The following is a 107,399-nucleotide window of genomic DNA, read 5'->3' as shown; positions in this document are numbered from 1 at the left end:
GCCGCGACCCCCAGCGCCCGCATCAGCGCCATGGCGTTGGATTGCGTGCCGGGGCTGGTACCAAAGCCGGGCATGGTATAGGCCAGCACCGCATCGCGCCCCAGGCACAGCTCGTCGGCGGCCCGGATCGCCACCAGCAGCGCCTGGGTGGAATCCAGCCCCCCCGACACGCCGATCACCATGCGTCGCGCCCCGGTGGCCAGCAGGCGCTGCTTCAGGGCCGAAACCTGGATCGTCCAGGCTTCGAAACAATCCTGCTCCAGCCGCGCAGGATCGCTGGGCACGAACGGAAAACGCTCGATCCGCCGCATCAGCCCCAGATCGCCCGGCGGCGGCGCCAGCGCAAAGCCGATCCGGCGCCACGCCGCATCTCCCCGCGCCGCCCGGCAATCGGCAAACGTCCCCATGCGGCTGCGTTCCTGCCGCAACAGGTCCAGATCGACATCCGCCACCGCGCGATGCGGCCCCTGCGGAAAACGAACCGTTTCCGCCAGCAGCGCCCCGTTTTCATAGATCGACACCTGCCCGTCCCAGGCCAGGTCGGTGGTCGACTCCCCTTCTCCCGCCGCCGCATAGACATAGGCACACAGCGCACGCATCGACTGCGAGCGGCAGAGCAGGTCGCGCTGGTCGGCCTTGCCCACCGTGATGTCGCTGGCCGACAGGTTGGCAATCACGGTGGCCCCCGCCAGCGCCGCCTCCGTGCTGGGGGGCACCGGCACCCACACATCCTCGCAGATCTCGACGGCGATCACGAGGCCGGGCAGATCCTCGGCCTCGAACAGCAGGTCGGTACCGAACGGCGCCGTCTGGCCCGCGACATGGATCGTCTGGCCGCGCAGGCCGGCCCCGGCGACGAAATGCCGGGCTTCGTAGAATTCGCGGTAATTCGGCAGGTAGCTCTTGGGCACCACACCCAGAATGGTCCCGCGATGCAGCACCACCGCGCAATTGTACAGCGCGTCCCCATGCCGCAGCGGCGCGCCGGCCACCACCACCGGCATCAGCCCGGCCGTCGCCTCCGCCAGGCTCGCCAGCGCACGCCCAACCGCGTCGAGCAGCACGTCCTGCTGGCGCAGATCGTCGATCGCGTAGCCGGACACGCCCAGTTCGGGAAAGACCGCCAGCGCCACGCCCTGCTCATGGCACGCGCGCACCATGTCGATCATGCGCGCAACATTGGCCGCCGGGTCCGCCAGCGCCACCGGCAGGGTGCATCCCGCCACCCGCGCGAAACCCTGACGATAGAGAGAGCGGAAATCCGGCACGATATGTCACCCGCCTGCTGGAAGCCCTGCCCGAAACATGGAGCAGGGAACGTTGAATCACCCCATCGGGCACGCACGGCCCGCAAGCCATCACAACCGCGCCATAACAGGCCGTAGCGCATGAATCCGCCACGAAAAACGCAACCCTGACGACAGCCAGCTATTGAAGCCCTGACGGACCCTACGGTCCAGACACATGAATCGGAGGATATCCCGATGGACCTCTTACGCTGGACGCTGATCTTTCTCGTCCTGGCCCTGCTGTCGGCGGCCCTCGGCTTCGGCGGGTTCGCGGCCGATTTTGCCTATATCGGCAAGATCCTGTTCTTCATCTTCCTCGTGCTGTTCATCGTCGGCCTGATCTTCGGCCGCGGGCGAGGCAGTACGCTATGACCGCCAGCACACAGGCCGCATACAGCCCGTCCATCGCGGCCATGGACACCGGCAGCGCGCCGACCAGATAGGTCGGCGCGTCGCAGGGCTTCGCCGGGCGCAGGGGCATGGCGGCCAGGCGCTCGGCAAAGGTGCCGGGATGAAAGACCGGGGCCTGGCATTCCGGCAGCGGGCTGGGCCACCAGCCCTGCTCCACCCCGACATGAACGGCCGACAGGCCACAGGCCGCCAGCATGACCGGAATGCCCAGCCACAGCAGGCCCCGCGCGACCCGCCCGCGCGACAGGGCGGCGAACAGGCCCAGAACCGCCAGCATGCGCCAGGGCCAGCGTTCCCACAGGCACAATCCGCACGGCACCTCGCCCAGCCCATGCTCGACCCAGGCGGCAATCCCCAGGGCCGCCAGCCCGGCAACCATCAGCATCGCACCGGGGGCCCATCCCATCCCCCCGTCCCGCCGCCTCATGGCGTGCCGGCCAGGGGCGCCCCGACCGGCGGCGCCGCGTCCAGCGCCTGCAGGAAATCCCGCGCCCAGAAGCCCGCCGTGGTCCGGCGCACATCCTCGTCCAGGCGGGTCCAGCGCCGCTGGCGTTCCTCCAGCCCCATGGTCAGCGCCTGATGCAGCGCATCGGCGATCTCGTCGGCGTCATAGGGATTGACCAGCACCGCCTCATCCATTTCCGGCGCCGCACCCGCGAAATGCGACAGAACCAGCACACCGGGGTCGGCCGCATCCTGTGCCGCGACATATTCCTTCGCCACCAGGTTCATCCCGTCGCGCAGCGGCGTGATCAGCGCCACATCGGCCATGCGATAGAACCCGGCCAGGATGTCGCGCGCGACCGGCCGCGTCAGGTAACGGATAGGCGTCCAGTCGAATTCGGCAAAGGCGCCATTGATCCGCCCCGTCAGCTCGTCCAGCTGGCGCCGGAGCTGGCGATATTCCTCCACATCGCCGCGCGACACCGGGGCAACCTGAAGAAACGACACCTTGCCCCGATGTTCGGGATAGCGGGCCATGAACGCCTCGTACCCCCGAAAGCGCTCGGGCAGGCCCTTGGAATAATCCAGCCGGTCCACCCCCAGGATCAGCGCCGTCCCGCGCAGGCTGGCGCGCAGACGCTCGGCCTCGTCGCGCCTGACCCCGGCCTCGGCCTGCTCGCGGAACTCGTGCGGATCGATCCCGATCGGAAAGGCCTGCGCCCGCTCGGCCATCCCGTTCTGGCGGAAGGCGTGGTTCAGATTGTCCGCATCCTCTTCGGTCTGCACCCCGATCAGGTCGTAGGCCTGCATGTCTTCCAGCAGCAGGCGCGCCCCGGGCATCGAGCGCACCAGGCTCCAGGGCGGGACGGGAATATGCAGGAAGAACCCGATCCGCCCCGCCACGCCCAGGTCGCGCAGCGCCTGGCCCAGCGGAAACAGGTGATAATCATGGACCCAGATCACGTCGTCCGGCTGCAGCAGCGCGCGCAGGCTGCGCGCGAACATGGCATTGACCTCCAGATAGGTCTGCCAGTCGCGCCGCGAATAGCTCATCAGCCCGACACGGTAATGGAACAGCGGCCACAGGATGCCATTCGAGAAATTCTGGTAGAACCCCTCATGCTGGCGCGCCGTCAGGTCGATCGTGGCATAGGTCACGCCATCGACCTCATCCATCCCCGTGACGGGGTCGCCCTCGAACTCGGACTGGTTGCCCGACCAGCCGAACCACAGCGACGACCCGCCGCGCAGCGCATCCTTCAGCCCCACGGTCAGGCCACCCGCCGGCTGAAGACGCTCGCGCGGCGAGGGTACCCGGTTGGATACGATAATCAGACGCCCCATGAATCCGCCCCTCCCGCCGCCAGCGTGGCCAGCCATGCCCGGAAGGCGGCAGGATCGGGGAAATCCCGCGGAATGCGGAACCCCGCCCCGCCCAGCGCCTCGGCCGCGCGTATCCCGTCCTCATCCGTCACGTCATCGCCAACAAAGATCGGATGCCGCCCCGCGAAGGGCGGCGACTGCATCAGCGCCGCCACCGCATGGCCCTTGTCCACGCCATGGGGGCGGATTTCCCACGCCATCTTGGCCATCTGGACATGAAAGCGCCCATGGGTCGACGCCACCCACGATTCCGCGACCTCGCGCAGAAGATCCGCAACCTCGGGCGCCGCCCGGTAATGCAGGACGAAACCCGCCGGCTTGCGCTCGATCCGCACGCCGGGATGCTGCGCGGCCAGGGTCTCGGCGGCCGGCAACCAGGTCGGCGGCAGGGGCGGCTGCTCGGTCCGCACGATCGGACCACCCGGACGATGCCGCACGGCCAAACCATGCTCGCCCGCCACGGCAAAAGGCACATCGCCGAGGAAATGGTCGATCTGGTCCACGGCCCGGCCGGAAATCACCGCCAGCGCGTCCCCGCATTTCGCCCGCAGCCGCCGCAGCACGTCAGGCAGGCCGGGGGCGACGACCACCGATTCCGGGGTGGGCGCGATATCCACCAGCGTGCCGTCGAAATCCAGCAGCAGGGCAGCCTCGGCAGGGGGCGGCATGAACCGGCCGGCCGGGCCGGCATAATCCGTCGGGCTCATGGGCATTCTGGACTCCTTGGGACCGAAGGCTCGTCATTCATCCCGAACCGACACCGGCGGGACAGGTTGCCTCCCGCCCCTGTCAGGGGGGCAGGAGGGATTGCGGCTGGCCCGGCTGGACCTGCGACGCCGGAGGCGCGCTCGACGCGGGCGCAGGCCGGGCGGGTGCCGCCGCGCCGGTCTCGAAAGGCACCGGCGGGGGCAGCGGCAGCGGCCTGCCCACCGGCGGCGCGGTGCCACCGGATGGCTGGGGAACGGCGGCCGGCACGGGCGCGGACTCGTCGGGCGGCGACAGGGCAAGCGGCGCCCCGCCAAGATGCGCGACGGGCGCGGCGGGTGCCGGAGCGGGCGTGACGGCGGGCTGGCCGGCCGAGGGGGCCGCCGGAACCGTCAACACCTGTGCCCCCGGCGCCGGGGCGCCCGATGCCGGTGTAGCGGATGCCGGCGTAACGGGTGCCGGCGCGTCCGCCCCCTGCGTGCCCGGCACCGGCTGATCGTCCGACGGAGCCGTGGCCGCCGCCAGGGCCGCCAGGGGCGGCGGAACGGGGGCCACCGCGTCGCCCGCGCAGCCAATGAGGCGCACGGCATAGACCGGGTCCTGGAAGACACCCAGGAACGGTTCCCCCGCCAGCATCCACCCGCTGAACCCGGGGCCGTCCTGCCGCGTATCGCGTACCGCCAGCCAACCGGCCGCGTCCGGGGTCAGCGTCGCCGGCCGGTCGCGGCAGGCGCCGACGTGAATCGTCAGCGCCCTGAACGTCGCATCCTGCCCCACCGGAATGGTCAGCACCTGCACACTGGAATCCAGCGTATCCAGCACCCGCACGGTCGCCACCGTGCGCCCCTGCCAGGTATCGGCGGGATAGATCGCTGGCGACGGCACGATTTCCTGCGCCCCGGCAGGGATGCTGCCCCATCCCAGCGCCAGCACGGCGGCCAGGGTCGCGTGGAAAGGCACCGCCCGGCACGATACCGGGCGGAACAGGCGCCAGTCGCAGCACCTCACGATCTCGGGCTTCGCAGCGCGGCCGCGACCTCCATGATCAGATGCCGCATGCCATCCTCGTCGACACCGATCAGCACCGCGTCCTCGAACGTGTCACGCATGACCTCGCAAAGTTCGGCATAATTTTCAGTCAGCACCCTGATCTTGTCCTGGCACGAAACCGGGCTGCCGTCGGACTGGCGCCAGACGGCAGGCGGCGGCGGAAGAGCCCCATCGCTCATGGCAGGTCGCTCCCCCCGGTGTGACCTCCCGGCGCGGGTACGGCCCCCTGCGGCGCGGCGCCCTGGTTCGCACGCTGCTGGTTGGCCTTGGTCATCGTGTCGGTCACCGAGAAGATGAAGCGGCTGAGCAGCTGCTCCAGGCTGATCGCCCCCTGGGTCTCGGTAATCACAGCCCCCGGCCGCAGCATGGACTCGCTGCCTCCCGGCGACAGGGCGACATACTTGCCGCCCAGCAGGCTGTCGCTGGTGATGATGGCGGCACTGTCGGTCGGCAGCTGGACGTCCGGACGCACGGTAAAGGTCACCTGCGCCTTGTAATCGGACGGATTGACCCGCTCGTCGACCACCTGCCCCACCGTGACCCCGGCCAGCCGGACATCGGACCCGACCGACAATCCGTCGATATGGGCAAAGGCGGCATGCAACCGGTAGCCGGTCTCATGCCGGCGCCCCTTATCGACCACGGCAAGCGCCAAAAGGCCGCCCAGCAGCACAAGAACACCGCACCCGGCGGCGAGCTCGGCCGAATTCCGGCTCATCCGGCCTGCAACCGCACTGACCATTCTGACTCTGTTCCCCAATTCACGGCGACGCGAACCTTAACAGGTTCCGCCCGCCGTTTCACCCTTCGGGAACCCAGGCCTCGTAATCGCTGGTCGAGGGGGCACGGCGACCGCCGCGATAGTCGCTTCCCGGCGGGTGATAGGCATCGACCGTCCCGGTCCGGTTGCCCGGATAGGGGATCTGCCACGGCTGGCGCGCACTCTCCGGCAGGGGCGCCTCATCGACATGATGCAGCCATCCCCACCATTCGGGCGGCACGACCGACGCGTCCTCGCCCTTGTGATAGATGACCCAGCGCTCATGCCGCGTCAGACCGCCGCCGGTACGATTCGCGGTACGCGCCTCGTAATAGCACCGGCCATCGGCATCCTTGCCGACCAGCCGACCCTTGAACCTGGTGTAGATGCGGGTGCCGAGATTTGCCATGTCCCGAGGATAACCCTCTTTCCGGCGGGTGGTCCACCCGGTGCCCAGGGACTCGGCCGTTCACAACTCCGGGATCGGGAAACCACCAACTTATCCCCCATATCCACAATATACAGTGGTCTGTATAGTCCAGGACCCACCATATACGGCTTCCGCCCCGTCCCGAAGCGGGCCTAGAGTGAACGCCATGACAGCCCGAAGCCACTGGAACGGCGTGCGCATGCGTACCACGCAGGCCGCCGCGGACCCGGACGACGCCCTCCGCGCCGTCACCCTGCCCGTCGACTGGGACGACGAGGCAGCGGCGGCCCTGGCACGCCTGGCACCCGGCCGTGGCGCGGCACGCCTGGCGACCGAAGCCGCGCGCTGGGTGGACGATCTGGCGGTCGACTCCCTGGCCCCGCAGGCCCGGTCGCTGTCCTGTCTTCTCATGCTGCGCCAGGCGGCCCCGACCGAATCCCTCTGGACCGGCCAGCACGACCGTCGGCCGGGCTTCGTGGTCAATCTGGCGGCCTTCGTGCAGCCGGGCAGCGGCTTCCTGGCCGAGGATTTCGTGGCCGCGCTGCGCCTGCTCTGCCTGGTCCTGCGCGACGTGGCGGAACGCAAGGCGTCGCTGCGCAATGGCGAACTGCCCTTCCCCGAGTTGGCGCCACCCCCGGCACCGCGCGGACGCAAGACCAGGACCACTCCCGAACCCCAGCCGACCGGCCCCGCGCCGGTGGCGGGCGACCTGCTGATGACCAATCTCGATGCCTGCCTGGCGGCACTGGGGCTGGATTATGACAGCGACGCCGGCCGCGACGTGGCCTGCAGCCTGGCATCGCTGGCAACCTCGGTCGCCCATGCGGGATGCGGGGCCGAAACCCTGCTGCTGCCCCCCGCGCGCAGCACCGTCCCCGGCCTCGCGGAAACCGCCCGCGCCGTCTGGCGCGACGCGGCGGTCGAGACCGACACCCCCCTGCCCCGGATCGAGACCGGCTTTTCCGCCCCCGGCCCGATTGACGCGCTGCTGGGGGTGGAGGCCTGCGGCCTCGCGCCCATCTTCTCGCCGCTCCGCCCCGATGGCCGACTGGCCGCCAGCACCCTGTCGCGCCTGACCGCGCGGGGCCTGACGCCCGAGGCCGCCTTCGCCGCCGCCCTGGCAGGGGAAAGCGTGCTGCCCCTGCCGGATATCGAGGCCCACAAGGCGATGCACCGCGCGCTGGCAGGCTTCGTCGACCGCATGCCGGCCCGGCCCGACCCGACGGCCATGCCCACCCTGCGCGCCCGGCTGGCGCTCGATCGCGGGGTGCGGCGGCATCTGCCGGCCCGCCACGGCGGCTTCACGCAGAAGGCCAGCGTCGGCGGCCACCGCCTGTTCCTGCGCACCGGCGAATATGAGGACGGGTCGCTGGGCGAGGTCACGATCACCCCGGCGCGCGAAGGGCCGATGACGCGCGGCCTGCTGGACGCGCTGGGCCAGGCCGTCAGCATCGGCCTGCAATATGGCGCCCCGCTGAACGAGTATGTGGATGCCTTCGCCTATACCCGTTTCGGCCCCGCCGGCACGGTCGAGGGCGATCCGGTCGCCTCCTACGCGACCTCGATGCTGGATTACGCGTTCCGGGCCTTGTCGGATGCCTATCTGGGCCACAGACTGCCCGACGCGCCGCATCAGGACGAGCTGACCGACATCCCCTCCCCGATGCTGCCGCTGGATTTCCCCGAGACGAAGGGGGACAATACCACCCGGCGCGGCAGACTGCGCCTGGTCGGCTGACAGGCCGTCTGCAAAGCCGCCCGCCCGTTTCGGACAAGGAGCCCCGTTCATGACCGACACACCCGAAACCCGCCTGGACCGGCACGGCATCATCCTGCCCGTGCCCCCCGCCCCCGTCGCCACCTATGTCGCCACCGTGCTCAGCGGGTCGCTGCTGGTCGTCTCCGGCCAGTTGCCGCTGGCCGATGGCAAGCTGTTCGCCACCGGCAAGCTCGGCGCCGACGTCGCGGTCGAGGTCGGGGTCGAAGCCGCCCGCTACGCCATGATCAACGTGATCGCACAGGTCCGCGCCGCCGTGGGCGACCTGTCGCGGGTGCGCCGCGTGGTGCGCCTGGGCGGTTTCATTTCCTGCGTGCCCAGCTTTACCCAGCATGCCACGGTGATGAACGGCGCCTCGGACCTCGCGGTCGCGATCTTCGGCGATGCCGGCCTGCACGCACGCTCGACCATCGGCGTACCGTCCCTGCCGCTCGATGCCGCCGTCGAGGTCGAAGGCCTGTTCGAGATCGCCTGACCCCGGCGGCGCGGACATGACCGCCCTGACCCTGAGCCTGCATCCCGCCATCGCCGACATCCCGGCGACGGAATGGGATGCCTGCGCCGGCCCCGACAATCCATTCGTCAGCCACGCCTTTCTCTCGGCGCTGGAAGACAGCGGATCGACCGGCCGGCGCACCGGCTGGCTGCCGCAGCACGCCGCCATCCGCGACCCCACCGGCCGCCTGCTGGCGGCGGCGCCGATGTACGCCAAATCGCATTCCTACGGCGAATATGTCTTCGACCAGACCTGGGCGCGCGCGTTCGAACAGGCCGGCGGCGATTATTATCCCAAATTGCAGGTCGCGGTACCGTTCTCCCCGGTACCGGGCCCCCGGCTTCTGGTGCGCGAGGGTGCGGCGGACCCTGCGGGCCTGCGTCAGGCCCTGGCCGGCGCCCTGCGCCAGGCCGCCACCGAACTCGGCGTCTCCTCGGTCCATGTCACCTTCTGCACCGAGGACGACTACACGCTGCTGGGCGAGGCCGGCTGGCTGCAACGGCTCGGGGTCCAGTTCCACTGGGACAATGCCGGCTATGCCAGCTTCGACGATTTCCTCGCCACGCTCGCCTCGCGCAAACGCAAGGTCCTGAAGCGCGAGCGGCGGGACGCCAATCAGTGCGGCCTGACATTCCGCGCCGTGCAGGGCCGCGCGATCACCCCCGATCTCTGGGCGCATTTCTACCGGTTCTATACCGCAACCGTCGATCGCAAATGGGGCAGCGCCTATCTCACGCCCGAATTCTTCCCCCTGCTGTCGGAACGGCTGGGCGACCGCGTGGTGCTGATGCTGGCCGAACGCGACGGCACACCCGTCGCCGGCGCACTGAACCTGATGGGCACGGACACGCTCTACGGCCGCAACTGGGGCTGCGACGGCGACTACCCGTTCCTGCATTTCGAGCTGTGCTATTACCGCGCCATCGATTTCGCCATCGCCCACGGCCTCCGCCGGGTCGAAGCCGGGGCCCAGGGCCAGCACAAGATCCAGCGCGGCTACCGCCCCACCCCCACCTATTCGGCCCACTGGATCGCCCACCCCGGCCTGCGTCGCGCGGTAGCCGATTTCGTGGTCCATGAACGCGAGGCCATGCTGCATGAAATGGCGGAACTGGATGCGCAGTCACCCTATCGCGCAGCGGGCGAGGACTAGCCCGTCTTATCGTGCGGCAGGGCGCGTCCGCGCTTGATGCTGGCGCGATGGGCCTTGCCGTCCGGCCTGCGCTGGCGAGCGACGCGGCCGGGGCCGGGGCCGGGGCCGGGGCCGGGGAGGATCGGGATTGCTATGCAGCAGCATAGCACGTATCGCACCGCCTTCGTCAGCCTGCATCCAGGTCTTCTCGTGGTCCTGCCCATAGCGCCGTTATCCGCAGTATGTTCCATTCAAATCTCGCCCCCAACGTGGAAACGGCGATCAAGGTCGCTCCGATGTACTGGACGGCGGTCAAGCGATGACCATAAACCAAATTATCACAGAGAATCGCCACGAGCGGATATATGAACGTCAAGGAACTTATCGTTGCGGCACTCAAATAGGGGTATGCCTTAAACATCAAGGCGTAACATAGCCCTGTAAGAATCACACCAGCACCCACGATCCATCCCCACGCCGCCCAACTGGGCAGATGGCTATAGTTCGCGAACGGCGCCAAAAGCACGGCGCCGGTTGCAAGTTGCCAGAATGTCGTGATTTCTGCGCGCTGGTTGCGGATACTCTTGGTAATGAGGGTGATGAACGCGTAGGCAGCGGCGGCTAATAACGCAAGTGAAGTGTCCCGGGTTTCCCGGAGGCTCCTATCTGTGAGAAGGAGCTATGATGAATACGATGAGCCAGAGATTTTCGCCTGAGGTGCGGGAGCGTGCAATCCGTATGGTTGGGGAGCATCGGGCCGATTACGGGTCGGATTGGGCTGCGATGACATCGATTGCTGGCAAGATCGGCTGCACGGCCGAGACGCTGCGCCGCTGGTGCCGCGATGAGGCCAGGCGGCGAGCGGGACCGGCAGGGCAAGCTGGTGACGAGCGCGTTCACGGCACGCCGGCGCAACCACCCCACCGGCACCACCCGCTCGAGCGGTGCCGGTGGTACCCGGGTTCGTGTCCTGCAGAGTTTCGGGAACTGTCCGCAATATCTCTGCACGAGAAAGGGAAAGCCCCTGCATCGCACTTCCGGCCCCGTGAAGCGTCTGTCCGCGCTCGACGCGGCGGCACGCCGGCTCATCACGACCGCTACGATGTTGTGCGTGGCGCCCTGCGCGCCGTCGGTCGCCATGGCGGCTGGATGTTTCGCAGGCCCTCGTCAACTGCCACGAGCGGCAGGAAACGCACCAAAGACCACCCTCTCCCCATGGACCGGAACTAAGATGCGGTGGCCTGCAAGATAAAGGGGCCGAAGTCATCAAGACGTGTCAGCTACGAAACTTGAGCGCTCGGCACTGATATGAGCCTACCTAAGCGGCCTTCAGTTCCTGCGACAGCCAGTCTAGATAATCACGAATAGCTGGCTCGTTGCGCTTGCAATGGGACCATTTTTCGCGTTTGCGAATGATAATAAAATCTGCTTGCTTCAGGATATCAAGATGACGGCTGACGGTCGGCTGTGCAATCTTTAACGCGCGGGCGATCAGCTTCATGCACACGCCGAATTCCACAGGGTCAGCGGACCACTGATCCGCGAAGTGTCGTGCCGGATCGGCCAACAGGCGCAGTATTGTCATGCGCACCTCGCTTGAAAGTGCCATAATTTGGACTGATCGCTCCATGATCGACCACATCACCATACGTTGAGGACGGCCGTGCCCTAGCAGCATGAGCCCACGGGTCACAAAGGCGGGTGATGATAGTCTGATTCTCCGGCGTTAGCAAATGCGTAAGCTAGGCAGGTGGCATTCGGGCTGCGAGGCCGCGTCAGCATGAGGTATGCTGAGGCCCAGACTTGCCACAAGTACCTAGTTCAGCAGCGTCACACCTCGCTGGCGTCGCAGCTGCCGCCGATCGCAGCCAGCACGCCGACGAACATCGACGGATCATTATTACTGCCGACCCTGAAGGTGGCAAGTTTTTTTAGTGCCGTAGGCGCTTCGGCGGTGGCGAAACTGACCGCAGCGAGCGAAAATAGGCTGGCGTCATTCATATCGTCACCGATTACCGCGGTCTGATTCCACGAGTAGCCCAGATAGGACAGCATTGCTTCGCCTGCGGTTGCCTTGCTGGCGACGCCAGAGGAAATCATTAGCAAATCTTCCGAGCGACTCTTATGGATCGAAAGTCGGTCTTTGAAGACTTCGGCCAGCGCGTCAGGAAAGGGAGCGCCAACCACCAGGATTTTTTCCACGCTCTGGCTCCGCAAACAGGCGGCATCGCCTACTATTGGGGCTGGATAATGGGACGGAATGCCGTAGGCTTGGCGCAGCCCGTCGGAGAAGAATTCGTCGGTATACCAAGTATCACCGCTGTACCATGACAAAGAGGTGTATTCGCCCCCGAGCGCGTCGAGCAGCGCCACTTGATCGCTACGGCCTATCTCGTGCTTGAACATCACCCTGCTGTCTGGGGAGAAGAGTTGGGCGCCATTGTGGCAGATTTTCCAAATACGGTCGAATAGGTGACTGGGGAAGACCCCATGCAGATATGCGAGCGGTCGCGCCGTCGCGACGGCGAAGGCGTAGCCCTCGCCGATGCACTTCTCTAGCCTAGCAAGGGTTCCGGAAAAGATCGCCCGCTCATCATTGGCTAGGGTCCCGTCGAGATCGGAGATGATCACCCGCACGTGGTCCATCTTCACTGTAGCATTCGCCCGAGGTCGATCACCGCTTTTTTGCACGGGTTTCTCTTCGCGCCGCCGTCCACGCTCAAGATTGAGTGCCATGATTGTTCCTCTGAAAAACGATATGAAAATCCGGATTCCAGCTCCAGCTTTCTGGTTTCAAAGACAAAGCCGTTGGAACTGAATAGCGCCCGGTTCGGGCCAAACAGATTGAGACCGAAGTGATCGGACGCGAAGAGAACAGGTGCGATAAACGTGTTCGCGACAGTGACGATCCGCGAGGCCGATCCGGATTCGTAGATCATCTGCTCAAAATAGGCCCGAGGCGAGTGTTTGACCGGGCAGCCAACATTTACGACCCCCGGAATCCCCTCCGCAAGGACGTGGTCGATCGCACGCGCTAAGTCGGCCACGTGGATGACATGCTGTGGCGCTTCAGCCGAGCGAGGCAAATAGACTGTCTTGTGTTGACGGATACGGTTGAGCGTGCTTTCGAACACGCCTGCCCGCTTCGGTCCGAGAACGATATGGGGACGGACGACGGCGGTGAAAAAATCGCAGCTATTAGAGTCGATTACACACTTTTCCATCGCATGCCGCACGGCGCCATAGGCGTCGCGCGGCGGCTCCGCCAGAGCCTCCGGTGCTGACGACCAGAGCCCGGCGGGAAGCGCCGTGGAACTCGATATAAGTATGAAGGCGCGGACGTTCGCCGACCTGCATCGTTCAAGCGCGGCGCGTAGTGGTTTTTCGTTCCGCGCCCTTATCTCCTCTCGGGTATAGTGCGGACGAATGTCAACCATGGAGTGTACATAGACATCGATCGCGCTCAAGAAGTTCGTCTTCCGCAAGACGTCCGCTAATTCACCTTGACGAACCGCCACCGCACAGGGGCCAACCGCACGATCGGTCGCGCAGACCGACCACCCACGCGAGTGATGGAAATGATCAACGATGGCGCGGCCGACAAAGCCAGCCGCACCGGACACAAGCATTGTCCGTTCGGGGAGATCAGGCATTGCCGACCACAGACACGCGGCGCGGACTGGTGAAATAGCGGTATTTTCCAGTTAGCAGACCATTGACGAACTGAAAACCATATGTGCCGTAAATCAGATCCTCGAGCACATAACTGTCGGCAAGGCCCACTTGGTTATTGCCGGCCACAGTACGCTGGCGGATTGTCATACCGTGGCTTGTGTGCGGGTCGCCGAATTTGCCAGTAACGTCTGCGCGGCTGACACCCAGCGACACTCCGAGGAAGTCGGTAGACGGAATCGTGTTAGGTGCATCCATCACGCCGATCTCGATCTTGGGCAGGAGATAGTCCTTGCTCGGCTTCCTCGCAACGATCTTCTCACAAGAATGGGCATGCATCACAATGCCAGGATGAGAGTCCCATTTTACGTAATGGTCAGAGCGAATGATTTCCCAACCTTCGGCCTTGTAGATCTCCTCAATGTCGCCGCGCTGGAATTTGCATAGATGGCCACAATCAATGATCTCCTTCGGCAACGGGTAGTCTTTCTCATCCATGAAATTCGTCAGGCAATGGATCCCGCCGTCGCGCGTATTCCTGATCGCGTCTCGAAGGATTGCCTTCCATACCTCCGTCTCGAAAAAGTGCAGGACAGTCTGGGCAACGAACAAATCGATATCCGGCGGTGAGACAAAATCCTGCGCACCTTTCAGTTCTGCGACGACTTGGACATCGAGATCGGTGGCGAAATGTTTCAGCTTGTCGATCGCGGCCTGCGAAATATCGGAGGCAAAGACGGTGTGACCGAGCTGAGCCAGGTACAAGGCGTTGCGGCCCTCACCGCAACCCAGTTCGACGACGCGGGCCCTCGCCCGCAGGGCCGGGGAGACCTCGAACACCTCTATGCTCGGACCTCCCATGCACGAAACTGCCCGGTTTGAGTAGCCGAGATCCCAAAAAGGAGTCTTTCTCTGTGTCTGTGCCATGATCTTCTCACACGCTCTGATAGGAGTTTTCAAGTTCGATCATCCGGTCTGAATAGAAGACGCGGGCGATGATGTTCGAATATTTGTAGCCGCGCGTCGTCAGCAGAAGCCGGCCATCACCGGTCTCCGTGATGAATCCGTTGCTGGTCAGCGCGCGCAGTTGCTCGGAGAACATGGTGTCGATCGACTTTTTGAATCTTTGTCGGTAAAGCTTGCGATCGAGATGAGAAAGCGTGAGGTTCAGGAGCACGAAACGCCGCTCCATTTCCTCCTCCGACAGAGTAATGCCTTGCGAAGCGATCGCCTGTGCGTTGAAAGGCCGGTCTGCATATGATTTGACGATGTCGAGAGCTACCGTGCGGTCCACCGCATAGTCGGTACTAAAGTGATAGCGGCCGATATGGCTGCGCGCGCCGGCGCCGAAACCGATAAGCGGCGTTCCCGCGAAGTCAGAGGCTTCCTGTTGATAGGCATCGCCAGATGGCAAGCGAGTGAAGCGGGTAAACGACTCCTGCTTGTAGCCATGTCGGGCCATCTTCTCCACATTCTCGTCGTAGATGTCGTACTTTTCCTCGGCAGAAAAGAATAATTCTGGATCATTGACGGCCGTCTTGCTGATATTGGTCAACGGACGTACGACGACCGGATAGAGCGACAGGGTGGTCGGACCATAGTCGATAATCTCGGCGAGCGATTGATTCCAGCTGTCTCGAGACTGGCCGCGCAGCCCGTAGATCAGGTCCAGGTTTACATGTGCAAAGCGGCTGGAAATGGCCGTGATGGCTTCCCTCGCGACGTCGATTGCGTAAGGACGCCCGGAATGGGATAATTCGCCAGGCTGCATGCTTTGGATGCCCATACTCATGCGGTTCACACCAAGGTCCCGAATTGCGTCAAGCAACTCATCGCCCAAACAGTCTGGAGCGGCCTCGACGGTAATCTCGCACTTCTCTGCGACCTTGGGAAAGGACGCATGAATGGCCTGGAAGAGCTGTTCGAATTGCTTTGCTGTCAAAAGCGTTGGCGTTCCGCCACCGAAATAGATGCTTTCGACCGTGTGATCAGAAAAATATCGACCATATCCACGGATATACTCGATTAGACGATCTACGTAGGCCTGTTTCAAATCATCGGAATGCCGAGTGGTGAGGAATAACGTGCAATACGTGCACCGGTAGCGGCAAAATGGAATGTGAAAATAGAGATTGACGCCCGTGAAACCTGCGGCGGCGCTCACTATATCGTCCATAGTAAGAGGATTGCTAAAGTTCCGATAGGTCCGCTTCGATGGATACCCATATACATAGGTGGGAAGCGCCTTTCGGCTTACGTTGTCCGCCAGGAAGCTGGAGAAGTCCATCAGTGTTTCGCCTAACATCGCATTTCCTTTTATGGAATACCTGACTCCGAATGTTCCTATCTACCGGTAAGAAAATCGCGTGAAGTTTGTTGCTCAGGTCGCCGGACCGCTACATTACATGGATATCTCAGACAGCTACCAACGACAGTGCGATCCACGCGGCGCAGAAAAGTTTCATGCGTCGTGGACCGACTACGCTCACGAGAGTGGGCCCTAAGACTCCCCCACAGAGTGCGCCTACAGCGATGAAAAGACCGTCTACACGGTCGGTCATAAGTGGCGGAAACGAGAAGACCGTCACGCATAGCACTAGCAACGCAGTGACGACGACGGCTATGCCGATGGCATCGCGTGGCACAAAGCCACGCATCAGCATATAGACTGCGATCAATTCGCCCGCACCGATCGATATCCAGCCGACAAATACTCCGCCAATAAGTCCCAGAACAAATAGTATAGGGCCGTCCGTGGTCGACCGGAAGCAGCCGTCCCCTTTGATGCCCGAGAGTTCGGAACCCAGCATAAGAACAAGCAACACAAATGAAACCAGTTTGAAGACCTGAGTAACTGGTATGTCGGGGCGCAGGTCCGCCGACGTCACCAAAACCGCACTGAAGACAGATGGAATCAGCGCGACTAGGACGGAAGTTACGTACGTCCGATTTTGCAATCCACCGCGGCGGTTGCGAATACGTCCGCTTAGATAGGTAAGAGCACCCATACTCATCCCGAAACACTGGATCAGGATGCTAGTGCCAATAACGTCTGCCGGATCGATACCTAGATATTTGAAGGCCGGAACGAAAACGATGCCACCGCCAATGCCCGTCGAATTGGCCACAAAGGCCCCGGCAACACCTATCGGTATAAGCCACAATTTCTCCACGGCGATAGCGTGGCCCGGCCCACTCCAGATCATGTAAGCGAGTGTCAAGATCGGAAAGAGCCTGATAAAGCCGAGCCATTCAATTGGAGCAGAAGAGCGGCGATCAATTATGAGATAGTCCAAGCTAGCCTGATTTCGTTCGTCCATAATCAGCCTCGAGCTACCATATTGACACTTAGCGAAACGACGATATGTTCGACCGGAGAAATGTGTCAAGTGGATTGCGTGCGATTGTTTCATAATGCTTTGAGCATATAGGGGAGACTTCACGTGACCGAAACTTCGGATGACGATCATTCCTTGCCGCTGCCAGTTGCTGCTCTTGTCGGCACTGCTTTCATCGGGTCGATCATGGGTATTTTTGCCCGTGAGCTCGCCGCCCAGCTCAATGTCGCGGAGCAGGTTGGCCTGCGCTGTCTAATGGGGGCACTTGTGCTTCTTGCAGTGAGTTGGCGCTCCATTGATTTTGGAAAATATGCTCGCATGCCGCCTTCTGACCTGCGCTTGACCGCTGTGCGGGCCGTCTCGATGTTCGTGATCGCGATTTCGCTTGGGACTGTCGCCTTTGTGAATGGAAATTACGCCTCGGTCGCCGTGATTATGGCGCTGCCAGCGCCAGCGCTGCTGAGCGCCTTGGTCTTCAAAGAACGGATATCGTATCGCGAGACAGCTCTAGTTAGCTTCGCATTTGTTGGTGCGGCAATCACCATTATTTCCGCTGCGGGACTCCGATTCGAATTCAATTGGCCCTTGTCCTGCGCAGTTTTGGCGACGCTATTTATGTCCTATGGTATCCTCGCGCGGAAGCGGCAGTCGTCCTTTCTCAACAATCGCGAGACAACGTTGTTGATGCTTTTCACGGCCGCGCTGATCATGGGCGTGTTTTCAGCCGCTTGGATTCTGTGGTCAGGCGATGTGCCACGTATTACACCGCACACCCTGTTGGTCGCACTGATAGCAGGCATCTGCAATATTGGATTCTTAGTATTGTCCAATTATGCAATACCAAAAGTAAAAGGTGTTGTGGTTAATAATATTCTCGCTCTACAGCCACTGTTTGGCGCCGTGATTGGTTTCGCACTGTTTAACGAGACTCTCTCTCCGCTTGCTATCGTCGGCGGGGTGATGATTTTGACCGCAGTGATCTTGATCGCCAATCCTGCACTTCTACCACTACGCCCAACCGCGCAACTGACGCCGCGCGCCATAAACGCACCGCCCCCGAAGTAAGGTGTTCGTCAGTATAGGAATTCAAGTTATGCCACTAAGAACAAGTCTACTAGCGCCACTGACTAATATGTAACGCCCCAAGTGGAAGATGTTGTGAAATTCGAACCTGGATGGCGTATTGATGGTTCAAATCTGTGTGTTGGTTACTAACTTGACCGAATCGGAGACTTCAGTGGATCATATTTCTAACGTCATCAACGCTGACACAAAGGCCGATCTCGACTCCAGGGTGGAGCAGTTAATAGCTGCGATGACTCCGGATGGATACCGTGGCCTAACAAGGAAGCTCGAGGATCATTTTGGACTTCGATTTGCCGAAGTTCCTTCTCATCCGTTTAACATTAAAGCGATGATCAAGGGAAAAGACATCGTCTTTTCGGAATCGGTATCCCTGACCTCTCGCGCATTTATGATGCTTCACAGCTTAGGTCATTATTATTTTATATGTGAGGCGAAGAGGAAAAATGTCGAACGCTACTCGTACATATATGATCTTCGTGGTGTACAGGCTGCACTGCACTACTACGAAACAGAAGGTCAAGCAAACGGTCTTGAGGCGCCGCCCGAGATGACCGAACAGAAGAGGAAAGATCGGGTATCATTTGAAATCGGAGCCAATAATTTTGCGATCGATCTTATGCGGACACTTGGTTTGGAGAACGTTGGACCGATCGTTCGCGCTTATGAGGTCGGTGATATCAACTACATTGTGGACGTTTCGGGTCGCGGCAAAAGTGCCATCACAAAAACTGATCGGGAGTATCTTGAAAAGTATATTTGCGGGGACTTGTCCGTGGATCCGGATGATATGTACGATGATGGCGTGTATAGCTCCGGGTCCTTCGATGTTGACGCAATTGATTGGCGATATCTCGAGGATATAAAGCTCGAAATCCACTTTTTCTGATTGGGCTCCTTCAGATCGGACGATGATATCATGTTAAAGACGAACTTTAGTGAGGCCGCGGTGCGACCAACAGCGGAAGAAGCTGAAGCAGCGGTTCGAACGCTGCTTCGGTGGGCGGGAGACGACCCGTCCCGTGAAGGCCTGTTAGGGACCCCAGATCGTGTCGTGAGATCCTACGGCGAGTTTTTCGCGGGGTACGCGATGGACCCAAGAGAAACACTCGGTCGAACTTTTGATGAGGTGGAGGGCTACGATGAGATTGTTGCGCTCCAGAATATTCGCTTCGAGAGTCATTGCGAACATCATATGGTTCCAATTGTAGGTTTCGTCCATCTTGCCTATCTTCCGGCATCGCGCGTCGTAGGAATCTCGAAGCTGGCCCGGTTGGTAGACGGTTACTCGAAACGGTTTACGATTCAGGAGAAGATGACTGCCCAAATTGCGAATGCCATCGACGATGTCCTGAAGCCGCGCGGTGTAGCGGTCATTGTGCAAGGTTCGCACCAATGCATGACGACACGGGGCGTCCATAGGCCCGGCGTGGGAATGGTGACCAGCCGAATGACAGGTGCATTCAGAGAAGACTTTGGGACGAGGACGGAACTCTTCTCTCTTCTCGGGCTACAGCAAACCCCTGGACTTCAGGGCGTTTGAGGTCCAAGAACTCCGTGCTTTCGTTTCGGCTGCCTCGTGCGAAACAGGAGATCTTCGTTGGATCGGGTACACATCTCCATTTACCAACTGCTAACTATATGTGGTTGCCTCTTCCTGATTGGATCGGCGGAAGTTATCGCTGGTCCCATGATGTATGTCATGGGAAGGCATTTTGGGGCGTCGTCGAGTGCTATTGCCTATCTCTCCGCTGCATACGGCTTGACATACGGATCCGTCGCTTTGGTGGCGGGCCCGTTGTCGGACCACTTTGGCCGTAAGTGGCCGCTGGTGGCCGGATTGATCGGTTTCGGCGCGTGTAATGCCGCAATTCCCCAGTCACCCGTCCTCTCAGTTGCTATCTCGCTCTCGGCTCTCTGCGGTTTGTGTGCGGCAATCATTCAACCGAATGCGCTATCCCTAATCGGGGATATCGCAGGAGGTGAAGAAGCTGGGAGGCGCGTAGGGCAGGCGTTCGTTGGTCTCATGGCGGCATTCGTGGTGACTCCACTGGGCGCAGGATGGGCTGCAAAAAACGGTGATTGGGAATCGGCTTACTATTTGCTCTCTGCACTTGCTTCCGGCGCGGTGTTTTTCGTTGCGCTTCTGTTTGACCCAGACCGACGCACTTCCGCTGAAAGGCTGCCTTTCCTTGCGCTGGTATCTGGGGCCCTACGCGTTCAACAGGCGCGATTGAGTCTGTCGATTAGCTACTTGTGGCTCGGATGGATGGCCGGTTTCGGTGCCGTTGTTGCCGGCGTGGCCGCTCGGAAGCTGGATTTGCGGTCCACGGATGTAGCGCTCGTGGTTGCCTATTGGGGCGCAGCAATTATCGTTGGAAACCTATCAGGGCATCGATTAAATAGATGTCTGCATCATGTCGCCCTTCCATTTGGCGCAGGCATTGCCGCTTTGGGGGTGCTCGCATTTGCACTTCCGGTGAGTTCTCTAGTGGCTCTTGGTGCTGTGGGCACGCCCTGGGCCTTGGGTTACGGTTGCGCGGGGCCTCTGCATCACGCTCGCCTCAATGGTCTCTCAGTTCGCTTCCGAGGAACCATAAACTCGCTCCATGCCAGCTTGCTTAATTTTGGTATATTCTCCGTATCACTCCTCTTCGGAGCTACGGCTCCCACGGCTCCGATGTCGCTGTTCTGCGGCGCGGTTGCGCTGGTTGGATTCCTGGGGGCCTTATTATCTTTGGCGGTACCCGGGTCACGTTTTTCGGCGCCCAGGGCGGAATAGATAGCCGGTGGGGGCGGCTATGTTGGTACCAAAAGGGGATGGCCAATCATGTCGCTCAATAACCTTCCTGATTACGCACTATGTTCAGCCATAGATTTATGTACAAAACGAGAACATCTGTTGTTTTCGAGAGGCTTGATCGATGGCTCGCAACAAGGTTCAGTTTCAGAAAGGGCTAAGCGAAGCCCAATTTGATGAACTCTACGGAAGCGAAGAGAAGTGCCGAGCGGTGATCTTTAGCTGGCGCGGGCAATCTGGTTTTTGAATGTCCGGCCTGTGGCGGGCGTGAACACAGCGTCATTCAGAGCCGTGGGCAGTATCAATGCAGTGCCTGCCGGAAGTAGACGTCGCTGATCGCCGGAACGATCTTCGCGGCGACCAAGGTGCCGCTACGGACATGGTTTCGTGCCCTGTATCATCTGACCCAGAGCAAAGGCGGCATTTCCAGTATCGAACTGGGACGCAGGCTCGGCGTGACGCAGACCACGGCCTGGAAGATCAAGCATAAACTCGCGCAGGTGATGATGGAGCGCGAGGCCGGCAAGCGACTGAAGGGACGGATCGAACTGATGACGCCGATCATGGCCGCTGTCGAAACCACACCGCAAGGCAAGCCGATCCGCCTGAAACTCCGTCGCGTGGCCGGGTTCAGCAGCGCCGAGATCGCAAAGATGGCAAAAACAGTTTCGACCCGCCAGCAGCGTGGTCAGTGACGGTCTACGCTGTTTCGCCGCCGTCACCGAAGCAGAGTGCGTCCATCATTCCATCCTGACCGGTTCGGGACCAAAGGCAGGCCGCAATCCTGCTTTCAAATGGGTCAAGACCGCTCTTGCCAACATCAAGAACGCCATGACCGGTACCTACCTCGCTATCCGTGACAAGCATGCGCCGCGCTATCTCGCCGAGTTCGTCTATCGCTTCAATCGCCGCTTCGACCTCGCCGCCGTGATCCCTCGCCTCGGATACACCTCAGTCAGAACCCCTCCTATGCCTATCGCCTCCTCAAATTGGCTGAAATTAATGCGCAATCAGGAAAAACTTTGATCTGTTCAGGGTCCTCGTATGCTCATAGTATAAAACTACCGATCAAATCAGAATTTTTACGGATCTTCGTTGAAGCCGCCCTCAACCGCAAATTCCCTTGACCTCGCCCGGTTCGACTCGTCCTTTACCTCAAGAGGCAATCACCAAAGGAGAAATGCATGTTTTTGTTCGGGATTGGTGCGCTTATCTCTGCGGTTCTGTTTGGTCTGTGGTTGTGGGTCGACAACCAGGCTGTGACCGAGGAAAGCCCCAAAGGCAGCCGCGATGCCAAAGAAGCCGATGCCGAGTTCGAGCGGACGATGAAGGACATCGAGGAAGGAAAATAGGCGGCGTTCTTTCGCCACCCGCCAGCCCGGTATGGCAGCGGAGACGGTGGCGCGTCGTGGCGCCGCCAAATCCATGTCTTCATTTACGATTTGCGGGATTGAATGGTGCCCGGAGGCCGCTCCTGGCGACCTCGTCCCCTTCGACACTGCCGGCAATGCACCACTGATCGCAGAGATGCCCCATCGCCATTTTCAAAATGGCTGAACCTGCTGCGCAATCAGAAATTTTTCCGGCTCTTCCCTTGCCAGTCGCGAATTTTCCAGAATTAGGAAACCATCAAGCAATCTGAACAAGAGTTTAGGAAACGCTTCCTGCCCCCAGCGTGTTTGCAGGGGGAGGCGGCGGTTGCCAGAGGGGAGACCGTTACCTGCCAGTCCATGATTTTCCGCAGGAGGCACCCTCATGTCCCAGACCATTCCACCCCAGAGCCAGGACCACCAGCCGGGCATCGAGCGCCTGCTGAAACCGCAGGCGGAGCATATCCGCGCCGATTATCGCGGCAGCGGCAAGTTGCAGGGCCGACGGGCGCTGATCACGGGCGGCGACAGCGGCATCGGCCGCGCGGCGGCACTGCATTTCGCGCGCGAAGGTGCCAATGTCGCCATCCTGTATCTGGAAGAAAACGAGGACGCACAGGAAACGATCCGCCTCGTCGAAGCCGAAGGCGTGAAGGGCCTGGCAATCGAAGGAGACGTGTCCGACAGCACGGTCTGCGACGACGCGGTTGCCCGCACGGTCGAAACCTTCGGCGGGCTGGACATCGTGGTGAACAATGCCGGCGTCCAATATGTCAGCGAAGACCTGACCGCTATCACCGATGCCGTCTGGCAGCGCCATATGGACGTGAACATCAACGGCTATTTCTACATCGTGCGCGCCGCCCTGCCCCATCTCGGCAAGGGCAGCGCCATCATCAACACGTCGTCGATCAATGCGTTCGCCGGCAACAGATCCCTGGTCGCCTATTCCACCACCAAGGCGGCCGAAATGGGCTTCACGCGTGCCCTGGCCCTGCAGCTCGCCGAGAAGGACATCCGGGTCAACGCCGTCGCCCCCGGCCCGGTCTGGACGCCGCTGCAACCCGCAAGCTGGGGACCGGTCGATCCACAGGCGGTGGCCGATCTGGGCAAGGATACCCCGCTGGGCCGGATCGGCCAGCCGAGCGAACTGGGGCCGGCCTATGTCTATCTGGCATCGCAGGACGCATCCTACGTCACGGGCCAGACCATCCACGTCAATGGCGGCATGATCATCAATGGCTGAGCCGCTCCCCTCGCTGATGCTGCCGGCATCAAGCTGGCTGCGCGCATCCACGCATCGTCGCTGGCTCGATCTTCAGGGCCAGCGCCTGCTGGATTTCTCGAAACCCTCGCGGGTCGATGAAGGGTTCGCCCCCCTGGGCAATGACGGAAGGCTGATCTCGGGCGAACAGGCCGACACGATCCTGACCGCGCGGATGACGCATGTTTATGCGGTCGCCGCCGGACGCGGCCTTCCCGGATGCGCTCCCCTGGCGGCCCATGGTGTCGCCAGCCTGCTGGGCCCGTTGCGCGATCAGGCCCATGGCGGCTGGTTCGCAGGCGCCGAACAGGATGGGAAAAGGCCGGGGAACGGCCGCAAGCAGGCCTATCTGCATGCCTTCGTATCCCTCGCCGCCTCCTCGGCCGTCGTGCAACGCATCCCGGGCGCGGACGGCCTACTGGACGACGCGCTCGCCGTATGGGACCGGCATTTCTGGAGCGAGGAGGAAGGCGTCTTCCGCGAGAGCTTCGCGGCGGACTGGACGGATGAGGAAGCCTATCGCGGCGCCAATGCGAACATGCACTCCGTGGAAGCCTGCATGGCGGTCGCCGACGTCACCGGCAATCCGCTCTGGCGCCACCGGGCCCTCAGGATCGCCGAGCGCTTCATCCATACCTTCGCCCGCAATGCCGCCTATGCCGTCCCGGAGCATTTCGATCTCGACTGGACGATCCTGAAGGATTTCCACAAGGATAAGCCGACCGACGATCTGCGCCCCTACGGCATGACACCGGGGCATTTCGTCGAATGGTCGCACCTGATGCTCAAACTGGAAGCCGCCCTGCTGCGCGAGGACGGCACCGCGCCCTCATGGCTGCTGGACGATGCCATCGGCCTGTTCGATTGCGGCACCAGGGCCGGATGGGCGCGCGACGGCGCGCCCGGCCTGCTCTATACCGTCGACTGGGAACTGGAACCGGTCGTGCATAACCGCCCCCACTGGTGCCAGGCCGAGGCGCTGACCGCCGCCGCCGCGCTGCTCAAGCGCACGGGCCACGCCGCGTACGAACGCTGGTACCGCACGATCTGGGATTATATCGACCTGCACATGATCGACCGCAGACAGGGCGGCTGGCTCCAGGAACTGGACCGGAACAATCGCCCTTCGGCCGTGGTCTATGCAGGCAAGGCCGATCTCTACCATGCCTGGCAGGCAACGCTGACGCCGCTCCTGCCCCTGGCGCCGAGCTTCGCGACAGCAGTCGCCATACTCGATCAATAAGAAAGCGGCCGGGCCCGAAAGCCCGGCCGCCTCGTACATCAACCGGCCGCAATCGCCTTGCGCAGGTTGGTGTCCAGCGCCGCCAGGAAGTCCTGGGTCGTCAGCCACTTGGCCTCCGGCCCGATCAGCAGGGCCAGATCCTTGGTCATCTGCCCCGCTTCGACCGTCTCGACGCAGACGCGTTCCAGCGTCTCCGCGAAATGGGTCACGTCGGGCGTGTTGTCGAACCGGCCGCGATAGGCCAGGCCGCGCGTCCAGGCGAAGATCGAGGCGATCGGGTTCGTGCTGGTCGGCCGGCCCTTCTGGTGCTCGCGATAATGGCGCGTCACCGTGCCATGCGCGGCCTCGGATTCCACCACGTCGCCGGTCGGGTTCAGCAGAACCGAGGTCATCAGCCCCAGGCTGCCGAAGCCCTGCGCCACGATGTCGCTCTCGACGTCACCGTCATAGTTCTTGCACGCCCAGACATAGCCGCCGCTCCATTTCAGGGCCGAGGCCACCATGTCGTCGATCAGGCGATGCTCGTAGGTCAGGCCCAGCTTCTCGAAATCGGCCTTGAACTCGGCGTCGTAGATCTCCTGGAACACGTCCTTGAACATGCCGTCATAGGCCTTCAGGATCGTGTTCTTGGTCGACAGGTAGACCGGCAGCTTGCGGTCGCGGCCATAGGTCAGCGACGCCCGGGCAAAGCCCTCGATCGAGGCGCGGGTATTGTGCATGCCCAGCGCGACGCCGGGGCCCTTGAAATCATGCACGTCCAGCGTGACCGGCGCGCTGCCGTCGGCCGGCGTGTAGGTCAGGGTCACCTTGCCGGGGCCGGGGATCTTGGTCTCGGCGGCGCGATAGATGTCGCCATAGGCATGGCGGCCGATGACGATCGGCTGCGTCCAGTGCGGCACCAGGCGCGGCACGTTGGAGCAGATGATCGGCTCGCGGAAGATCGTGCCGTCGAGGATGTTGCGGATCGTGCCGTTGGGCGAACGCCACATCTTCTTCAGCCCGAACTCGGCCACGCGGGCCTCATCGGGGGTGATCGTCGCGCACTTGACGCCGACCCGGTATTTCTTGATCGCCTCGGCGGCCTCGACGGTCACCTGGTCGTCGGTGGCGTCGCGGTGCTCGATTCCCAGATCGTAATATTTCAGATCGATATCGAGATACGGGAGAATCAGCTTCTCCTTGATGAAGCTCCAGATGATCCGCGTCATCTCATCGCCGTCGAGTTCGACGACCGGTTCCTTCACCTTGATCTTGGCCATACGGCTTTTCCTCTTGGTTCTGCTTGCCTACGGGGGGCGAAACATTTCGTGGGGGCCGGAGGAACCTGACGGTCCCCGGCCTGTCCGCGCCCTGTCCTGGCCGCGCGATGCGCCAGCCGCGAAATCCGGGCCCAATGTCATACCGGCCCGCACAGGGGCTGCCTAGCAGTCCTCGCAACTCTGTTATGACGATCGCGACATTCCACTTGAGAATGATTATCATTTGAATATTATGGACGCTACACCTTGCCCGATGGAGTCCCGGATGCAGCGCCACCTCTCGACCGGTTCCACCCTGATCTCCGCCCTGCTGGCCCATGATCGGACCGGCCGCCCGTCCCCCCGCCGCGACCGCGCGGGCAACCAGCCCGACCGCACCGTCTTCGACCGCCCTCTCTCCCCATCACCCTGGCCAGACCCCACGCGCACCCCTCTGGAATCACGATCGGGTCATCGCCTGGGCGCGCTGATCCAGATCATAGCGCAGGGCCACGCCGACATGATGGAATAAGCGGGCAATCCCGACCCACGCGCCGGAGACCCGACCATGCATGCGATGAGACTGGATGCCCCGCACACCCCACTGCAATGGGTCGAACTGCCCGACCGCCAGCCCGGTCCCGGCCAGATCCGGGTGCGGGTCTGCGCCTGCGGCGTCTGCCGTACCGACCTGCATGTGGTGGATGGCGACCTGCCCTTTCCCGGCCACCCGGTCATACCGGGGCACGAGATCGTGGGACGGATCGACGCGCTGGGCGAAGGGGTGCAGGGCCTGCAACTGGGGCAGCGGGTGGGCATTCCCTGGCTTGGCCATACCTGCGGCGTCTGCCGCTACTGCCACACCGGCCACGAAAATCTCTGCGACCACCCGCTCTTCACCGGCTACACCCGCGATGGCGGCTATGCCACCGCCGCCATCGCCGATGCGCAATACGCCTTTCCATTGGGCGAGGACGGTGACGATGTCGAACTGGCCCCCCTGCTGTGCGCGGGTCTGATCGGCTGGCGATCGCTGGTGATGGCGGGCGAGGACGCAAGGACGGTGGGCCTGTACGGCTTCGGCGCCGCCGCCCATATCATTGCGCAGGTCGCGATCTGGCAGGGCCGCAAGGTGTACGGCTTCACCCGCCCGGGCGACCACGCAACACAGGATTTCGCGCGCGGCCTCGGCGCGGTCTGGGCCGGCGGATCGGACGAACTCCCGCCCGAACCGCTGGATGCCGCCATCATCTTCGCACCGGTGGGCGCGCTGGTGCCCGCCGCCCTGCGCGCGGTGCGCAAGGGCGGGCGCGTGGTCTGCGCCGGCATCCATATGAGCGAGATCCCGGCCTTTTCCTACGATCTGTTATGGGAGGAGCGGCAACTGGTCTCGGTCGCCAACCTGACGCGACAGGACGGGATCGATTTCCTGTCTCTTGCACCGAAAATCGGCATCCGCACCAGCACGACGCGCTACCCCCTGCACGATGCCAATCGCGCGCTGGATGATCTGCGCGCCGGACGGTTCGAGGGCGCGGCCGTCCTGGTTCCCTGATTCCACAGGGTCGCCCCCTGCGGGGCGTAGGGCAGACCCCTACGACGCGACGGCGCTTTCGCTCTGGTATTTTCGGCTGCGATTCTTTATGGAGCGCGATCCCGCCATTGTGCCCTTGCCTGTCTCGCGCCACGTCGCGACGTGGCTTCTTCTGTCCGGATGATCCGCCCCATGCCTTTTCCCGAAACCCACCCCGCCCTTCGGCGCGCGCTCGACGCGCGCGGCTATGACGAGCCCACACCGGTCCAGCAGGCCGTGCTGGATGTCGCGGCGGACGGCAAGGATCTGCTGGTGTCGGCCCAGACCGGATCGGGCAAGACGGTGGCGTTCGGGCTGGCCATGGCCGACACCCTGCTGGGCGGGGCCGAACGGTTCGGGGCTGCCGGCGCGCCCTTGGCCGTCATCGTCGCCCCCACACGCGAGCTGGCCATGCAGGTCCAGCGTGAACTGACATGGCTGTACGCGCCGGCGGGCGGGCGCATCGTCTCCTGCATCGGCGGCATGGACGCGCGGCGCGAGGCACGGGCACTGGAACTCGGCGCCCATATCGTCGTCGGCACCCCCGGGCGGCTCTGCGATCACCAGCGCCGCGGCCGGCTGGTCCTGTCCGAGCTGCGCGTCGTGGTGCTGGACGAAGCCGACGAGATGCTGGACCTCGGCTTCCGCGAGGAACTGGAGCAGTTGCTGGACGCGATGCCGGCCACGCGCCGCACGCTGCTGTTCTCGGCCACCATCGCCAAGGAAATCGCCTCGCTGGCGCGGCGCTACCAGCGCGACGCGCTGCGCATCGATACGCTGTCCGGCGCCCGCCAGCATGCCGACATCACCTACCGCGCCGTGCTGACCGACCCGCGCGAGATCATCCCGGCGGTGGTCAACATCCTGCGCTATACCGACAGCCCCACCTCGATGGTGTTCTGCGCCACCCGCGAACTGGTGCGCCACATGCAGGGCGCGCTGCTGGAACGCGGCTTCGCCTCGGTCGCGCTGTCGGGCGAACTGGGCCAGAACGAGCGCACCCGCGCCATCGACAGCCTGCGCACCGGCCAGGCCAGCGTCTGCGTCGCGACCGACGTTGCGGCGCGCGGCATCGACATTCCGGCGCTCGCCCTGGTGGTGCATGCCAGCCTGCCCACCGACAGCGCCACCCTACTGCACCGTTCGGGCCGCACCGGCCGCGCCGGGCGCAAGGGCGTGTGCGCCCTCGTCGTGCCGGTCTCGATGCGCCGTCGCGCCGAGCGGCTGCTGGCCATGGCCAAGGTCACGGCGGAATGGACCGCCGTCCCCACCGCCGACGCCATCCGCGCCCAGGATTTTGAACGGCTGCTGACCGACCAGAGCCTGACCGAAACCGCCGCCCCAGGCGACGAGGAGCAGGTCGCCCGCCTGGCCGCCGACCGCACCCCCGAACAGCTGGCAACCGCCCTGCTGCAGATGTACCGCGCCCGCCTGCCGGACCCGGAGGATATCCGCCCCCTGCGCGTCGATGCCCCCCGCCCGGCACGTGACGGCGAACCCGCCACCCGCCGCGAGCGCCCGGCCCGCGACGAACAGGGTCCGCGCGGCGACGGCGTGTGGTTCTCCATGAGTGTCGGACGGCAGGACAAGGCCGATCCGAAATGGCTGGTGCCGCTGATCTGCCGCCTGGGCGGCGTGCGCAAGAACGAGATCGGCTCGATCCGCATCGCCGGCGACCATACGCTGTTCGAAATCGCCACGGCCTCGGCCGAGCGCTTCAGCGCCTGCGTCGCCGCCACCGATTCCGACGAGGTCCAGATCAGCCCGGCACAGGCTCCGGCCGGCGGCGGCGGTGGCCGAGGCGGCGATCGCGGCCCCGGCGGCGCGCCGCGTGGACGTGGCCCCCGTGGCGCCCCCCCGTCCGGCGCCCCCCGGCGTCGTCCGGCGGCCGGCCCGTCATCGTCGCGCAAGCGCGGCGCATAAGGCCGGCAGAACCGTAACCCGCCTGGATCACACGATCCGGGCGGGTCACTTCAGTCTTTTACAACCCACCCGTCAGCATGTTGGCAGCGTTCGTCCGCGTCTGCTGACCCAGCGCATTCAGACGGTTCTGTTCGGTCGTGCCGGCGTTGCGCAGACGATCCACCTGGCGCTGCGGCGTATTGCGCACGGCGTCGACCGCATCGCGGCCACTCTGTACCCGCTGCTGCACGCCGTTCGTCACCCCATCGCGATAGGCACGGCCACGGCCCGCCAGGCAATCCTCGCGCTGGGCCAGGCGGCCGGCGACATCCCATCCCGGCGCCGTCGACTGGTTGCCGGACTGGGTACAGGCGTCATCCGCCGCGCGGGCAGCCGGCATGGCGGCGGTCAGCGCCAGAACGGTCATGGGCAGGGCAAGAGCAAGCAGGGATTTCCGGATCGTCATCGATCAATTCTCACATTCTGTGACTACAGCGCATGGAACCATGCCGTCATGGCGGGAATAGGTCCATCGTATGGCAGAACCGGGCCAATCGCATGGGTCGCCCCCGTGCGGACACGGGCAATCAACGGCCGGCCATTGTCCCCGATTTGATCCCTGAACATCATTTAATATATGCATGGAGCGCATAGATAACGGTCAGCAGCACGCGGAGGCGCACGGACGGCATGAATATCATCGCGGATTTCGGCGTATTCGTGATGGTTCCATGGCTGGCCTGGCGTCTGCTGGGGCGGACGATTCCGATCGCGGTGCTGCCGATCGTGGTGGGTATCCTGATCGCCGTGACAGGCTGGCCCGTCGATCGGCTTGGCGTGCCGTCCGCCACCGGCGACATGATCGGCTGGGTGGCCGTATTGATCCTGGCCTTCACCGCCGGGCTGGAAATGTGGCAGCATCCCGGCGAAGACCCGTCGACCGCCATGCCGGAAACCTCCCTACCCCGACTGCTGGGCAGCGCATTCGTCGCCCTGGCCGTTCCGTTCGGCATCGGCACGCTTCTGGTCCACGCGGTGCTGATGCCCCAGCCGGACTGGCAGGCACCGGACGGGCAGAATTGGGTCGGCGCCATGGCGATCGGCCTGTGCATCGCCGTCAGCGCCCTGCCGGTCCTGATCGGTATCGTCCGCGAACTGGCCCCCACCGAACGGGGGGTCGGACAATTGGCGCTGCGGCTGGCCGTCGTGGACGACATGGCGTTGTGGACCGGGCTGGCGGCGCTGCAATTCGCGGCCAAGGGCGCCTCCGCGCTGCATGGATGGAGCCATCTCCAGATCCTGGCAGTCCTGCTGCTGGGTGCGATGGTGGCGGTCAGCGGCTGGGCAACCCGCCGTTTTCCCGCACCGCCCCTGTGGCTGATCTGGGCGGTGCTGCCGGTATGGCTGGCGGCCGGATCATGGGCCAGCATGCAGTTGGGTCTGCATGAGCTGATCGGCGCCTATGCCGCCGGCGCGCTGATGCCCCCAAGCTGGGTACGTCGCCTGCCGGTCGAACAGGTGGGCAGCCTGGCGCTGGTCTGGCTCGCGCCGCTCTTCTTCGGCCATAGCGGCATGCATATCGACGGCCGCGCCCTGACCTTTCCCTCCATCCTGGCATCGCTGCTGCTGGTCGGGGTCTCGATCGCCAGCAAGCTGGGCGCGGTGTGGCTGTATCCGCCGTCACCCAGTCTCCGTGGCCGGCGGGCGCTGGCGGCCGGGGCCCTGCTGCAATGCAAGGGGCTGATGGAAATCGTCGCCGCCACCATCCTGCACCAGCGCGGCATGGTCTCCAACTTCGCCTTTGCCTCGCTCATGCTGCTGGCCGTGATCTCAACGGTGCTGACGGGCCCGATGTTCCGCCTGTTCGGCGGCGGCCGGGAGGCATAAGCCCCCCGCTCTCGACGACCTCCGGCAGACGGGCCAGGATACGGCGCGAGACGCGTCAGGGATGCCCAAGGAGCCGTTGCCCATGTCCACCCCCCTTCCCCATTCCGCCCGATGAGCCTGGACTCCGTCCGCGCCTTCCTGGCCGAGCGCGCGCCCGACCTGGCCATCATCGAACTGGACCAGCCGACCGCAACAGTGGCCGAGGCCGCCGCCGCGCACGGCACGCATCCCGCACAGATCGCCAAGACCATCTCGCTGCGACTGGGCGAACAGGTGGTGCTGGTGGTTGCGGCCGGCACCGCCCGGCTGGACAATCGCAAGACCAAGGATGCCTTCGGTCACAAGCCGCGCATGCTCGACCGCGCGGAGGTCGAGCAATGGACCAGCCACCCGGTGGGCGGCGTCTGTCCGTTCGGGCTGCCCGCCCCGCTCCCGGTCTATTGCGACGTCTCGCTGCGCGCTTTCGAAACGGTCATTCCCGCCGCCGGCGCGATCAACAGCGCCGTGCGCCTGTCGCCCGACCGGCTGGCCGAACTGACCGAGGCCAGTTGGGTCGATGTCTGCCAGGCGCCGGCCTGAAAACACGATCGGGAAAGCGGGCCGGCGGCGGCCCGCCGTTTCAGCGGATCGTCAGGCGAGGTTGCGGAACCTCGACCGTCGGCACCGGCTGAAGCTGCACGGCCGGCGCCGGCGGGGCGGCCCCGATCTGTGGCGCGGTCTTGACGACCGCCACCGGAATGGCGGTGTAACGCGGCTTGGGCGGCGCCTTGGGATGCCGCGACAGGGTCACGAACAACACGCCATAAGCCACGGCAAGCACGACCAGCACCCCGAGCTTGAGCTTTTTCGGGTTCGGCAACCGGGGCAAGACAGACGAGGGCGCGGAACGCTGGCGCATGGCGGGGACGATATTCCTGAACGGGCGGTGCGCCGGCACGCGGCTGATGAGGCGATCCTACACCAGACGGACGCACCCTGCCACGGGTAGCCCCGCTTTACGTTTCCTCCAAAAAAATGGGCTACGGGAAGAATATTTTAAACTTCGCGCCCGGATAAGCGTCCTGTGACCTCGGGCAGCCGAAGGTTTTTTGGCATGGATCTGATGGCGTGCCGATATCAGGCGGCGCCGGAAGACGCTCACCTTTATCTCAGGAGCCATGCCGACGTGCCGTGTCGTCTTATGCGTTTCATCCATGCCTGCCCCGTGGCCCTGCTTCTGATCGACCATCCCGCCAGGGCGACCGAACCGCCGCAAACCGCCGACCTGCTGCTCGAGGCCCCCTATCGCCGGGCCTATGTCGTCATGCAGCGCTTTCCGGATTGGGTCAGTCGCGGGCAGGCCACGTCGACGCCCGTGACGCAGGTCGCAACCGGTGGCCACGCCTATCTGCTGGGGCACCTGTGCAAACCACACGATTGCGGTGACAACCAGCTCGATATCGTTTTCGCGGCCGATGGCCACGCCGCCTGGGGATTGCTGCATGTCCGGCCAGACGCGCAGCATCCGTTCCTGCAAAGCTGGCTGGGCAATCCCGATGAGGAAATCCAGACCCTTCTGCTGCGGAACTATGCCACCCACAACCCACCCTGAAAGGGGCCGCCGCACCCGGTACCCTTTCGTCCACCGGCACTTCCTGCCATAGTCCCGCCGATCCCGCGGCGCCGCCGCCAGACCGGCCCGGCGCCCCCCGGGGAAAGCACGGGATCGCTGTCGAGCAGCACGCGTCGCATCCCCGGGGCCTCGCGCCAGTGGAATGCCCAGTGTGACGATCACTCATCCCGGCCGGCTGGCCGTCCTGTTCCTGTCCGGCATCCTCGCCGTCTCTCCCGCGATCGCGCAGGACGATGAAGGGGAAGTGGCGCCGTCCTCCACCACGGTCGAACTACAGAAACTGGTAGCGGTCCTGCAAACCGACCCCAATGCCACCAGCCAGCCATGCGTCGACGCCCTGACCGAACTGCACAAGACCCAGGACACGCTGGAAGCCGAACAGAAACGGACCAACGACCCCGATGTGGGGGTCGCGCGTGACGTGCTGGAAACGGATTTCGAAACCGCAGTCCAATCCTGCAGCCCCGACGCCACCGCATTGTGTGAAAAGAACGGCAACGACCCCAAGGTGGCCCACGCCTGCATGGCGCTGGACCAGCCCGCCGCTCCGCCGAAGTAAACAGCCATCAGGAACAGGACAGTGGCGCGTCCTGTCCCATCGCTCAGGCGCGCAGCCCACTGCCCCGCAGGGCGTCGAGCCGCGCCAGACCATCCGCACTGCCCAGCACTGCAGCCTTTTCCGTCCGCTTCAGTCGCTTGACCGCACTCTCGGGATCGGGGCTTTCCGCCAGTTTCAGCAACCCGACCAGCAGGTCGGGATTGATCGGGTCACCCGGCCCGCGCGGGGGCGGCAGCATCGCCCAATGCGCCGCCATCAGCGCCGGGTTGGCCAGCAGCAGATGGATCGCCTCGCCCCCCTCTGCCACCGGCCGGGCCGCATTGGCGGCGGCGGCGCGGCGCAGGATGTCCGGCGGCGACGTTTCCTCGGGGATCAGCAGCAGCCCGGCACGCAGCAGCGCCTGGCCGGCATCGCGGCTGCTGGTCGCGGCCGCCAGCGGGATGGCAAAGACCAGCCCCAGCAGCACCGGCGTCATCCACAGGAACAGCGGGATCGACACGCTCCACGCACATCCGCCCAGAACCAGGCCGAACAGCATATAGACCCAGTAGGCCCGCACCGTCTCCATGAACGGCACCCCGCCATCGTCACGCCGCTGCGCGTTCCACCCCGAATCCCGCCCCAGCAGGATCGACAGCACGCCAGAGGTCTGGATCAGCATCGCCACCGGCGCGACCAGCCCGCCGATCAGCGTCTCGACCAGCACCGACAGCGCCGCCCGCACCGCCCCGCCGCAGCCCCGGCGTGCCGCCGGATCGAACAGCAGCGCCACATAGGCCAGCAGCTTGGGCGCCAGCAGGATCCCCATGGTGACGATGAACACGTATTTCGCCTGTTGGGGATCGACGTGCGGCCAGTTCGGATACAGGGATTTGGTATCGCCGAAATATTCCGGCTTCTCGAAGCGGGACTGCAGCGAGATCAGGATACCCGCGAGCAGGAACAGCAGCCACATCGGCGAGGTGACATAGGAGCCGATGCCCATCAGCATATGCATCCGGCTGACCCAGTTCAGGCCGCGCGTCCCCACCACCTTGGCATGCTGCAGATTGCCCTGGCACCAGCGACGGTCGCGGATCGCGATGTCGGTCAGCGAGGGCGGGCTTTCCTCGTACGAACCGGGCAGGCCCGGCACCATATGGATGGCCCAGCCGCCTCGGCGCATCAGCGCGGCCTCGACGAAATCGTGGCTGAGAATATGGCCGCCAAACGGCTTGCGCCCCGGCAGGTGCGGCAGGCCCGCCTGCTCGGCGAAGGCACGGGTGCGGATCACCGCATTATGTCCCCAGTAATTGCCTTCGGAACCATGCCACCAGGCAATGCCATGGGCGATCAGCGGGCCATAGACCCTGCCCGCGAATTGCTGCATCCGCGCGAACAGCGTGGTGCCGTTGACGATTTCCGGCAGGGTCTGGATCAGGCCCACACCCGGATGGCGCTCCATCGCGGCAACGATGCGCACCACCGTTGCACCCGCCATCAGGCTGTCGGCATCCAGCGTGAGCATCTGCGCGTAGGCCCCGCCGAAGCGGCGCACCCATTCGGCAATGTTGCCCGCCTTGCGCTCGGTATTCACCGGCCGCCGACGGTAGAAGATGCGCGCATCCCCACCCGTCGCGGCCCGCAGGGCCAGGAACGCGGCCTCTTCCTCGACCCACACATCCGGATTGGTGGTGTCGGACAGGATAAAGAAATCGAACGATTCCAGCCGGCCCGTCGCCGCCATGCTGTCATACATGGCGCGCAGCCCGGCCATCACCCGACCCGGGCTTTCATTATAGGTCGGCATCAGCAGGGCGGTACGGCTGGACAGCGAAGGCAGCGGCCCCTCACGCGCAATCCCCAGCCCCAGCCCACCATGCCGCAACAGCGACACGAAACCGCCCAGGGCGGAGGTGAAAGCCAGCGCAATCCACTGAAACAGCAGCACGAACAGCACCAGCACGACCACGCCCAGCACCGAATAGCCCGCCGAGTTCAGCACCCGGTTCATCTCGTAGGCGCCATAGGCCGTCAGCAGGGTGGCCGAACCGATCACCGTCAGCCGCCGCAGCACCATCAGCGAAGGTTCGGTCACCGGCATACGCGGCCGGCCGTGCGTCAGGGGCAGCGCCGACAGCGATTGCGTCGCCATCTCCATCGAGGATTCGTCAGGCAGGGCGCGAAAGCCGCCGCCCGGTCCACGCCCGAACCCGCCGTCCGCGCCCGTCCGCGCGCTCTCGCCTAGGGTGTCCATCGATAGGTCCATTGCTCGGATACCGGCCCCGCATCATTGGCCAGAACACAGGTCAGCTCGGCGATCTTGGCATCACCGGGCGCGAATTCGAATGTCGTGCGCCAGCCATGGATGGCCGGATCAGGCTCGACCACAACATTGCGGATCGTGCCGGCCGAACTGCTGGGCACCAGATGGAACCTGGCATCGGGCGGCAGATTGTCGAACGGCGCGCCACTGAAATCGATCGCGAAGAACCGGGCGGCCGGATCGTCGGTCACCGCACCCACACGGGTGGCAGCAATCCGCGCCAGCCGGGTCGGCCAGGGCGTATCCCACCCCCAGTACATGCGATAGGTAAAGGCATATTCCTTCCCCGCCGCCAGTCCGCCGCCCGGACGCCAGAACGAGACGATGTTGTCGTTCACCTCGTTGGGTGTCGGGATTTCCACCAGATCGACCGCGCCGGCGCCCCAGTCGCCGATCGGCTCGATCCACAGCGACGGGCGCTTTTCGTAATTCAGCGCCAGATCCTCGAAATCGGCGAAGGCACGCTTGCGCTGCATCAGGCCGAAGCCGCGCACCGAATTGTCCGAAAAAGCCGAAAACTGCAGGTCGCGCGGATTGCGCAGCGGCCGCCACAATTGCTGGCCGCTGCCGGTCCAGATCGAAAGTGCCTCGCTGTCATGCGCGGCGGGGCGCCAGTCATCGACATGATTGCGGTCGTTGGCGTCGAAATAGAACATGCCCGTCAGCGGCGCGATGCCCGGCTCGTCGATCTTCGTGCGCGGATACACGTAGGACTGAACGTCAAAAACGGTCATGTCACCCGGGCGGATGGTGAAGCTGAAGGCCCCCGCGACCGAGGGGCTGTCCAGCAGCGCATGCACGACCACGGAATCGACGCCCGGCTGCGGCTTCTCCAGCCAGAAGGCGCGGAACAGCGCGAACTCCTCGCCCTTCGGATTACCCGTCCCATCAGCAAAGCCCCGGGCCGACAGGCCGTAATTCTGTCCCTTCGCCACCGCGCGGAAATAGGACGCGCCGAGAAAGACGCAGAATTCCTCCATCACGCCCGGCGTGTTGATCGCATAGCGCAGCCGCAGCCCGGCAAAACCCACATTATCCGCGACCTTCAGCTTCGGGTCGCCATAAGTAAACAGGTCGGGACTGTAGGGCACCGGCGACGATTTGCCGTCCGCGACTTCATAGATCTCGATGCGCGGACGGTAGAGAAAACCGCGCGGGAAGAATTCCACGTCGAAGGCCAGATTCTGGCCGTGCCACAGCGCCTGATCCTCGCGATAGGCGATCGAGCGGTACTGGTCGAAATTCAGCGAATCGATCGCCGAAGGCAACGTCTGGTCGGGCGCGCGATAGGCGCTGCGCGACAGGCGTTCGGCGATCCGCCGCACCGTGCTGGCATCGAAGGCCCCGGTCGGCGCGGGGGCGCCCGGCACGTCGGCATGGGCCGCGCGCGCGCCTGCCCCCAGCAGCGACAGCAGCGACACACCCGCCCCGGTCTTCACGAGATCGCGTCTTAACATCCCAACTCCCCGGACGCCGCACCCCGCGACGCCATCCGTCTATGATCTGCCACCGGCGCCACCGCGCCGACACTTTCCTGCCATACAGGCAATCTTTTAATTATGACAAAGCCCTGTGGCCATATTGCGGCGCGTCGTTACAATTCCCGAACGCGAAATCACCAGCGCGACAAGCGCCCGTCAGCGCGGCGCGAGGCGCGCGGCCAACTCCCGCAGGGCCGGCAGGGCCGCCTGTGCCGCCCGCTCCTCGACCTCACGATACAGGCGCAGGATTTCGGCCCCCGCCGGCGACAGTTCGGCACCGCCCCCGCCGCCCGGACGGGTCGCGACTACCGGTTCCACGAAGGCCGCGTTCATGGCTTCGACCAGCAGCCACGCGCGCCGGTAGGACATGCCCATCGCCCGTGCGGCACCGGAAATCGAGCCACTTGCACCAATGGCTTCCAACAGGCGGATCTTGCCATGACCCAGCAACGGCGCGTCATGCGCGTCGATCCGCACCGTCAGACGCGTATCCTTCATCCCGCACCGTCCCCAATCTCGATACATTCCCGGCGCTATCCGCCCGCGCGCCGCATGCTATGCTGGAGTTGTCGCCTGCCTGTCGAGAGCGTTTTTACCGCCCATGCCAACCGCCCCCTCTCCACTCGGGCCCCGCCAGGCAAGCTGGCGCACCATGCGCCCGGACGACCTGCCCGCCGTCGTGGACATCGCGGCGCATGCGCATCCCGCCTATCCCGAGGGTGAGGCGGTCTTCACCGAGAGACTGACGCTATGCCCCACGGGCTGCCTGGTCCTCGATGGCGGCTCGGGGCCCGAGGGCTATGTCCTCAGCCATCCCTGGTGCGCCGCCGCCCCGCCGGCGCTGGATTGCGCGCTGGGCGCGCTGCCGGCACGCCCGGATTGCTGGTACCTACATGATATCGCGCTGCTGCCCGATGCCAGGGGCCGGGGCGCCCCCAGCGCCGCTCTGGCGATCCTGGCCCAACGCGCGGGACAGGCCGGCCTGTCCCGGATGGCGCTGATCGCCACCGGCAGCGCCAGAGTCTACTGGCTGCGGGCGGGCTTTACCCCGATCGACCTGCCCGAGGCCGCCACGATCCTGGCCAGCTATGACCCCAAGGCGCAATTGATGATCCGCGCGGTACATCCCGCCTGACGCGGCGCCCCGGCAAAGCCATCAGTCCGGCAGGCCGCCATACTGCACCAGCGCGGCCCGCACGCCGATGTCACGAATAGCCTGACGGGCGACGACGATGGCATCGGCCAGCACGGGAGACTGAATATCGCGCCAGCCATCGAAGGCCGGAAGGGCCAGTGCCGCGCCCAAATCTTCGGCCTCCGCCAGTTCCAGTTGCGTGGCGTCCAGCGTCGGTTCGGTGGGCGTGTATGCCACGCCCGTTTCGTCCACTCCACACAGCGCTTCCAGATAGGCCGCGACGCCGAACGCGATACGCCGCAGATCCCCGTTATCGGACAGCGCCCGCCGCACCGTCTCGGTCCAGAAAACCTGGATCTTGGACGATCCATCGCCGCCGATCCGCAGCAGTTGATCCGCCATCGCCGGGTTGGAAAAGCGCCGCAGCACGCTGCGCCGATAATCCTGCGGGTCCAGTCCCGGCGGCGCGTCCAGACGCGGAATCACATCCAGTTCCAGATAGGCATTGACGAACCGCGCCAGATCCGGGTCGCGCAGCGCCTCATCCACCTGGCGATAGCCCAGCAGGATACCGGGAAAGGCCAGCAGGATATGCGACGCGTTCAGCATCCGCACCTTCACGTGCTCATAACCGGTCACATCGGCGACGAACTGGACGCCTGCCTCTTCCAGCGCCGGCCGGCCCGCACAGAACCGGTCCTCCACCACCCATTGGGTGAAATCCTCGGCCACCAGCGGCAGCGCGTCGTCCAGCCCGCTGGTGGCATTCAGCGCGTCGGCAATCGCATCATCCACCGACGGCGTAATACGGTCGACCATGCCGTTGGGGAAGGTGACATGCGCCTCGATCCAGGCGGCGAGGTCCGGATCGCGCGCCCTGGCAAAACCCAGGAATGCCGTCCGCGCAACATCCCCATTATGGCGCAGATTGTCGCAGGAGAGCACGGTGAACGGCCCCACCCCGGCGGCCCGACGCCGGGCCAGAGCCTCGACAACATAGCCGAAGATCGTCGTCGGGGCGCCGCCGGCCAGATCGGCCCGTACCGCAGCATGATCCAGGCGAAATTCCCCCGTCGTCTCGTCGATATTGTAGCCACCCTCGGTGATCGTCATGCTGACGATGCGCACCGACGGGTCGGCCAGCAGGTCCAGCACCGCCGTCGGGTCGGCAGGGGCCAGCAGGTACCCACGCAGGGCACCGATCACCCGCACCGCGCGCCCACCGTCCGGGGCGGCCTCGGTCAGGGAATAGAGACAATCCTGCGCCGTGAACTGTTCGGCCTTGCGTTCGGACCGCGCGCCCGCCGTCAGGCCGACACCGACGATACCCCATCCCTGCTGTCCCGCCAGCGCCAGGCAGCGATCAACGTAGAAGGCCTCGTGCGCGCGGAAGAAATTGCCAACGCCGAAATGCACGATGCCGGTTCCGATGGTGGCCGGATCATAGGCCGGGGCGGATACGCCAGCCGGCAGAGCCTTCAGAATCGTCCGGTTCAGCATGGCGCCTACCCTCCGCTTTTGTTCATCTCTGGATATGGAAGCGCCGCACCATCAGACCAGACCGCCCGAACCGCGCGCTCCAGATCGTCATGCAGCATCCCCAACGTAAACTGCATGGGCGGGCTCCAGTACGGGCCCGGCGGGTGCAGCACGGCCAGTACCGCCGCCGCATCCTCCCGCGCGATCAGCCGGCGCCCGCGCGCCGCGCGGGCGCAGCGGCGCGAAAGCTGCGACAGCACACGCGCCAGCGCCCGGCGTTCGGCATCCAGCGCGGCATCCACGGTCGGCAATTCCCCGGCCTCGGTCGCCGCGCGGGCGGCGAAGACCGCGCTGCCACGGAGGCGCCGCAGCAACCCCGGCAGAACATCCAGCAGCGGATCGGGCCGCCGGCGCAGGACGCGCAGCCCCTCCACCCGGGTTTCGGCCACCGCGCCGTAGATTTCCTGCAGATGGGTGCGGCAGGCCTCGTCGATCGTCTCGATCGTGTCATGGTCCAGTTCGCCACGCAGCGCCCGGTCCAGCAGGTCCGCGATATCGGCGATCAGCCGGCCCGAGGCGGTCAGCACATCACCCCGCGCCGCATCGTGCAGCACGAACATCGTGACCACCAGCGAGGTCACCACGCCGATCAGGATCGAGGCGATCCTGTCCAGCGGCCGCAGGAACGGGTCGCCGCTGATGGGAAACAGCAGGACGATCATCAGCGTCACGGCGGCAAAGCGCAGGTTCGGCCGCGCCGCCGCCAGCAGCGCCAGCGGTGTCAGCGCCAGCCAGAAGGCCAGCCAGCCCGGCATCGTCCCGGTCTGGACCAGCAGGATAGCGAACAGGCCCGCCCCCGCGCCCACCAGCGTGCCCACGATCTGGTCGCGCCCGGTGGTCAGGGTCTGGGTGATGCGGCTCTGCGTGACGATGACCGAGGTGATCACCGACCAGACGGGTTCATGCAGATGTACCGCCCGCGCCAGAAGATCCGACAGCAGGACCGACACCAGCAGGCGCGCCGCCTGGCGGATTTCGGCCCCCCTTGGCTCCAGCAGCCGGCGAATCGCTGCCCAGCGCGCGGGCGGCGGCGCGGCCGGTGCGCCCGCCGTCATGGCGTCATGCTCCATCATGCGGCCACGGAATTTATTTCGCGTCGTCCGCCAGCGACAGGGGCACCCAGCGCAGGCCGTCGCCATTCTGGACCAGGAACAGGATCGACTGCCGGTGCTTCGCCCGTGCCGCATCGACCAGGCGCCGCAGGTCGGCGGGAGTGGCAACCTCCGCCTGCTGGACCTGGGTGATCACGTCTCCGGCGCGCAAGCCACGGTCCGCCGCCGCGCCGTCCTGGGCCACGCTGGTCACGACCACGCCCTTCTGCCCTTCGGCCAGATTGAATTTCTGGCGGGCGACATCGTCGATTGCCCCCACGGTCAGGCCCAGCCCCTGAAGCTGCACGCTGCCCTGCGCCTTGGTCTCGGGCTTCGGCGCCGGCGCTTCCTTGGGGTCTTCAGGCAGCGCACCGACCGTGACGGAGGCCGTCACCACCTGGCCATGCCGCCAGACGCCCAGCTTCACCACCTGTCCGGGGGCGGTATCGGCCATCAGGCGCGGCAGGGCGCGGCCGTCGATATCCTTGCCGTTCAGCGTCTGGATCACGTCACCGACCTGCAATTTGGCGGCAGCGGCCGGCCCCTTGGCCTCGACGCCGGCGATCAGCGCGCCATGCGCGGCCTTCAGTCCCAGCCCATCGGCGATATCCTGCGTCACGTCCTGAATCCGCACGCCGATCCAGCCGCGCGAGACCTTGCCGGTGCGGCGCAACTGGTCGATGATTCCCCGCGCCTCGGCCGAAGGGATCGAAAACCCGATGCCGATCGACCCACCGGATGGCGAATAGATCGCGGTATTGATCCCGATCACCTGCCCCTGCATGTCGAACAGCGGGCCACCCGAATTGCCCTTGTTGATCGGCGCATCGGTCTGGATGAAATCGTCATACGGCCCCTGCTCGATATTGCGGCCGCGCGACGAGATGATGCCCGCCGTCACCGTGCCCGACAGGCCGAACGGGTTGCCGATCGCCAGCACCCAGTCGCCAACCCGCGCATGATCGCTGTCACCGAAGGACACGGCCGGCAGCGGATGAGGCGTCTCGACCTTCAGTACCGCAAGGTCGGTCCGGTCGTCATGGCCCAGCAGCCTGGCCTTGAGCACCGTATTGTCCTGGAGCGTCACCGTGATCTGGTCCGCATGGCGAATGACATGGTTGTTGGTGACGACGATCCCCGACGCATCGATGATGAAGCCCGATCCCAGGGCCTGCATCTTGCGCGGCGCGGCCTCGGGACCGTTCTGGTGGCTCATGAAATCGTGGAAGAATTTCTCGAAGGGTGACCCTTCGGGGAAGTTCGGGATCTGCGGCGCATCCTCGCCATCACCCTCCGAATCCCCATCATCGTCCCCCGGCTTGACCGTCTCGGTGGTCGAGACATTGACCACCGCCGGCAGCAGCCGCGCCGCCAGGTCGGCGAAACTGTCAGGGGTACCCCGGCCCGGCGCGGGCAGGCGGATCGACGGCGCGGCATCGGCCTGCGGGGGCGCCACCATCGCGGGTTCCGCCCGGGCAGCCCCCGCCGCGATCAGGGAAAGAGCCGCCGCCAGCCCGACAGCGGCGAACGGACGATGGGAAACCGGAACAGGCAGGGACATGGGGTAAAGCGCTTCCACCAGGCAGGTCGTCGTGATCCGACTATCCTAGAGCATGATCGCGCCCAAATCGGAAGGGCGGACAACCCACCCGCAATCACCCGCCGTGCGCGAACGCCCCCACCGGCGCCCCCGTCAGCTCCACCAGCCACCGCGCGACCGCCTCCCCCAGCAGCAGGTAGCCTTGGTCACCCATGTGCAGCCCGTCGGGCGACAATTCGTCACGGTCCATGCCCAGTTCCGCGCACCAGGATTTCATGCGGGCATAGCGCCCGAAGACCGGGATCCCCAATTCCGCCCCGATGCGATGCACGGCCGGGACGAAGGGCGGAAAGGCTGCGCACTCCTCAAGCATGCGGCAATATTGCGGGTCGATCAGCGCCAGATCTGCCCCCGTGCCACGGGTGGCCAGCAGGTCCTGGCGCGTCAGGTCGACATAGGTTTCCAGCTTCACGCCCTGCCAGGCGTCGTTGCTGCCCGTCTGCCACATCACAAGGTCCGCCTCGTCGGCCAGCACGCCGGGCAGCCGATCATGCATTTCCTGCGCGCCGTTGCCGCCGATTCCGCGATTGATCACCATCAGCCCGCCGGTCACGAAGGGGGCGAGAGTGCGTTCAAAAACTGCGGCAAATCCATGTTCCGGACTGCTGGCGCCAATCCCTTCGGTGGTTGAAGACCCGAACAAGGTCACGCGCACCTTCTGGCCGCGCCGCAGCCGATCGGTCAGACGCGGCAGGACAGGAGAGGGCGGAAGGTCGGTCGCATCATTCATCAATGGGCTCTTTCCATCACGGTCGCGGCGGGCGCCGGATTGCCGCGCACCTCAGCCGCCGGAGCGCGTCCCGCCTGAAGTTGTTTCTGCCTGACACGGGCCCGGTCGAGAACCGCCGCCAGGCCCCACAGGATCGTGAATCCGATCACATTCACCGCGATCTGCAGCATCCAGCCGGACCCGAAGGAGGTAAAGACCAGCCGGGCATACAGGTCGATCACCGTCCCGACCGAGAAGACTTCCAGCGAATGGCGCCCGAACAGCGCCATGACCCGCCCGATGCGCCCTTCGGCGGCGCCACGCACACCGTGCGAGGACTGGACGAGATAGAAGATCGCCAGCACGTCCAGCAGCCGCAGCGGAGCGAGTACGCTCTTGTCCGGCGCGGTCAGGGCAAAGGGCCGCAGGTCGGGCAGGCCCCATTGCTGCCAGGGAAAGGCCTCCAGCGCGGAGACCGCCAGATAGACACCGCAGGCCCAGCGCAGCCAGCCCCGGCGCGGCAGGCTGCCGTCATGCCGCCCCGCCACCACGGCGCCGCAGGCCCCCAGAGTGAAGAGGAACTGCCAGGCCAGCGGGTCGAAATACCAGCCGTCCGGGTCCAGCCAGTTGGGGAAATTGATCGAGGGGTCGAGATTGATCAACAGCCACAGGCCGCCACTGAGCGCCAGCGTCAGCCGCAGGCTCGTGCGGATCAGCAGGTAGATCAGCGGAAAGACACCCAGCAGCACCATGTAGAGCGGCAGAATGTTCAGATTGCTGGGCAGGGCGTCGAGGAACATGACACGCCAGAAGGAACTCAGCCCATGCGCCAGTTCGGGTTCGAGGAAATCGACAGGCACCGGCCAGAAGGCACGCCAGTAACGGATGGTCGCCGTTGTCACCACCACCATGACGGCCTGGAAAACATACAGCCGCGCGCAACGCCGCCACACCCGGCCCACACCGGCACGCAGCCCCACCCGCTGGAAATTCCGGCCATAGGCCAGCCAAGAGGCGTAGCCCGCCAGCAGCACAAAGATTTCCGCCGCGTCGGCAAAACCGACATTGCGCAACGTGAAGCGGTTCAGCACGTTCTGCGGAATATGGTCGACGAACATCATCAGCAGCGCGACGCCGCGCAGTGCATCGATCCGATGGTCGCGCCGGCTCCCCGACGGCCTCACAGACACCGTCGCCCCCTGTCCTGACCCGGACGAAACCTGCGGGCGAGGCGCGGATGCAGTCATATCAGCCGGTTCTCCTGTCCGCCGCAACATGCGGCGTCTTTCGACAAATGGAGCGGAACCGCCCGCCACTCCAGTCCCGTTGCGATTTCTTACATATGCCCCGAACATGCCCGTGCGACCATTCCGATTTGCGCGCAGACGGTTTTCGCCTATGTCCGGGCAACGACGCGACCACGCCCCGCGCGGCCGCCAGGGAAGGACTGACCATGACGGAACCCACGCCGGCGCAGATCACCGACATCCTGCGCCAGGTCCGCGACGCGAACGGATCGACGATCCTGGACCATGCGGCCCTGGATACGACAATGTTGCGCGACGGAACATTGCATGTCGCCCTGGCCACCGACCGGGCGGCGGCCGGACGCATCCAGCCCCTGCTCCCGGCGGCCGAACGGGCGCTGCGCGCCCTGCCCGGCGTCAGTACCGCTAGTGTGATCCTCACCGCCCATCGCCCCGCATCCGCCCCCGCGCCCGCACCGGGCGGCGGCCACCGGCCGCTGAACCTGGGCGGCCCTGGCGGTCGCCCCGCGCAGGGGCCGATCCTGCCGGAGGTGCGCACCGTCATCGCCGTGGCCTCGGGTAAGGGCGGCGTCGGCAAGTCCACCACCGCCGTAAACCTGGCCGTCGGGCTGGGGATGGAGGGGCTGCGCGTCGGCCTGCTTGATGCCGATATCCACGGCCCCTCCCTGCCGCGCATGATGGGCCTGCACCAACCGCCCCAGGTCCGCGAGGGCCGCATGGCGCCGCTGGAGGCGTGGGGCATCCGCGCCATGTCCATCGGCCTGCTGGTGGACGAACGGCAGGCCATGATCTGGCGCGGCCCGATGGTGATGGGCGCGCTGGGTCAGCTTCTGGGCGACGTGGAATGGGGCGCGCTGGACGTGCTGGTGGTGGACATGCCCCCCGGCACCGGCGACGCGCAGTTGACGCTGGCGCAGAAGGTCTCGCTTGCAGGCGCGGTCATCGTCTCCACCCCGCAGGATATCGCGCTACTCGACGCCCGGCGCGGGATCGCGATGTTCGAGAAGATGAACGTCCCCGTGCTCGGCATGGTCGAAAACATGTCCTATTTCTGCTGCCCGAATTGCGGCCACCGCACGGACCTGTTCGGCCATGGCGGCGCCCGGGCCGAGGCCGAGGCGCTGGGCGTGCCTTTCCTGGGTGAAATCCCGCTGTTGGCCGATATCCGCGCCAGCGCCGATGCCGGCGCCCCCATCGTCATCTCGGCCCCCGACAGCCCCGCCGGCCAGGCCTATCGGGCACTGGCCCATACGGTGGCTGCGACGGTCAGGCGGGCTACAGCTTCCGGTCGCGCTTAACCCGGTCCCATGCCGCATTGATCTGCGCGATCCGCCCGGCCGCGGCCTCCAGCGCCGCCTCGTCGGCACCTCGGGCCGTCATGGCGTCGGGATGATGTTCGCGCACCAGGACACGCCAGGCTGCGCGCACTTCGGTGTCCGTCGCATTGCGGGCCACGCCCAGCACGGCATAGGCGTCGATCTCGCTCACATCGGGCCGCGCGCCGCCGGATTCGGCACGGTCCCACGCCCCGGGGCCGAGGCCGAAGGCCTGGTGCACCCGCCGCAGGAAACGGATTTCCGCCGGATGCAGTGCCTCGTCCGGTCCCAGATCGGCGCGGGCAATGCCGAACAGTACGGCGAGCGCCTCTTCCAGCATCTCAGACTTGTCGTGGAACGCCCGGCCCAACTCGACGGCGAAGGATTCGAAATCATCGACCCGCTGCCGCGCCTGGTCGAACAGGCGGCCGACATCGCTTGCATTTTCGGCAGGGATCTGAAACCGGCGCTTGAAGGCGTCGATTTCGGCCCGGTTCACCGGCCCGTCGCATTTGGCGACCTTGGCGCATAATACGACCATCACCAGCCCATAGAGCTGGTCGCGCTTGCCCATCACCGAGGCCAGCTTGGCCGCCACGAAAGTGGCCGCCCCATTCGGGTCGGCATTCATTCGGGGGCCCCAGCGGTCGGTCCAGCCGCCGACGGGCGTTTCCAGGATCGATCCGTTATCCGCCGCATGACCAAGCGCCGCGCCCAGCACGGCGCCCATGGGGCCGCCGACCGCGAACCCCGCCACACCACCGAATAATTTACCCCAGATCGCCATTCTTCCCGCCCAGATGTCCGGACCACCTATGGTCTAGCACGCGTGCGGCGTCCCCCCCAAATCAGCACGTGCCTGCGCCGCATGCAACGCTGCGACCCGCAGGGCGGACGCCAATGGCCGCGCCGGATCGCGCGCGGCGTCAATACCGGCGATCAGCGCCGGCAGGCCAAGCCCGCGCGCGCGCGCCATGCGTTCCAGCGCCGCCCAGAATTCGGGTTCCAGCGCCACGCTGGTCCGATGCCCGGACAGAATCAGGCTGCGCTTGACCAGGCCGCCGCTCATCCGGCCAGCCGCCCGACCGCCCAGCGTGCGGTCTCGGCCACCACGGCGTTCGAATCATCACACAGGTCTCGCGCCACTGGCTCCAGGGCCGCATGACCCGAATTGCCAATAGCCACCAACACGTTGCGCACGAACCGGTCGCGGCCGATACGCTTGACGGGCGAGCCCGAGAACATGGTGCGGAACCCCGTATCGTCCAGAAGCGCCAGTTCAGCCAGGCGTGGCGCCGTCAGATCCTCGCGCGCCCGCAGCTTCATGTGACGCGACTCCGTGGCAAAGCGGTTCCAGGGACAGACCGCCAGGCAATCGTCACAACCGTAGATCCGGTTCCCCATTGCCTCCCGGAATTGCTTCGGGATCGGTCCGGGATTCTCGATCGTCAGGTACGAAATGCAGCGCCGCGCATCCAGTTGGTACGGTGCGGGAAAAGCGTCAGTCGGGCAGGCTTCCAGGCAACGGCGACACGACCCGCATCGGCCACCCGAAGCATCGGATGCCGGCAGGACCAGGGTGGTATAGATCTCACCCAGGAACAACCAGCTTCCATGCCGGCGCGAGACCAGGTTGGTGTGCTTGCCCTGCCAGCCCAGCCCAGCCTGCTCGGCCAGAGGCTTTTCCATCACCGGCGCGGTATCGACGAAAACCTTGACCTCGGGCGCGGCTCCCGCGCGCGCACCTTGAGCCACCACGAACTGGGCCAGATGCTTGAGCATGCCCTTGACCACATCGTGATAGTCGCGATGGCGGGCATAGACCGAGATATTCCCTCGGTCCGCCAGACGCGTCGTCGCCAGCGCATCGCCGGGCGGGGCGTAGGACAGACCCAGCGCGATCACGCTCCGGGCCTCGGGCCACAGAACGCGCGGATCGCCGCGCTGTTCTACCCGCTCGGCCAGCCAGTCCATCGCGCCATGATGGCCTGCCGCCAGAAAATCAGCCAGACGCTGCCGGGCGCCATCCCCCAGCGCGGCCTCGCAGAATCCCACCGCATCGAAGCCCAGCGCCAGCGCCTTGTCGCGAATGGCGTCGCGCAACGCGACAGCTCGGCCGGGCGGCAGGCCGGTCTCCATCAGGGAACCGGTGGAATATCGGGCAGTGGCATCTCGTCCGGGGTCCAGTCCTCCATCGCCCATTGCGCGCGCAGCCACGCCGCGTGCGCCTCCAGCGAGCCTTCGACGATCGCCGACCGGATCCCGCGCATCAGGCGCTGATAATAGGCCAGATTGTGCCAGGTCAGCAGCATCGGCCCCAGGATCTCGTTCGCACGGAACAGATGATGCAGATAGGCACGGCTATGCCGCGTGCAGGCCAGGCAGTCGCAATGCGGCGAGATCGGGCGCGAATCCACCGCGTGCCGCGCATTGCGCAGGTTCAGCGTGCCGCGCTCGGTATAGGCACGCGCCGTGCGCCCCGCCCTGGTGGGCATGACGCAGTCGAACATGTCCACCCCGCGCTCGACGCTGCCCAGCAGGTCGTCTGGCGTACCCACCCCCATCAGGTAACGTGGGCTATCCCACGGGATCAGCGGAGTGGTGGCGTCCAGCGTGGAGAACATCAGTTCCTGCCCTTCGCCCACCGCAAGCCCGCCGATGGCATAGCCCTCGAAGCCGATTCCGGTCAGGGCGCGCACGCTTTCGGCCCGCAATTCGGGCTCGGTGCCGCCCTGGATGATGCCGTACTGGGCGTAACCGGGGCGCTGCACAAAGGCTTCGCGGCAGCGTGCGGCCCAGCGCATCGACATCCGCATGGACTGCGCGATCACCTCGGGCGCGGCCGGCAGGGCCGGGCATTCGTCGAAGCACATGGTGATTGTGGCATCCAGCGCGTGCTGGATGTCGGTCGAGCGCTCAGGCGTCAGCCGGTGCTTGGAGCCGTCGATATGCGAGCTGAACGTTACCCCGTCCTGGTCCAGCTTGCGCAGCGGGCCCAGCGACATGACCTGGAACCCGCCCGAATCGGTCAGGATCGGCCCGGGCCAGTCCATGAAGCGATGCAGCCCGCCCAGGGCACGCACCCGCTCCGCGCCCGGCCGCAGCATGAGGTGATAGGTGTTGCCCAGTACGATGCCGGCGCCGGTGGAGCGCACCGCATCCATCGTCATTGCCTTGACGGTGCCGACCGTGCCCACGGGCATGAAGGTGGGCGTCGGCACTGTGCCATGAGCGGTGTGCAGGTGCCCGGCCCGCGCGCGGCCGGAGCGGGCTTGCTCAACCCAGCGGAATGACGTGCTCATGCGCCCGTCCCCTCGGGGGGCGGCGCGCGATGCAGCAGGCAGGCGTCGCCATAGGAATAGAAGCGGTACCCCGTGCCGATGGCATGGGCATAGGCGTCGCGCATCCTGTCATATCCGGCAAAGGCGCAGACCAGCATGAACAGGGTCGAGCGCGGCAGGTGGAAATTGGTCATCAGCAGGTCCACCGCCCGGAAGCGGTAGCCGGGGCGGATGAAGATGGCGGTATCGCCATCGAAGGGGCGGATCGTGCCGTCGGGGTCGGCGGCGCTTTCCAGCAGGCGCAGCGACGTGGTGCCGACGGCGACGATCCGGCCGCCCGCGCGGCGGGTGCGGTTGAGCCGTTCCGCCGTTTCTTCGGTGATCACGCCGCGTTCGGCATGCATGCGGTGGCCGGCGATGCTGTCGCCCCGCACCGGCAGGAAGGTCCCGGCCCCGACATGCAGGGTCAGGGTGCAGCGCTCCACCCCCGCCGCGTCCAGCGCCGCCAAAAGTTGGGGGGTGAAATGGAGGCCCGCCGTGGGAGCAGCCACGGCACCGCGATGGGCGGCGAAGATGGTGGCGTAGTCCTGCCGGTCCTGTTCGGTGGGTCCTTGGGGGCGGTCGATGTAGGGCGGCAGTGCGAGTACGCCGGCCTTCTGGAGAAAGGCGTCGAAGGCCTCGCCCTCGGTATCGAAGCGCAGGATTACCCCGCCCTCGTCATCGCGCGATACGATGGCGGCGGTGTTGGGCGTACCCGGAAAGGTCAGCACGTCGCCGGCGCGCAGCCGGCGGGCGTTGCGGGCCAGTGCGTGCCATGTGCCGTCGGGCAGGATACGGTCCAGCGTGATGCCGATCCGCGCCTCGCCCCGTCTTGCGTCGAGCTGTGCCGGGATGACGGCGGTGTCGTTGGCCACCAGCAGGTCGCCCGGCCGCAGCAGCGTGGGCAGGTCGCGCACCACCCGGTCATGGAACGGGCCCGTGGGCATGATGTCCAGCAGCCGCGCGGCATCGCGCGGCCGCGCCGGGTGCTCGGCGACCAGGGCGGGAGGCAGGTCGAAATCGAAATCGGAGACTTGGTCACTCATCGGACGCACCGTTTACGGAATCCGGCGCCGCGTGGCCAGCATAACGCGCCGGCACGATGCGACGGTTGGACAGTGGCGCCGCCGCCGGTCAGAATGGCAGCCTTTCATTCTGGGGCCTCCCGCCCCCACATTGCAAATCGGAGCCTGAGCCATGTCCTATGCCGCGCTTGATGCCGCCCGTGTCGCCCGTGCCTGCAAATCCGCCCTGAGCGTGCTGGAAGGCAGCGATGAGACGTCCGAAGCCCATGTCCGCAAGACGCTGATGGTCCAGCGCATCGCCGCCCTGGCCGAAGCTGCCGCCCAGTCCCCCGCCGGGGGCGCCGTCATTACCCTGACGTCGGAGGAATTCTGGATGGTCAGCAAGAACTGGTAACGTCCCCGACAACGAAGGACAGACCGAAATGACATTCACCCTGACCAGCCGCGCCTTCAAGGACGGCGAGCGCCTGCCGGACGCGCAGGTCTTCGACGGGATGGGCTATCGCGGCGGCAATATCTCGCCGCCGCTGGCATGGAGCGGCGCGCCCGAGGGCACGCGCAGCTTCGCCGTCACGATGTACGACCCCGACGCCCCCACCGGCTCAGGCTGGTGGCACTGGGTGGCGGTGAACATTCCCGCCACCGTCACCAGCCTGCCCGCCGGCGCCGGATCGGGCGATGCCGACCTGCCGGACGGCGCCTTCATGACCCGCACCGATTTCGGCGGCAACGTCTATGGCGGTGCGGCGCCGCCGCCGGGGGCCGCGCACCGCTATATCTTTACCGTCCACGCGCTGGATACCGAGACGCTGAGCGTGCCCACCGACGCGTCCGGCGCGATGGTCGGCTTTTTCCTGCACAGCCATGCGCTGGGATCGGCCAGCCTGACGGCCCTGTTCGGGCGACAGCCCTGAAAACCTGCTGGCCGGGGATACCCGGCCAGCATCATGGGCCTATGCGTCCGTCTGGGCCGGAAACCGTCCTGCGAAGGCCAGTTCGGACAATGGCCGCCGGCCGGACGGCGTTTCGCGGGCGCGCAGCCCCTCGGGCAGGATGTCGGCCGGCCCCTGCCTGCCGATGACGATGGCCGCGTTCAGCGCATAATCATCCGGCAGTTCCAGGCCCGCGCGCGCGACTTCCTTGTCGAACCCGCTGACCGGGTGGGTCGCCCAGCCCGCGCGGGCGGCCTGGAGCTGCACCAGCACGGCCGCCGCGCCGGCGTCGAATGCGTGGGTCGGGGCAGGCACCGGCTCGGCCTTGCCCGCCGTGATGGTGTGCGAGGCGACATAGACCAGCGCCGAGGCGTGCTGGGCCCAGGAATGGTTGAACGGGATCAGCCAGGAGAGGAACCGGTCCCAATCGGGCGTATCCCGACGCGCATAGAGAAAGCGCCACGGCTGGGAATTATAGGCCGACGGCGCCCAGCGGCCGGCCTCGAGAAGGGCCAGCAGATCCGCCTCGGGAATCGGCGCGGCGACAAAGGCGCGGGGCGACCAGCGGTCAAGGATCAGCGGCTCGACGGGCGTTTCGGACACGCGCCCGGATGATTCAGTCATGGTAATCGGCCTCTTTCAGCATATGCACTCCAGAACGAGTGTGCATCAATCGTCATGCACGCCAAGCGATTCCAGCAGGACGCCGCGCAGATGCTCGAAGCGGGGATCGGCGTGGCGGCGAGGACGCTCCATTGGAATCGGCAGGTTCGTGCGGATGCGGCCGCGTTCCAGAACCACCGCGCGGTCCGCCAGCAGCAGGGCCTCGTCGACATCGTGCGTGACCAGCAGGACCGAACAGCGATGGCGGGTCCACAGATTCGAGACCAGTCGCTGCATTTTCAGGCGCGTCAACGCATCCAGCGCGGCAAAGGGCTCGTCCAGCATCAGGAACGCGGGTTCGCGAACCAGCGCGCGGGCCAGCGCCGCGCGCTGGGCCTCGCCCCCGGAAAGGGTCAGCGGCCACGCATCGACCCGATGGCCGAGCCCGACCTCTTCCAGCACCGAAGCCGCCCGATCGCGTCGGTTTGCCCCATCCTGGCCCAGCACGATGTTCTGCCAGACGCGTTTCCAGGGCAGCAGCCGACTTTCCTGAAACACGACCGAGACGTCGCGCGGGCGGGTCACCGACCCTTCCGTCACCGGGTCAAGACCCGCGAGCGTGCGCAACAGGGTCGATTTTCCCGAGCCGCTATGGCCGAGGAGGGCGACGAACTCGCCGGGTGCAATGGCAAGGTCGAGACGGTCGAGCACCACCGGGTCGTCGCCGAACCGGCGGGTCAGGCCGTGCACCACCACGGCCGCCCCCTGCGTGAGCGGGGCGACCGCGTTCATGCCGACCTCGCGGCGCGATGGGACGGGCGCCAGGACAGGAGCGCAGTTTCGAGAAACCGCACGATCTGGTCGGAGGCGAGGCCGAGCAGCCCATAGATGGCGAGGCCCACGAGGATGATGTCGGTGCGCAGGAAATCCTCGGCGTCCATCATCATGTGGCCGATTCCGCTATCGGCGTTCACCTGCTCGGCCACCACGAGCATCAGCCATGAGATGCCGACGGCGAAGCGCAGCCCCACCAGCAGATCCGGCAGCGCGCCGGGCAGGATGACGCCGCGGATGGTACGGGCCCGCGAGAGGCCAAGGGTGCGCGCCATTTCCAGCAGCTTCGGGTCGATAGACCGGATGCCCTTGTGCAGGTTGAGATAGATGGGAAAGCCGGACCCGAGTGCCACGAGCGCGATCTTGGGCGTCTCGCCGATTCCGAACCAGAGGATGAACAGCGGCACCAGCGCCAGCGCCGGCAGGGTGCGCAGGATCTGCATCGGTGCGTCCACGATATCCTCGCCCAGGCGCGACAGGCCCGAGACCAGGGCCAGGCCGACCCCCGCGACGAAGGCGATGCCCAGCCCGGCACCGGCGCGTGCCAGCGACACCAGCAGATTGGTCTGCAAACTGCCGTCCCTGGTCAGCGCCCAGCCGGTCGCGACGATCTGCACGGGCGAGGCCACCAGCCGCGTGGACAGAAGCCCCGCCGAACACGCCGCCTGCCAGAGCAACACCAGCAGGAGCGGAGAGGCATAACGCGTCAGCACGCCCAGTGCCGGACGCCAGGCAGACCGCCGATGCCCGCGCTCCGCCACAGGGGATGCGGTCCGGATGAGAGTCCCTGACATGGGCGCCATTCCTTCCTTACGTATCGACACGCGCCGTAGTTTGATCAGAGTTTATGCGATCTGTCAGGTAAATATTATTCACACAATCATTTATCGTGATTTTATCATATCTGACGGCTCGCCCCGCACATTGCAGCGTCATGCCTGCCCGCTGGCGGCATACTCCCTTGGGATTATGGTCACCCACCGGGGGCCGCGCCATGCTGCCGTGGCAGGGAGGGCGCGGTGGACAATGTGAAACTCGACCGCAGGCTCGGCCTGTGGTCCGTCGTGCTGTTCGGCCTGGCCTATATGGCGCCGATGATCGTCCTCGGCACCTTCGGCACGCTGGCGACGGCCAGCCGGGGGACGGCGGCGATGGCCTATCTGGTCGCGGCGGCGGCGATTTTCCTGACTTCCCTCAGCTATTGCATCATGTCGCGCGCCCATCCGGTCGCGGGGTCGGCCTATAGCTATGCACGGCGCGCGATCGGCCCGGGCATCGGCTTTCTGGTCGGGTGGGCCGTGCTGCTGGACTATATCTTCCTGCCGATGGTGATCTGGCTGATCGGGGCGGCCTACCTGGCCTCCGCCTTTCCCGGCGTGCCGGGCTGGGCCTGGATCATCGGCTTCATCGTGCTGACGAGCATGATCAACATCGTCGGCATCGCCTGCGCCAACCGGGTCAATATCGTGCTGATGCTGGCGCAGTTCGGCATATTGGCGGCCTTTCTGGCGCTTGCGGCCCGCTATGTGCTGGTGCTGGACGGTCCGGGCGGCCTGCTGTGCGTCACCCCTTTCTTTGCGGCAGGTGTGCCGTTTTCTGCATCGGTGGCCGGGGCCGCCATCGCTGCCTATTCCTTCCTCGGGTTCGATGCCGTGACGACCCTGGCCGAGGAGACGCGCAACGCACGGCGCACCATGCCCCGTGCGATCCTGGTCATCGCGCTGGGCAGCGGGCTGATCTTCGTGCTGTCGGCCTATCTGACGCAACTGGCCCATCCCGGCGCCGATTTCGCCTCGGCCGACGCGGCCGGCGTCGAAATCGCCCGGGCCATCGGCGGCGATGTCTTCGTGACCGTCTTCCTGGCCACGCTCGTGGTCGCACAATTCACCTCGGGCCTTGCCGCGCAGGCCAGCGTGGGCCGCCTGCTCTACGCCATGGGCCGGGACCGGGTCCTGCCTTCCCTCTTCGGCAGGCTGCATCCGCGCTGGCTGACGCCCGTGCCCAACCTGCTCCTGGTCGGCACGATCGGGCTCGGCGCGCTGGCGATGGATGTGGCGACCTCTGCCTCCTTCATCAATTTCGGTGCATTTCTGGGGTTTGCCGCCGTCAATCTCTCGGTGATCGCGCTGTATCTGAAGGGCGACCGGCGCATGCGCGCGCTGGGGGTGCTGGCATGTGTCGTCGTGCCGGCGCTGGGGGCGCTATGCGACGTGTTTCTGCTCTGGCACCTCGACCGCCATGCGCGGATGCTGGGCCTGGTGTGGCTGGTGCTGGGGATCGGCTGGCTGGGCTGGCAGACACGCGGCTTTCGCCGCGCGCCGCCCGACATGCATGTCGACCGGGAACATGCCGGATGAGGCCGCCCTCACCGCCAGAACAGGCGGAACAGTTCGGCCTGGCTGGAAATGGCCAGCTTGGCGTAGATCCGCCGGCGATGGACCTTGACCGTATTGGGCGCACACCCCAGCACCGCCGCCAGCGATGGGGTGGAATGGCCCTTCAGGATCAGGGTGACGATCTCGATCTCGCGTGGGGTGAGCCGGCGGTCCGCGATCCTGGCGACCGGTTCCACGCCCTCGCGCCTGCGGGCGGGGGCGTGGAACCAGTGCCGATGCCCGAACGCGCAGACGATCGGGGCGGCGGCATGCAGCCGTTCCCGTTCCCCGGTGGTGAAGGCCGGCGCGGGGGCGAGGCGGGACAGCGACAGCACGCCGACACACCGATCGGCCAGCGGGATGACGAAGCCGAGTTCATCGACGATCCGCGTTGCGGCGTAATGCAGGCGGTAATATTCGGTCTGCGTGAAATTGTCGGGCGCGCAGGCGTCCATCGCGATCATGCGGGGGCGCCCGTCTGCCATGATTGCGGTGTGGAACGGGTCCAGCACGAAGGCGCCGGCCAGGTAGCGATCGACGATCAGCGCGCGGTCGGCGGCCGGGCTTTCATTATACAGATCGAACGCCCTGCCGTCGGGCGTATAGAAAAACCCGTTCATCATCTGCACCGGCGCCAGCAGCCGCAGCGCCGCCAGCAGGGCGCCTGGGAACAGGCGCGTGCCGATCGCGTCGGCGGCGGTGGCGATGGCCGCGTTCCAGGCGGCGAAGGGCGGGTCGCCCGCGAGCGGTCGGGATATCGACTCCATGAAACGTCGCGCGCCCCTTTCTACCGCCCCGCGCAGGGGAGCAGACCCGCCCCCCGCCGGCAAGCGGGTGCGCCAGCCGGCATGCCGTCATGACCCATCCGCTGGACCTGACCGCGCGGGAGATCGCTGACGGCATTCGCACCGCCCGTTTCAGCGCGCAATCGGTCGTCGCGGAATCGATCCGGCGCGCGGGGATCGCGCAGGCCATGCTGAACCCCTTTACGCTGATCCGTGCCGGGCAGGCGATGGAGGCCGCCCGCCGGGCCGATGCGGCGGTAGCCGAGGGGGCATTCACCGGGCCATTGCATGGCGTGCCGTTCGTGGCCAAGGACCTGACCCCCACCGAAGGCGACCTGACGACGCTGGGCTCGTGGACGCGACCCGATTGGCGGCCGGAGGAGACCGCGCTGTGTATCCGCCGCCTGCAGGCGGCGGGCGCGATCCTGATCGGCAAGACGACGACGCCGGAATTCGCCTATTCCAGTTTTACCCGCAGCCCGCGCTGGGGCGTGACCCGCAACCCGTGGGACCCCGACCGCAGCCCGGGCGGGTCGTCCGGCGGGTCGGCGGTGGCCGTGGCAACGGGTGTGGTGCCGTTTGCCGAGGGCACCGACATGGGTGGATCGGTCCGCATTCCCGCCGCGTTCTGCGGCGTTGTCGGCTTCAAGCCCAGCCTGGGCCGGATCCCGATGACCATCCTGCCCAGCCAATTCGACAATATTTCCCATTTCGGCCCGCTGGCCCGCACCGTGGCCGACGCCATTTCCTTCATGGAGGTGACGGCGGGTGGCAGCGACGAGGATATTGCTTCGCTGCCGATCGGCTTCGACGGCGCGGCGGCACGGACCGGCAGCCTGCGGGGCCGGCGCTTCGCGCTGTCGCTCGACCTTGGCTATTACGCGGTCCAGCCGCAGGTCGCATCGCTGGTCCGGCAGGCTGCCGAGATGCTGCGCCGCGCGGGCGCCATCGTCGACGAGGTGGCCATGGGCTGGACGCGGGCGGTCAACGACCAGTGGTTCGACCTGTGGTGCGTGTTCATGTCGGCCTATTTCGGCGACGATCTGGCCGCCTGCCACGCCCGGATGGACCCGGCGGTGGTTGCGATGATCACGCGTGGCCTGGCGATGGATGCCACGACCGCCAAGCGGATCGAATTGCTGCGCACCGCCATGTGGCGGGATATGGCCGGGCTTTATGTGCAGTATGACGCCCTGCTCTGCCCCACCTGCGCCATCACGGCGCCCCCGGTGTGCGAAACCGATGACGATTACGTTGCCACGCTGCCGGACGGCCGATTCGGGGGGCTGGACATGACCTGCCCGTTCAATCTGCTGCCGCAACTGCCCGCCCTGTCGCTGCCTGTCGGTCATGCCGCGAACGGGTTGCCGGTCGGGCTGCAGATCGTCGGCCACCGTTTTGCCGATGAGCAGGTGCTGGGCTGGGGCGCCGCGCTGGAGGCGATACTGCCCGGGCAGGCGGCGGCCCACCCCCTGGAACCTGTCAGGCGCGCCCGTGCGGACATGCTGACAGGCCCATCGTAGAGGCGTCCGCCGCCCCGGCTCAGTACGGCGCGGGACCCATGGGGCCGGCGCCGTAGGAGCCGGCGATCACGCTGGCGATGATGCCGGTGGCCACGGCCGTCAGCAGGAACTGGTTGCCGTACTGGACCCAGTAATAGCCTGGCGGCGGGGCGTAGAGGCCGCGATAGCGCCGCCAATCATGCACTGCCCAGTTGCCCGAACGGGGGCCGTCATAGCGATCTCCGCGCCGCCAGACGCGGCCACCACCTTTCCAGGGACCGCCACGGTCATAACCGGGCCCGCCGGGTCCACGGCCGCGATTGTCACCATAATTGGTAGGCCGGCCACGGTCATAGCCGGGTCCACCGCCATAGCCGCGATTGTCGCCCTGGTTGTTCGGCCCGCCACGGTCATAGCCCGGTCCACCGCCGTGGCCGCGATTGTCGCCTTGGCTGTTCGGCCCGCCACGATCATCGCCAGGCCCGCCGCCATGGCCGCGATTATCGCCCTGGCTGTTCGGGCCGCCGGGGCCGTACGGATCGGCGTAAGCGCCAGAGGCACCCACGATCATGCAGCTCATGACCAGGGCCGCCATCAGTTTTGTTTTCACCTGGCTCTCCTCTTGCAGGTGTTGGGATCATGTTGCCGAGTTGTGGCGAAATCCAGACGCGATCCCACGTGGCGAATTACAAAATGTTCGGAAAGCGAAGTGGCGCGGGCAACCGGCGATCAAGGCCCGATCGTTCACGCGGATGCGATGTGTCGCAAGGAAACACCGTCTTTCCTGCTTCCTTTTCTTCGGGAGAAGACGATCTTTCGTGAACGTGGCGCCAATCCAACCATGGCCCTTGCCCCGGCCCCGGCGCGTTCATAGCTCCAGGGAAGCGGCAGGGTGCCAGCCCAGGGAGACGCATATGAAAATCGGCATTATCGGCGCCGGCCATATCGGCGGCACCCTCACCCGGCGCCTGACGGCGCTGGGCTATACCGTTCTGGTGGCCAATTCCCGCGGCCCCGAGACGCTGGGCGACCTGGCGGCGGAAACCGGGGCCACCGCCGTGACGCCGCATGAAGCGGTGAAGGGCGTCGATCTGGTCGTGCTGACGATTCCGGAGAAGAACGTCCCGCATCTGCCGCACGACCTGTTTGCGAACGTGCCGCCTGCATTGCCGGTTGTCGATACCGGGAATTATTACCCGCAGCAGCGGGACGGCAGGATCGCAGCAATCGAGGACGGGCTGCCGGAGAGCCGCTGGGTCGCGCAGATGATCGGGCACCCGGTCATCAAGGCATTCAACAACATCTATTTTCTGCATCTTCTGGAAAACGGCAGACCGCCGGGAACGCCGGGGCGCATTGCCCTGCCCGTGGCGGGTGACGACCCCATCGTCAAGGCCATCGTGCTCGATCTGGTGCATGATCTGGGCTTCGACGCGGTCGATGCCGGCGGGCTGGACGAGTCCTGGCGGCAGCAGCCCGGCACGCCGGTCTATGCCACCGACCTGGACATTGCCGGCGTGAAAAAGGCACTGTCCGAGGCCCGTCCCGAACGGACCGACCAGTGGAAGGCCAGATGACCCCGATGCCCGAGCCGATCCGACCGGTCGAGACGATTGCCAGCTACCATGCCCATGTCTATTTCGACGGCCCGGAGGAGCGCGCGGAGGCCGAACGCCTGCGCACCGCCATCGCCGATCGTTTCGCCGTGCGGCTGGGCCGCTGGCATGAGGTACCGGTCGGGCCGCACACGCTGCCGATGTACCAGATCGCCTTCGAGACCGCGCTGTTCGCGACCCTGGTGCCATGGCTGATGCTCAATCACCGGAGCCTCAGCGTGCTGATCCATCCGAATACGCGGTTTCCGCGCCGGGATCACCTTCTGGACAGCGCCTGGCTTGGCGAGCGCCGTGCGTTGCTGGCCGAACGCCTGCCGGAAGAAGCGCCCGAGGCGGATGGCGCCGGGATGGCGAATACGCGGCCGGGCGACGCGTGAGCCGGCCGACAACAGCGGCCGTGACCTTCGCCGGATTTCTTATTCCGCCAATTCCTCGAGCAGCGCTTCGGCATGGTGCAGCAACCGATCCGCATCGCCCGTGGTGAACACCAGCGGCGGCCGGATCTTGAGCGTGTTGGCGTGACATCCCGTCGCCGAGATCAGGACATGCCGGTTTCTGAGTCCGTTGACGATGCGTGCCGCCAGCACGCCGTCCGGCGCCTTGCTCTCCGGGTCCTTGACCATCTCCACGCCGACATACAGGCCGGCACCGCGAATATCGCCGATGACCGGGAATCGTTTCTGTAATCTGGCGAAGCCGGCGCGGATATAGTCCCCGACGCGATCCGCATGTTCGGGCAGGGCGTCGTCGCGCAGGATGTCGAGCGTGGCCTGGGCGGCGGCGATCGCGACCGAATTGCCGCCGAACGTATTGAAATAGCGCATGTCGCGTCCGAAACCGGCGACGATGTCGGAGCGGACGGCAAGGGCCGCGATGGGAAAGCCATTGCCCATCGGCTTGCCCATCGTCACCATGTCGGGATCGACGCCATGGCGGCGATATCCCCAGAAGCCATGGCCGGTTCGGCCGAATCCGGCCTGGACCTCGTCGGCGATGAAGACCCCGCCCCGGCTCCGCACGAGTTCGGCCACCGGTGCCAGCAGATCGACCGGATCGTCATAGATGCCGTCCGAGGAAAAGATGGAATCGCAGATAAAGGCGGCGAGCCCGTTTCCGTGCCGTTCCAGATCGTCGATCTGGCGCGCCACATGATCGAGAAACCAGGAAACCATCGTGTCACGCGGAAGGCGATAGGAATCGGGGGTGGGGACCTGCCGGACCCATTGGCCCAGCGGTGCGCGGCGCCCCAGAGATGGCGAAAGCCCGGCCGTGAGGCTGGAATTTCCGTGATAGGCCTCGGACGTGATGATGATTCCGTTCCGGCCCGTATGGTGCTGCGCGATGCGCAGCGCCAGGTCGTTGGCTTCTGACCCGGTGCAGGTGAACATGATATGGCCGTCATCGGCCAGCGTTCCGCCGAAGCTCGGCAGAATCCGCTCCGCATAGCGCAAGATGGGTTCCTGCACGTAGCGCGTGTGCGTACACAGGCGCGCGGCCTGTGCCGCGATCGCCTCCGCGACACGCGGATGCGCATGTCCGACGCCGGCGACATTATTGTAGGCGTCGAGATATTCCTCGCCATTCTGGTCGTAGAGGAATGTGCCGCTCCCCCGTTCGATGCGGAGCGGATTTTCGTAGAACAGGCGATAGGCCGGGCCGAGCAGGCGCATGCGCCGTTCGATCATGCCGCGCGTCTCGGCATCGCATTCCGCCAGCCGGCCGGGATCGAAGGCGTTGACCATCGCCTCGTCCTGTTTCACGGAAGTCATGCGCGTAAGCCCCGGTTGATGTGTTCTGCGATCCGGGCGGTAATTTTCATCGCCACCAGCGTCCCGTTCCATCCTGCTTCCTATAAGCCTGTTATATATAAGGGCTTTGTTTCCCGCGCCAGTTCAATCTGCCACATGATTCGAAACGCCTCGCCTCTCTTGTTCCGAAGCGCCAGATCGTATGCGTTTCATCATCCGATCATGGTCCTCAGTGGATCTGGCCAGACACCCTGCGCCAACGGTCCGACAGGCGGCGCAGGGCCGGATGCCGTAGCGGCGCACCCAGGTTCGGGCCTGAACCTGTCATTCATTCGCAAAGAGCATGATCTGAACTATCTTGATCAGAATCCTATGACTCCCGAACTGGACGAGGTCCTGCGCGCGCTCCTTGCCAGGCCGAAATTAAAACGGAAAGATATGGCCGATGATATCGCGCTGTGCCGGCATTTCCCGCACGAATGCCATGTCGCGGCCGTGTCGGGCTGTAATTTTCCGAGGGGAGCCGGGACGTGGATCTGGGACTGGAGGGGCGCCACGCGATCGTGTGCGGGGCCAGCCGCGGCATGGGCCGGGCGATCGCCATGACGCTGGCAGCCGAGGGCGCAGCGGTCACGCTGGTGGCGCGCGACCGTGCGGCGCTTGAGGAAACCGCGTCGCTGGTGCGCGCGCAGACCGGGCGCGACGCGGTGGCCGTGGCTGCGGACCTGACGCGGGATGAGGACCGGCAGCGGATCTTCGCCGCCTGTCCACAACCAGACATTCTGGTGAATAATGGCGGCGGCATGCCGCCAGGCGATTTCCGCGAGTGGGACCGGGCGCACTGGATCGCGGGCGTGGACATGATGATGCTGGCCCCGATCGACATGATCCGCCTTGCCGTGGACGGCATGAGCGCGCGCGGTTTCGGCCGCATCGTCAACATCGTCTCGCGCAGCGTGAAGAATCCGCAGGCTGAGATGGGCCTTTCCAATGCCGCGCGATCGGGGCTGGTGGCCTTTTCGTCGGGTCTGGCGCGCCAGCTGGTCGCGCGGAACGTCACGATCAACAATGTTCTGCCGGGCATCATCGATTCGGCGGCACAGCATGCCCATGTCCAGGACCTGTCGCGCATGACGGGGCGCAGCTATGACAGCATCTGGGCGGAGCGCGCTGCCGCCAACCCGGCGAAGCGGTTCGGCGACGTCGAGGAGATTGCGGCGGCGGTCGCCTTCTTCTGCTCGCAGAAGGCAGGCTTCATCACTGCCCAGAGCCTGCTGGTGGACGGGGGCGACTATCGCGGCCTGTTCTGAAATTGGGTCAAACATTCCGAACCGGGCGGATCGCCGGCGCGGCGCTGGACAGGTTCGTCGAGGAACCGGCACCCCCCCCCTGAAGAATCAGGCCGTCTGACGGGGGGCGATTTCGGCTTTACGGTGCCGCCCGCCTCCCTAAACTCGATATGCGTTGTAAACGGTTCGCCTGATGGCGGCGGGGGAGGTCGTAGAGTGACAACACGTCGAGCCTTTGCATCGGTCCTGGCCCTGAGCGGCGTCGCGGCCGCCACGTCCCTGTCGGGCATAGGCCTGGCACGGGCGCAGGAAGCGGGGGGAACGATCGAGCGCATCAAGGCCGCGGGCAGGCTCCGCACCGCCGCCATTCCGGGATCGGAACCCTTTTTCCACAAGGATATCCTGGGCGGGGGCTGGAGCGGCGCGTGCGTCGACATGGTCAAGGACATGGCCGCGGCCCTGGGGGTTACGCCCGAAATTATCGAGGCCGAGTGGGGGACGTCGGTCATGGACCTCCAGACCGGCAAGATCGACATCATGTTCGCCCTGAGCCCCACCCCGGCGCGGGCGCTGCAGATCCAGTTCAGCGACCTCGCCATCAACAACGCCTTCACGGTCATTGCGAAGAAGGGCCTTTCCGTCGCGACGTGGGATGATCTGGACAAACCCGAGATCCGCGTCGCCTTCGACACCGGTTCGTCGCACGACATCTTCGTCCGGCGCCGGCTGCCCCATTGTACCCCCGTTGCGGTCCAGTCCCCGACCGACGCGATCATGGCGCTTCAGGCCGGACGCGCGGATTGCGTGGTTCAGGTCGTGGTGATCGCGGCCGTGATGCATGCGCGCAATCCGGCGGTGGGGGACTTGGTCCTGCCGCAGCCCGTGGTGCATCAGCCGACCTGTATCGGCGTGCCCGTCTCGCCCGACCCGCGTTTCCTGACCTTCGTCAATAACTGGCTTCTCTACAACCGTTCGGAGGGCATCGTGCAGGAATGGATGTTCAAGGCGCTGCGGGCCAGCAATGTCGACCCGGCATCGCTGCCACCCGGCCTGGAATTCTGATGCGGATGCGGCCCGCATCATGACCTATCAATGGGATTTCGGCCCGATCCTTCAATACTGGTCTCTTTTCAGGATCGGTCTTGAATATACATTGGGCTTCACCCTTGCCAGCGCGATCATCGGCATGGCCGCGGGCCTGCTGCTGACGCTGGCGCGGCGCAGCGGCTGGAAGATTCTGTCCATCCCCGCCGGCGCGGTCGTCGAAATCTTCCGCTGCACGCCGGCCCTGGTGCAACTTGTATGGTGCTATTACGCGCTGCCGGTCGTGCTGGGGCTGAGCCTGTCGCCCGCCACGGCGGCACTGCTGGCGCTGTCGCTATACGGCGCGGCGTTCTACAGCGAAATCTTTCGAGCGGGACTGGATTCGATCGACCGCGGCCAGTGGGACGCCGCCGCCGCGCTGGGCATGACGCCAATCACGATGATGCGCCGGATCATCATGCCGCAGGCCCTGCGGCGCATGACCGGCCCGCTCGTCAGCCAGGTGGTGCTGCAGTTGAAGAACACGTCGCTGATTTCGGTCGTGACCGTTCCCGACCTGGTCTATCAGGGACAGATGGTCTCCTCCGCCACCTACAAGCCGCTGGAGGTCTATACCACGATCGCCATCATCTATTTCCTGATCCTGTTTCCGATGACGCAAGGCGCGCGGCTGCTGGAGCGTCGGCGTCATGGCTAGGGAACCCCTGATGATCGACATCGTGAACCTGTCCAAGCGCTTCGGCAGGCGCGACGTGCTCAAGGACATTTCGCTGGGGGTGCCGCAAGGCAATGTGCTTGCCCTGATCGGCCCCAGCGGATCGGGAAAATCCACGCTGCTGCGCTGCGTCAATCTTCTGGAAGCTCCCGATTCCGGGTCGGTCACGATCGACAACCATACGATGCGGTTCGGCGCCGGGGCATCGCGCCACCGCACGAATTCCATGGCGGCGTTCCGTGCGGAAGCCGGCATGGTCTTCCAGTCCTTCAACCTGTTTCCGCACCTGACGGTCCTGGAAAACGTGATGTCGGGCCCGCGTTTCGTGCGTGGCCGGTCGCGCGACGAGGCCGAGCGGATTGCCCGTCCGCTGCTGGAGCGCATGGGGATGGAGAGTTTTGCCGACACCATGCCCGAGCGTCTTTCCGGCGGCCAGAAGCAGCGCGTGGCGATTGCCCGTGCCCTGGCGATGGAACCGAAGGTCATGCTGTTCGACGAGGCGACATCCGCGCTCGACCCGCAGCGCGTGGCCGAGATCCTGAGCGTGATGCGCGACCTGGCGCAGGCGGGCATGACCCAGATCGTGGTCACGCATGAAATGTCCTACGCACGGGACGTGGCCGATACCGTCGTCTTCATGGCGGACGGACATATCGTGGAATCGGGTCCGGCGCGGCAGGTCATCGAAGACCCGCGGGAAGAACGGACCCGGACGTTCCTGAAACATTTCCATATGGGCAAAGCCTGATGGCTGCTCCGCCAGCGTGGGGCGCGCGGCTCGTCGTCATCGGCGCGGGGGCCGTGGGCGTGACGATTGCGCTGCGCCTGCGTCGCATGGGGCATGACGTCACCCTTCTGTCCACCGACGCGCCGGGATCGGAAAATGCCGCGAGCTACGGCAATGCCGGATGGCTGAGTCCGGGGTCCGTCGTGCCGATTTCCATGCCCGGCATGTGGAAGAAGCTGCCCGGCTACCTGCTGGATGCCCAGGGCCCGTTGCGCCTGCGCCCCTCGTCCCTGCCGCATATCTGGCTGTGGCTGCTGCGCTTTGTCGCCTGTGGCGCCACCCGTGCCCGCGCCCGCGCCATCGCGTCGGCCCTGCGGCCATTCCTGGCCGACGCGCCGGATCGGCACGCGGCACTGGCGGCGGAAGCGGGCGTTCCCGAACTGATCCAGCGCAAGGGGCTGCTGATCGTCTATCCGGATGAGGCCGCCTATGAGGCCGATGCCTTCGGCTGGCAGCTCCGGCGCGAAAACGGCGTGCGCTGGCGTACGCTCGACCGTACGGCGCTGGAAGCGGCGTGCCCCGGCCTGGGGCCCCGATATGGTTTCGCGGCGCAGATTTCCGATGGGGCTCATTGCGCCGATCCGGGGGGTTATGTGGCGGCCCTGGCCACGCTGGCACGCGAACAGGGCGTGCGCTTCGCCGACGGGCATGTCGATGGCTTCGTGACGGAGGCCGGGCAGGTGCGCGGCGTCAGCACGGCGGGCCGGGTCGTGGCCTGCGACGGCGTCGTCGTTGCAGCCGGGATGGGCTCTCGCGCTCTGGGGGCCATGTTGGGGGATTCCGTCCCGCTGGTGAGCGAGCGCGGCTATCATGTCCAGATTCCCGGCGTGACGGATGAACCGCCCGTTCCCGTCATGATGTCGGACCTCAAATTCGGTATCACCCCGATGAAAGGGGGCATGCGTGCCGCCGGGCAGGTGGAATTCGCACCCGACGGGGCAGCGCCCGACTGGCGGCGGGCCCGTATCCTGCTCGATCGCCTGCGCGACGGCCTGCCTCTCGTGAAAATCGGGGGCTTTTCCACGGTCCGGCACTGGATGGGCAACCGGCCGTCGACACCGGACTGTCTGCCTGTCATCGGCCCCTCGCCCTCGACGCGGGGCGTGTTCTACGCCACGGGCCATGGGCATCTGGGGCTGGTCAGCGCGCCATGGACCGCGGAGTTGATCGGGCGGATGGTCGGCGGCGATACCGTCCCCGAGGCCGCGCCGTACGACCCTGCCCGGTTCCTTGGGTCGCGGCGTCGCGGACCACGCAGGGGATCGGCGCGGCCTTGAGCAGCCGCTTCTGCCTGGCCGGCAGCACGGAGACGGCGGCGTTTGAGATGACGCCCATCCGCCAACACGCAGTGTGTCCGGCTCTACGATTCTGATGCTTACAAGGGGGTTTGCATCGCCGGACAGAGCCGGCCGCGCAAACAAAAAACGGCCCCGAAGGGCCGCTTTAACCGACTGATTTCCTAGAGAAATCTGGAGCGGGCGATGGGATTCGAACCCACGACCCCAACCTTGGCAAGGTTGTATAGATACTGATATTTACATATATATCACAATAACTTACATGGAGTCATTTTCAGTTCTGCCCAGAAGGTGCCCAATCTCCATTCGAGGTGCCCGCTTCCCCCTTGTATCCCTCCCCCATCCGTGCGATTCTGCTCGGGCTGCGGGTAGATGATTCCTCCCAAAAGTAATCAGCGAAGCGTTAGGGCGTGGACCTGATGGAAGATGGCGGTAAGCACAACCCTGATAGGGCTACAACGCCACGCTCATCGACCCCAGCACATGACGTAGGGTAGAGCAGTCAGGTAGCTCGTCGCGCTCATAACGCGGAGGCCTCCGGCGCAGCCCCATTCGTCTGGGCATTTCCAAGGGCAGAAGCGCTAAGCTGCCCGCATCTCCGCAACCAGCGCCTCAACATCCTCGCCCAGCGGTGACAGGCCGGGAATCGTCAGCCAGTTCTGCCGGCTGAGCAGACCGTATGCCTCGTCTGCGATCCGCTCAAACGTCGTCCACGGCATGAACGTCCGCGTTCCCCAGGTGTTGAAAAAGATCCCGGCAGAGTCATAGCCGCCGATCGCGATAGCATGTCCGCCGGCCGGCGCGTGATCGGTTATCGCGTTCCAGTCCCACGTTGCGCCGAGCGGCAGCGACAGGAAGCCATTCGGCACCTGTACACCGGACAGCACGCCGCCGAGGAAGCAGACCGCCCGCTTGATGCCGTCCCGGTCGCGGGGATCGATTGCGCCATAGGCAGTCAGATAGTCCCGGCCTGGCTGGCCTGGCCGCACGAGGCCATCCCGCCGCCAGTGGCTCAGCTCGTCCAGCAGGATCGTGCCGTCGTCGTTGGCGCCCGTCGTCGGGTCAAAGCCCGTGACCTCGGCATAGTTCGACAGGACGGTGCTGGTCGGCAAGACCGTGACCGCCTGCGCCGCCCGCGTCCACATGGCCAGATGCGCGGCCTGCGCGGCAAACGCGCAGCATCCGAATCGGTCGTTGCCCCACATCTCGAACGGCACGCCGACTGTCCAGTCGTGAGCCTCGGGGGCCGCCGGCAGGTGCCCGGCCAGAACCGGCGCCAGGCGATATGTGCGCGGATCGTGTTTGGCCGGGCGCTTGCCGAGCTTGCGATTGATCATGCGTGGATCCTCGGCGCCCGCGCACTGACGGGCGCACGTTGCCGCGAAGCGCGGAGATAAGTGCCGAGCGGGACGTCCTCGATTCGGCCAGCCGCATAGAGGTCGACCAGCAATTGATCGCCCGTCACCAAGCACTTGCTCTCGGGAAATACGCCGGCAGCAGCTAGCGCCGCATAGACGAATTCGAAGCAGTAGACGCGCTTCGGCGACTGAAGGGCCCGGATACGGAGCGCCCAGGCGATAATCGACGCGATGTCGTATTCCGTGCCTACCATCGACCGGCAATAGGCCAAGGCGCGCGTCGCCTCGTCATCCGACAGCTTGATCTCGACCGTCTCGCCCGACCGGGGCGGCATACCGAATACCGGATCATCCAGCCCGGCGGCGACGATCCTCGGCACCGTTGCGCTGTAGATCGTCCCGTCGAACTCGATCGTGGCATGCGACCAGCAGGATTCCAGGCGCCATGCGATCAGTCGCCCAGCCAAGTCGGCTGGGCGGTAGAGGCGGATGCGAACAGTCACGGCACCACATGCAGGATAGAGAGCGCCTGCGCCTCGGTCATGGTCATGCGCACTGGGCGCAGCTTGGCACGGCGGCCAACCGAGACGGACAGCAGCCCCTCGAATACCGAAACGATCGTCTTGAGGGCATCCAACGCCGTCGTCGCGGTGGACAGGTCGGAGGATGCGACCTTGGTCTCCGCTCCGGTGACAGCCCCATCCAGATCGGTCGCAACAGTTTGCAGATCCGCCAGGATCGAATTGATCGCCGTCCGGAAGGAGGTATCGTCCCAACTGACGGTGACGCTCGACCCCGCAGCCGCGGAGAACGCCGCCAAAGATGCGGTGAGAGCACCCGCAGAGGTCTCGATCACCGCTACCGCCGGTGCGCCGATGGCCGATGCAATGGCGGCGATCGACAGGATCGTCGTAACCGCATTGATGCCTGCCGTGCCGTAGGCCTTCACCTGGGCGACGTTGATTGTGATCGTGGTTACGTTGCCGGACGTGGTCACGGTACAGCCCGGAAGTGCCGCGAGTGCGGCAACGGCTGCCGGCGCCAGGAGAGCGCGGCCGAGGAAAGCGCGTCGCGATCCGTCCTTGAGGACGATGTTGCAGTTACGCATTGGTCTTGATCTCCGTCTTGGCTGCGGGATTGGTCGTCACCAGGCCATGGGTGGTGGTGGTCAGGACGCCTTCGATCGCGGCGACCTTCGCCTGGGCAGACGTGTCCGACACCCACAGCGGAAGCGTCGCACTCAGGATCGTGCCAGCCACGGTTTCGGAAAGGACGCCGAACAGGTTGCCCACCACCGCGCCCACGGTCAGGCTCAGGCCGATCAGCGTGGTCGGCTGCCGGACGTAATCGAGGATCTTACTCACTTGCCATCTCCAGTCAGGCCGACGCGGAAAAATGCGTGGTGGCCGATGATGATTTGAGGGACACGACCGGCCGCCCATAGCGGGCGCGTCGAGGTGGTCGCGTAATAGCTGTCCGATCCGCGGGTCAGGTCCGGCAGATCGCCAGATGCAGCCCGCCCGGCCATGGACAGCGCGGATCGGAAAAGGGGATCGTCGTCCGTGACGGCGCGTGCCTCGGGTCCGTTCGGATCGCCGGGCAGCCAGCACGAAAACTGGTGCGGCGCCTGGCACACACTGGCGATGTCATGGCCCCACCAGCCCGGCCGTGCCGCGCGGTTCGCGATGACGTTCAGCACCGCCTGCATCCCGGCAATGCCCTCGCCGCGCGCCTCGGCCCAGGCCGTGCGGGCTGCGATGTCGGCGCCAGCGCTCACGGAAGCGTCGCGAAATGAGAGAGCACCGAGCCGGCGAACGAAGATCCGCCGATGACGAACGCCCACTTGGCCCAGCCGCGCATGCTGGCAAGAGCACTCAACTGGTCGCTCATGACGCCAACGGTGCGATCCAGGTGCTCCGCGCGGATACGGTTCTCGCCGTGCATCTCAGACATCTTGTTGGACAGGTCGCGCTGCCCGGCCTCGATGCGCGTCTGGCCACGCTCAAGATCCGTCAGCCGGCGCTCGTGATCCTCAAGGCGCGGATCAGCGCATGTCGCGTCCGTCAAGGCGCGACCAGTGTACGGCAATAGGCAGAGAAACGGCGCATCGGGGCACAATCACGAACATCGGATTTTGGCCGCCGTCAGTCCGGTGGGACATCGCCGTGAACGGATTCTAGTACGGATGGGGAATGGCACGCAAGCGCAGGATCACCAATGGGTATGCACGTAGACCACGCACCATGAGACCGCGACCATTCCCACTGACAGCGCAGCGACATTCACGAGGCGTGCTATCGCCCGAACAGCCTCGCTACCCTCTGGAGCTTCTGTCCGAAAACGCATGAATATCATCGCGGCCTCCTATGTGAGAAAAGGCGCCCGCATTCGAGCGCCCCTTTATTCAAGAAACTTAGGTGTCAAAATCTTCTGCGTCGTGCCCGTTGAGGCGAGGCTTAACCTTGTCGAGAAGCTGAACAAACTCATCATACTTTTTATCGGGAGTAATAGCCATTAAAGCAACAACGGAACCGATGTGAGAATTCAGCGCATTAATGCCAACATCGTTTGTCAACCTCTGATGGTGTGTTGTTTTTCTCCTTTTTGTCTCTGGATCCACTGTATTAATTCTGTTCAACTCTTCAAGAATGTTAGGAGCTAACCTCTTGTAAACCAAATCATTGGTAAGGTGACCAAAATATCCGGGACGCTTTTGCCCCTGTTCGATAGAATAAGGAATCCCTCTGAGCCTAAACAAGTGCTCATAAAACTCAGGGGGAAATCTCCTGATCCATTTTTGGATTTCTTTGCTTACGAATGCCTCGAAAATCTTTGCGAGAGCATCGCGTGGTCTATCTCTCTGGTATCCCGTGACTTCGTCGACAAGGGCTACAATCCCCGTGCGTGCCAAGCCGCGCATGATGATGTCTGCCTGGACAACGACACGGGAGTATCGTCCAGACAGACCCTCATCCCTTGCCTTTAATATTGCCTCACACAGATGAACCAGCATCTCCGCCGGGAACCCGTAAGCTATGACCCCACTCGTCGTTTGAAAGCGAATCGGGTCGTTCGTACTATCGGATAACTCCTTAGAAAGATAAGGAGAAAATGCCTGACCATCAAAGAATCGGGCTAGTCTCGTACGCCCTTCGGATCCTCCGCGATCAGGAAGAGACATCGCATTGAGAACGCCAGACTGCGTTAAAACGCGCGTCCCATCCTCTAGGACATAACAAGGGATTTCCAAATCGCCAATTTTTAAAGGGTGGTCAGCTCTTCCATGCGTCGCCTTGATGATAGGCTTCGATCTAGCCTTCGCAGAGGCGCGGGCAGCCTTTGCTGCAATTTCAGATCTTTGTTCAGGGGTTAGCGAATCTGATCTAGCTTTGGCTCCATTCGCCCTGGATGGAACAGATCTAGGCTTCTTACTCTCAGACATTTGCAAGCTCCATTCTTCGTGTGCTTGCATAAAATATTCTGGAGAGAAATTGCAAGCTAAATATCTCCAGCTTGCAATCTCATTTATCATGATTATGTCGACGCAATCACCCCCTGATGCAGGTCGTCCCACATCTGCATGACTGCGCTGGCCGCGTCGCGCAGCATCCTGCGCATGTGCTCGGGCGGGACCTCAGCCCTGACGATGAGCGTCGAGTTCGCCCGCAGAAGCGCGTTGGACAGTTCCACGCGCGCCATCCGGGCCCGCGCCGGCCCGGCCAGCAGGACTATGCCGCTGCCTCCCGCTTCGGAGCGAAAGGGCGGCGCGTGATCTCCGGCATCCCCTTCAGATCCACATGCAGCTTCAGGATCTCGATCACCCGCGATGACCAGAGGTAGGTCTGAACTGACCCGTCGGCATGCGCCTTCCCAACGTCCGACAGGCGCGCATAGGCCATTCCGATCTCGGTCGGCGTCCAGATCTTCTTCCCTTTCACATGTGAGTAGGTCTGAAGAAGGGCGGCTTCCAGAAGCGCGTTTCCTCGCTCTCCCAGGCGACCACCCGCCATGCCAAGCGCTTCGGCCACCTTCGTCGCCGTCATGAAGCGATCCTGTTCCGGGGCGTCCTGATAGAGCAGCCCCATATCCTCTAGCGGGTTCTCGCCGCACTTCTTCAGGCAGTACCGCCCAGCCTTGATGCCGGCCGTCTTGTCGTCCAACCCCATCAGCTTGGCGATCTCGTGGCCAGTGCGGAACGTCATGCGGAGCGAAGGCTTGCGGATCGAGCGCTTCGTGGGACTTGCGCCCGGCTCGCCCTTCATCATGGTCAGCAGCGCGCGGAGGCATTGGACATGGAACGCTGGGCTGATCCACTGGGCGTAGGCAAGCACAAGCTCTTCGCTGCCGTAGGTGCCTCCGCCGCGCCCTTCCTTTGATGAGAAAGGCTTACTCGGGGAATTCCCCGAGTTAGAAAGTTCCTCGATAAGCGCCTTTGTCTGCGCACTTTTGGTCCATTCGGATGGAGCTTTGTTCGGATCTGCGCCGGCTGCCTTGTGGCAGTCGTTCAGGCAGTAGCGCCCCTCCTCATCCTGGCGGATCTTGGTGGAAAGAATGGTCAGAGACGTGTTATGCGTCATCGCGTGATGTCCTTCCGTGGTCATTGCTGAGAGGCGTCGGACTGCTTTCCTAGGGCGGTGTCCGACGCCTTTTCTTTTTCCATTTCCTGCCGAAGCAAGAAGATGACATGCGCTCCCCTGCTGCGCTCGGCGCGCGGTGCTGCGCGATCCAGCCATTGCCGCACATCGTCCGGCATGGGGATCTTGAAGTGAATTTGCTGCGTCATGGTCTCCTCGGTTCTAACGAGCAAATCATGACCATGGATTGCCCGTAGCAGTCAAGGCAAAATGTACCCATAGTTCGCCCATGAGCGAATCCACATCCGACACTTGGTTCAAGCTGAGACTCAGTCCATCGCTAAGGAAGCGCCTCGAAGACGAGGCTGCCCAGCATGGCATCACACTGACGGCCGAGATCCTGGCGCGTCTGGAATCTACGCTGAGCGGGGCGGACAAGAGGATAGATGACCTGGAGCGGCTGACTTCCGATGAGGAATTCGGAAACCGCGCTCTATGGAAGCATTTCAGCGATCTCTATGACGAAATCGAGCGACTGAAGTCGGAAGTTGAGGCCGTAAAGGAACGCCTGGGCCATTGACCCATCCACCTCTCTATGTGACGTTTCATTACAATTTGGAGAGACGGTGATGCGGCGGATTGTGTTGGGGATTATGGCCTTCGGTCTGTCTGCATGTGCTCAATCCGGCAATGGGCCGAGCAAAGAGGAAAACCGGGCAGAATTAAATGCGATGGCCACAGAGCGGGATGACTGCCTAAAGAATTTACCAGAGCAGATAGGAAATTACACCCGCCGTGCTCGCTGCATAAACACAGCTATGTTCAATTATACAGCCCGTGTAAGAGGCGACTATTCTTATGCACAGCGGATTTCAGTTGCGAGATCTGATCTCGCAGGGAAGATAGATCGCAGGGAAGTTTCCCCTCAAGAGGGCGTCGAGCAGTTGAAGCTCAAGATAGCGGAGATTAACGCCGGCGAGTCCCAATATCTGCGAGAGAAAGAGACAGATGATCAAAACTCTGCTGCTGAACGCAGGATAGCCGCCTATCAAGCCGTTTTCGGTGGCCGGCAGCCGGCCCCAGTCTACCAAGCGCCTGTCCCGCAAATGGGCAGCATGGGCGCAACGGTGAACTGCTCGTCCTATGCTGCCGGCTCATATGTGAATACGAGTTGCCGATAAACAACCGATATTTCATGTGACGACCAGGTGAGCGCCGCGATAAGACCGGTGCATGCAAGATTGGACCAGCTTCGTAGCTGAAGTTATTCCCGGCCTCGCCGGGCTCCCTTTTGTTCTGGGCATTCTGGCGTTTTACTGCCTGGGCAATTGGGTCATCAACATCACGGGCTGGGCCGGGATAGCCCTGCTCTTGCAGGCTGAGTTCGATTACCCGCAGGCCGAGGCGCTGATAATGGCGCTCCCTATGGCCTTCCCCATGCTGATCCGCATCTGGCTTGTCCAGCGCGCGGATCGAATGGGCATCCCGAAGACGCCATGTGATTGACTGCTGCGGCTATCCACCCAGCAACCGTGTGATGACCTTCTGATCCGTGCGTTCCATGTTCGTCATGCGCCGGTTCGCCAGTGCATGGCTGACAAGGGTGTTGCCGCCATGTAGGGCCGCCCCGAGCGCGCCGCCAGTAAAGGCGCCCCCTTCATGGCCCCCGATCGCCGCAGCTACTGGTGCCAGGAGACCGCCAGTGAATCCTCCCCGCACCTCCTTCGCCCGCTGCGTCATCGCCGCCTTGAACGTCTTCGATGCGCCCGATGAACGCCCGGCCTCGCGCATTTCTCGCTCAGCCAGCATATCCCGATAGAGGGCCCGCAGGCGCGCTTCTTGCGCCGGCGTGACGGCATCGGTTCCCTTCGTGGAAACAGACACCTCGTTCTTGTCGATCTGGCCGATCAGCCTCTTGAGTGCTGTGTAATTGACGGCTTCTCCGGACGGCGCATCGTTCGCTGCCTGAGTCAACCCGCGCGACTGGAGAAAGCGAAGGCTGCCGATATCGCTTGATCTGCTGGAATATCCGCTCAGATAATCACGGAAGCCAGGCGCGCCATGGTCGATCTTCTCGGCCAGATCTTCCATGAACGGCGAGAGCCGCGAGGCGGCTGCGCGCATATGCGCGGACTCGGACGCGGCGGCTTGCTGAAGGCCATATCCGATGGCCTTGCGCACATTCCACAGGTTGGAGGGCATCGCGGTCCCATCCTCTTCCGAGGCATCCGTCAGCGCAGCCTTGGCCTTGTTCAGCGCCGCTTTGACTGGCTCATTGCCCCGGCTGTCGGCAATGTGACGGTCGAGGATCGAGTGGAGATCGTCGGTCGAAACTGGCTCCTCATTTGCGAATGCGCTCTCGCGCTGCGCCCGTTCGAACTCCGACCGCTCCACCTCCATCTTCTGGATCTGCTCAGGCGTCCCGACAGTCTCGCGCAGATGGCGCACATAGGCGTCGCCGTTCGAGGCATCCAGAGCCCGGAAAGCATCCGGATACAGATCGCGCAGATTGTCCTCGAGCCCAGCCATCTTCACGTCGCGGTTTCTGGTCGCCAAAGTGTGGAACACGCCCGGGACCAGCGCTTCATAGAGGCGCGTTCCGTCCGTGCTGGAGAAAGCGCGCATGATCGCATCGGCTGCCTTATCTGGGCTCGTGAATGCCCCGATATTCGATGCTGCCTTTTTCTGTGCCCGCTCCTCTGCGCGCTGCTCACTGGCCGATGCCGCCCCCGGCCGCGCTTCTCCCTCTGCGGCGCCGGCGGCTGAAGGCGTCCCTTCTGCACTTCGCATCCGTGCGCCTTCCGGGCCGAGATAGTCGCCTACGCGCCGTGCTGCGCCAGACAGGTGGGCGCCCGCTCTCCCGGCAACCGAACCAGCGGCGCCGAGCCCTATACCGAGCGCAGCCGCGTCTTTCCAATCTCCCCCAGCAAGCGCTGTCTGCACTCCGGCCGCCAGTCCGTTATTGGCCCAGCGTGCCGCTGTAGACCCGTCGCCCGTCAAAGTGTTGGCGACGATGCGCCCTGGTCGACTCCCCTCAAGGGCTGGCGCCACTCGGCGCACCAGCTTGCCTCCGATTTCTGTCGACAGGAGGGCGCCGGCCGCTGTGCCGAGGGCATTCGAATAGTCGGCGCCATAATCGCCCGCACGCGACTCCTCGTCTGCCTTCTCGAGCCCTTCAACCCAATCTCCCAGGCGGTTTGCCGTCCGTGACACCGGATTGTCGAGGTGATGACCAGCAGATGCGAGCCAGCCCAGAAGATGCGACACGCCCGCGCCGGTTCTATCTATCTCGCGGCCGGCGGCGTTCACCGTGTCGTTGGCGACCGTCCATGCTTTGCCAAGGCGCGACTGCTCAGGCGCCGATCCTGTCTGCTGGCTGCGTGCCATGGCAGGAGACGGCTTCTCGTCCCAACCATAGATGCCGTCATCCAAGGTCGCCGCGCCGCCACCCTTGGGCGCATCATCCCAGCCGTAAACACTGTCGTCCAGAACATCCGGCTGCTTGCGCGCAGACTGCCTCTTCGCGATCTCGGCCATGTTCGCCATCACCTTAGCGGGGTATGCCCGCGTCTGTTCGTTGTCCCATCGTGCCCGGTCGGTGCCGGCGTTATATGCCCGCATGGCGTCATCTGGGTTGCCGTATCGGCGCAGGTTTTCGTCCAGCATCCGGGCGGCGCCGTGGATGGCCTGCACCGGATCGCGGGGATCGATGCCCAGGCCGCGCGCGGTGTCGGGCATGATCTGCATCAGCCCGACCGCACCCGCCGGGCTCACCGCATCCAGCCGACCGCCGCTTTCAGTCTGAGCAATCGCTCTCAGCCATTTTTCGTCGACGTTGTGACGGGCCGAAGCTTCGCGAAACGCCCGGTCGACTGAGGACTGAAGGTCATCGGCCATTCTGCGGGCCCAGGATGCGCTCGATTTGCGCCGACGTCAGGCCATAGTCATAACCCCTATCCCGCTGTGCCTGGGCCATGCGGCGGACGGACGCGGTATACTCGCGCGGGTCAGAGATATGCGTGCGTGCATATTCTCTCCCCTCTTCTGGCCCAAGGCGCTGGATCGTGGCAAAGCGCGGGTCGAACGCCTGGTCGTAATCGGCAAGCGCCTGCATGACCTTCGTGGGGTCTTTGGTCCTACTGGCGATGCCTTGGCGCCCCTTCTGATAGAGCGCTGCCGTCAGCATCTCATTCGTAAGGGCCCGGGCAGCGGTCGGCGTCATCTCCATTCCGGGCGTGATGTGCTCGAGGTCGGACAGGCCGGCATTCGTATGCAAGCCAGCGCCCCCGTCCATCATCTGTTTACGCAGCGTGGTTCCGGCCTTGTCAATCTCCTGCGCCAGCGTGGCGTAACGGTCTGCACTTTCACCGCCAATCCCGAACTTGCTGAGATTGTTTGCGATATCCTTGAGCGTGCGCGAGCGGGCATCTTTGGGGATGCTGGAGAGCAAAGAATCCAGATTGCGGAGTGTCGCGACGTTCTGCGTAACATCGTTCTGCTGACCCGCGAGGGCATTCTGCACATCCTGGCCGGTCTTATACTGGGCGTCATACCCCGTGGGCGTTCCGGCCATCGGCTCCGCGCTGGCGCCCCCAGACGTGTCCACGCGGCGGCCGGTAAAGTTGCCGCGGCCAGAGGTCTGGCGCAATTCGCCGGCAGGCCGATAGACGGTGATCATCTGTCCAGTTTCTGGGTCTTTCATCGTGACAGGCACAAGATGAGCATTGCTTTCCGGCGACACCTGCCGCTGCACGCCCCCGGTCGGCGTGAATGCGCCCCCATCCATCGCAGCCGCCTGCGTTCCGCTCTGGATCGTGTTCCCGTCATCCACCACTGTCGGTGCGCCGAACACGCGATTGCTGGCCTCCTGACCCATATGCGCGGTGAAGGCTGCCTTCAGGGCCTCGACCCGCTGCCCCTTGGTCGGGAGAGCCATGACCTGATCCGCGATCGTGCCGATCTGTCCGGCGGCCGCCGGTGTCAGGCGCGACATGAAGGCAGCATATCCCTTCACGTTGGCATTGGACGGGTCAGCGATCACGCGTCCCATGCCGTCCGCCGCTGCTGCGCTGGCGTGCGTCTGGAACGCAAGCTGCTCGTCCTGGTTCAGGACATCCTCGGCACGGTTCCGGTTCTGCGCCGAGTATGCCTCAGCCGCGCCATAGGCCGCTGCTGGATCGGCCGCCATCGCCGCGCGGGCTTTGGCGTAATCCGTTCGGCCGCCCGCATCCGTCGCCTGCTGAAGCGCGCGGCCCTGCGCCAGCCTGGCGTCATATTCCGCCTGCTGGATCTGGTTCCCCAGCAGCGCGGACTTGAAGCTCATTGCTTGCTCGGCCATCTCCAGCGGGTTCGCCGTTTTGATCGGCGTCGGCATGAGAGCACCCGCATCGAAACCACCAAAGGCCATGATCTGCTCCCGTCAGAAATACAGGCCGCCGGCGCTGTAGTTGGAGGTGTCGTTGCCGCTTCCGCCGTTCAGGAGGCTGCTGTAGAGGCCGTATTGCGCTGCCGTATTGCCCAAGCTGGAGATACCAGACGAAAGGGCATTCCCGGCCCCAACGGTCGTCGCCATGGCCCCGTTCGCACCCTCCATGCGGATCTGGCCAGCATTGTTGGCCGCCGTCATGGTGTTGTTGCCCTGCTGGTTGAGGGCGTTGTAACCCTCCTGCGCCAGGGCGTTCGTGTCGTTGAACTGGTTCTGATAGGTGCTGTCGGCCAGCCCGCTGGCGTAGGTCGCGGCCCCCTTGAGCGCGGCGCCGCTATTCGCCAGCCCGCGGGCCGCCGCGCTATTCGTCGCGGCCTGCTCGCCCTGGTTAAGGTTCCACTGATAGCCGGGCGTCGACTGGAGGTAGCTTTCCGTCAGTCCGTTCGACAGGCCGTTAATCGCGTTCGTGCCAGTCGTGGCATACGGATTGAGCAGGTTGTTCGCATAGTCGGCCGAGTCCGTGATCGTCGGGGCGACGCTGTTGGCCGTGTTGATTGCCGTCTGCCGGGCCTGCTTTTCGGCGCTGACCTGCATCGCCGTCGCGGCGACAGTGCCGGCAGCCTGCGCGGCGCCCCCGACAGCAGCACCAACATCGAAGCAAACGCCAGCCATCGCATCATGCTGGTGGTTCCGCAGCCATCTCATGATTGAGCCCTCTCCAGTCGGTAGCAAGCCGTCAGCCGGACCGACCCATCAGGCCACGGCAGGTTGTCAGTGAGAAACGGAATGAACCCCAGCCGGACGGCGTTCACCCGCGCGGCGCGGTGCGTCGCCTCCATCACGCCGATCAGGGTGATTGCATCTGGATAATCACTCCAGAACTGGGCGATCAGGCGCCGGAATGCCTCCAAGGCAATGCGCCCACGCCGGTCCGGCGCCGCGCCGCAATGAACCTCCCACGCCCCATCGCTGATCGGCATCACGGCAGCCAGCACATCCCCCTCGCGATAGATCTTCGCGTGGGGCGGCAGCTCCATGCCCAGCAGGTCAGCCGGCGCCATCACGACAGGGAATATCCGTCCACGACGCAGACGAGGCCGGCGCCCAAAGCTAGGATCTGATCCCCGTTGCCCAGGACGCGCCCGATCAGTTCGGGAAGGAGATCGGTCCCATTCGGCTGGATCGCGCGCGAGGGCACGAGGTCGAGGGCCGATCCTCCAGACCGCTTGATCTGGACCGTGACACTCACGGCAGCCGCAGTAGGGTTCGTCAGCACGGCGCTCGTGATGACATTCGTCCCTGCACCAGCCGTGACAATGGTTTCGGCGGTTGCGACGAGGGTAATCCCGGGCTGGAGATTCTGGGCAATAACAGCCATCAGCACATCACGGACCTACGGACCGTGCCATCATCTGAAATTGGCCGCCTGGGCGATCGCGCCTGCCGTGACGATGAGAATAGCAGAATCAGACGCGTCGTCCAATGCCTTTCAGAAAAAGTCGCTTCCGTGCGCCGCGTTCAGGATTGCCATGGTGGCCGCGTCAGATGCTGTCTGCCGGGCGGCTGCCCCAGCGGAGACTGCCTTGCGCATCTCGGCGCGCACTGATTGCGCATCCAAAATCGCTACCAGCGATAGCTTGGCGTCATCGAGCGCGCGCCTCGCCTCCACACGGATGGATTGCGCCTCCAGGTGGGCAATCCGCGCCTCGTCGCGTGCCTCGTTGATCGCGAATATGGCCTGGGCGCGGAGGGCTGTGGCATCCAGAAGAAGGGCCGTTGCCTCTGCTATCGCGGCTTCCGCGCGCGCTGTGGCCTGGGACGCTGCTGCGGAAGCCAACCCAGAAAGCAGAGACCCGACATCCCCCTGCATTGAGGACCATGATCCATCTGTCCCTGGAGCATATCCAGTGCGCTCCCATAGGCGCCGCAAGAAAGCCTGCCCCTGCGCTGTCAGGGTACCGTCTGAATTGCAAATCTGAATCGGCAGCGGTGTATAGAGATTGCGCGGACCGGTCATGTGCGCACCGGGTCAATCTGGAGAAACGCACCCATCAGGGCCGTCATTCCTGGATCAGTCCACGTCAGGCGATATACCCGGTCTCGGGCCATACCGAGGCGCCAGAGCGTAGGCCAGATATTCCCGGTCATACCAAGCGTCAATGCCTGTGGAGAGCAGAATGTCGCACCACGGTCGTCACTCCAATCCACCGCGATCTGCTGGCCAGCTCCGTTCTGCATGTCCAGCATGAACTGGCGGTGAATGCCGCGCTGTCCGTTGGTCAGCAGGTGGGGGAATGCGCGCTGCCGTTTGATCGGGGCGCCCGCATCATCGGTCGCCTCCATCGACACTTCGTAAACGGCGCCGTTGTCGCGATCGACCGCCCAGATCTTTCCATAGGCCTGCGTCCAGAACAGAGGGCGGATCTGCGCTTCATTTCCTGCAGCATCCAGCGAGCAACGCTCATGCCACAGGCCGGTCGACACATCGAAAACCCACGACGATGACTGGCCGGGAATTGTGAGCACGTAGAAGACATGCCCATCCTGCTGGTAGACGCTTCCAACTGCTCCCGCCAAATTGGCCATTGCCTGGAGCGCCCCGTCGACGGGGAAGGTCGATACCGGAACGGCAGATGTCTGCTGCCCGAGATAGACCCGCGCATATCCGGATCGGTCTCGGCCCAACCACATTATCGCGCCGTTTGGCGTGTTGGCTGTCGTCGGCACATTAGCGATCGAATATGGGCTTATGCACCCGGCTTCGACAGTCACGCCGGACACGCGCGCGAAGGGGAAATCCGATGCGCCAGAATCGGCCCAGAACTCAATCTGGTTGCGCCCGAATAGCCAGATATACTGGCCCAGCACGCCGATTCCGATGATTGTTCCCAGGCTCGTGGCATCGCTGGCCACGTAGAGGCTATCGAATGGCGTCGTGGTCTCGTCTGAAAACTGTGCCGGCGATGTGTACCAGTTCGTGGTCCCCGGGTTCACGAACAGGAAAAAGGTGTCGAGAACAGAAATGGTCGGCGAGCCGTAGAATGCAGAATCGCCGATCTGCTGCATTTCTCCATACGGGATAGCCCCTGGCTTCGGAGGCATTGCGCAATACCATCCGGCGCCCGCGGTCCCATCCACGATAAAAAGGGTTGTCCCGTTGTCTGCGATCCTGACTGGCGCGCTACCGGTAGCAATTTGCCCGATCTCCGAGAGGGAGCCGTCTGGCCCGAGGCGGACAACAGATGCGCCAACGACAAAAATAGCATCTCCCTGCGTCGTTTGGTAGGCACACCGCCCCGCCCCGGCCGCCTGGGCCGCCACCAGAAGGCCGGGCGTAGGATAATAGGCGAATCTGATAGGTTCCCCGTCATCTTGGGGAATCGGTTCGCCATACAGGTTGAGGCAGCGCTGCGCGGCCACCGAGGTAGCGCGCGCATCGTATGAGCCGCCCGACAGATTGATGCGTTGCATCAGCTTGCGGCCAAATAGCGTGTCACCACGCTGCCGGCTACCGTAGCCTGGGTAGAGAGGCAGCTATCGAGCAGGTAAGTGACGCCAGCGGCCCCCCCGCTCTCGATCGCAACAACTTCCGCGCTCCCAACGAAGGCAGCGCTTCCCGCGAACTTGAGGTTAACGACACGGTTCCCCGATGCACCGGACTTGATGCGCAGTCCCGTTGCGTTCGTGGCGTCCATATAGGACCACACCTGTCCGTCTCGGATCACGTTATCGTTCGACGAGCCATCAAGGTAGATGAGCCCTGTAAGCTCGTCGCGGTTGATCGGATCATAATTCGTCGCGGCCCACTGGCTCTTTCCGGCTGTCCAGCTCGTAGACAGATCGTTCGGGGCGCGCAGGATGAAGCTGCTGATCTCACATGCCACGCAGCCGTAGAGCACGATGGCGCCGGTGAACCGGGTCGAGATAATACAATCCGAGATCTGCGAGAACTGCATGTTGGTCCACAGAACTGCAACCTGCCCATCCGGGAAGATATTGCAGCCGGAAACAAGAACGCGAACTCCATTTGAGCAGTTGATCGTCACGCCGGTTGGTTGGGCGCCAAGCTGGCACCCCTCCACGGAGGTCTCGATGCAGTTTCCGATGGCCAGACAGTTTGTGCTTTCCGCCATCCAGCAATCGCGGATCGCGGCAGTGTCCTGTGCATAGATATTGACGCAACAGCTGCCGGAACCTGTTCCGTTGAAGTTGATGAGATTCAGCTTGTCGAGGATCAGTCCGTCGCCATCCCGTTGGATGGAGATGCCAGTCTGGACCACGGCCGAGCCGGAATATCCAGACATGGAAAAATCCTGCAGAACTAGACCTGAGGTGCGCGAAAACGTCCCCGACGGCCGGCTATCCGTGATCCCGATCCCGACATTGGGACCGAGGACGAACTGCGATCCGCCGCCTACCCACACTCCGGACGAATCAACATTGCTGCGCTCTCCGCGCCCCTCTCCCCTGATCGTAATATAAGGCTTGCCTTGGATGTCGATCGTGGTCGCGATGAGATAGCGTGAGGCGTCGGGCACGTAGATTGTTCTGCCCTGCGCAGGCGCACTCGCGATCAGCGAATTGACCACAGGCCCCACGTCCTGGCTACCGTCGCGGGCAATGCTGAACCAGCCCAGCGATACGAAGCTGTTCGGGATTTGGACGATGCCAGTGCGCGCAGCACCGAACGCAAAAATTGGCTGCTCTCGACCGGAATCAACCACGTTCGAGAGGGTTACCGTGCATCCGTCTGCGATTTTGAGCATCGCTCCTGGAGAAAAGACCAGCTGCATGGAGATCGTGCAGGACTGGTTGACCAGATAGGTGCCCGGAGGAAGAAACGCGGCCGTCACGGCACGATTCATCAGGGCGATACTCGCATCCGTCACGCCATCGCCAACCGCGCCCAGGTCCTGCGCGAGCGGCAGAAAAGCGAAGCGTTGAGACAAAGCGATCAGTGTGGTCAAGCCGGCAGCGACGACGCTTATATCAATCGCCCCAGCAGGTGAGATGTTCAAAACGGATTTTCCACCCTGGGCAATGCCCATCGATCCGTCTGCCGACCGGAACAGCCCAGATGTCTGGTCATTGGCGAAGGCGATGCCCGGCTCCCCTACCGTCCCGGCCGGGTTGTTGGCAGGCATCTCATCAAGATATTCTTGCAGTTCAGCAAGATTGACCATCCGGGTCAGCGGAGAAAGCGCCACCGTCAGAATCCTCCTGTGTAAATCCACCACGGATTGACCGCAGATGTGCTGCGAGGCCCGAGGGAAGACGGCATTTGAAGTTTTGGAATTTGGGTGTTGGCAGAACGAACCGTTTGAAGGGCTGCCTTGGCCATCGCAGCGACTGTCGGGCTCACCTCCTGCCCGTAAGAAGGGGCCAGACGCACCGCGAGCGTCCACATGAGCAGGTCCCAATATTCATCAGGAAGGGCGATCGGATCTGTTGCCGAAACCGGCGTTGCGATTTGAGCCTTGACGATGACGTGCAATTCCCAAAGACCGGCCACGGGTATCGGAAAGAACCGCAATTCCCCGAGGGGAAACGCCGGGCTGTAGTAGACCGCGCTCGGCCACGTCCGCAGGCCCTTAAGGCCGATAGCGGCGTAATCCTCATAGGATGAAATGATGGCGAGCGGGAAATCGAGTGGACCCGATCCGTTCGCGCCATTCAGACCATCGGAACCGACGTTGAAATCGCTGTCATCAAATTGGACAGGCTCAAAGTCGGCCGAAGCGGACGCTTGGAACCCTGGGCTTGAAGCCAATCGCACGTATGCCGATTCCAGGCGCGCAGGCCGGTTCAGCACATCAAAATCGCCACTGGGGCCGATATAATAGACGCTCTTCCCGGTACTCATTAGGGGAAGGTCGACGAGGTTCGGCACCATGAACCGCTGCTGCTGCCATTTGGCCAGGAGCATGTTTAAGTGCATCACTCCATCGGAGATATCCTGCTGTCCCGGCGTGGTGCCCATGGCACCGACACCGATCTGGCGGAGCGCGAGCCCCACGAGATCGGAGACGAGGTATCCTGTTGAGCCGGGAACGCCTCCCGACGCACCCGCCGATGAGGCGATTCCGGACATCAGACGCCCGTCACGACGCCAGGTTCGGGATAGCCCGATCGCGCCGATTCATCGGCCTGAACGCTGTTGGAAACGACGTTACCGCCCTCCTTCAGCGCCGCCAGAGCGCGCTCCTCGTTCATGCGCATGGCCAGGACGGCCTCCGTGTGGGTGCGTGCCTGATCGGCGGCCCCGGCAGACAGGAAGCGCCAATCCCCGTCGTCACCACCGGCGGCCACGTAGTCGTTCGGCGTGGCGAACTGACGGCGCCCATAGACAGGGTTGAAGCGCGTGATCGGATATCCCGGGAATGAGGGGGCGGCAGACACCCCCTCCCCATTCATCTCGCCCTCATCCATTGGCGCGTGTCCGGCGCGAGATCGGTTCGCCGGCCTTCGCCTTTTCGAACGCCTCGTTGTTCTCGCGGCGGAAATCGGCGAATTGGGCCATAGCCGCCTTTTCCTCCTCGGGGGAATAGACGGTCACGGTGCGGAACCCGTTGGGGTGCGCAAGGCTGTGCGGATAACGACTGGTCGCCATGATGCGGCCCTCCCTTAGATCGCATCGGCCAGGCGTACGACCCATTCGGGGCGCAGGCAGGCCATGCCGCAGAGGATGTCGAGACGGGTGATGAACTGGTCCGTCATGATGTTGTATTGGCTCGCCAGGCGCATCGACACGCCGTCGTAGCTCTCGCGCCACATCTTGGCGCCTTCGTCGTTCGTGACGGGCAGGTCGGCCGTCGCCATGGTGAACGCCTCGGGCACATACAGCAGGTTCGCCCGGTAGATCTCGCCCGCAGCGTTTGCCAGCGTGACCGCAGCGGCAGCGGCCGGAGCAACCGTAACGGTGCCGTAGGCGACCTGCGTCCCGGCCGTCGAGCCGGTCGGCGTGATGGCGGGGAAGAAGTTGACAGTGCCCGTCGCGTTGGCGCCGATGGTAACGGCCTGCGTCGCCACGAACTGGCGCAGGATGCCGGTCGACGCGCCGGTGATATAGTTGACGCCATAGACGCCCGCGATCGTGAAAACGTCGCCCGGGTTCAGGGAGACAGAACCGCCAGCGCCGACGCTGACGGACAGGGATGTGCCGGTCTGGCTCGCGCCATTCACGGTCGCGCCCGTCATGGTGCCGCTGGTGTGCTTGAGGATCGTCTGATCGCGATACCAGTCGAAGCCCAGCGTGTCCTTCGACAGCATGCCGGTCTCGAACTGGTCGCCGATCTTGGTCTGCGGATTGAACAGTCCCGACAGTCCAGACACCAGGCGCGCCTCGGTCAGCGGGTCGACCAGCGCGATGCGCCGGGTTCCTTCGGGAACGCCGTTGTTGGTCAGCACCGCACCACCCTGCAGCACCGTTTCCGCAACCGGGCTGATGGTGTTGCCGCCCCCATCCGTGTTGTGCACGAAATGCTGCGCCGGCCCCTGGCCGCCCATGGTCGCCTGATCCACGGTACTCATCAGCGTGCTGGCGGCCATTCCAGCCAAACGATTGACGGCGGGCGCCAGAATGCGACGGCTGAAATCGTCCAGCGACAGAGCCAGGTCGGCCGAGGAAAACGACATCGGCACGTTGAACTGGTTCGTGATCGAAAGCGAGGTCTGGCGCTCGAGCGTGGGCTGCGGCGAGATCGTCGGCCCGTTGCCAACGACGTAATCGTTCGGCAGGCGGATGTTCAGCGTATTGCCGATCTTCGCGCCCGTCTTGGCGAACGAATTGTCGTATTGCGTATCGACGTTCTTCAGGAACGAGTTGGAGTTGCGGTAAAGGCGCAGGGCCTCCCGCGTAAGCATCTTGGGGGTGAGAAGCTGGTTTGCCACCGGGAAAGCTCACGGAATGCCCGAACTGGGCGCTCTGGCCGTGCCGTGCACGTGTGTCGGGTTGTGAACCCGCAACTGGCCGGAACTGGTTCGCTCTCCGTGAGCGGGCAGCATATAGCTGCTGCCGAGCTTGGCCGGGTTTACGTCTCCGTGACGCACGCAAGAGCGTGAAGCGGTATTATATTATCGCTTCTTGTTACGCATGGCAACGAATTCGTCCATGCTCACATCGTCATCGTACTCGGTACGAGTCGAAGAGCGCTGACCGGCGGGCGTCTTGCCGGCTGGTCGAGGCGCCTGCGAGACGGGAGCCGGCTTCTGCACAGGCTGTGCAACAGGAGAAGCTGGTGTCAGTTCCCGCGCGAAGTCCCGCAGCAGCGCATATTGCTCGCGCGCAGACGCGCCGAAAATTTCCGACGCCGCGTCCGGATTCCGAGAAAGTGCGACATAGACGTGCGCGCTGTTCGGCAGCTTCGAGATGTCGTTGACGATCTGCCGGTGATCCGCATTCTGGAAGTCGAGTCCGACAGCATCGACGAGCCGCTGCGTCGCCGCCTGCGCCTGCCCGGCTCCCGCCTCACCGTTGATCGCGTTCGCCAGCGCGTCGCCCGTAGCACGAAATGCCGCGATCTCGGACGAGGCGCGGGACTCGTTTTCGACCCGCACGCGCACCTCAGCTTCGATCTGCGCCGGCGTCTTCGGGGCCGGCTGCTGATCTTCTTCGCCGCGCGCGTGCGCCAGAGCGCGCCGAAGCTGCTCGTTTTCGTCGCGGATTGCCTGGGCTGCCCGCTCGGCATCGCGCTGCTGGGCCACAGCGCGGTCGATCCGCTTGCGCAGCCATGCCGGCGTTTCGTCGCTGGGCGTCGGCTTGGGCTTCGTCGTTTCCTGAGTGGCCGCCCCCTCGTTTTCACCGGGTTCCTGGCTGCTGCTTTGGCCGTCCTGCTGGCCGCGATCGGTCGTCAGGAAGGTATCATCCGCGTCGATCTGTTCGAGGGTCTCGCTCATGCGTCAACAGCTCCGGTTACGGGGTTTGGGGCGTGGATCTCGCCACCAGGGGGATTGGATGAGGGAAGGCGCGGGAGCGGACCCTGCGGCCCGTCCTGCATGGCCGGCATGGCACCGTCTTCCGGAGACGGATTGCCACCACCACTCAGCGCCTCGGCCACCAGCTGATGGACCAGAACGCGGAGCGCGGCCGGGTCTGTCGATCCGATCGCAGCCATGCGATCAGTCTCGGCCTTGTATTTGTCCGTATCGGCCTTGATCAGATCCACGGTGCCCTGGTGCTGCTGCCCCTGAGCCTTGATGGCCAGATCTGTGCCCTTGTCCTTCAGCTGTTGCTGAAGCTGCGCAATCACCCCCTGCGCCTGCTGCAACTGCTGCTGAAGCGCCATCGCCTGCGGATCATCCGTCGCGGGTTTAAGACGGTCCGCGATCTCGGATGCCAGCGGGAATGGCGCGGCGCGGAAGAGAAGGTCGCCGCACTTCTGCATCAGCGCGGGATCGGCCTGCACGACCTGCATCAGCGCGTTGAACGTCTCCTGCGTCTGGCTTGCCCAGGACGGACCCACGTCCGCCACCACGTCATAGCGGCCGATAGCCGGGTTGATCGCGAGGATCGCACCCTTCACGTCCGCCACTGCCTCCGGATCGGGTGCAGGGGCCTGAGGAACCGGTCCGCCGGGCGTGACCTGCTGGTGCGCCTGCTGAATCGACGGATCGACAATGGCCTGCGCCATCGTGCCGTCAATGCCCATCACCTGCACTGCGCGCGTCACGTCATACACGCGGGGGATCGCATCCAACAGGATCTTGCCGATCAGCCGGAGCGCCATGCCCTGGTTGTCCGTGAAGTGGTAATTCGCCGTGTCGCTCTGGCGCTGGCGCTCCCCGATCGCGCGCCCCGACTTCTCGTTGCTGGGCGCGCCCATCTCGGCCTGATACTGGCCGCTGGCCATCTGCATCTGCTGGTCAGACGACTGCATGGCCTGGAGATAGCCGGGCGAGAACTGCGGCGGAGGCACCTGCTCAGGCGGTTGATCGGTAATCGGCTGTCCGCTGTCCGGGTCCTCGCTGTTGTAGATCAGGACGCCCGGAGGCGAGATGTTCGCCATCGCCCATTCGGCCTCGCGTCCCTTCACCCGGCTGTCCGGCGCGGTCCACGACCCGATCGTCTGTGCAGCTAGGCCCTCGATGAATTTCGACGCGGAATAGTTGAACATCCGCTGAGGATCGATCAGCAGGCGGGTGAGACCCTTCCGATCAAGCTTGCCGTCCACATGGGTCTCGATACCGATCCACGGCACGAGAGGGACGTGCTTGAACACCGTCTCGCCGCTGTCGATGACGCGCGATCCGCCGATGAGGAACCATTCGACGGTATGGTCGGAGATCGGACGCGACTGGGCGCCGCCTTCGCGCAGGAGCGACACCCCATCCTCGTCCAACGCACTCTCGCGCACCGGACCGGCCGGCGTGGCCCACAGCGTGTCATCGATCTCCGACCGGCGGTAATAGCGCGCGACGCGGACACGTTCCTTGCCGTCCCAGTCCTGCTGGTCGTCATGCGACATGGCGCCATCGAACGGACTGGCGCCATCTACGTCCTTGTCGCGCGGATAGAGTCGGTCAAACTCCCGGCGCGGCATCTCGGTGATGAGCATGCCCCATCCCGCATCGCTCTTGTCCGGCTCCTGCGCGTCCGGGTCCAGCATCACGCACAGCGGGTCGGGCACCGTCTCGACGAATAGGTCTTGGTCGAAGCTGTCCACGCCGCGCACGTAATCGGTGGTGATATGGACATACCCGATGCCTCCGCCCACCTGGCCCATGATCGCGTTGGCATAGGCGTTCTGTGCCGCATTGGATTGCGCCTCGATATGCCGGATGATGCCCTCCAGCACTTCCGCCGCCTTCTGGGTGGCGCCAAAGCCTGTCGCTACGATCTTGACGCCCATGGTCTGCTGGCGCGCTGAGTTCGTGACCTGCAGCACATGCTGGAGCGTCTTGTTGACCGTCAGACAAGGGCGGCCGCCAGTCCCGCCTGCACCCTGCCGGGCCATGATGGCGGCCGGGTCCCACTGGTCTTGATTGTAGGCATCGGCATACAGGAACCGCAGGTCATCGCGGAAATTGCTGCGCGCCGTCGCTTCGACGTCACGGCAATGCCGGTGGCGCTCCACGACTTCATCAACGATCTCGGCATCGGTCTGCTTTTTGGCGCTCAACGAGACCACCGCTCAAATTCGTCAGAGCGCGCGCAATAGATCATCGCATGGCCGTGCCGCATCCTGAGCGAGAAAACGCAAGTGCCATCAGGGGCAGAAAACTTGATGCGCCTGAAACAGAACCTTGCAAGTCGAAACCAAAGAGTGCGCCGCACAAGGCTGATCGCCCTGCGCCCTTCGATCCATGAAGATTTATTCCGCATGGAAGTCAGTTTAGCATGCCCAGATATGCCGGTACAAGCAAAATAGGAATATGTTCCTATGAGCCCATCCAGCCGGCAGCGCCACCAGGGAACGGCCGGCGCGCCGGCGGCTTGGGGGCTGGGTTCACGGGCGCTTCCCGATCGCGCAGCCCAACGGCCAGATACCGGAATGCGTCGGCATAGTCCGAAGACCAGTCGTGAAGAGGCTTGTCACGGAATACCTTGTTCGCATCGTCCCATGACTTTCGGTACTGCTCCAGCGCATCGATGCCACGCTGGCACTTCTGCCGATCGAACCGGCAACGCGGTAGGAGCAAGCGCGCGGCGGCAATTCCGTCATCGACACCGGCGCGCGGCAGAATGCGGAGAGGCTTCACCCCAAGGCTGCGGAGAATGTCCACCCGGCGCTTCCCAGTTCCCAATTCTCCGTTATCAGCATCGTGCGGACCGATATGCTGCCGGTAAATGTATGGCCGTTCCGAAAGCTGCTTCGCATACCAGTCTAGGCCCATTCCTGATCCGGCGATGCAATCGATCACGCGCACCTCGGGTCCCTGCTGCTGGGTGATCCAGATCACGGTGCTGTCGCCATAGCCGAGATCCCAGGCGGTGATGCACGGCAACGACGGGTCATATGGCACATCGCCAATGCGCCCCTGCTCGTCCAGTCGCTTCATGATCTTGCCGTAATAGCTGCCCTGAATCGCCGCATCGAAGGAGCAGTCGTATTCCTGCTCGTATTTCGCCGCGCCGTCGTCCTCGCCGTACTGGGCCACAAGCTGTCTCCGTTCTGCCGCAAGCTGCTCCGGCGTGAACCGGCCCGTCTTCTCGACGCTCGACACCTCGCAGAACCACCCGGGCTCATGCCGCATCGCATCGAAGAATGTCTTCGCGTGGTTCCTCCCACGCGGCGTGGTGATGAAGATCGCCCATCCTCCATTCTCCAGCAGGATCGGCGAGAGGAACGCCCAGGCGCTCGGGTTCGACAGCGCCCATTCCGAGAACACAACGCCGCGTGGTGTCGATCCCACAAGGCTGTTGAAGTTGTCTGACCCAACGACCTGCCATGTCGAGCCGTTCACAAACCGGATGAACATCTCGTTGTCTTTGGTCGTAGCTCGGATCTCGGGCGGGAAAGCCTCATCGATGCGCCGGCGCCCGGTGTGCGGGTTAACCGCGTCCCATATCGCTTTGCGCGCCTGGCTGGCCTCGGGAAGCATGTGCCAGTAGTTGCCAATGTCCTTCATCGCGCTGATGGCTGCCCAGTTCAGGGCAACGTCATCTTTTCCCCAACGCCGATGGGCGACTTCATAGGCGCGCTTGCCGCCTCTTCGAAGATAGCGCCATAGCGGACGCTGGTACGGACGAGCTTTCCATCCGTTGGCCGGAAGGTCGACCTCAATCATCAAGGTCATCCCGGATGTTAACTATGATCTGCTTTTGCTCGTTATCCCGCTCATAAAGCCCCAGATGCTTCATGAGCTTCTCAAGCGCGCTGTTCTTATCCCACGCCTTGATCTTGGTGACCGTGTAGCGATCGCCGTCCGGGCCGGGATCCTTGCGCTGGTCGACCTCAATTGAAGCCACGGCTGCTGCTGTATCGTCGTCCCATTCATGCGGCTGTAGCAAACGCCCTGCATCATCGAACAATTTACGAATATCGCTCAGGCCAAGGCGCGCAATCTCCTGAACCACTCGGTCCTGTGTGATCTGCGTTCGGGCAGATCGGGCCTTCTGCGCCTTTGATAGGGCATCCTGAACCATAACATTCGATAACAGGCGCGATGACTGCTCCTGTGCGGTTTTCTCACTGTATCCTGCCCGGATTGCTGCTCGGGTGGCGTTCAGATCTACAAGATATTCGTCGACGAATCTTGCCTGCTTTCCGGTCAGTGAAGCCAATTCAAACCTCCTCCGCCCACGCGGCTTCGTGGAACCGCTCAGGATCGCCACTGAGTGCCCTCTGACCATCCGATGCATCATCGGAGCAGAAAGCGCCCACACCGCCCTCATCGCTCAAATAACCCCCGTTTCCGTCCACGTTGCTCCACGACGCTGGGCCAGCGATGAAGTTCGACGCATCCACCCGGTCGCGCCACGGTGTCGCGAGGAGCGCCGCGTGCTTGGCGGCCAGCGGGTCGGCAGGAGCGTTCGGTTCGTCGGTCATGCGCTGTCTCCCGCGCCGGCTCCGATCTGTTCCGCGAAGTCATGCGCCTTCTGGAGCGATGCAATCCGCAGTTCCGTCACCTCGCGCATCTCGGCTGACATCTTCGGCAGGTCGGCCTTCAGCGCCGCGATCAGCGCCGGCCCGCGCAGCGACACGTCGTTGCCCGGCATGTAGAGCCCGAACTCGCGCAGCTTCTGCTCTTCTGCGTCGCGGGCGGCCTGCTGGGCGCGCACCTCGGCCATGGCGGCCGCGACAGCCTCGCGCTCCTGGTGCGTCGGCACGGTGCGCGCTGGCTCTGGGGCATTCTCGGCGATCGCGATTAGGGCCCGGCACCCATCAAGCTCGGAGGCGATCCGGTCCGCTATCGGACGCAGGGTCGCGTAAAGCTCTGACGGCCTCGGCCAGAACGTGCCCGGCAATCGCCCGGCTGCGTCCCGGCCCTGCGTGATCCACGACTTCCGCGCCGCTGGAGACCAGACGCCAGCCGGCAGATCGCCGCAGATCTCGATGATCGCCTCGGCCGAAGCGGTTACTGCCCCGGCATCGGCAGGCGCATTGGCGACCATCGGCGCCAGCTTTTTCAGCCACGCCATGATGACGCCGGGCGACGCGGGGCGCAGCGCCTCTTTCGCGAGGGCGGCTTGGGCTTTGGCCTCCGACACGACAGCAGGCGGCAGGTCGCGCGGAAGGATGGCCATTCCCTCTCGGCGCCCAGAGACCAGCGCCGAAAGCTGGCCGCTCGCCGGCTTCCACTCGGGCCCGACCGGGATGTGAATGTTGGAAATCTGCTGCATCGGTCAAACTCCCGGATGGTCAGGGACGCGGTCCCAGATCGCGAGGCGGTCGGATTGCGGGGATCCGGACGATGGGCGGCCGGCAGCGGCTGACGATGCGGCATCGCCCTGCCAGTCGCCGCGGTTCAGCCAGGTCGCCGGGTGCGGGATGAACTGGGCGCGCTCGTCGTTGGCTCCGGGCCAGACGGCGATATGCCGCGACAGGCCCACCATGATTTCCGCCTGACCAGCCCGCTTCCGGGCTTTGTCGAACGCCTTCCGGGCGCCGTCCTTCCCGACCTTGCGGGGGTAGGCCGCCCAGAACTCCTCGAAGTCGCGCGCTGGACCCGGCGTCTCGGTGACGGGCATGCGCGAACTCTCGACCGAAGGGAGAGAGTTATTACCTTCCTTCCTTCCTACCTTCCTACCTTCTGTTTGCGAAATTCCGGACTGGTTCGGAACTGGTTCAGAACTGGTTTCCGATTTTGGATCGTTCACTGGACCTGATTTGTCCTCAGGTTCCGAACCGTCACCCTTTTCATCCTCGTTTGTGCGTGCGTAATTCCGAACGTGTTCCGGCATGGGGACGAACCGGGATGGCTTTTTCGGACGCTGCCACTTCCCGAAGTTCCGAACTGCTCCATAGGTCTTTCCGTCCACATCGTATTTCATCACGATGTCGTTCTGCACCAGTTCCTCCAGGAGTGGAGTAACGTCGAGCATGTCGGCTGGGAACACGCGCATCTTGAGCGTGAGTGGCTTCCATTCGAAGCCGCCCCCGTCGTCCGCATGGCTCCAGATACCGATAATCAGAACGCGCGCAGCCATCGATAGGGTTGCGAACGCCTCGTCCGTGTAGAGGCCCGGGTGGATTGTGCGGATGCGCGCCATCAGTTGAGCCCCCCAATAGGCATGCCGTTTTCGATGCAGAACTGGATCGCCCAATCAGGGTCGATCCCAGCTTCCGCACAAAGCGCACGGATCAACTCGACCGGCATGGGGATTCCTTCCACGTCGCAATCTTCCGGCGTCATGGGTTCGGGGAGGTCGGTCATGATGCGATCTCCTCGATCACCACTTCCGTGCGCTGCTCAGCCGCCCGGCACTTCACACACTGAACGACAACCTCACACCGCGACGGGTCATCATCTCGGATTAGTCCGATCCCGAATTTGTTCCGTCGCTGCCCCTTGGGCGTAACCCAGGGCGTCGTCAGCACGTCGAGGGTATCCTTGAGTCCCCCAACGGCATTGTCCGTATCCGGAACGCCGACAGAGAACCGCGTGACCGTGACGCGTGCCCTCTCGAACGGCTGAGCCGGCAGACGGCCGCCCAATGCCGCGGCGATCTCCCGTCCGAGCGCCCGCTTGTTCCGCGCCCGGTCCCACCGGTTTTGCCGCATCAGCACGTTGAGCACCGGCGTCGGCCGGGCCAGGGTGAATGTGATCTCACGCATGGGCCGGACACTCCCTGTCGCCGGGCGCCAGTTCCTCGCAGCGCACGGCCGTCAGCCGTCCGCGGATCTGGTGTGCATGGTCCAGCGCCAGACGATCGCGCGCGTCTCGCGGGCTCAGGACGTTGTAGGTGCCCGAGTAGGTCTCGCCAGCCCGGTCGGTCGCTGTGATGCGGGTCCAGCGTCTCATGCGTTCTGCCCCCGCACAGGCCTGATAACCTCGACGACCATGTATCCAAGCGCGTTCAGGACGCGATTGCGGGCATCCGGCAACTTGTCGTTGACTGCCTGAGAGATGTCGGACTGGGAAATGCCGAGGCGTCGCGCCAGAATCCTCTGGCCGCCGGCCATCTCCACAGCGGCGCAGACGATTGATTGTGCATCCGTAATCGGACGTCCGGTTATGAGGGCGGTCATTTATCGCGCCTCCGCTTCGGCAGCACAGAGCGCCCTTTGTCCGTGATGGCGTATTGATTGAACCCCTCGGCCGGGGTCAGCCAGCCCTGGCCGATGCACATCTCGACAGTGTGGCGCCGATCGAATCTCGGATTCTCCAGATCGATACCCCCCCCGACGCCGGAGAAGGCGCCCCAGATCATGACTGGGGCGTGCATGGCCTTGCGCAGGACGCGCTGTTGTGCGGGTGTTGGGCGCGTCATTTCCGCAATTCCTCCCGAGCTGCCTTCAATGCGCGCTCCATCTTGTCGGCCCAGGTTTCCCAATCGAACCACGACACGCGGACCCACGCCACACGACAGGAGGGCGGCGGTCCAGCATCGCGGCCAAACCCAAAGTGGCAAAGGGTTAGTTTGATCCAGGGCATTTCTTCCCTTCACGCGCCCTTCGGCGCTCTTCGACGAGAGCGTTCACTTCGTCGGCTATGGAGTTGCAGGAGGCCATCAGTTCGATGAGCGCATCCGCATCGGGCGCACATCGACCATCCAGCCAGTTACGAGCCGCCCTCGGCGTCTTTCCTGACGCGCGGGCGAGCATTTCCTGCGCGAAGCGAAGCGGCTTGAACTCGCGCGCGATCGCATCGAGCAGTGAATCTTTCACGGGGCGCACAATCACGGGCACCGGCATGCCTCCCCGTTGGTTTGACCAATTTTGGCGTGTTTTCGACCAATCATTCCGCATCGCGATCCCTCACATTCCGAACTGCGACGAACGGAATTGGAGGAGTTACGAATGGAGGCGCCAGCCGCACACGAATACGACCTGCCGGTGCGCGAGATCCCGATGGGCGAGCCGGTCTTGAGAGACAGCCTGACGGAGATCGCCAGGCTATGGGCCGCCCTCAACCCGCGCGCCAGCATGCACACGAGGGAATACCTCGCGGCGCTGGTGCATGTGGAGTTGATGGGCGGCGTCATGGAACTTCCGGCGTCTCAGCGGTGACTGGAACGTCGGGTGCCCGACTGCGCGACAGAGTGGGCAGAGAATGCGCCGGCGCTACTGCGACACGGAGGGCACATGAAGCGCGTGCGGCTGTCGGAGCCAAACGGCTTGCGGCAGGACAGGCAGTTCCGGGTAACGACGACCTTCTCGACGCTCTTTGCGCGCGGGCTCGGGTATTTCGGCCGCTTCCTGTATCCCAACCTGTCGCGGAGAGTCTGGCTCCGCATCCCCAACTGAGCCGCAGCAGCGGACGGCGTCAGGCCGGACGCCAGCAGCGCGTCAACCTGGGGGTCGAGGATCGACCAGTCGTATTTCTGTTTTGGCATCAGAAAATCTCCTGCCCGATGCGCTATGGAAACAGTGCCTCGTCAACCTCGCGGATCTCGGCGAACGTCATGACCGGATCGAACGAGTCTGGGCCCGGCGCATCGGGATCGAGCGACACGAGATGCACCTTGTATCCCGGCAATTTCGCCGCGCCTTTCCCGCGACGGGCCGCGTTCAGAGTGCCGTTGGCGCACTGGCGGCACTGAACCGGTTTGCGATTGCGCAGGTTCCCGCCGCTGACCGACTGGATGTCGCCGCACTCCAGGCATTCGGTGCGCCAGTAGCGCCCGACTGGATGGGCAACAGTCGCGGGCGCAGTTCCGAGTCCGAGGACACGGCGATTTCCGATCACACGACCGGTCATATCGATGGGATGGCTCATGATTTCTTCTCCAGCGCCGGCGAGATCGCCAGCGCGGACAGGCCTTCGGAAATTCCGCGCCAGACGCGCTTGTCTCCAGCGTCGGCCTTAGCCTCAAGCTGTGCGGCCGTGTGCGGGCATTTCGCGACGCGGGACCAGGTATCGCCACGCTGGGCGAACTTCGGACGGGCGTAGACGACGCGGAAGTTGGCGGGGATGGTCGCGCTCATGCTGCGCCTTCCCGCCGGAACAAGTCCGGGCGTAGGTCTTCGCGGGGGATACCAGTTGCGGCCTCAATCTGGGCCACACGCTCGGCCGGAGCACGCCGCCACTGGCTGATAGCCTGCGAGGTGATGCCAAGCTTCTTGGCCAGGGCAGACGGGCCGCCTCCTCGGGCAACGACGTCCTTTATGGATTGCGTGGTCATAGCGCAATGTAAGCGCAATTTACTTTAACGCGCAACTCAATCTTACGTCGAAGTAAGGCCAAAGGCGCAGTAGAGTGTAAGCATGTCTTTCGGTGACGATCTAAGAGACGCAATGACGCGGGCTGGGATTTCCAACAAGGAGATCGCAGAGAAATTTGGCGTAACCAGTCAGGCGGTCAGTGCATGGAAACGCGGAGCAAACCTGCCGGCGTCGGATAAGCTCATCGCCGTGCGAGAATATCTCCAGAGGCGCTTAGGTGGGACTGGAGCATGGGTTGAAGAGCCCGATTTGCCGACGCAGCATCCTGTTTCCGCGGCGCCGGCATACCTTCCAGTTGCCACCCTTGATATCAGGGCTGGTGCTGGCGGTGGGGGCATCATCGACGATGCCTACCTGGGGGCACCTCGCTACTTCGAAGAGGGTTTTATCACCCGCGAGTTGAGGGCCCAGCCTGAGGACCTTTGCGTTGTTGAGGTCGAGGGGCAGTCTATGGAGCCTCTCTTGCGCAGCGGCGATACCGTGCTGGTAGATCTCCGCAAGCGGAACGTCGCCATGGAGGGGATCTTTGTCCTGTTCGATGGCGATGGTGTGGTCTGCAAGTGGGTGCAGAGGGTCCATGGATCTGATCCGGCGATGCTGCGTCTTGCCTCTGAAAACAGCCGATTCCCACCGTATGAGGTAGAGGCCGAAAGGTGCCGAATGCTGGGGCGCGTCGTCTGGTTTTCACGCAGAATTTAGGTATTAAACAGGAACTCCGATTCCAATAAAGCTCCACACAACTGCAATAATTAAGCCAACACATAATATTGAAATAAGGAATATCTTCCATGCTAGCGACAATTCGTCACCGTCTATTTGAGATTCTTGCACTTGTCCTGAATTTTTTTGGCACCCTGTTGCTATCCTATTCATTCCAGGCTTCCTCCTCCGACTTTAGGCTAACCAAACTAGAGTTTCCTCCTGTCGGCATGAGGGTTTCCGCGCCTCCATCTGAGCCCACATTATATTCTATTTGCGTCAAAAACGTAGCAGTAGCCGCGCAACAGGGACTGAGCACCCAGTTTGGAGATGAACGCGGCTGCCAAGCCTCAGATGACAACCATGTCGCGATCGTGACATCTGACCACCCGTGGGCTGGGCAGTGGGGATTGATTCTTAACATGATCGGTTTCGCTATGCAGGCTCTTTATATGATGTTCAGGCGACATCTATGAGCAAAGGGATCTCCAGGTCTCCCTAGCGATTAGAATCTTAGCGACCGAGTCGTTAAGCAACCATTTCCACCTTGCGCTCCCCGGCCCCAGCCGGGTTTCTTTTTGCGCAGATATGTAAGCTGAGCTGATTTTTGGCTTGACGCGCAAAGTAAGACAGACTTACTTTGATCCCATCAACCGATGGGAACCACCATGCAAAACCACATCCCCCTCCGCCTCCCCGACGAACGCGGCCTCTCCCTCCGCGAGGTCTCGTGCCTGTTCATCGGCGCCGGCCTCGCGATCCTCGGATACGCGACGATCGCTCTGTTCCTCGATCTGGCGGCGCAGGTGTGACGCCGGGTTACGCGGGCTGCGGTCCGCGTGGTCTGGCGTCAGAGCCAATTCCTCAAGGGAGCTACCAGTGACGAAGAAAATCCCCCACCTCGTCCACCAGGGCGATGTCCTGCTGATCGAAGCGACGCTGTCGACGCGCGCCGAGCCGATCGCGATGACGAAGACTGTGACCGGCCAGACCGAAACGGTGCTGGCCCTGGGCGAAACGTCCGGCCATCGCCACACGATCATCTCGGACCGCATCGCGCGCTTCCGTGACGATGGCGCCGGATATGGTCCGCGTGCCGAGTTCGTGACGCTGAACGAGCCTGCGCCGATCCAGCATCTGCACGGCACCGCGCCGACCGGCGAGCACGCCGACATCGCGCTGAACGCCACGACCTATCTGGTTGAGCTGCAGAGCCAGTGGTCGGATGCGATGGAACCGATTCAGGTGGTCGACTGATCATGAGCAAGATCGAACGCCTGACGGCAGAACAAGAACAGCGCCTGGTCGAATTCCGCGCCGAATACCTTGCGCACGGATTATCCACCGCGCCGACCGATAAGAAGCGGGCAGAGGCGGCATTCGCGCGTGCATATCGTATCATCGGGAAAGAACCGGTTCCCGTGATTTGGATGTCCAGCCCCATGGGATGCTGTTTCGCGCTCTCTGCGATGAAGCATCTGGCACTGAAAGATACCGGCGAGGACCAGCTCGGGGGCCAGCTCTGGGACCAGCTCGGGGGCCAGCTCGAGGGCCAGCTCTGGGACCAGCTCGGGGGCCAGCTCGAGGGCCAGCTCCGGGACCAGCTCTGGGACCAGCTCGGGGACCAGCTCCGGGGCCAGCTCCGGGGCCAGCTCCGGGACCAGCTCCGGGACCAGCTCTGGGACCAGCTCGGGAGCCAGCTCTGGGGCCAGCTCCGGGGCCAGCTCGGGGGCCAGCTCCGGGACCAGCTCGGGGGCCAGCTCTGGGAACAGCTCGGGAGCCAGCTCTGGGGCCAGCTCCGGGGCCAGCTCCGGGACCAGCTCCGGGACCAGCTCTGGGACCAGCTCGGGGGCCAGCTCCGGGGCCAGCTCTGGGACCAGCTCCGGGGCCAGCTCCGGGGCCAGCTCCGGGGCCAGCTCGGGATCGAATTCACCAGCACATATTGGTGGGGGCAGCAGGATCTCTATTGGATCGCACTCTATAAATTCGTGGCAGAGATCGGTGTCAAATATCCCGATGACGTTGCCGATCGGCTGGACATCATGAACGAGATCGGCATGTCATGCATGTGGTTCTATCCTCGCGATGGCATGATCGTAGCATGCGATCGGCCGACGCAGATCCATCGTGATGATCGCGGGCGCTTGCATAATATCGATGGTGCTGCGGTGGCTTTCGCAGATGGATGGAGTGTCCATGCGGTGGGCGGTGTCCGCGTGCCCGCATCGATCATCGAAGATAAGGCCAGCGTCACACCGGATTCGATCGAGGCAGAAACAAACGCTGAGATCCGCCGCGTCATGATCGAGGTCTTCGGCACGGAACGCTATATCCGCGAGGGCGGCGCGAAGATGATCGCACATGATCCGATTCATGGAGATCTGTACAGAAAAGATCGCGATGACGACACGCCGATCATCATGCTGCATGTGAAGAACAATACGGTCGAGCCAGACGGCACGATTCGTGAATTCTGGCTGCGCGTGCATCCGGAGTGCCGCCCGTTCCGTGCGCGCGATGGATGGGTTGGAGCGCCTCAGGAAATGACGCCGCTGAATGCGCGCGCCTCGACCTGGGGACTGACGGGGGATGTGTTCCAGCATCTGGCAGTCGCTGCCTGATCCCACCGTGGGGACCGATCTGCAGATCGGCCCTTATGGCCGGATTGGCCGAGAATCAACCAGGGGGATTTTGATATGCCCTATCCCGAAGGCATGACGTCGCATTCGTCGGCGCCGAACCATCCGTATTTCACGCCGCCGGCGCAGAGCAATTCGTTCCGCAATGCGGCCTGGCAGGATCTTGACCTCGTACGCGGGAGTATCGCGGTCATGAAGGAAGCCAAGAAGAAGATCGAGGCGCTGCACAAGAAGGCGCCGCGCCAGAGCTATCCACGCGAGCTTTACGCCGGTGCGGAGCTTCTGCCAGCGATCGATGACGCGATCGAGATGCTCGAAGGCGACGACAAGACGATCGAGATGGTGGCGGAGATATGAGCCTCTGGTGGCTTAAGCCTGGCTGGGACCAGCAGTGCTGTGCCGAATGCGGCCGGAGAATTGCGCCCGAAGGCGATCCTGACTGGGGGAAGTGCTTCGAATGCTTTTCCGCAGAATTGAGAGAACGCGAGAATCAGAACCGGAGGGTGTCACAATGACCCACCACCACACGAACCACGCGGCCCGCGCACTGGTCCTGCGCCGGATGCTGCTGCAATACTCCGCCGATGCCGCTCGGCTGCTGGCGGAGATAGGACGGTCCGTCGAGATCGTGCGCCAGGAGCGTGAACCGGTGCGCATGCCCGCGCCGCCGCGTCCATGGCCTTCGCTGCGGGTTTGCGGGAGGGCGCCGGTATGAAGGGCCTGGACCTCATCAACAAGCTGCATGCTGACGACCTCAAGCCCGCTATCGACCGGTATGTGCGCTGGATCATAGCGTCTCGTGCGGATGGCGCCGAGGTTGACCAGTGCGAAGTTGAACTGGCCGAGGCGCTGGACGAACTGGGGAAGGCAGCCAAGGCGGCGCGTGAGGCACTGCGGGCATCAGTCCACGACGAAATGCTGGAATGCGGCATCCTCCAGTTCGACACGCTGAACTTCTCTGCCTCGCACGTCGCCGGCGCCCAGCGCGCAACAGTCACCGATCTGAAGAAGCTGCGCGCGGCGCGGCCGGATCTGTTCAAGCCGCAGCCGGACAATCTCGACACGGCTGCACTCACAAAATTGCTCAAGGCCGGGATCATGGTCGATGGGGCCGAACTGTCGAACGGCGGTGCCGGGCATATCCAGATCAAGGCACGAAAGGATCAGGCAGCATGAATGCCGTTGTGAAGTCTGGCGCCCGTGGCGCCACGCCGATGCCCGTTCTCCAGCCGCAGTCGTTCGGCGAACTGATGGAGTTCGCCAAGATGGCGGCCGGCTCCGATCTGATGCCGAAGGACTTCCGCGGCAAGCCGGGCAATATCATGATCGCCGTGCAGATGGGATCTGAACTCGGCCTGGCGCCGATGCAGGCCATCCAGAATATCGCCGTGGTGAATGGCCGGCCGAGCGTATGGGGCGATGCACTGCCCGCTCTCTGTCGCCAGTCTTCGGTATGCGATGACATCGAAGAGCGCATCGAGGGCGAAGGCGACAAGATGGTCGCGATCTGCATCGCCACGCGCACAGGTAAGAAGCCGGTGCGTGCCGAGTTCAGCGTGGATGACGCGAAGAAGGCCGGTCTGTGGTCCAAGCAAGGCCCGTGGACGCAATACCCCAAGCGCATGCTCCAGATGCGTGCTCGCGGGTTCGCTCTGCGCGATGCGTTTCCGGATGTGCTCAAGGGGCTGATCACGGCGGAAGAGGCGTCAGATATCCCGCCGGACAACTATCGCGGCACGGTCATCGACGTGACGCCCGAACGCTCGACAGCGCCCCAGTCTCGCGTCACCGAAGAGCGGCGCCCGATCGACTACGAAGCCCTGTTCGATGCGCGGCTGCTGAAATGCACCGATATCGCCTGCGTGGACGGTCAGTGGCGCGCATGGGCGCAGACTGTCGAAAAGGCACAGGAGGCCGGACGCCCGATCGCGCCGGAGATCATCGAGCGCGTGCAGGCGATGATCAGCGACCGGATGGCCGACATGCAGCAGATCGAGCATCAGCGGGCGGCTGAGCATGCCGAGGCTGATGCGGAAGAGGTGCCGGCATGAGTTGGGCGAAGAAGCCGCGCAAGTGGATTGCTGGAGAGAGGATAGCGACCGTCGGCGAACTAGTAGATGCCCTGGCAGAGAGCCGAGAATGGTTTCTCCTCAACGGGCGCCTCTGGCATGCAGCCGCCCTTCGCAATCGCTCTCTTTCCGATCTGATGAACTGTGTGCGGTATGGGCGTCTCCAGCGGACGATGCTCAACCCGCGATGGGTTGATCACGAAGAAACGCGGAGGATTCTCGATCTTCAGGTGCCGGCATGACCTGCTGGCTCGCCATCATCATCGCCCTGCGCGCCTGCCGCGACTGCGCTGGCCGGGGCTGGGTCCGCACGACCTGGTCGGGTGGCCGGGATCTGTTCGTCTTTCGCACCGTCGAGGCCCTGGCGATCTGCGCCGGTTGCGACGGTGACGGGCGGCAGGCCTAGGTGCGGGGAGGAAAATCATGACCGACCACCCGATGCTTTTCAATGCCCCGATGGTGCGTGCGCTACTTGAGGGAAGAAAGACCCAGACGCGTCGTGTGATGAAGGGACAGCCCGATTTCGATGGCTGCCCGCACATTGGGACGTATCATCCAACTATCGTCATGAGAAACGGAGAAGAAGGGCCGGGGGAAGAAGTTTTCGGTGCCACATTCGATGAGTGGGCCATAAAGGCTCCCGCTCGTCCCGGAGACAGCATCTGGGTGCGGGAGACGTGGGGTCTCAATCACCAAGACTATATGACGGAAATTCCGAAAGCACGGCCCGGAGATCTGCTGGATTATCATCTTGTCCATTTCGCGACTGAGGATGATCCTGAGATTTTGAATGAGATGCCGCGTCGCCCCTCCCTCCACATGCCCCGTTGGGCCAGCCGACTGACGCTGGTCGTGACGGACGTCCGCGCGCAGCGGTTGCAGGAGATCAGCCGCGCTGATGCTCTCGCCGAAGGTGTTCAGCGCGTCGGCGGCGGAGCCCTGCGGTGGGAGCAGTATTCCGCCATAGACGGGCAAGCCGCCTTCTCCCCGGAAGCTGCCTTTGCATTGCTGTTCAATTCCATCAACGGTCCGGATTCGTGGGAGGCGAACCCGTGGGTATGGGCGCTGACGTTTGAGGTCCAGCAGCGGAATATCGACGAGGTAGCAGCATGAATATGCTCGCCCCATCCGAAGCGGCCGCCGCGCATGAGCTGACGCTGCCGGAATGGATCGAGATCGACGGCAAGCACCGGCGGCTCACCAAGTCCGAGGTCATACGCCTGATCGGCAACAGTGTCCCCAAACGCATGGCCACCCTGCTGGCCCAGGCAAACCGCGTCACCGCCCTCGATCGGGCGGCGGTGATCGCTGCGGAGTGATGATGGACGAACCGACAAACTACCTCGTTCCGGCGAAGCTGACGGACGAGCAATGCGATCTCCTCGAAAATGCATTGCTGGAGGCTGAGGATAAGCACGATGCATATGACAAATGGATCGCCATTTCCAGCGCCCTCGGCATGCCCGTCGAGGCGAGCGGTCTGGAGACAGTGCGCTGGGGACCGTCGTATACAATGCCGGGCCGTCCCTCTCTTTTTGCCAGCAAACGGAAGGCAGAACATTGGGCGACCACTCCTGGGCGGTCTATTGTCGCGTTCGTCAGCAAATCTGACGCCGCCGTCCAGATCACCGCCCGCGACGCGAAGATCGCCGAACTGACCGCCAAGCTCGACACGATCGCGCAGGAGACGCGGGAGGCGTGCGCGAGGATCTGCGAACAGCAGCGTGAGGATTTTGCCGACCCACAATACGCCGGCGGTGAGATGGGGGCCTTTCAGGAGCGTTTCGCCTGCGCTGAGTGTGCCAAGGCAATCCGCCATGCGGGGGAGAGTTCGTGATGTACGCCTATTGCTATGCAGACAGGAAAATTGAATTTGGGAAGACTATCCCGAATGGGGATCTTCCTTGCGGAAGAGGGCCTGCCCGCAAATTGCGCGATGTTGTTTCGGTCAATGCGCGGCACGCGAAGGATGGGATCAGCCTTCTTGTCCCAGGCATTCCGGAGGCGACGAACGAATTCGAAGCAATCGAGAAACTGAAATGGTTTCGTGATCTGGTGGAGATGAGGATGAGCGGGCAGGCTGGATGGCCCGCCTCTAGAGGAGATGCCCCATGACCCAGGAACCGCAACTGACCCCATGGCAGCAGCGTGTTCTGGACGCGGTCGCACCCTCATCAGGCGGATTTGATCCCCGCACGGATCAGGTCGCGAGCCGGCTCGGTGCTTTTACGCGGGCTGTTTACGGGGCGCTGCGGGCTTTGGAGCGCAAGGGGATCATCACCCGATCGCATGATGCGCCGATCCGTTGGAGGCGGGCATGACCCAGCACAGGACGCGGGAAGAGCAGATTAAAGAACTGGCCGATGAGCTTATGTTCGAGACCGGAATGGGTGATGGCGTGTCGATCATGACTGCCGAACGGCACGCAGCCGAGTTCGAGGTGCGCGCTAAATCCGCCCTCCAGGCCGAGAACGAGCGGCTGCGGGAGGCGCTGGACGACGTGCCCGCTACTGTCCTGCAGGCTGTCGCCGAACTGCCGGACAGATCGTCTCCAGACGACGCGCCCGACATGATGCTGGTTACGGCCGACGAACTGGCGAGCATCGTCCGCGCCGCCATCGACGCGGCTATGGACCGGGAGGGACAGGGCGATGGCTGACCATATAACTCCACGATTCCTGCCGAGGGCGCAGGCGATCGAGCGCGCCCGGCTGATCTACGCCGATGCGAGGGCCAAAGGAACCGTAACGGATGGCCTAGATGCCGCTGCGATCCTGACACTGATCAAAATTGCGGAGGTGCGGAATCCGGGCATTGTGGCAGCGCGGGCCAGGGAGGTAGGGAATGAGTGATTTGGTCTCCCGCGCCGATCTCGCGCAACGCTTGGGAATTTCTGAAAAGACCCTGCGCCGCCACCTGCCGTCCGTTCCGAATCTCTCATGCATCAAGATCGGCCGGACAATCTATTTCACTGAGGCCGATGTCGGCCAGATCCAGAAAGCATTGCGTTGTCCCTATCCTACCGCAAGCGCGGTGATTATTGGTACGTCCGCGGGACGGTCCGCGTCGGTCGTGAAACTGTCGCCGTCAAAGAAGTCAATACAGGATGCCGTTCAAGAACAGATGCTGAAGCTATTGGAGCGGCCGAAGAAGCCCGTATCCGGAGCGAGCGCATCGACGGCCCGAGTGTAACAGCGAACAAGATCACGATCGCCCAAGCCATCAGCGACTATCTCGGAGGCCCCAACCCACCCGAACGGTACGATGTCGCCCGGCTATCGGACATGAACCCGCGCATTGGCCACTATGCTATATCGCAGGCTGAAAATGCATGGCAGTTCTGGCTGTCAACGCGAGGGCGTCGCATGGCGCTGGCGACACAAGCAAGATGGCGTGCAATTTTCCAGGCCGCAATCAATGCCAGCGCGAAAGTGAATGGAGTTGTTGCGCCGCGGATATCCGTGGTGAAGCAAAAGACCCAGGAAGTAGCGGCGTGGCTTACGAAAGCCGAACAAGATCGGCTTTTGGAATCCTATGCCGATCACGTACGGCCGATCGCTCTGGTTCTGTGCTTTCAGGGGCTACGGTCGGCTGAGGCTCTCCGGCTCGACTGGAAGCATGTTGATTTCTCGCGCCGATCAATATTCGTGGCGAAGAGCAAGAGCGGGCGCCAGCGGTCCGTTCCAATGCACCCGCGCGTGTTTGATGCGCTGCGGGAGATATGGATTGCATGCGGACGCCCCTCCGTAGGCCCAGTGTTCCTGAACCGGTGGGGAAGACCATACACAGATACGGCTGAGAAAAAGGAGGGTGGGAACCCGATCACCAAAGCCCATCGGACAGCATGCAAGCGCGCTGGCATCGTCGGGTTTACGCCCCATTCATGGCGGCACCATTGGGCATCGTGGATGGTGATGACCGGGTGCGATCTCGTGACGCTGATGCGTCTAGGCGGATGGAGCAGCCCGGCGATGGTTCAGAGGTATGCTGCAGTCAGCGCGGACCACATGGCAGATGCCATCAGGCGGCTCACATAGCTTGCCCAGCCCGTGCCCAAATCGCTTGGCATGTTCTCCAAGCGTTCTGTCCAGTTATGTCCGATTGAACCGAAACGGGAGCGGTTAAATTCCGTAGAAAACTGCTGTTTTCTTGGAGCGGGCGATGGGATTCGAACCCACGACCCCAACCTTGGCAAGGTTGTGCTCTACCCCTGAGCTACGCCCGCTCACCGTGTCGGTGAACGGGGGTTTAAGGGAAAGCAGATCGGCTGACAAGGGGGGAAAGTCATCTTCCGGGTTTTTTATGTCGGGGGTGCTTTGCCGCTTGTGAGACAGGTTGGCGATGACAATGTTAAGGTCAGCATGAGGCCGGGCCATACCCGGCGGTAGAGCACGATAAAAACAGGCAGGATCGGTTTTCATGGAGTACATCATCGGTCAGTCCCGAGCAGCACAGCGCCCGGCGGGTGGCCTGATTGACGAAGCGGGGGCCCCTGCGATGGCAAGCGCCGCAGCGCATAACGACGCCGGGATGATCGTCGACGGCAACCAGGACACGTTCATGCAGGACGTGCTGGAAGCCAGCCGGACCATGCCGGTCCTGGTCGATTTCTGGGCCACTTGGTGCGGCCCCTGCAAACAGCTGACACCGGTTCTGGAAAAGATCGTCCGTTCGGCCGGGGGCCGGGTCAAGCTGGTCAAGATCGACGTGGATGCCAACCGGGCCCTGGCCCAGCAGCTGGCGCAGGTCGGGTTGCCGCTGCAATCCATTCCGCTGGTCGCGGCCTTCTGGCAGGGGCAGATTCTCGACCTTTTCCAGGGCGCGCAGCCGGAAAGCGAGATCAAGCGTTTCGTCGAGGGCCTGTTGCAGGCGGCGGGGGGCGGCAGCATGCCGGCCGCGGACCTGATTGCCGCCGCCCGCGCCGCACTGGATGCCGGCAGCGCCGAGGAAGCGGCCGGGCTGTATTCCCAGACCATCGAGATCGAGCCCGAAAACCCGGCCGCCTGGGGCGGGCTGACACGCGCCCTGATCGCCATGGGGGACGAGGACGCCGCCGAGGCCGCCCTGGCCGACGTGCCGGCCAAGATCGCCGAACATGCGGAAATCACCGGTGCCCGCGCGGCCCTGGACCTGAAGCGTGAAGGCCGCAAGGCCGCCGAGGCCGCCGAGGAGCTGCGCCGGCGCCTGGCCGCCAACCCGGCCGATCATGAAGCACGCTATGAGCTGGCGGCGGCGCTGAACGCGGCGGGCCTGCGGCAGGAAGCCGCCGACGAGTTGCTGAGCATCATGCGGCAGGATCGCGGCTGGAATGACGATGCCGCGCGGCTGCAGCTGATCCGGTTGTTCGAAGCCTGGGGGCATGACGACCCCGCGACCTTGCAGGCGCGGCGGCGCATGTCCTCGCTGCTGTTTTCATGACGTGCGCCCCCATGGCCTGCCAGCGTTGATCGACGACGACGTTCCCCGTGCTGTCCCGCGCCTGCGGGACATGACGCTGGCGGACATGCCGGCCGAACTGGGCCTGTTCCCGCTCCGCGAGGTCCTGCTGCTGCCACGGGGCAAGCTGCCGCTGAATGTCTTCGAGCCGCGCTATGTCGCGTTGCTTGAGGACGCGCTGGCCGGGAACCGGCTGATCGGCATGATCCAGCCGCGTGACGATGCCATGGACGACGAGGATGGCGAGAACGGCGAGGATCAGTTCCCGCCCCTGTACGATATCGGCGCCGTCGGGCGTGTGACCTCGCTGACCGAACGGGCCGACGGAACCTATGCCGTGACGCTGACCGGCCTGGCCCGGTTCCGCCTGTTGCGCGAAACCGGCCTGCACCGTGGCTATCGTCGGGCGCGAATCGATGTGTCGTCCTTCGCCAGCGACCTGACGGACAGTGCGGACCTGTTCTTCGATCGCAGCCGCATGCTGACGGCGCTGCGGCGCTATTGCAGCCTGCGGGGATTCGGCACGCGCTGGAACGTGATCGAGCAGATGGATGACGAGACGCTGCTGATCACCCTGCCGATGATCTGCCCCTTCCCCGCCGCCGAAAAACAGGCGCTGCTCGAATCCGCCTCGCTGAACGACCGGGCGCGGACATTGCAGACCCTGCTGGAACTGGCTGGACATGAGCCCGGCGACGATGCATCTCACCCACCGGTGTGAGGCCCCATCCACACGGTGCCGGATGGGCTGCCTCCGCAACCGGCCATGCGTACAGGAGACCAGCCGATGACCGAAACCGCCCAGCCCCCTCTGGACCCGCGCCTGCTGTCGATCCTGGTCTGCCCCGTCACCAAGGGGCCGCTGATCTATGATCGCGAGGCCGGGGAACTGATCAGCCGCCAGGCCGGCCTGGCCTTTCCGATCCGCGACGGCATTCCCATCATGCTGCCCGACGAGGCCCGTTCGCTCGACGCCTGAGACAAGGACGTTGCCCTTGACCCACCAAAGGGCAACGCCCTTTGGAAACCCATTCGTTATCAAATGATTGGGGTGCAGGGCCTCAGGCCCTGCCGGGTCCAGGGCAGAGCCCCATAGGCGCGAAGGTAATGGATTGAATTGAGTGTCCGACTTATGATTCAAGAGAAAGATGCGTTCTGTATCTCTTCTTGGCGGGGATTGGGGGTCTGTTGTCCGCGC

131 protein-coding genes, 2 tRNA genes and 3 pseudogenes (1 of these 136 running past the window's edge) are annotated in these 107,399 nt (G+C 64.1%); 58 read left to right on the top strand and 78 right to left on the bottom strand.

Annotated elements, in window-relative coordinates:
• On the bottom strand, positions 1–1,268 hold the 5' portion of the coding sequence (locus HLH35_RS12660; protein ID WP_182979476.1) for an NAD(+) synthase. The gene continues 775 nt to the left of window position 1, outside the view; only the first 1,268 of its 2,043 coding nucleotides appear in the window; it begins with the start codon at positions 1,266–1,268; its stop codon lies off the left edge, out of view.
• A gap of 216 nt (positions 1,269–1,484) precedes the next feature.
• Here HLH35_RS12660 and HLH35_RS12655 point away from each other — a divergent pair, with 216 nt between their 5' ends.
• Positions 1,485–1,661, top strand: coding sequence for a DUF1328 domain-containing protein (locus HLH35_RS12655; protein WP_182965036.1), 177 nt, complete (start codon positions 1,485–1,487; stop codon positions 1,659–1,661).
• Here HLH35_RS12655 and HLH35_RS12650 read toward each other — a convergent pair.
• The 7 genes from HLH35_RS12650 to HLH35_RS12620 all read right to left on the bottom strand — a co-directional run bounded on the left by HLH35_RS12650 (position 1,615) and on the right by HLH35_RS12620 (position 6,451).
• Entirely contained in the window at positions 1,615–2,106 is a 492-nt protein-coding gene (locus HLH35_RS12650) for a disulfide bond formation protein B (RefSeq protein WP_182979475.1), read from the bottom strand. The genes HLH35_RS12655 and HLH35_RS12650 overlap by 47 nt on opposite strands.
• Positions 2,107–2,123: 17 nt before the next feature.
• The gene (locus tag HLH35_RS12645) at positions 2,124–3,488 is read right to left on the bottom strand and encodes an alpha,alpha-trehalose-phosphate synthase (UDP-forming) (protein ID WP_182979474.1); all 1,365 of its coding nucleotides are present in this window, start codon (positions 3,486–3,488) and stop codon (positions 2,124–2,126) included.
• The gene (otsB, locus tag HLH35_RS12640) at positions 3,476–4,234 is read right to left on the bottom strand and encodes a trehalose-phosphatase (RefSeq protein ID WP_182979473.1); all 759 of its coding nucleotides are present in this window, start codon (positions 4,232–4,234) and stop codon (positions 3,476–3,478) included. The genes HLH35_RS12645 and otsB overlap by 13 nt, the downstream gene beginning before the upstream one ends.
• Before the next feature lie 82 nt (positions 4,235–4,316).
• Positions 4,317–5,240: a DUF2155 domain-containing protein gene (locus HLH35_RS20225; protein ID WP_338029342.1), complete on the bottom strand. Its 924-nt coding sequence runs from the start codon at positions 5,238–5,240 to the stop codon at positions 4,317–4,319.
• Positions 5,237–5,461: a hypothetical protein gene (locus HLH35_RS12630; protein WP_182965032.1), complete on the bottom strand. Its 225-nt coding sequence runs from the start codon at positions 5,459–5,461 to the stop codon at positions 5,237–5,239. The genes HLH35_RS20225 and HLH35_RS12630 overlap by 4 nt, the downstream gene beginning before the upstream one ends.
• On the bottom strand, positions 5,458–6,024 hold the full coding sequence (gene mlaD / locus HLH35_RS12625) for an outer membrane lipid asymmetry maintenance protein MlaD (RefSeq protein ID WP_182979472.1): 567 nt from the start codon (positions 6,022–6,024) through the stop codon (positions 5,458–5,460). The genes HLH35_RS12630 and mlaD overlap by 4 nt, the downstream gene beginning before the upstream one ends.
• A gap of 58 nt (positions 6,025–6,082) precedes the next feature.
• Positions 6,083–6,451: an NADH-ubiquinone oxidoreductase subunit NDUFA12 family protein gene (locus tag HLH35_RS12620; RefSeq protein WP_182979471.1), complete on the bottom strand. Its 369-nt coding sequence runs from the start codon at positions 6,449–6,451 to the stop codon at positions 6,083–6,085.
• 220 nt (positions 6,452–6,671) lie between these two features.
• Between HLH35_RS12620 and HLH35_RS12615 the strand changes: the two genes are divergently transcribed.
• Genes HLH35_RS12615 through HLH35_RS12605 form a run of 3 tightly spaced genes read left to right on the top strand, consistent with a single transcriptional unit; the run spans position 6,672 to position 9,898 of the window.
• Entirely contained in the window at positions 6,672–8,210 is a 1,539-nt protein-coding gene (locus HLH35_RS12615) for a TSCPD domain-containing protein (RefSeq protein ID WP_246385052.1), read from the top strand.
• Between the two features lie 49 nt (positions 8,211–8,259).
• A complete protein-coding gene (locus HLH35_RS12610) occupies positions 8,260–8,724 on the top strand; it encodes a RidA family protein (RefSeq protein WP_182979469.1) in 465 nt (154 codons plus the stop codon).
• Between the two features lie 16 nt (positions 8,725–8,740).
• Positions 8,741–9,898, top strand: coding sequence for a GNAT family N-acetyltransferase (locus tag HLH35_RS12605; RefSeq protein WP_182979468.1), 1,158 nt, complete (start codon positions 8,741–8,743; stop codon positions 9,896–9,898).
• A 166-nt stretch (positions 9,899–10,064) separates the two neighbouring features.
• Here HLH35_RS12605 and HLH35_RS20400 read toward each other — a convergent pair.
• Positions 10,065–10,499: pseudogene (locus HLH35_RS20400) on the bottom strand (DMT family transporter); the annotation flags it as partial.
• A gap of 62 nt (positions 10,500–10,561) precedes the next feature.
• Here HLH35_RS20400 and HLH35_RS12595 point away from each other — a divergent pair.
• Positions 10,562–10,774, top strand: a pseudogene (locus HLH35_RS12595) (IS3 family transposase); the annotation flags it as partial.
• 421 nt (positions 10,775–11,195) lie between these two features.
• On the opposite strand, the gene HLH35_RS12590 reads toward HLH35_RS12595, so the two are convergent.
• From HLH35_RS12590 to HLH35_RS12565, 6 genes are all read right to left on the bottom strand, one after another.
• Positions 11,196–11,462, bottom strand: a complete 267-nt coding sequence (locus tag HLH35_RS12590) for an ArsR/SmtB family transcription factor (protein ID WP_220790661.1) — start codon at positions 11,460–11,462, stop codon at positions 11,196–11,198.
• Between the two features lie 245 nt (positions 11,463–11,707).
• The gene (locus HLH35_RS12585) at positions 11,708–12,613 is read right to left on the bottom strand and encodes an HAD hydrolase family protein (protein WP_246385051.1); all 906 of its coding nucleotides are present in this window, start codon (positions 12,611–12,613) and stop codon (positions 11,708–11,710) included.
• Positions 12,526–13,506 (bottom strand): NAD-dependent epimerase/dehydratase family protein, encoded by a 981-nt coding sequence (locus tag HLH35_RS12580; protein WP_182979465.1) that lies wholly within the window; start codon positions 13,504–13,506, stop codon positions 12,526–12,528. Before HLH35_RS12580 ends, HLH35_RS12585 begins: the two co-directional genes overlap by 88 nt.
• 16 nt (positions 13,507–13,522) lie before the next feature.
• On the bottom strand, positions 13,523–14,476 hold the full coding sequence (locus tag HLH35_RS12575; RefSeq protein ID WP_182979464.1) for a methyltransferase domain-containing protein: 954 nt from the start codon (positions 14,474–14,476) through the stop codon (positions 13,523–13,525).
• A gap of 7 nt (positions 14,477–14,483) precedes the next feature.
• Positions 14,484–15,854, bottom strand: a complete 1,371-nt coding sequence (locus HLH35_RS12570; protein WP_182979463.1) for a coproporphyrinogen-III oxidase family protein — start codon at positions 15,852–15,854, stop codon at positions 14,484–14,486.
• A 109-nt stretch (positions 15,855–15,963) separates the two neighbouring features.
• Positions 15,964–16,869: a sulfite exporter TauE/SafE family protein gene (locus HLH35_RS12565; protein WP_182979462.1), complete on the bottom strand. Its 906-nt coding sequence runs from the start codon at positions 16,867–16,869 to the stop codon at positions 15,964–15,966.
• Positions 16,870–16,992: 123 nt separating this feature from the next.
• On the opposite strand from HLH35_RS12565, the gene HLH35_RS12560 reads away from it, so the two are divergent.
• The 6 genes and pseudogenes from HLH35_RS12560 (at position 16,993) to HLH35_RS12535 (ending at position 22,122) form a co-directional block, all read left to right on the top strand.
• A complete protein-coding gene (locus tag HLH35_RS12560; protein WP_182979461.1) occupies positions 16,993–17,952 on the top strand; it encodes an EamA family transporter in 960 nt (319 codons plus the stop codon).
• 172 nt (positions 17,953–18,124) lie between these two features.
• On the top strand, positions 18,125–18,859 hold the full coding sequence (locus HLH35_RS12555; protein WP_182979460.1) for a hypothetical protein: 735 nt from the start codon (positions 18,125–18,127) through the stop codon (positions 18,857–18,859).
• 30 nt (positions 18,860–18,889) lie between these two features.
• Positions 18,890–19,513 (top strand): GTP cyclohydrolase I FolE, encoded by a 624-nt coding sequence (gene folE / locus HLH35_RS12550; protein ID WP_182979459.1) that lies wholly within the window; start codon positions 18,890–18,892, stop codon positions 19,511–19,513.
• A 36-nt stretch (positions 19,514–19,549) separates the two neighbouring features.
• Positions 19,550–20,752, top strand: coding sequence for an MFS transporter (locus HLH35_RS20395; RefSeq protein ID WP_408870123.1), 1,203 nt, complete (start codon positions 19,550–19,552; stop codon positions 20,750–20,752).
• A gap of 142 nt (positions 20,753–20,894) precedes the next feature.
• Positions 20,895–21,768 (top strand): annotated as a pseudogene (locus HLH35_RS12540) (IS1595 family transposase); the annotation flags it as partial.
• A 186-nt stretch (positions 21,769–21,954) separates the two neighbouring features.
• Entirely contained in the window at positions 21,955–22,122 is a 168-nt protein-coding gene (locus HLH35_RS12535) for a hypothetical protein (protein ID WP_182979458.1), read from the top strand.
• A 192-nt stretch (positions 22,123–22,314) separates the two neighbouring features.
• Here the strand turns inward: HLH35_RS12535 and HLH35_RS12530 are convergent, their stop codons facing one another.
• Positions 22,315–22,527, bottom strand: a complete 213-nt coding sequence (locus HLH35_RS12530; protein ID WP_182979457.1) for a hypothetical protein — start codon at positions 22,525–22,527, stop codon at positions 22,315–22,317.
• Between HLH35_RS12530 and HLH35_RS12525 the strand changes: the two genes are divergently transcribed.
• Positions 22,526–23,386 (top strand): glucose 1-dehydrogenase, encoded by an 861-nt coding sequence (locus HLH35_RS12525; RefSeq protein WP_182979456.1) that lies wholly within the window; start codon positions 22,526–22,528, stop codon positions 23,384–23,386. The genes HLH35_RS12530 and HLH35_RS12525 overlap by 2 nt on opposite strands.
• Entirely contained in the window at positions 23,379–24,647 is a 1,269-nt protein-coding gene (locus HLH35_RS12520; protein WP_182979455.1) for a D-mannose isomerase, read from the top strand. Before HLH35_RS12525 ends, HLH35_RS12520 begins: the two co-directional genes overlap by 8 nt.
• A gap of 38 nt (positions 24,648–24,685) precedes the next feature.
• On the opposite strand, the gene HLH35_RS12515 is transcribed toward HLH35_RS12520, so the two are convergent.
• Positions 24,686–25,906, bottom strand: a complete 1,221-nt coding sequence (locus tag HLH35_RS12515; protein ID WP_182979454.1) for an NADP-dependent isocitrate dehydrogenase — start codon at positions 25,904–25,906, stop codon at positions 24,686–24,688.
• Between the two features lie 265 nt (positions 25,907–26,171).
• On the opposite strand from HLH35_RS12515, the gene HLH35_RS12510 reads away from it, so the two are divergent.
• From HLH35_RS12510 to HLH35_RS12500, 3 genes are all read left to right on the top strand, one after another.
• On the top strand, positions 26,172–26,417 hold the full coding sequence (locus tag HLH35_RS12510; RefSeq protein WP_182979453.1) for a hypothetical protein: 246 nt from the start codon (positions 26,172–26,174) through the stop codon (positions 26,415–26,417).
• A 36-nt stretch (positions 26,418–26,453) separates the two neighbouring features.
• On the top strand, positions 26,454–27,440 hold the full coding sequence (locus HLH35_RS12505) for a zinc-dependent alcohol dehydrogenase family protein (protein ID WP_182979452.1): 987 nt from the start codon (positions 26,454–26,456) through the stop codon (positions 27,438–27,440).
• Between the two features lie 171 nt (positions 27,441–27,611).
• Positions 27,612–29,381, top strand: a complete 1,770-nt coding sequence (locus HLH35_RS12500) for a DEAD/DEAH box helicase (RefSeq protein ID WP_182979451.1) — start codon at positions 27,612–27,614, stop codon at positions 29,379–29,381.
• 58 nt (positions 29,382–29,439) lie between these two features.
• Here HLH35_RS12500 and HLH35_RS12495 read toward each other — a convergent pair whose 3' ends face one another.
• Entirely contained in the window at positions 29,440–29,826 is a 387-nt protein-coding gene (locus tag HLH35_RS12495; protein WP_182979450.1) for a hypothetical protein, read from the bottom strand.
• Positions 29,827–30,050: 224 nt separating this feature from the next.
• Between HLH35_RS12495 and HLH35_RS12490 the strand changes: the two genes are divergently transcribed.
• Together HLH35_RS12490 and HLH35_RS12485 are read left to right on the top strand one after the other, a co-directional pair.
• Positions 30,051–31,247: a cation:proton antiporter gene (locus HLH35_RS12490; protein ID WP_182979449.1), complete on the top strand. Its 1,197-nt coding sequence runs from the start codon at positions 30,051–30,053 to the stop codon at positions 31,245–31,247.
• A gap of 111 nt (positions 31,248–31,358) precedes the next feature.
• On the top strand, positions 31,359–31,826 hold the full coding sequence (locus HLH35_RS12485) for a YbaK/EbsC family protein (RefSeq protein WP_182979448.1): 468 nt from the start codon (positions 31,359–31,361) through the stop codon (positions 31,824–31,826).
• 40 nt (positions 31,827–31,866) lie between these two features.
• On the opposite strand, the gene HLH35_RS12480 is transcribed toward HLH35_RS12485, so the two are convergent.
• Positions 31,867–32,145, bottom strand: a complete 279-nt coding sequence (locus tag HLH35_RS12480; RefSeq protein WP_220790659.1) for a hypothetical protein — start codon at positions 32,143–32,145, stop codon at positions 31,867–31,869.
• A 267-nt stretch (positions 32,146–32,412) separates the two neighbouring features.
• Between HLH35_RS12480 and HLH35_RS12475 the strand changes: the two genes are divergently transcribed.
• On the top strand, positions 32,413–32,838 hold the full coding sequence (locus tag HLH35_RS12475) for an Ivy family c-type lysozyme inhibitor (RefSeq protein WP_338029341.1): 426 nt from the start codon (positions 32,413–32,415) through the stop codon (positions 32,836–32,838).
• A 172-nt stretch (positions 32,839–33,010) separates the two neighbouring features.
• Complete coding sequence (locus HLH35_RS12470) at positions 33,011–33,418, top strand: hypothetical protein (RefSeq protein WP_182979447.1); 408 nt, start codon at positions 33,011–33,013, stop codon at positions 33,416–33,418.
• Positions 33,419–33,461: 43 nt separating this feature from the next.
• Here HLH35_RS12470 and mdoH read toward each other — a convergent pair whose 3' ends face one another.
• The 3 genes from mdoH to HLH35_RS12455 form a co-directional block, all read right to left on the bottom strand.
• Positions 33,462–35,654: a glucans biosynthesis glucosyltransferase MdoH gene (gene mdoH, locus HLH35_RS12465; RefSeq protein WP_408870122.1), complete on the bottom strand. Its 2,193-nt coding sequence runs from the start codon at positions 35,652–35,654 to the stop codon at positions 33,462–33,464.
• Positions 35,642–37,180, bottom strand: coding sequence for a glucan biosynthesis protein (locus HLH35_RS12460; protein WP_182979445.1), 1,539 nt, complete (start codon positions 37,178–37,180; stop codon positions 35,642–35,644). Before HLH35_RS12460 ends, mdoH begins: the two co-directional genes overlap by 13 nt.
• Positions 37,181–37,360: 180 nt before the next feature.
• Complete coding sequence (locus tag HLH35_RS12455; RefSeq protein ID WP_182979444.1) at positions 37,361–37,702, bottom strand: winged helix-turn-helix domain-containing protein; 342 nt, start codon at positions 37,700–37,702, stop codon at positions 37,361–37,363.
• A 154-nt stretch (positions 37,703–37,856) separates the two neighbouring features.
• Here HLH35_RS12455 and HLH35_RS12450 point away from each other — a divergent pair, with 154 nt between their 5' ends.
• Positions 37,857–38,339, top strand: coding sequence for a GNAT family N-acetyltransferase (locus HLH35_RS12450; protein WP_182979443.1), 483 nt, complete (start codon positions 37,857–37,859; stop codon positions 38,337–38,339).
• Between the two features lie 21 nt (positions 38,340–38,360).
• Here the strand turns inward: HLH35_RS12450 and HLH35_RS12445 are convergent, their stop codons facing one another.
• The 5 genes from HLH35_RS12445 to HLH35_RS12425 all read right to left on the bottom strand — a co-directional run bounded on the left by HLH35_RS12445 (position 38,361) and on the right by HLH35_RS12425 (position 44,525).
• Entirely contained in the window at positions 38,361–39,839 is a 1,479-nt protein-coding gene (locus tag HLH35_RS12445; protein ID WP_182979442.1) for a mannitol dehydrogenase family protein, read from the bottom strand.
• A 5-nt stretch (positions 39,840–39,844) separates the two neighbouring features.
• Positions 39,845–40,951 (bottom strand): FUSC family protein, encoded by a 1,107-nt coding sequence (locus HLH35_RS12440; RefSeq protein ID WP_182979441.1) that lies wholly within the window; start codon positions 40,949–40,951, stop codon positions 39,845–39,847.
• 13 nt (positions 40,952–40,964) lie between these two features.
• On the bottom strand, positions 40,965–42,530 hold the full coding sequence (locus tag HLH35_RS12435; RefSeq protein WP_182979440.1) for a DegQ family serine endoprotease: 1,566 nt from the start codon (positions 42,528–42,530) through the stop codon (positions 40,965–40,967).
• A gap of 94 nt (positions 42,531–42,624) precedes the next feature.
• Positions 42,625–43,299 (bottom strand): SGNH/GDSL hydrolase family protein, encoded by a 675-nt coding sequence (locus tag HLH35_RS12430; RefSeq protein ID WP_182979439.1) that lies wholly within the window; start codon positions 43,297–43,299, stop codon positions 42,625–42,627.
• Positions 43,299–44,525: an OpgC family protein gene (locus HLH35_RS12425; RefSeq protein WP_182979438.1), complete on the bottom strand. Its 1,227-nt coding sequence runs from the start codon at positions 44,523–44,525 to the stop codon at positions 43,299–43,301. Before HLH35_RS12425 ends, HLH35_RS12430 begins: the two co-directional genes overlap by 1 nt.
• A gap of 206 nt (positions 44,526–44,731) precedes the next feature.
• On the opposite strand from HLH35_RS12425, the gene HLH35_RS12420 reads away from it, so the two are divergent.
• A complete protein-coding gene (locus tag HLH35_RS12420) occupies positions 44,732–45,844 on the top strand; it encodes an Mrp/NBP35 family ATP-binding protein (protein WP_182979437.1) in 1,113 nt (370 codons plus the stop codon).
• Here the strand turns inward: HLH35_RS12420 and HLH35_RS12415 are convergent.
• From HLH35_RS12415 to queA, 5 genes are read right to left on the bottom strand one after another with little or no spacing between them, the layout of a single operon-like run.
• Positions 45,822–46,649 carry a TerB family tellurite resistance protein gene (locus HLH35_RS12415; RefSeq protein WP_182965008.1) on the bottom strand — a complete coding sequence of 276 codons (828 nt, stop codon included), beginning with the start codon at positions 46,647–46,649 and terminating at the stop codon, positions 45,822–45,824. The genes HLH35_RS12420 and HLH35_RS12415 overlap by 23 nt on opposite strands.
• A 33-nt stretch (positions 46,650–46,682) precedes the next feature.
• A complete protein-coding gene (locus HLH35_RS12410; protein ID WP_182979436.1) occupies positions 46,683–46,931 on the bottom strand; it encodes a ribbon-helix-helix domain-containing protein in 249 nt (82 codons plus the stop codon).
• On the bottom strand, positions 46,928–48,001 hold the full coding sequence (gene queG / locus HLH35_RS12405) for a tRNA epoxyqueuosine(34) reductase QueG (RefSeq protein WP_182979435.1): 1,074 nt from the start codon (positions 47,999–48,001) through the stop codon (positions 46,928–46,930). Before queG ends, HLH35_RS12410 begins: the two co-directional genes overlap by 4 nt.
• Positions 48,001–49,164 carry a tRNA guanosine(34) transglycosylase Tgt gene (tgt, locus tag HLH35_RS12400; protein ID WP_182979434.1) on the bottom strand — a complete coding sequence of 388 codons (1,164 nt, stop codon included), beginning with the start codon at positions 49,162–49,164 and terminating at the stop codon, positions 48,001–48,003. Before tgt ends, queG begins: the two co-directional genes overlap by 1 nt.
• A complete protein-coding gene (queA, locus tag HLH35_RS12395; RefSeq protein ID WP_182979433.1) occupies positions 49,161–50,228 on the bottom strand; it encodes a tRNA preQ1(34) S-adenosylmethionine ribosyltransferase-isomerase QueA in 1,068 nt (355 codons plus the stop codon). Before queA ends, tgt begins: the two co-directional genes overlap by 4 nt.
• 151 nt (positions 50,229–50,379) lie before the next feature.
• Between queA and HLH35_RS12390 the strand changes: the two genes are divergently transcribed.
• Complete coding sequence (locus HLH35_RS12390) at positions 50,380–50,601, top strand: hypothetical protein (RefSeq protein WP_182979432.1); 222 nt, start codon at positions 50,380–50,382, stop codon at positions 50,599–50,601.
• A 28-nt stretch (positions 50,602–50,629) separates the two neighbouring features.
• Entirely contained in the window at positions 50,630–51,121 is a 492-nt protein-coding gene (locus HLH35_RS12385) for a kinase inhibitor (RefSeq protein ID WP_182979431.1), read from the top strand.
• A 39-nt stretch (positions 51,122–51,160) separates the two neighbouring features.
• On the opposite strand, the gene HLH35_RS12380 is transcribed toward HLH35_RS12385, so the two are convergent.
• The 3 genes from HLH35_RS12380 to HLH35_RS12370 are packed head-to-tail and all read right to left on the bottom strand — an operon-like array spanning position 51,161 to position 53,370.
• Positions 51,161–51,763 carry a nitroreductase family protein gene (locus tag HLH35_RS12380; protein ID WP_182979430.1) on the bottom strand — a complete coding sequence of 201 codons (603 nt, stop codon included), beginning with the start codon at positions 51,761–51,763 and terminating at the stop codon, positions 51,161–51,163.
• 45 nt (positions 51,764–51,808) lie between these two features.
• A complete protein-coding gene (locus tag HLH35_RS12375; protein WP_182979429.1) occupies positions 51,809–52,534 on the bottom strand; it encodes an ABC transporter ATP-binding protein in 726 nt (241 codons plus the stop codon).
• On the bottom strand, positions 52,531–53,370 hold the full coding sequence (locus HLH35_RS12370; RefSeq protein ID WP_182979428.1) for an ABC transporter permease: 840 nt from the start codon (positions 53,368–53,370) through the stop codon (positions 52,531–52,533). Before HLH35_RS12370 ends, HLH35_RS12375 begins: the two co-directional genes overlap by 4 nt.
• 225 nt (positions 53,371–53,595) lie before the next feature.
• On the opposite strand from HLH35_RS12370, the gene HLH35_RS12365 reads away from it, so the two are divergent.
• Positions 53,596–54,933: an APC family permease gene (locus HLH35_RS12365; RefSeq protein WP_220790657.1), complete on the top strand. Its 1,338-nt coding sequence runs from the start codon at positions 53,596–53,598 to the stop codon at positions 54,931–54,933.
• An 8-nt stretch (positions 54,934–54,941) separates the two neighbouring features.
• Here HLH35_RS12365 and HLH35_RS12360 read toward each other — a convergent pair whose 3' ends face one another.
• Entirely contained in the window at positions 54,942–55,718 is a 777-nt protein-coding gene (locus tag HLH35_RS12360; protein ID WP_182979427.1) for a helix-turn-helix transcriptional regulator, read from the bottom strand.
• An 89-nt stretch (positions 55,719–55,807) separates the two neighbouring features.
• Between HLH35_RS12360 and HLH35_RS12355 the strand changes: the two genes are divergently transcribed.
• Positions 55,808–57,259, top strand: a complete 1,452-nt coding sequence (locus HLH35_RS12355; protein WP_182979426.1) for an amidase — start codon at positions 55,808–55,810, stop codon at positions 57,257–57,259.
• A 19-nt stretch (positions 57,260–57,278) separates the two neighbouring features.
• Here HLH35_RS12355 and HLH35_RS12350 read toward each other — a convergent pair whose 3' ends face one another.
• Entirely contained in the window at positions 57,279–57,848 is a 570-nt protein-coding gene (locus HLH35_RS12350; protein WP_338029339.1) for an RcnB family protein, read from the bottom strand.
• Positions 57,849–58,152: 304 nt separating this feature from the next.
• Between HLH35_RS12350 and HLH35_RS12345 the strand changes: the two genes are divergently transcribed.
• Together HLH35_RS12345 and HLH35_RS12340 are read left to right on the top strand one after the other, a co-directional pair.
• Positions 58,153–58,815: an NADPH-dependent F420 reductase gene (locus HLH35_RS12345; RefSeq protein WP_182979425.1), complete on the top strand. Its 663-nt coding sequence runs from the start codon at positions 58,153–58,155 to the stop codon at positions 58,813–58,815.
• Positions 58,812–59,231, top strand: a complete 420-nt coding sequence (locus tag HLH35_RS12340; protein WP_182979424.1) for a DOPA 4,5-dioxygenase family protein — start codon at positions 58,812–58,814, stop codon at positions 59,229–59,231. The genes HLH35_RS12345 and HLH35_RS12340 overlap by 4 nt, the downstream gene beginning before the upstream one ends.
• A 39-nt stretch (positions 59,232–59,270) precedes the next feature.
• On the opposite strand, the gene HLH35_RS12335 is transcribed toward HLH35_RS12340, so the two are convergent.
• Entirely contained in the window at positions 59,271–60,623 is a 1,353-nt protein-coding gene (locus HLH35_RS12335; RefSeq protein WP_182979423.1) for an aspartate aminotransferase family protein, read from the bottom strand.
• Positions 60,624–61,132: 509 nt separating this feature from the next.
• Between HLH35_RS12335 and HLH35_RS12330 the strand changes: the two genes are divergently transcribed.
• From HLH35_RS12330 to HLH35_RS12310, 5 genes are all read left to right on the top strand, one after another.
• Positions 61,133–61,912, top strand: a complete 780-nt coding sequence (locus HLH35_RS12330) for an SDR family oxidoreductase (RefSeq protein WP_182979422.1) — start codon at positions 61,133–61,135, stop codon at positions 61,910–61,912.
• A 195-nt stretch (positions 61,913–62,107) separates the two neighbouring features.
• Entirely contained in the window at positions 62,108–62,953 is an 846-nt protein-coding gene (locus HLH35_RS12325; RefSeq protein ID WP_182979421.1) for a transporter substrate-binding domain-containing protein, read from the top strand.
• Positions 62,954–62,972: 19 nt separating this feature from the next.
• Positions 62,973–63,632 carry an amino acid ABC transporter permease gene (locus HLH35_RS12320; protein ID WP_182979420.1) on the top strand — a complete coding sequence of 220 codons (660 nt, stop codon included), beginning with the start codon at positions 62,973–62,975 and terminating at the stop codon, positions 63,630–63,632.
• On the top strand, positions 63,625–64,398 hold the full coding sequence (locus HLH35_RS12315) for an amino acid ABC transporter ATP-binding protein (RefSeq protein ID WP_275944235.1): 774 nt from the start codon (positions 63,625–63,627) through the stop codon (positions 64,396–64,398). Before HLH35_RS12320 ends, HLH35_RS12315 begins: the two co-directional genes overlap by 8 nt.
• On the top strand, positions 64,398–65,714 hold the full coding sequence (locus HLH35_RS12310) for an NAD(P)/FAD-dependent oxidoreductase (RefSeq protein WP_182979419.1): 1,317 nt from the start codon (positions 64,398–64,400) through the stop codon (positions 65,712–65,714). Before HLH35_RS12315 ends, HLH35_RS12310 begins: the two co-directional genes overlap by 1 nt.
• A gap of 193 nt (positions 65,715–65,907) precedes the next feature.
• Here the strand turns inward: HLH35_RS12310 and HLH35_RS12305 are convergent.
• From HLH35_RS12305 to HLH35_RS12255, 11 genes are all read right to left on the bottom strand, one after another.
• A tRNA-Ser gene (locus HLH35_RS12305) sits at positions 65,908–66,054 on the bottom strand.
• A gap of 262 nt (positions 66,055–66,316) precedes the next feature.
• Positions 66,317–67,072 carry a C1 family peptidase gene (locus tag HLH35_RS12300; RefSeq protein WP_182979418.1) on the bottom strand — a complete coding sequence of 252 codons (756 nt, stop codon included), beginning with the start codon at positions 67,070–67,072 and terminating at the stop codon, positions 66,317–66,319.
• Positions 67,069–67,596, bottom strand: a complete 528-nt coding sequence (locus HLH35_RS12295; RefSeq protein WP_182979417.1) for a hypothetical protein — start codon at positions 67,594–67,596, stop codon at positions 67,069–67,071. Before HLH35_RS12295 ends, HLH35_RS12300 begins: the two co-directional genes overlap by 4 nt.
• Positions 67,593–68,201 carry a hypothetical protein gene (locus HLH35_RS12290; protein WP_182979416.1) on the bottom strand — a complete coding sequence of 203 codons (609 nt, stop codon included), beginning with the start codon at positions 68,199–68,201 and terminating at the stop codon, positions 67,593–67,595. The genes HLH35_RS12295 and HLH35_RS12290 overlap by 4 nt, the downstream gene beginning before the upstream one ends.
• On the bottom strand, positions 68,194–68,457 hold the full coding sequence (locus tag HLH35_RS12285; RefSeq protein ID WP_182979415.1) for a hypothetical protein: 264 nt from the start codon (positions 68,455–68,457) through the stop codon (positions 68,194–68,196). Before HLH35_RS12285 ends, HLH35_RS12290 begins: the two co-directional genes overlap by 8 nt.
• On the bottom strand, positions 68,454–68,870 hold the full coding sequence (locus HLH35_RS12280; protein ID WP_182979414.1) for a cell wall hydrolase: 417 nt from the start codon (positions 68,868–68,870) through the stop codon (positions 68,454–68,456). The genes HLH35_RS12285 and HLH35_RS12280 overlap by 4 nt, the downstream gene beginning before the upstream one ends.
• A complete protein-coding gene (locus HLH35_RS12275) occupies positions 68,867–69,160 on the bottom strand; it encodes a hypothetical protein (RefSeq protein WP_182979413.1) in 294 nt (97 codons plus the stop codon). Before HLH35_RS12275 ends, HLH35_RS12280 begins: the two co-directional genes overlap by 4 nt.
• A gap of 346 nt (positions 69,161–69,506) precedes the next feature.
• A complete protein-coding gene (locus tag HLH35_RS12270; protein WP_182979412.1) occupies positions 69,507–70,625 on the bottom strand; it encodes a P63C domain-containing protein in 1,119 nt (372 codons plus the stop codon).
• A gap of 2 nt (positions 70,626–70,627) precedes the next feature.
• The gene (locus tag HLH35_RS12265) at positions 70,628–70,783 is read right to left on the bottom strand and encodes a hypothetical protein (RefSeq protein ID WP_182979411.1); all 156 of its coding nucleotides are present in this window, start codon (positions 70,781–70,783) and stop codon (positions 70,628–70,630) included.
• Positions 70,784–70,821: 38 nt separating this feature from the next.
• Positions 70,822–71,670, bottom strand: a complete 849-nt coding sequence (locus HLH35_RS12260) for a KilA-N domain-containing protein (RefSeq protein WP_182979410.1) — start codon at positions 71,668–71,670, stop codon at positions 70,822–70,824.
• A gap of 20 nt (positions 71,671–71,690) precedes the next feature.
• Positions 71,691–71,876 carry a hypothetical protein gene (locus HLH35_RS12255; RefSeq protein WP_182979409.1) on the bottom strand — a complete coding sequence of 62 codons (186 nt, stop codon included), beginning with the start codon at positions 71,874–71,876 and terminating at the stop codon, positions 71,691–71,693.
• An 80-nt stretch (positions 71,877–71,956) separates the two neighbouring features.
• On the opposite strand from HLH35_RS12255, the gene HLH35_RS12250 reads away from it, so the two are divergent.
• Genes HLH35_RS12250 through HLH35_RS12240 form a run of 3 tightly spaced genes read left to right on the top strand, consistent with a single transcriptional unit; the run spans position 71,957 to position 73,173 of the window.
• Entirely contained in the window at positions 71,957–72,247 is a 291-nt protein-coding gene (locus HLH35_RS12250) for a hypothetical protein (protein WP_182979408.1), read from the top strand.
• Between the two features lie 49 nt (positions 72,248–72,296).
• Positions 72,297–72,848: a hypothetical protein gene (locus tag HLH35_RS12245; protein ID WP_182979407.1), complete on the top strand. Its 552-nt coding sequence runs from the start codon at positions 72,297–72,299 to the stop codon at positions 72,846–72,848.
• A 52-nt stretch (positions 72,849–72,900) separates the two neighbouring features.
• Positions 72,901–73,173, top strand: coding sequence for a hypothetical protein (locus HLH35_RS12240; RefSeq protein WP_182979406.1), 273 nt, complete (start codon positions 72,901–72,903; stop codon positions 73,171–73,173).
• Between the two features lie 9 nt (positions 73,174–73,182).
• Here HLH35_RS12240 and HLH35_RS12235 read toward each other — a convergent pair whose 3' ends face one another.
• The 25 genes from HLH35_RS12235 to HLH35_RS12115 all read right to left on the bottom strand — a co-directional run bounded on the left by HLH35_RS12235 (position 73,183) and on the right by HLH35_RS12115 (position 93,882).
• Entirely contained in the window at positions 73,183–75,564 is a 2,382-nt protein-coding gene (locus HLH35_RS12235; protein ID WP_182979405.1) for a lytic transglycosylase domain-containing protein, read from the bottom strand.
• The gene (locus HLH35_RS12230; protein WP_182979404.1) at positions 75,554–77,074 is read right to left on the bottom strand and encodes a hypothetical protein; all 1,521 of its coding nucleotides are present in this window, start codon (positions 77,072–77,074) and stop codon (positions 75,554–75,556) included. The genes HLH35_RS12235 and HLH35_RS12230 overlap by 11 nt, the downstream gene beginning before the upstream one ends.
• 12 nt (positions 77,075–77,086) lie before the next feature.
• Positions 77,087–77,797: a hypothetical protein gene (locus tag HLH35_RS12225; protein ID WP_182979403.1), complete on the bottom strand. Its 711-nt coding sequence runs from the start codon at positions 77,795–77,797 to the stop codon at positions 77,087–77,089.
• Positions 77,794–78,156, bottom strand: coding sequence for a hypothetical protein (locus HLH35_RS12220; RefSeq protein ID WP_182979402.1), 363 nt, complete (start codon positions 78,154–78,156; stop codon positions 77,794–77,796). The genes HLH35_RS12225 and HLH35_RS12220 overlap by 4 nt, the downstream gene beginning before the upstream one ends.
• Positions 78,153–78,470, bottom strand: coding sequence for a hypothetical protein (locus HLH35_RS12215; RefSeq protein WP_182979401.1), 318 nt, complete (start codon positions 78,468–78,470; stop codon positions 78,153–78,155). Before HLH35_RS12215 ends, HLH35_RS12220 begins: the two co-directional genes overlap by 4 nt.
• Positions 78,471–78,581: 111 nt before the next feature.
• The gene (locus HLH35_RS12210; RefSeq protein ID WP_182979400.1) at positions 78,582–78,962 is read right to left on the bottom strand and encodes a hypothetical protein; all 381 of its coding nucleotides are present in this window, start codon (positions 78,960–78,962) and stop codon (positions 78,582–78,584) included.
• 143 nt (positions 78,963–79,105) lie between these two features.
• Positions 79,106–80,563 carry a hypothetical protein gene (locus HLH35_RS12205; RefSeq protein WP_182979399.1) on the bottom strand — a complete coding sequence of 486 codons (1,458 nt, stop codon included), beginning with the start codon at positions 80,561–80,563 and terminating at the stop codon, positions 79,106–79,108.
• Positions 80,563–82,299, bottom strand: coding sequence for a hypothetical protein (locus HLH35_RS12200; RefSeq protein ID WP_182979398.1), 1,737 nt, complete (start codon positions 82,297–82,299; stop codon positions 80,563–80,565). The genes HLH35_RS12205 and HLH35_RS12200 overlap by 1 nt, the downstream gene beginning before the upstream one ends.
• A 2-nt stretch (positions 82,300–82,301) precedes the next feature.
• Positions 82,302–83,183 carry a hypothetical protein gene (locus HLH35_RS12195; RefSeq protein ID WP_182979397.1) on the bottom strand — a complete coding sequence of 294 codons (882 nt, stop codon included), beginning with the start codon at positions 83,181–83,183 and terminating at the stop codon, positions 82,302–82,304.
• A complete protein-coding gene (locus HLH35_RS12190) occupies positions 83,183–83,521 on the bottom strand; it encodes a hypothetical protein (RefSeq protein ID WP_182979396.1) in 339 nt (112 codons plus the stop codon). The genes HLH35_RS12195 and HLH35_RS12190 overlap by 1 nt, the downstream gene beginning before the upstream one ends.
• Complete coding sequence (locus tag HLH35_RS12185) at positions 83,514–83,702, bottom strand: hypothetical protein (protein WP_182979395.1); 189 nt, start codon at positions 83,700–83,702, stop codon at positions 83,514–83,516. The genes HLH35_RS12190 and HLH35_RS12185 overlap by 8 nt, the downstream gene beginning before the upstream one ends.
• A gap of 14 nt (positions 83,703–83,716) precedes the next feature.
• Positions 83,717–84,982, bottom strand: coding sequence for a P22 phage major capsid protein family protein (locus tag HLH35_RS12180; RefSeq protein WP_182979394.1), 1,266 nt, complete (start codon positions 84,980–84,982; stop codon positions 83,717–83,719).
• A 183-nt stretch (positions 84,983–85,165) separates the two neighbouring features.
• Positions 85,166–85,987, bottom strand: coding sequence for a hypothetical protein (locus HLH35_RS12175; RefSeq protein WP_182979393.1), 822 nt, complete (start codon positions 85,985–85,987; stop codon positions 85,166–85,168).
• Positions 85,984–88,209: a portal protein gene (locus tag HLH35_RS12170; protein ID WP_182979392.1), complete on the bottom strand. Its 2,226-nt coding sequence runs from the start codon at positions 88,207–88,209 to the stop codon at positions 85,984–85,986. Before HLH35_RS12170 ends, HLH35_RS12175 begins: the two co-directional genes overlap by 4 nt.
• A gap of 259 nt (positions 88,210–88,468) precedes the next feature.
• Positions 88,469–89,818 carry a terminase large subunit domain-containing protein gene (locus tag HLH35_RS12165; protein ID WP_182979391.1) on the bottom strand — a complete coding sequence of 450 codons (1,350 nt, stop codon included), beginning with the start codon at positions 89,816–89,818 and terminating at the stop codon, positions 88,469–88,471.
• On the bottom strand, positions 89,811–90,314 hold the full coding sequence (locus HLH35_RS12160; RefSeq protein WP_182979390.1) for a terminase small subunit: 504 nt from the start codon (positions 90,312–90,314) through the stop codon (positions 89,811–89,813). Before HLH35_RS12160 ends, HLH35_RS12165 begins: the two co-directional genes overlap by 8 nt.
• Position 90,315: 1 nt before the next feature.
• A complete protein-coding gene (locus HLH35_RS12155) occupies positions 90,316–90,579 on the bottom strand; it encodes a hypothetical protein (RefSeq protein ID WP_182979389.1) in 264 nt (87 codons plus the stop codon).
• On the bottom strand, positions 90,576–91,373 hold the full coding sequence (locus tag HLH35_RS12150; protein WP_182979388.1) for a hypothetical protein: 798 nt from the start codon (positions 91,371–91,373) through the stop codon (positions 90,576–90,578). The genes HLH35_RS12155 and HLH35_RS12150 overlap by 4 nt, the downstream gene beginning before the upstream one ends.
• A gap of 3 nt (positions 91,374–91,376) precedes the next feature.
• A complete protein-coding gene (locus HLH35_RS12145) occupies positions 91,377–92,243 on the bottom strand; it encodes a hypothetical protein (RefSeq protein ID WP_182979387.1) in 867 nt (288 codons plus the stop codon).
• Positions 92,243–92,407 carry a hypothetical protein gene (locus HLH35_RS12140; RefSeq protein ID WP_182979386.1) on the bottom strand — a complete coding sequence of 55 codons (165 nt, stop codon included), beginning with the start codon at positions 92,405–92,407 and terminating at the stop codon, positions 92,243–92,245. Before HLH35_RS12140 ends, HLH35_RS12145 begins: the two co-directional genes overlap by 1 nt.
• The gene (locus HLH35_RS12135) at positions 92,404–92,808 is read right to left on the bottom strand and encodes a RusA family crossover junction endodeoxyribonuclease (RefSeq protein ID WP_182979385.1); all 405 of its coding nucleotides are present in this window, start codon (positions 92,806–92,808) and stop codon (positions 92,404–92,406) included. The genes HLH35_RS12140 and HLH35_RS12135 overlap by 4 nt, the downstream gene beginning before the upstream one ends.
• A complete protein-coding gene (locus tag HLH35_RS12130) occupies positions 92,801–92,995 on the bottom strand; it encodes a hypothetical protein (RefSeq protein ID WP_182979384.1) in 195 nt (64 codons plus the stop codon). The genes HLH35_RS12135 and HLH35_RS12130 overlap by 8 nt, the downstream gene beginning before the upstream one ends.
• On the bottom strand, positions 92,992–93,222 hold the full coding sequence (locus HLH35_RS12125) for a hypothetical protein (RefSeq protein WP_182979383.1): 231 nt from the start codon (positions 93,220–93,222) through the stop codon (positions 92,992–92,994). The genes HLH35_RS12130 and HLH35_RS12125 overlap by 4 nt, the downstream gene beginning before the upstream one ends.
• A complete protein-coding gene (locus HLH35_RS12120) occupies positions 93,219–93,464 on the bottom strand; it encodes a hypothetical protein (RefSeq protein WP_182979382.1) in 246 nt (81 codons plus the stop codon). Before HLH35_RS12120 ends, HLH35_RS12125 begins: the two co-directional genes overlap by 4 nt.
• A gap of 145 nt (positions 93,465–93,609) precedes the next feature.
• A complete protein-coding gene (locus HLH35_RS12115) occupies positions 93,610–93,882 on the bottom strand; it encodes a hypothetical protein (RefSeq protein ID WP_182979381.1) in 273 nt (90 codons plus the stop codon).
• A 111-nt stretch (positions 93,883–93,993) separates the two neighbouring features.
• Here HLH35_RS12115 and HLH35_RS12110 point away from each other — a divergent pair, with 111 nt between their 5' ends.
• Both HLH35_RS12110 and HLH35_RS12105 read left to right on the top strand, forming a co-directional pair.
• Entirely contained in the window at positions 93,994–94,203 is a 210-nt protein-coding gene (locus HLH35_RS12110; RefSeq protein ID WP_182979380.1) for a hypothetical protein, read from the top strand.
• A gap of 75 nt (positions 94,204–94,278) precedes the next feature.
• Positions 94,279–94,440, top strand: a complete 162-nt coding sequence (locus tag HLH35_RS12105) for a hypothetical protein (protein ID WP_182979379.1) — start codon at positions 94,279–94,281, stop codon at positions 94,438–94,440.
• Between the two features lie 112 nt (positions 94,441–94,552).
• Here the strand turns inward: HLH35_RS12105 and HLH35_RS12100 are convergent, their stop codons facing one another.
• Genes HLH35_RS12100 through HLH35_RS20390 form a run of 3 tightly spaced genes read right to left on the bottom strand, consistent with a single transcriptional unit; the run spans position 94,553 to position 95,318 of the window.
• Positions 94,553–94,912 carry a hypothetical protein gene (locus HLH35_RS12100; RefSeq protein WP_182979378.1) on the bottom strand — a complete coding sequence of 120 codons (360 nt, stop codon included), beginning with the start codon at positions 94,910–94,912 and terminating at the stop codon, positions 94,553–94,555.
• Complete coding sequence (locus HLH35_RS12095; RefSeq protein WP_182979377.1) at positions 94,909–95,121, bottom strand: hypothetical protein; 213 nt, start codon at positions 95,119–95,121, stop codon at positions 94,909–94,911. Before HLH35_RS12095 ends, HLH35_RS12100 begins: the two co-directional genes overlap by 4 nt.
• Positions 95,118–95,318: a transcriptional regulator gene (locus tag HLH35_RS20390; protein WP_182979376.1), complete on the bottom strand. Its 201-nt coding sequence runs from the start codon at positions 95,316–95,318 to the stop codon at positions 95,118–95,120. Before HLH35_RS20390 ends, HLH35_RS12095 begins: the two co-directional genes overlap by 4 nt.
• 82 nt (positions 95,319–95,400) lie before the next feature.
• Here HLH35_RS20390 and HLH35_RS12085 point away from each other — a divergent pair, with 82 nt between their 5' ends.
• From HLH35_RS12085 to HLH35_RS20385, 17 genes are all read left to right on the top strand, one after another.
• A complete protein-coding gene (locus HLH35_RS12085) occupies positions 95,401–96,057 on the top strand; it encodes an XRE family transcriptional regulator (RefSeq protein WP_182979375.1) in 657 nt (218 codons plus the stop codon).
• A 668-nt stretch (positions 96,058–96,725) separates the two neighbouring features.
• A complete protein-coding gene (locus tag HLH35_RS12080) occupies positions 96,726–96,869 on the top strand; it encodes a hypothetical protein (RefSeq protein WP_182979374.1) in 144 nt (47 codons plus the stop codon).
• Positions 96,870–96,936: 67 nt separating this feature from the next.
• Positions 96,937–97,314: a hypothetical protein gene (locus tag HLH35_RS12075; protein ID WP_182979373.1), complete on the top strand. Its 378-nt coding sequence runs from the start codon at positions 96,937–96,939 to the stop codon at positions 97,312–97,314.
• Positions 97,315–97,499: 185 nt separating this feature from the next.
• Entirely contained in the window at positions 97,500–98,678 is a 1,179-nt protein-coding gene (locus HLH35_RS12070; protein WP_182979372.1) for a DUF6745 domain-containing protein, read from the top strand.
• Between the two features lie 75 nt (positions 98,679–98,753).
• A complete protein-coding gene (locus tag HLH35_RS12065; protein ID WP_182979371.1) occupies positions 98,754–99,053 on the top strand; it encodes a hypothetical protein in 300 nt (99 codons plus the stop codon).
• Between the two features lie 154 nt (positions 99,054–99,207).
• Positions 99,208–99,411 (top strand): hypothetical protein, encoded by a 204-nt coding sequence (locus tag HLH35_RS12060; RefSeq protein ID WP_182979370.1) that lies wholly within the window; start codon positions 99,208–99,210, stop codon positions 99,409–99,411.
• On the top strand, positions 99,408–99,872 hold the full coding sequence (locus HLH35_RS12055; protein ID WP_182979369.1) for a siphovirus Gp157 family protein: 465 nt from the start codon (positions 99,408–99,410) through the stop codon (positions 99,870–99,872). The genes HLH35_RS12060 and HLH35_RS12055 overlap by 4 nt, the downstream gene beginning before the upstream one ends.
• On the top strand, positions 99,869–100,747 hold the full coding sequence (locus tag HLH35_RS12050; RefSeq protein ID WP_246385050.1) for a recombinase RecT: 879 nt from the start codon (positions 99,869–99,871) through the stop codon (positions 100,745–100,747). The genes HLH35_RS12055 and HLH35_RS12050 overlap by 4 nt, the downstream gene beginning before the upstream one ends.
• Positions 100,748–101,003: 256 nt before the next feature.
• Complete coding sequence (locus tag HLH35_RS12045) at positions 101,004–101,171, top strand: hypothetical protein (RefSeq protein ID WP_182979368.1); 168 nt, start codon at positions 101,004–101,006, stop codon at positions 101,169–101,171.
• A 17-nt stretch (positions 101,172–101,188) separates the two neighbouring features.
• Complete coding sequence (locus tag HLH35_RS12040; RefSeq protein WP_182979367.1) at positions 101,189–101,878, top strand: hypothetical protein; 690 nt, start codon at positions 101,189–101,191, stop codon at positions 101,876–101,878.
• A complete protein-coding gene (locus HLH35_RS12035; RefSeq protein WP_182979366.1) occupies positions 101,875–102,084 on the top strand; it encodes a hypothetical protein in 210 nt (69 codons plus the stop codon). The genes HLH35_RS12040 and HLH35_RS12035 overlap by 4 nt, the downstream gene beginning before the upstream one ends.
• Positions 102,084–102,602: a hypothetical protein gene (locus HLH35_RS12030; RefSeq protein WP_182979365.1), complete on the top strand. Its 519-nt coding sequence runs from the start codon at positions 102,084–102,086 to the stop codon at positions 102,600–102,602. Before HLH35_RS12035 ends, HLH35_RS12030 begins: the two co-directional genes overlap by 1 nt.
• On the top strand, positions 102,599–102,880 hold the full coding sequence (locus HLH35_RS12025; RefSeq protein ID WP_182979364.1) for a host nuclease inhibitor protein: 282 nt from the start codon (positions 102,599–102,601) through the stop codon (positions 102,878–102,880). The genes HLH35_RS12030 and HLH35_RS12025 overlap by 4 nt, the downstream gene beginning before the upstream one ends.
• Positions 102,877–103,086 (top strand): LexA family protein, encoded by a 210-nt coding sequence (locus tag HLH35_RS12020; protein WP_182979363.1) that lies wholly within the window; start codon positions 102,877–102,879, stop codon positions 103,084–103,086. The genes HLH35_RS12025 and HLH35_RS12020 overlap by 4 nt, the downstream gene beginning before the upstream one ends.
• Positions 103,083–103,424 (top strand): hypothetical protein, encoded by a 342-nt coding sequence (locus tag HLH35_RS12015; RefSeq protein WP_182979520.1) that lies wholly within the window; start codon positions 103,083–103,085, stop codon positions 103,422–103,424. The genes HLH35_RS12020 and HLH35_RS12015 overlap by 4 nt, the downstream gene beginning before the upstream one ends.
• A 185-nt stretch (positions 103,425–103,609) precedes the next feature.
• Positions 103,610–103,957 carry a hypothetical protein gene (locus tag HLH35_RS12010; protein WP_182979362.1) on the top strand — a complete coding sequence of 116 codons (348 nt, stop codon included), beginning with the start codon at positions 103,610–103,612 and terminating at the stop codon, positions 103,955–103,957.
• Positions 103,958–104,049: 92 nt separating this feature from the next.
• Entirely contained in the window at positions 104,050–104,802 is a 753-nt protein-coding gene (locus tag HLH35_RS20385) for a tyrosine-type recombinase/integrase (protein ID WP_220790656.1), read from the top strand.
• A gap of 113 nt (positions 104,803–104,915) precedes the next feature.
• Here the strand turns inward: HLH35_RS20385 and HLH35_RS12000 are convergent.
• Positions 104,916–104,990, bottom strand: a tRNA-Gly gene (locus HLH35_RS12000).
• A gap of 194 nt (positions 104,991–105,184) precedes the next feature.
• Between HLH35_RS12000 and HLH35_RS11995 the strand changes: the two genes are divergently transcribed.
• The 3 genes from HLH35_RS11995 (at position 105,185) to HLH35_RS11985 (ending at position 107,180) form a co-directional block, all read left to right on the top strand.
• Positions 105,185–106,183: a tetratricopeptide repeat protein gene (locus tag HLH35_RS11995; RefSeq protein ID WP_182979361.1), complete on the top strand. Its 999-nt coding sequence runs from the start codon at positions 105,185–105,187 to the stop codon at positions 106,181–106,183.
• A 70-nt stretch (positions 106,184–106,253) separates the two neighbouring features.
• Positions 106,254–106,922 (top strand): LON peptidase substrate-binding domain-containing protein, encoded by a 669-nt coding sequence (locus HLH35_RS11990; RefSeq protein ID WP_182979500.1) that lies wholly within the window; start codon positions 106,254–106,256, stop codon positions 106,920–106,922.
• A 66-nt stretch (positions 106,923–106,988) separates the two neighbouring features.
• Positions 106,989–107,180 carry a Trm112 family protein gene (locus HLH35_RS11985; protein WP_114729276.1) on the top strand — a complete coding sequence of 64 codons (192 nt, stop codon included), beginning with the start codon at positions 106,989–106,991 and terminating at the stop codon, positions 107,178–107,180.
• The last annotated feature ends 219 nt before the right edge of the window (positions 107,181–107,399 follow it).

Origin of the sequence: Gluconacetobacter asukensis, assembly GCF_014174375.1 — a bacterium.
GTDB classification, from domain to species: Bacteria; Pseudomonadota; Alphaproteobacteria; order Acetobacterales; family Acetobacteraceae; genus Gluconacetobacter; species Gluconacetobacter asukensis.
Note: the sequence above shows the minus strand (reverse complement) of the source record. Positions and strands in the feature narration are given on the sequence as shown.

What these genes read in the sequence shown, in the direction of transcription:
- HLH35_RS11990 (WP_182979500.1), top strand. Translation starts at nt 106,254, where the DNA reads ATGACGCTGGCGGACATGCCGGCCGAACTGGGCCTGTTCCCGCTCCGC.
- HLH35_RS20385 (WP_220790656.1), top strand. Translation starts at nt 104,050, where the DNA reads ATGAACCCGCGCATTGGCCACTATGCTATATCGCAGGCTGAAAATGCA.
- HLH35_RS12460 (WP_182979445.1), bottom strand. Translation starts at nt 37,180, where the DNA reads ATGTTAAGACGCGATCTCGTGAAGACCGGGGCGGGTGTGTCGCTGCTG.
- HLH35_RS12215 (WP_182979401.1), bottom strand. Translation starts at nt 78,470, where the DNA reads ATGGCTGTTATTGCCCAGAATCTCCAGCCCGGGATTACCCTCGTCGCA.
- HLH35_RS12450 (WP_182979443.1), top strand. Translation starts at nt 37,857, where the DNA reads ATGCGCCCGGACGACCTGCCCGCCGTCGTGGACATCGCGGCGCATGCG.
- HLH35_RS12165 (WP_182979391.1), bottom strand. Translation starts at nt 89,818, where the DNA reads ATGATTGAGGTCGACCTTCCGGCCAACGGATGGAAAGCTCGTCCGTAC.
- HLH35_RS12190 (WP_182979396.1), bottom strand. Translation starts at nt 83,521, where the DNA reads ATGGATGAGGGCGAGATGAATGGGGAGGGGGTGTCTGCCGCCCCCTCA.
- HLH35_RS12360 (WP_182979427.1), bottom strand. Translation starts at nt 55,718, where the DNA reads ATGGAGTCGATATCCCGACCGCTCGCGGGCGACCCGCCCTTCGCCGCC.
- HLH35_RS11995 (WP_182979361.1), top strand. Translation starts at nt 105,185, where the DNA reads ATGGAGTACATCATCGGTCAGTCCCGAGCAGCACAGCGCCCGGCGGGT.
- HLH35_RS12105 (WP_182979379.1), top strand. Translation starts at nt 94,279, where the DNA reads ATGAAGCGCGTGCGGCTGTCGGAGCCAAACGGCTTGCGGCAGGACAGG.
- HLH35_RS12575 (WP_182979464.1), bottom strand. Translation starts at nt 14,476, where the DNA reads ATGGCACAGACACAGAGAAAGACTCCTTTTTGGGATCTCGGCTACTCA.
- HLH35_RS12380 (WP_182979430.1), bottom strand. Translation starts at nt 51,763, where the DNA reads ATGACTGAATCATCCGGGCGCGTGTCCGAAACGCCCGTCGAGCCGCTG.
- HLH35_RS12410 (WP_182979436.1), bottom strand. Translation starts at nt 46,931, where the DNA reads ATGAGCGGCGGCCTGGTCAAGCGCAGCCTGATTCTGTCCGGGCATCGG.
- mlaD (WP_182979472.1), bottom strand. Translation starts at nt 6,024, where the DNA reads ATGGTCAGTGCGGTTGCAGGCCGGATGAGCCGGAATTCGGCCGAGCTC.
- HLH35_RS12065 (WP_182979371.1), top strand. Translation starts at nt 98,754, where the DNA reads ATGCCCTATCCCGAAGGCATGACGTCGCATTCGTCGGCGCCGAACCAT.
- HLH35_RS12310 (WP_182979419.1), top strand. Translation starts at nt 64,398, where the DNA reads ATGGCTGCTCCGCCAGCGTGGGGCGCGCGGCTCGTCGTCATCGGCGCG.
- HLH35_RS11985 (WP_114729276.1), top strand. Translation starts at nt 106,989, where the DNA reads ATGACCGAAACCGCCCAGCCCCCTCTGGACCCGCGCCTGCTGTCGATC.
- HLH35_RS12340 (WP_182979424.1), top strand. Translation starts at nt 58,812, where the DNA reads ATGACCCCGATGCCCGAGCCGATCCGACCGGTCGAGACGATTGCCAGC.
- HLH35_RS12430 (WP_182979439.1), bottom strand. Translation starts at nt 43,299, where the DNA reads ATGAATGATGCGACCGACCTTCCGCCCTCTCCTGTCCTGCCGCGTCTG.
- HLH35_RS12530 (WP_182979457.1), bottom strand. Translation starts at nt 22,527, where the DNA reads ATGAGGGTGCCTCCTGCGGAAAATCATGGACTGGCAGGTAACGGTCTC.
- tgt (WP_182979434.1), bottom strand. Translation starts at nt 49,164, where the DNA reads ATGAGCACGTCATTCCGCTGGGTTGAGCAAGCCCGCTCCGGCCGCGCG.
- HLH35_RS12440 (WP_182979441.1), bottom strand. Translation starts at nt 40,951, where the DNA reads ATGATGGAGCATGACGCCATGACGGCGGGCGCACCGGCCGCGCCGCCG.
- HLH35_RS12155 (WP_182979389.1), bottom strand. Translation starts at nt 90,579, where the DNA reads ATGACCGACGAACCGAACGCTCCTGCCGACCCGCTGGCCGCCAAGCAC.
- HLH35_RS12510 (WP_182979453.1), top strand. Translation starts at nt 26,172, where the DNA reads ATGCAGCGCCACCTCTCGACCGGTTCCACCCTGATCTCCGCCCTGCTG.
- HLH35_RS20390 (WP_182979376.1), bottom strand. Translation starts at nt 95,318, where the DNA reads ATGACCACGCAATCCATAAAGGACGTCGTTGCCCGAGGAGGCGGCCCG.
- HLH35_RS12455 (WP_182979444.1), bottom strand. Translation starts at nt 37,702, where the DNA reads ATGAAGGATACGCGTCTGACGGTGCGGATCGACGCGCATGACGCGCCG.
- HLH35_RS12390 (WP_182979432.1), top strand. Translation starts at nt 50,380, where the DNA reads ATGTCCTATGCCGCGCTTGATGCCGCCCGTGTCGCCCGTGCCTGCAAA.
- HLH35_RS12370 (WP_182979428.1), bottom strand. Translation starts at nt 53,370, where the DNA reads ATGTCAGGGACTCTCATCCGGACCGCATCCCCTGTGGCGGAGCGCGGG.
- HLH35_RS12230 (WP_182979404.1), bottom strand. Translation starts at nt 77,074, where the DNA reads ATGGCCTTTGGTGGTTTCGATGCGGGTGCTCTCATGCCGACGCCGATC.
- HLH35_RS12245 (WP_182979407.1), top strand. Translation starts at nt 72,297, where the DNA reads ATGCGGCGGATTGTGTTGGGGATTATGGCCTTCGGTCTGTCTGCATGT.
- HLH35_RS12225 (WP_182979403.1), bottom strand. Translation starts at nt 77,797, where the DNA reads ATGAGATGGCTGCGGAACCACCAGCATGATGCGATGGCTGGCGTTTGC.
- HLH35_RS12070 (WP_182979372.1), top strand. Translation starts at nt 97,500, where the DNA reads ATGGGATGCTGTTTCGCGCTCTCTGCGATGAAGCATCTGGCACTGAAA.
- HLH35_RS12050 (WP_246385050.1), top strand. Translation starts at nt 99,869, where the DNA reads ATGAATGCCGTTGTGAAGTCTGGCGCCCGTGGCGCCACGCCGATGCCC.
- HLH35_RS12650 (WP_182979475.1), bottom strand. Translation starts at nt 2,106, where the DNA reads ATGGGATGGGCCCCCGGTGCGATGCTGATGGTTGCCGGGCTGGCGGCC.
- HLH35_RS12095 (WP_182979377.1), bottom strand. Translation starts at nt 95,121, where the DNA reads ATGAGCGCGACCATCCCCGCCAACTTCCGCGTCGTCTACGCCCGTCCG.
- HLH35_RS12505 (WP_182979452.1), top strand. Translation starts at nt 26,454, where the DNA reads ATGCATGCGATGAGACTGGATGCCCCGCACACCCCACTGCAATGGGTC.
- HLH35_RS12195 (WP_182979397.1), bottom strand. Translation starts at nt 83,183, where the DNA reads ATGTCCGGAATCGCCTCATCGGCGGGTGCGTCGGGAGGCGTTCCCGGC.
- HLH35_RS12495 (WP_182979450.1), bottom strand. Translation starts at nt 29,826, where the DNA reads ATGACGATCCGGAAATCCCTGCTTGCTCTTGCCCTGCCCATGACCGTT.
- HLH35_RS12060 (WP_182979370.1), top strand. Translation starts at nt 99,208, where the DNA reads ATGACCCACCACCACACGAACCACGCGGCCCGCGCACTGGTCCTGCGC.
- HLH35_RS12010 (WP_182979362.1), top strand. Translation starts at nt 103,610, where the DNA reads ATGAGTGATTTGGTCTCCCGCGCCGATCTCGCGCAACGCTTGGGAATT.
- HLH35_RS12580 (WP_182979465.1), bottom strand. Translation starts at nt 13,506, where the DNA reads ATGCTTGTGTCCGGTGCGGCTGGCTTTGTCGGCCGCGCCATCGTTGAT.
- HLH35_RS12100 (WP_182979378.1), bottom strand. Translation starts at nt 94,912, where the DNA reads ATGAGCCATCCCATCGATATGACCGGTCGTGTGATCGGAAATCGCCGT.
- HLH35_RS12535 (WP_182979458.1), top strand. Translation starts at nt 21,955, where the DNA reads ATGTTTTTGTTCGGGATTGGTGCGCTTATCTCTGCGGTTCTGTTTGGT.
- HLH35_RS12500 (WP_182979451.1), top strand. Translation starts at nt 27,612, where the DNA reads ATGCCTTTTCCCGAAACCCACCCCGCCCTTCGGCGCGCGCTCGACGCG.
- HLH35_RS12290 (WP_182979416.1), bottom strand. Translation starts at nt 68,201, where the DNA reads ATGCGTAACTGCAACATCGTCCTCAAGGACGGATCGCGACGCGCTTTC.
- HLH35_RS12385 (WP_182979431.1), top strand. Translation starts at nt 50,630, where the DNA reads ATGACATTCACCCTGACCAGCCGCGCCTTCAAGGACGGCGAGCGCCTG.
- queG (WP_182979435.1), bottom strand. Translation starts at nt 48,001, where the DNA reads ATGGAGACCGGCCTGCCGCCCGGCCGAGCTGTCGCGTTGCGCGACGCC.
- queA (WP_182979433.1), bottom strand. Translation starts at nt 50,228, where the DNA reads ATGAGTGACCAAGTCTCCGATTTCGATTTCGACCTGCCTCCCGCCCTG.
- HLH35_RS12255 (WP_182979409.1), bottom strand. Translation starts at nt 71,876, where the DNA reads ATGACGCAGCAAATTCACTTCAAGATCCCCATGCCGGACGATGTGCGG.
- HLH35_RS12240 (WP_182979406.1), top strand. Translation starts at nt 72,901, where the DNA reads ATGCAAGATTGGACCAGCTTCGTAGCTGAAGTTATTCCCGGCCTCGCC.
- HLH35_RS12045 (WP_182979368.1), top strand. Translation starts at nt 101,004, where the DNA reads ATGACCTGCTGGCTCGCCATCATCATCGCCCTGCGCGCCTGCCGCGAC.
- HLH35_RS12610 (WP_182979469.1), top strand. Translation starts at nt 8,260, where the DNA reads ATGACCGACACACCCGAAACCCGCCTGGACCGGCACGGCATCATCCTG.
- HLH35_RS12085 (WP_182979375.1), top strand. Translation starts at nt 95,401, where the DNA reads ATGTCTTTCGGTGACGATCTAAGAGACGCAATGACGCGGGCTGGGATT.
- mdoH (WP_408870122.1), bottom strand. Translation starts at nt 35,654, where the DNA reads ATGGACACCCTAGGCGAGAGCGCGCGGACGGGCGCGGACGGCGGGTTC.
- HLH35_RS12515 (WP_182979454.1), bottom strand. Translation starts at nt 25,906, where the DNA reads ATGGCCAAGATCAAGGTGAAGGAACCGGTCGTCGAACTCGACGGCGAT.
- folE (WP_182979459.1), top strand. Translation starts at nt 18,890, where the DNA reads ATGTTAAAGACGAACTTTAGTGAGGCCGCGGTGCGACCAACAGCGGAA.
- HLH35_RS12150 (WP_182979388.1), bottom strand. Translation starts at nt 91,373, where the DNA reads ATGCAGCAGATTTCCAACATTCACATCCCGGTCGGGCCCGAGTGGAAG.
- HLH35_RS12585 (WP_246385051.1), bottom strand. Translation starts at nt 12,613, where the DNA reads ATGGCACTCAATCTTGAGCGTGGACGGCGGCGCGAAGAGAAACCCGTG.
- HLH35_RS12630 (WP_182965032.1), bottom strand. Translation starts at nt 5,461, where the DNA reads ATGAGCGATGGGGCTCTTCCGCCGCCGCCTGCCGTCTGGCGCCAGTCC.
- HLH35_RS12375 (WP_182979429.1), bottom strand. Translation starts at nt 52,534, where the DNA reads ATGAACGCGGTCGCCCCGCTCACGCAGGGGGCGGCCGTGGTGGTGCAC.
- HLH35_RS12015 (WP_182979520.1), top strand. Translation starts at nt 103,083, where the DNA reads ATGACCCAGCACAGGACGCGGGAAGAGCAGATTAAAGAACTGGCCGAT.
- HLH35_RS12425 (WP_182979438.1), bottom strand. Translation starts at nt 44,525, where the DNA reads ATGACTGCATCCGCGCCTCGCCCGCAGGTTTCGTCCGGGTCAGGACAG.
- HLH35_RS12110 (WP_182979380.1), top strand. Translation starts at nt 93,994, where the DNA reads ATGGAGGCGCCAGCCGCACACGAATACGACCTGCCGGTGCGCGAGATC.
- HLH35_RS12315 (WP_275944235.1), top strand. Translation starts at nt 63,625, where the DNA reads ATGGCTAGGGAACCCCTGATGATCGACATCGTGAACCTGTCCAAGCGC.
- HLH35_RS12270 (WP_182979412.1), bottom strand. Translation starts at nt 70,625, where the DNA reads ATGATAAATGAGATTGCAAGCTGGAGATATTTAGCTTGCAATTTCTCT.
- HLH35_RS12135 (WP_182979385.1), bottom strand. Translation starts at nt 92,808, where the DNA reads ATGCGTGAGATCACATTCACCCTGGCCCGGCCGACGCCGGTGCTCAAC.
- HLH35_RS12320 (WP_182979420.1), top strand. Translation starts at nt 62,973, where the DNA reads ATGACCTATCAATGGGATTTCGGCCCGATCCTTCAATACTGGTCTCTT.
- HLH35_RS12345 (WP_182979425.1), top strand. Translation starts at nt 58,153, where the DNA reads ATGAAAATCGGCATTATCGGCGCCGGCCATATCGGCGGCACCCTCACC.
- HLH35_RS12335 (WP_182979423.1), bottom strand. Translation starts at nt 60,623, where the DNA reads ATGACTTCCGTGAAACAGGACGAGGCGATGGTCAACGCCTTCGATCCC.
- HLH35_RS12055 (WP_182979369.1), top strand. Translation starts at nt 99,408, where the DNA reads ATGAAGGGCCTGGACCTCATCAACAAGCTGCATGCTGACGACCTCAAG.
- HLH35_RS12035 (WP_182979366.1), top strand. Translation starts at nt 101,875, where the DNA reads ATGAATATGCTCGCCCCATCCGAAGCGGCCGCCGCGCATGAGCTGACG.
- HLH35_RS12565 (WP_182979462.1), bottom strand. Translation starts at nt 16,869, where the DNA reads ATGGACGAACGAAATCAGGCTAGCTTGGACTATCTCATAATTGATCGC.
- HLH35_RS12615 (WP_246385052.1), top strand. Translation starts at nt 6,672, where the DNA reads ATGCGTACCACGCAGGCCGCCGCGGACCCGGACGACGCCCTCCGCGCC.
- HLH35_RS12620 (WP_182979471.1), bottom strand. Translation starts at nt 6,451, where the DNA reads ATGGCAAATCTCGGCACCCGCATCTACACCAGGTTCAAGGGTCGGCTG.
- HLH35_RS12415 (WP_182965008.1), bottom strand. Translation starts at nt 46,649, where the DNA reads ATGGCGATCTGGGGTAAATTATTCGGTGGTGTGGCGGGGTTCGCGGTC.
- HLH35_RS12185 (WP_182979395.1), bottom strand. Translation starts at nt 83,702, where the DNA reads ATGGCGACCAGTCGTTATCCGCACAGCCTTGCGCACCCCAACGGGTTC.
- HLH35_RS12260 (WP_182979410.1), bottom strand. Translation starts at nt 71,670, where the DNA reads ATGACGCATAACACGTCTCTGACCATTCTTTCCACCAAGATCCGCCAG.
- HLH35_RS12485 (WP_182979448.1), top strand. Translation starts at nt 31,359, where the DNA reads ATGAGCCTGGACTCCGTCCGCGCCTTCCTGGCCGAGCGCGCGCCCGAC.
- HLH35_RS12490 (WP_182979449.1), top strand. Translation starts at nt 30,051, where the DNA reads ATGAATATCATCGCGGATTTCGGCGTATTCGTGATGGTTCCATGGCTG.
- HLH35_RS12590 (WP_220790661.1), bottom strand. Translation starts at nt 11,462, where the DNA reads ATGACAATACTGCGCCTGTTGGCCGATCCGGCACGACACTTCGCGGAT.
- HLH35_RS12130 (WP_182979384.1), bottom strand. Translation starts at nt 92,995, where the DNA reads ATGAGACGCTGGACCCGCATCACAGCGACCGACCGGGCTGGCGAGACC.
- HLH35_RS12145 (WP_182979387.1), bottom strand. Translation starts at nt 92,243, where the DNA reads ATGGCGCGCATCCGCACAATCCACCCGGGCCTCTACACGGACGAGGCG.
- HLH35_RS12435 (WP_182979440.1), bottom strand. Translation starts at nt 42,530, where the DNA reads ATGTCCCTGCCTGTTCCGGTTTCCCATCGTCCGTTCGCCGCTGTCGGG.
- HLH35_RS12355 (WP_182979426.1), top strand. Translation starts at nt 55,808, where the DNA reads ATGACCCATCCGCTGGACCTGACCGCGCGGGAGATCGCTGACGGCATT.
- HLH35_RS12420 (WP_182979437.1), top strand. Translation starts at nt 44,732, where the DNA reads ATGACGGAACCCACGCCGGCGCAGATCACCGACATCCTGCGCCAGGTC.
- HLH35_RS12655 (WP_182965036.1), top strand. Translation starts at nt 1,485, where the DNA reads ATGGACCTCTTACGCTGGACGCTGATCTTTCTCGTCCTGGCCCTGCTG.
- HLH35_RS12520 (WP_182979455.1), top strand. Translation starts at nt 23,379, where the DNA reads ATGGCTGAGCCGCTCCCCTCGCTGATGCTGCCGGCATCAAGCTGGCTG.
- HLH35_RS12235 (WP_182979405.1), bottom strand. Translation starts at nt 75,564, where the DNA reads ATGGCCGATGACCTTCAGTCCTCAGTCGACCGGGCGTTTCGCGAAGCT.
- HLH35_RS12080 (WP_182979374.1), top strand. Translation starts at nt 96,726, where the DNA reads ATGCAAAACCACATCCCCCTCCGCCTCCCCGACGAACGCGGCCTCTCC.
- HLH35_RS12250 (WP_182979408.1), top strand. Translation starts at nt 71,957, where the DNA reads ATGAGCGAATCCACATCCGACACTTGGTTCAAGCTGAGACTCAGTCCA.
- HLH35_RS12125 (WP_182979383.1), bottom strand. Translation starts at nt 93,222, where the DNA reads ATGACCGCCCTCATAACCGGACGTCCGATTACGGATGCACAATCAATC.
- HLH35_RS12030 (WP_182979365.1), top strand. Translation starts at nt 102,084, where the DNA reads ATGATGGACGAACCGACAAACTACCTCGTTCCGGCGAAGCTGACGGAC.
- HLH35_RS12300 (WP_182979418.1), bottom strand. Translation starts at nt 67,072, where the DNA reads ATGATCAATCGCAAGCTCGGCAAGCGCCCGGCCAAACACGATCCGCGC.
- HLH35_RS12205 (WP_182979399.1), bottom strand. Translation starts at nt 80,563, where the DNA reads ATGCAACGCATCAATCTGTCGGGCGGCTCATACGATGCGCGCGCTACC.
- HLH35_RS12140 (WP_182979386.1), bottom strand. Translation starts at nt 92,407, where the DNA reads ATGACCGACCTCCCCGAACCCATGACGCCGGAAGATTGCGACGTGGAA.
- HLH35_RS12480 (WP_220790659.1), bottom strand. Translation starts at nt 32,145, where the DNA reads ATGCGCCAGCGTTCCGCGCCCTCGTCTGTCTTGCCCCGGTTGCCGAAC.
- HLH35_RS12040 (WP_182979367.1), top strand. Translation starts at nt 101,189, where the DNA reads ATGACCGACCACCCGATGCTTTTCAATGCCCCGATGGTGCGTGCGCTA.
- HLH35_RS12605 (WP_182979468.1), top strand. Translation starts at nt 8,741, where the DNA reads ATGACCGCCCTGACCCTGAGCCTGCATCCCGCCATCGCCGACATCCCG.
- otsB (WP_182979473.1), bottom strand. Translation starts at nt 4,234, where the DNA reads ATGAGCCCGACGGATTATGCCGGCCCGGCCGGCCGGTTCATGCCGCCC.
- HLH35_RS12175 (WP_182979393.1), bottom strand. Translation starts at nt 85,987, where the DNA reads ATGAGCGAGACCCTCGAACAGATCGACGCGGATGATACCTTCCTGACG.
- HLH35_RS12210 (WP_182979400.1), bottom strand. Translation starts at nt 78,962, where the DNA reads ATGCAGGGGGATGTCGGGTCTCTGCTTTCTGGGTTGGCTTCCGCAGCA.
- HLH35_RS12525 (WP_182979456.1), top strand. Translation starts at nt 22,526, where the DNA reads ATGTCCCAGACCATTCCACCCCAGAGCCAGGACCACCAGCCGGGCATC.
- HLH35_RS12020 (WP_182979363.1), top strand. Translation starts at nt 102,877, where the DNA reads ATGACCCAGGAACCGCAACTGACCCCATGGCAGCAGCGTGTTCTGGAC.
- HLH35_RS12445 (WP_182979442.1), bottom strand. Translation starts at nt 39,839, where the DNA reads ATGCTGAACCGGACGATTCTGAAGGCTCTGCCGGCTGGCGTATCCGCC.
- HLH35_RS12120 (WP_182979382.1), bottom strand. Translation starts at nt 93,464, where the DNA reads ATGACGCGCCCAACACCCGCACAACAGCGCGTCCTGCGCAAGGCCATG.
- HLH35_RS12645 (WP_182979474.1), bottom strand. Translation starts at nt 3,488, where the DNA reads ATGGGGCGTCTGATTATCGTATCCAACCGGGTACCCTCGCCGCGCGAG.
- HLH35_RS12570 (WP_182979463.1), bottom strand. Translation starts at nt 15,854, where the DNA reads ATGTTAGGCGAAACACTGATGGACTTCTCCAGCTTCCTGGCGGACAAC.